Genomic DNA, 87,587 nt, shown 5'->3' with positions numbered 1-87,587 from the left:
AAATAGGATTCAAATATTGCATTATAAAAGCCTATGAATCCTATAAATTTTTGTGTTATTTTAATCTCAACAGCCCAAAGTCCGTAACCATGCTCGATAAAATGATTAGTTATTTTATCAACAAACTCATCCGATTGTTCTTTACTTAAAATATTTGGAAAATACTTCATTACTTTAGTGTTTGCATTCATCTTAGCAAATGGTATTTTATCTTCTTCTTTCCATCGTCTAAATCCTAAGCGCTCTGTTTCAAATTGGTATTTATTTTCCAAGCATCTCATCCTCCATGCAAAATTTTTCTCTTATTATTATTGCAGAAGAATACCCTAATTATTTTTTTGCCTTAACTACACAAAATTCAATTTTAGTATCTTCTATTGGAAAACCATCTATTCTTGCCCCTTCTATGATTTCACCTTCAGACGTTGGTTTTATATCTGCTATAAAAGAATTACAAATCTTAATATCCAACCCTGATTTTTTATATGTTTCAATAACATTAGCTCTTGTAGCATAAGCTATACTTCCAAGATCATTAAAGAAATTTATATGTACCTCATCATCTTCATCTATAAGCTGCATCACACACATGAACTCTCTGTTAGTTATCCTATTCATCTCACTTATTAATTCTCCTGGTTGTTCAATGTTCTGAATTCCCATATTACTAGTCATTGTTACAATTGAATTGTCTCTAAAAGGAGTCCTTCTTGCATCAAAAGCTATTAAGCTCAATCTATCGTATAAACCTTTAAATTTATAATACTCTTTATTCCTTGCAAGAATTGTAGGACTAAAATCTGTTGCCACAATATAATTTTTTGTTTCCTTTAATAGTTTTTCAATAAGGTATCCTTTGCCACTTGCAATATCTATAATGGGTTCATTATCTTTTATTTCCTTTACTATATAATCCATTTGGGCTTTCCAACCGTTAATATAATCGTCATTGTATATTTTTTGAAAAGCACTTTCAAACATTCTAGAACTTGTAATAAAATCTCTCTTCATTTCAAGGTAAGAGGCTTTAAACCAATAATCAGCACCATTTAATTCATTCTCTGGCGTATTCATTAATTTTTTATAAATATCTGGATTTTCTCTTAAATATTTTTCTAACCCACTTTCACCCTTTTCCCATAAGTCGTTTCTAGATAAAGATGTAGTCAGAAATACCGCAATCTCATCTCTAACTTCATATTCTGCCTGACATGATGAGCACTTTATATTTGCATTAATTATCCTATCCTCATTATCCTCGTTGATTTGCCATTCTAATTCATTATGACATAAAGGGCATATAAGCATATCCATATATTGTTTATGCATTTCTCATTCCTCCTAATTATAAATTAATTAGTTTCTTCAGTTCATTATATAGTTGTTCCTTAAATCTTTTTAACTCTCCCATAGATGGCTTTGTTTCTTCTGAATACATTTTGTTCTTATCAGTCCACCATACTGATCCTCTAACATCCCCATCATCTTTCCTTCTAGGAAATATATGCCAATGAAGATGAGCATCTCCATTACCTAACAACTCGTAATTTAATTTTTCGGGTGTAAAAGCATTATATACTGCTTCACCAACAATACTCATTTCATACAAAAACTTCTCCTTAAAGTCCTTTTCTAAGAAATGTAATTCTGTACTATGTTCCTCTGCGACAAAATATGGATTTGTATTATCTTTTATCATCTTGATTCTGTCACAAATCAAACAATCCTTCATCAATCTATTACCTCCTGTAGTTTAATTCATATTACATACTAGTTATCTATTTACATTCCTTGTCTAACTTATACTGACTGTTTGGTCTTATTTTCTTTTATCTCCATATATATAATTGTAAACATTATGGTCAGGTAATTTAATATAAGTACTCCAAAATATTGTACCATTATAATAAATTCTTTCTCCAAATATTCCATTTTTATTGGAAGCAAATTTATTAGAGCCATCATAATGAGAACCCCAAAATACATCATTATATACTTTATAACCTTATTTATATTACTAAATACTACTGAAACACTTACGGTAAAAACCTCAAGTTTCTTTTATTATCAATTAAGTAAACTTGCCATACAAATACCAACAATGCCTGTACTATAATAGTTGATATAATTGGTATAGTAAACAAAGAGACTATTATTAAGATAATAAACTGAATGACATATACATATAAAATTTGCTTAATATCACTTAATGAATCCATTATAAATTCTTTTAAATTTACAGTCTTATCTGTAATATTTTGCATACTTATATAGACTATTATTAAAGATATCCATAGGTTTATAAATCCCTTAATAAGATTATATATGGTTTTTATTATCGTATAATTTATTAAATGATTCTGATTTGTTGTATAGATAATTTGATTTACAATAAATATCGTTGTAATTATAAGTACTAAGTAAATTATTTCTTTCTTATTATTTCTAAGAATATCTTTTGCTTGCTTATTCATTTTTAACACCCCTTAAAAATCTACCGCACCCATCTCATTTTTCTACTCTAGTAATGTACATTGAATACAGTAATATTGTGTTATTTATGTTGTCCATTAACCATCCTATATTAATTTCAATTTTAAATCATTATCTATAAAATCCAATGTTTTATCTAAAAAACTGTTCATTTCTTCTTTAGTTAAATATTTATATTCTCTATCTAAATTTTTTGATGGATTTTGATAGAATTCTGTTATATATTTTATTCTTTGTATTATTGCTCCTTTAGGATAATAGTCTAAATAATCAGGGAAACATTTAATATTTTGAAATATCCTAAAAAATATACTTTCTGGATTATCCCTGAAATATAAATGATCCAAATCGTACCAATCTTCTTTTATTGTCCATATAAATTTTTTATCTGTTTTTAACCTTTGGTAATTAACATCCTCCTTTTGTTTCTTTGAAACTAATTTCTTAAATTCAATATCGGTTAAAAGATGGGTATAGTATCCGAATAGAAATGACTTCTCTTTCCTATCATTCACTTCCTTATCTAAATATGCATTATAGAACTTATCTGCAAATATATTCTTTTTCCCTTTATCACTCCAATGTGAAACTTCTGTAGGAGGTTCAAACTTACTCCAATCTTCGTTAGGCATTCCACAATCAGGTCCTATATTTCCTACTAAAAAACTTTCTTCATCAAAATCGTAACCTCTATTTAATAATCCTTCAGCAATTCTTATATGTAATCCCCATGTAGCCATAATCCATACCCCCTATTTTTATCTACTATATACAGCCGTTTTTAATTCTCTTATGTACGATTCCACCTTAGGTAAATTAGTTTTTCTTGCATGTTCTATTGATAATTCTATATTATAGGATACTCTTTGAAATTGAATTGAAAAATTTGATTTTATTTTATTATTCAGCTCACCCTCCATAATAACATATGAAGCCATTGTAATGTAATCACATGGATTACCAACACTTCCTACGTTAAACAATATTCTACCTTTACCTATTGTTTCAATGAATGTGCTATGAATATCTCCATATCCTACCATATCTACCTTAATATTATCGGTTTCTATACTTTTTATCCTTGGAATATCAAACATTTCTTCCTTTTCTTCAATTGAACTATTTTTGAATATTCTCTTAAATACATTATGTGGATGAGCATGAAAAAGTCTTAAATATCTTCCACTTATATAAAAACCTATAGCTTCAGGTAAATCTCGTAAATAATTTAATCTTTGTTTTCCGATTTGTTGCCTGTACCAACTAACATCTCCTGCTTTATCATTATTAGCTAAGTACTTGTCCCAATTTCCTGCTATAATAGTATCACATTTTTCTTTGCAAATATCTATCACTTCTAAAGAATTAGGACCTTTGCCAACCAAATCACCTAAACATATAACTTTTTCAATTGATCGTTTCTTAATATCTTTTAATACTGATTCTAGAGCTGGTAAATTACCATGTATATCTGAAATTATAGCTATTTTTTGCATTATAACTCCTTCCATAAACATACTACATTGCTTTATACTATAAGTAATTATTGCCTTGACCAATTCTGAATTTCAACAAAATTCCCTTCTGGATCTTTTGCATACACCACGGTTAGTAATCCAGTTCCATCATAATCCTTTTTTACAATTTCTCCGATTTGAGATCCTCCATGCTCCAATAAATTTTCTAGTACTTCTTCAACTGAATCAACATGAAATGCAATATGAGTGAAACCCTTACAATTAATTGATTGTGTTCTTTGGTTCTTGTTTTCTGGCTCATACTCAAATATCTCAAGTGTTGGACCCTCTTCACTTCCAGGAAGACGTAAATGTATACCAGTCACTCTAACACCATCTATTTCTGTCAGTTTATCAATCCATTCACCAGACAGATCTCTTTCTGGTAGAACTGGTTCGCAATTGAATACTTCACAATAAAACTCTGCAAGTTTCTTCCAATTATCCGCAATTATATTAGTGTGTATGTACTTAATATTATTATCATTCATAACAAGATTTTAATTCTCCTTTCAAATGTAACCAGCTTATTAACTAATCACTTGATATCACATAAAGTTTAATTATAAAATTATTATCAATTTCTTGTAGTTCATTTTTTACTCTATATGAATTCCTTCATCTATCCTTTTATCCCATAGGAAATAAGTGTACACGATGGCTCATATACAATGAATCTTTATTATCTATTACATGGTTACACTAATAACAATAATTATGGTTCTTTTTTTCTTTACAACATACATAGATTCCTTTACACTTTCTATGCTTACAGTGTTCTTCAGCTCCTAAGCAAGGATTTTTCTCTCTTAGATATCCATCCCCCACAATAAATGCCACATGGAGGTATGAATCCATTATATTTTTCAGTAAATAATTTCTCCCTTCATAATAGTTATAAAAGAATATTTACAAATTAATTAACGTGAATATCAAGTATAATATGTTTTTCTTAATACAACTCTAAATCCTTTAATACCTCTAAAGTAATCTCTTTAGCTTTTGATCCTGTTGCATTATCATCTGCTACAATATTGGTGGCGAAATAAAATGTTTTATCATCTCGTTGTATGGTTCCAACAAACCAACCAATCTTAGAATAACCTGCTGTCCCTGTTTTTCCAGATAATATATAGTCATCGGTTGATTCCAATGTAATTATGTCCCTTACTATAGCCATATTTTCTTTACTAAACGTAAGATTATCATGATATAAATTATATAATAAATCTACTTGTTCTCGAGCACTAACTTCAAAAGATGATGTTAACCAAAACTTAGTTATTCCACCTGATATATCCTTATTACCATAATCTAGCATATCTAAATATTTTTGCATTTGTTCTACCCCTACTTCAGACGCTAGTCTTTCATAGTACCAAACTACTGAATTAGCTATTGCACTAGCTAAAGTGTGGTCTTGATTCCATGATTCAAAAGGGTATTTCTTTCCATCCCATTTATACACATGTTCCTTACCCTCAATAACACCTGTTTCAAGTCCGATAAGTGAATTTAAAATCTTAAATGTTGAGCAAGGAGATATACGTTCATCAACTTGCTCTTTATTATAGATTAGATAGTTTGATGATATCTCATCATACATAACAAAGCAACCATCATAATTTTCAAAAAACTTATCATAAGATTCAATAATAATATTACTTGATTCTTTTTTTTCATCTACTAAACTACTTGATGCAACTTCTTCTTTATTATTTGAATCAATGCTACTGTCGCTTGACCCTTTATTTTCATCTATTAAATTACTTTCAACATCTTCGCTATCATTAGAATCAATACTACTATTACTTGATTCAATTTTATTATCCTCTAAGTTACTTGAACATGCCGTTAGTATACTGATTATTATTAAAGTTAAAAAAACTAATTTCCCAATCTTCATTTCCTCTAATCCTCCCCATTGAAATCATAAATTAAACCGTTCTTTTATCATTTTAGCAACAAGTTCTGCCGAAATATTGGAGTTATCAATTTTAATATAGTTGTCAAACTGAATTTCACCATCATTACTAACACAACGATATTTATTATCATCATTGATTAGTCTTTGATTAGATATTTCAATATCCCGTTTTGAAGCCTTATGTTTTAAGCGATTTTCAGTATTATTTCTTTTCAATCTTATTTCTTGAGGTGCAACAAGTTCCACATAATAAACGTCAGCACCATTCTTTCTAAAGATATTAGTTACATGCTCAACGTAATCCCAATCTGATTTTTGGTCAAAAGCCCACATATATGTAAATATCAATCCGTAATTATCTGATGCAGCAAATTCTTCAAAGATAATTTCTCTTAATCTACTTATTGATTTCCCTTGAAAATAGCCGAATACTTCAATAACGGGTTCGATAGTCATATGATTATGGAACAAACGTAAATCTGTAATTTTCATAAGTTCTTGTCCTACTGTCATTTTTCCGACAGCTGCGTCACCAATTAAAAACACTAACTTCACAACAAATCCCCCTTAAAAATCTAAATTATTATTTTTGACAAGCAATTAATTTAGTATATTTCTAAGATTATATTATAAAAATATTTATTAGTCAAAATCAATTAATTATTTATCGAAATATATGTTATGATACTACACTAATTACTTGTTTTCATAAACTTTTAAATATTCTCTACATTTGGTAGACCATCACACGATAAGAATATCCCATCGGTATTTTCTTCAAGTCTGCTAACAATTTCTTTTATAACTTACCCTATTCTCAACTTATACATTTTATCCATATAAACAATATATTTTCATTTTTAATAGTCATATATTCATTTGGCATTAAATCTCTTATTCCAATGCACAGTATGTTTTTTGTGCCGTTGACACCTGTAAGATTTCATAAATCCTAAGTCTAATACGCTATTAAACTTATTAAGTCATATCTATATTTACAATTAATTTTTCACTTTACCCTTCGTTACAGTTGATATAAATTTTAATATTCTATCACAATACTCTTTGTCTTGTTCCATATTGATGAAGTCACTATCCTTGATTATAAAATGTTCCCAAGAATCTCTTAACCACCATTCACAATTGCTTGACGCTTCTGTTAACAACCGATGCATATTCTTTGCTTGTACTTCAGAATCACTAGTACATGCAATAAGAAGAGCTGGTCTATCGTCCATATTTCCTATCTGATTAATTGGCCTCATATCTTTAAACTCATCGCCAAAAACTAATGTGAGATAAAAACTTGTTATGCTTCTTTCAATTTCACAGATGAAAGCTGGAATATTATATTCTATCATTGTGTCATAGACTACATCTTCAAAACTGGAGTAAGCGGACATAGCAATAAGCCCATCTATATCTTTTAATGAACCAAAGGAATTAATTGCCACGGCACCGCCCATAGATACTCCCTGAACAATAATTGGTATATTATCATACTTTTCTTGTTCTTTAATATAATCAATAACTGCTTTAACATCCGATACCTCTTTATAACCTAAACAAATGTCATCCCCTTCACTATTTCCATGCCCTCTTACTTCTAATAATATAGATGCATATCCCTCGTCTTTCATCCATTTACAATGGCCATAGAAATATGTAACCGATGGTTGTCTAATTCCTGTTAAGTAAATAATAATTCCTTTTGGATTAGGGGTTAACACTTCTGATACCCATACTTTAACCCCATCATCTGTTGTTAACTTCATCTCATTAACATCCAAGTCAAAGTCATTTGCATTATATATATGTTGTAATGGATGATCAGATAAGTTTCCTTCATATGTAACTTTTTGCTTTACTTGATCAATAATTATTATAGGTATTATAAGTAATACAATTATTGACAAAACTAATATACTTATAAATACATTTTTTATTCTCTTGAACCATATTGTGCAAAATATAGAATCATCCAATTTATTTTTCATTTTAAGTATTCCTTTTCATATATATTTCTGTTAAATTAATATACTTGTTATACGAAACATAAGCTATCCATCGTTTTAATTAACTGGACTATCAGAGTCCTTTTGTCTAAGTAAGTAGCGACCGGATATGAATTGTTCTCTATTCATACTTAAATTCATCCTTACTAAATAATGTGTTTTTTATTAGGTTGCATGTTTAAATATCTATGAATTGGTTTAATCATGATACCACAACAGCGTGAATATATCTTATTAGAAGAAAGATGGCTTAACCATTAACTATACTTGATATTAATAAATCATATTCTTTACCTAACGGTAAGTTAAGGTCTACTTTTAAACTTCTCCTAGTAGTTTCAATTTCTTCATCTTTCATAGGATTATATCCTTTTTTAATAGACTTTTCCCAATATATTCCTATACCTCTCTTTTGCCATATAGGCAAATCATTATAGTTAATTCCCTCATTATATAATAATTCATTTTTATTAGCTACTGTTTTACTAGATAGAAAGTTAGTTGCTTCAATGGCTGAAATTCCTTTTCTCCTTAATGTCCAATAACAATGAGCATTAAGAGAATTTCTATGAGCATCTGCTTGTCTCCATTGAAAATAATCAATTACTGCTTCTAGATTTGGTAACTCCGATACTCTACAATCAAAACATCCAATGTCCCCTAATAGATTTGTAAACTTTGCGCTTGCTTCTCCAGCTAGTATAGAATTTATTTTCCTTACTTTTCTCCCAAAAGTTGAATCTTCCAAGTGAAATAGCAATGAAATTTCATCACTTTGAGTAAAACCATATATAATTCTAAATCCACAAGTCATCAAATGTTTAGTTGTTTCTATCATGTAATCTCTAAACTGACAATCAAAAGGAGCTTGAAATTTATGTATCTCTTTAGTTAGTCTAGTAAAATTTCTTCCATCTATTCTAGTTACAATATATATACCAGGTAAAACGTTATAATCCTTGGAAGTTTCATATATTCTCATTTTTTTATCTATTTCATTAAATTTCATCATTCCACTCCTCAATTATATATTTATTATTTTTTAAAGATACATAGTATAATTTATCAAAACCTTCTTTATAAGAAGGTAGTTCTAACTTATTATATGTACTTAAGATACCTAATTGGGGAATTTTTTCTTTTCCTTTCCTCAGTTCATTACGAATTATAGCATCATTGAGAGTTGATTTAAAATAATAACCAATAACTTTAAATTTTCCTTCTTTTAACTTTGATATATACTTCTCTCTGTCTGCAACAGCTGGATTAGTATTATCAATAACTAAGGGTTGTTTTGCTCTTATACAAGCATCAATAAGAATTCTTTCCCTATTTCTTGTTTTTAGCATATCTAAATTTAGCCTCATATGTGTATTGAAAAATAATTGTTTATAGAAGCTACTTTTCCCACTAGCTTGTATTCCTATGAAAACTATTCCTTCCATATTATTCTCTCCTTACTCTATTTCAAAACAAATCTATAAATATATTACTCTTAAGAGAATGCTCCAACTTTAGTAATAATATGACTTAACGAAATCATATGTTTTATTAGATTGGCTGCACCAATCAACAAAACTAATATCTATATTTAAGTCTTTAAAAGTATACCAATCTGTATAAAGATTATAGTAATACTGATACTCACTACTATACTTTTGTTTCAGTTCTATAGGTATTCGTTCTAAAAAATCTTTAAAGTCACTCAGCAAAGTCATAACAATAGTCTTTTTCATAAATTACTCCCTCAGGAATATGATGGCTTCCATACCATAAATCGTTAATATATCCTTTCACTATGGTATCAATCGTGATTCTATCATTAGGGTCCAAGTCATATGATTCCAACAATAGTTTAAATGGATTACCAAATTCATTAACAACTAGTTTATAAAACACCTTATCTGTTCTCATAAACATATAGAGCCATCGCATATGAATTGGTGATTTTCGTTGAGATTTCTCAAATAAATGAGGGAAAATAACTTCTTTCACAAGTGGATACTGAATTATTAAATCAGGATTCTTATCATATTTAGCCTCACTACAATAATCTACAAACAGTTCCAAGAGATTTTTATCAAGCCTCTTTAAATATACTATTAAATCATCCATTAACTTTTTGCTTTGTTTCTTTAGACCAGAATTATAAGCTTTTGCATACTCTAACCAAATTTTATTGAGATTTTTATCATTAGTATTTATTTTTGCAATTACTTCTCTCATACTCATTCACATCCTTAATTCTTAAAGCACCTTTTATAGTAATTTCCTATATTCTAATGTAGAATTCATAAGTACTCAACCATAACTTAAATTCATTACTTCTAGATTCTACATTTCCACAAATACTAGAGGTCGCAGATTTATACTCCCGACGTCTCTGACTAGACCTGTAAAAACTTCTTTTTACTTACTTTAATTAATAAGGAGATAAAGTCCAATTAATAATCCTAATAATGGTATTATTATAAATATAACCCTTAAAATTAACTGTTTATTTTCAACTGGTGAGATTTATAAACTTTTCCCCATTCATTAATTGCAACTGCTATATATTTCATTTGGTATTGAAAATTACAAATAATAATTATTATGCATTTGTCTTTTTCTCTATAGGAATCCATATTTCGCAAAAACAATCTGTCTCAAGATCTTGTGAGTACAATTCAAAATCAGTATCATCAATCATATTATATTCTGAACCTGGAAGAAACTCAGAAAAGATCTTACTCCATGTTTCCCCTATACAATCCGCAGTTTCACCAATACATTTAAATACAGCCCATAATGTAGGTTTTACCTCCCATATGGAATATCCTTCAGGTAAATTACCACTACTAAATTTCATACCAATACCATAATCAAAATATTTACTTTCTTTTGATATAGGTGCACAAACTCCATAGATATCGTGCTCATTAGTATTTTGTTTCAAAACCTCAAATATACCATTGGCGCCACATTCTTTCCAAAAGTCTGGAATTTCAGTATTCCCCTCTTCTGAAATTGATTCATTCCTAAACTTTCTAATCTTAGCCAATAATTTAAATTCTTCTCTCTTTTCAATTCTGTAATCCATAACAGTACCACCTTCCAATTTTATTTTAATGAGAAGGCGATTAAATGATTTTAATTTCATACCTGCACACCTTGCCACATTAGGCGTAATACCATGAAATCTAGTAAATGCCTTTGTAAAACTCTCAGGCGAATTGTAACCATATTTTAAAGCAATATCAATTACTTTTGCATCAGATAAAGAAATTTCCTGCCCCGCCATAGATAATCTTCTATTTCTGATATACTCATTGGCTGTAATACCAGTCACTAAACTAAATGTTCTATGGAAATAGTAACTTGACACGTAGATATGCTTTGCAACATCTTCATAGGTAATTGGTTCTAATATATGCTCTTCCATATAGTTGATTGCTCTTTGTAAATTTTGAATAAAATTCATCTAATTCACCTCCCAATATAAATTGTACTAAAATAAAATTGTTAATTCCTATCCTACCTTGCTTTGTTTTGTCTAAATAAACCTAATAAGTGTACGCAGCTAAGGAAAATAAATTGTTAATTATTCTATTATATCATTAATTCTTGTTATAATCCTATCAGGTACTATTATAGTATCTTCTGGAAGCCCTACCTCCTCAAAATCATTCCATATAGAATAAATTCCTAATTCCTGTGGTGCTTGAACATCCCAAATAAGATTATCACCTATAGACCATGTATCATTAGGCATAACATTCATATAATCCATTACAGTCTTATATATTCTTATATCCGGTTTTCCATATCCCACTTCAGTTTCAATCAGTATAATATCAAAATACTTTTCTAATCCAAATCTTTCTATTTTATATCTTTGTATCTCAGCCTCTCCATTTGTTATAAGTGCTAGTTTTATTCCATTTTTCATGAGAATTTCTAATGTTTCTTGTGCCTTTGGGAAAAATCTAAGCGCTTTAAGCCGCTTTTCTGAAAATGTATCTACAATTGGAATAATGTCTTCTTTTGGCAATTTTAGCTTACCGAAAACATTACCTATTATTTCTCTTCTCGCTTCCCTTTGATTTTTTCTACCTTTATCATTGCTCTTTCTATCATTCCAATATTGGAGTCTAATATCCGTTATAGTTTTATATAGCGTTTTGGAATCAACATTATCATTAACTTTTGAATATTCCTCACACATTAATTGCCACGTCTCATTAGCAGTACCTTTTAATGATAAAATTGTATCATCCAGATCAAATATAATAGCCTTTGGTAACATATTCAAACCTCCTAGTAAATGGTAATTTATAGCTTGTATTAGCTTGATTATTAATTTAATAATACTAGAACTAATTGTTTCAATTGTATTTATTAAATTGTTAATACGAATCAATCAATTATGTAATAATGAAATCAGTTAAATAATATTAAACATTACAGAGATAGAAGCAATAAAATTACCTAACCCATGTAACACCCAACTTGATATAATTGAACCACCTGACTGTTTTTCATTAATCCATCCACTCACCCATCCTGACATACCAGTTAAAACAATAATAATTATAGTTCCCATTACTCCAGCTATCCAAAAAAAGAATATTCCATGCATTAATCCAAATAATAATCCTTGAATAATATTTCCAAATCTAAATCCATATTTATTTATAAGTCTTTTAGCTAGAAATCCTCTAAAAAATATTTCTTCAGATAAACCTGTCTGTATAAAAGAGTATATTACAACAGGTATTAAAGCAGAAAAACCTTTACCTGCAAACTGTGATGTTGCATTGTTGGAAGTATCAATATATAAAGGAAATATATAAAATACTGTTATAAACGAAAGAAGTAACATACCTAATACTGATAGGATATATTTTTTATAATCTTTTACTATAATTTTTCTAAAGCCTAACCAATGTAAAAAAGTTGAATTTTTTCTATCACTTATTATCCACCAGATAAATGGTATAATTGAAAATGCAATGACCTGAATAATAGCATTTATAAGGTGATTAAAACTATCCATTTTATCATCTCCAATTTTTTTATATAGAATACAAAACTATTGCTTCATACACATTATGTATTAATTCAATAAAACTTTTATAAATAGATTTATTTTAGACTATCGTAACGTATCTCTTTAAGATCCTTTAGTAAAATACTAAATCTTAATCTATCAATATACTCTCCATGTCGAAATCTATCTTCTCTTAAAATCCCTTCACTAATAAAACCTATTCTAGTATAACATTTAATTGCATTTTCGTTATCATAGTCAACACGCAACCAAATTTTATTAAGTTTCAATTCTACAAAACCTATCTGTAACATAGCTTTTATAGCAGCAGCACCATATCCCTTACCCCAAAATTCTTTATTTCCAATTGTTATTCCTAATTCTGCATTACTATTAACATCATCAAAATTTTTCAAATCTACCCATCCAATATGTACATTATCTTCTGTTAATATAGCTTTTTGTAAATATCCATTAGTTCTGTCAATACACATTTTAATCCATACCTTAGTTTCTTCTCTAGTGAATGGAGGATATTTGTTTGGAATAGATAGATATTTTGTAACTTCCTTATCTAAAGACCACTTATATCTATCCTCTAAATCATCTAAAATTAAATCTCTTAATATTACTTTAGGTATCATAAAAAACACCTCATCTCCATTCTTTTATATTAGTTGTTAAATAATCTCTACCTTCATATTTGTTCCAACTTGTACCTCTCTTGCATTCTTAATTGGTAAAAAATATATAAACATATCAGAATTACACTTACGGTGATTCTCAAAACTTATATTAACACTAATATAACTTTTGATTAGTATCTTAAAGTACTTCTGGGTTTGTGGATAATCAATATTGCAACTATCTGGAATAACCAAGTCCGAAAAATCACACACATAACCATTCGTACCGTTTTGTAATGTAACTTTCCAAAATTTCTTGTTTAAACTTATATCATCAACACTCAATTGACAATCACTAGCTGATATAAAACCTGAATTGATGGCTTCACCACATATTATAACCTGAAAACCTACTGATGATTTCCCAAGATTCTTTACTGTAAATTTATATGATTTATTATCACCAATATTAGATTTATACTCCATATAATAACTTACAAATTGTAATTTAGTCTGATCTAATTCCGTATCTTCCTGCTCTTCTTTTACATTCTTGAAAAATAATGTAATTGCAGAATTCAAATCTAACTCCTGTAAATGCCTATGGCTTAGAAGGCATAATGAATTATCTATAGAAACTATATTAACAAATTCACTAATCTTATCATCTACAAAGACTGTGTGTTTACTGAAAATTGATTTTATAGTTTTACTGTCAATTTCTTCACCACAATTAATCCATGCCTTTATATTCTTATAACTAACAGTACTCATTTCATTTAAATTTGTTATGTTAGCTTTCATTTTCCCATCTCTAAATAATTCAATATTAAAGTAGTCACTATCAATTACACTTATACAAAGGATTTCCGTATCAATTACCTTACCTAAAGAGATAGCCATATCTGTTGACAGTTCAATATTTGAGGCATCAAGATTACTATCAAAGAGTGACATCCATTTAGCATCTGGTCGTGCAATTAATGTAATCTTCCTATCAAAATCAGATGCTTCAGCTTCAACATAACCTGAATTCTTCATCATTACACCAATTGCATCTACAACAGTATCAGTATCAATAAATTTTTTTCTTTTTAATTGTAAATTTGAACAAAACGTACCCATTTTTCCTCCTTTAAACATTAGTAAAATGTATTTCCATAACCTATCTAATTATTAACTAACGTTACACTATTACCTGTGTTCCCCTCTAAAAAGAAATCCTTTATTTTCTTAAAATAAATTTCTATTTATTATAATTTATATATTCTAACAAAATATATTTTTCTTCTACCTTCTTTATAATACTTCTATTATAGCTTTTAATATGAATTGAATCATCATATATATATTCAATATAGTTTGTTGAGTAAATTGTATATGTTCCATCTCCGTTATTTAGTATATTATCAACTTCACTATACAATCCAAATGATTCCGGCATTTGAATTTCAGATATATCATATTTATTATCAGCATAATCTACTAATTCATCAATATTTTGGTGCTTACCTATTGACTTACCAAAGAAATTAAGGCTTGTTTCGCTCACTAGTTCATCAGTTACATATCTATCTACTTTATCATTATACCAAAGGTTATAAAATAAACCGAAGGTAATTAAATTAACATCAGATACATTATTTTGTTCAAAAGATTGTTGCTCAACTCTTGCAAATATTGATAAATAATCATTTAATCTTTCAATTTCATCATCTTCAATTGCGATACATTCTTTATCTAATTCTTCTTTTTCATAATCATTTAGATTCCTATCTTTGATATGATAAATAAGTATTAAGCCTAAAATTACTATTAATAAGCAACCAGTGAGAATATTTTTTTTCATATAATCTACTCCGTTTAACCAAATTTATTTATAAACTCTTTACAATGTAAGAAATACCCATCTAAACCTCTATATTAATTCTATTTCAATGATGTGTTTTTTTTAGGTTTTATTAGTAGATGCTTCATTTTTATTTCTTTTAATCTATAACTTTCTAGCTATTATTGATACCAAATTAAAATAATTACCACCTTCAGCATTTAACATTTTAATATCTTCCTTAGCATAAATATTATCAGTGGAAAGCCAGTCATTCCATGCATCTTTTAAGCAATTCATTTCAGTACAATCTTCAATACTAACTAATTCCGATTTGCTCCATAGGTTATACCACCATTCACAAGAATGAAAATTCATATCTTCAGTTAAGTATGGATTTAATTCTTCTGGTATTCCATTGGTAAATTCTTTTATTATCCCAGGAATTGCTACTGCAATTTGCCCATCTTTTTTTACAAGTGGAGCTAAGTAATTTGTTAAATAGTCTTTTGTACAACCAAAATAATGATATGCATCTACACTTACTGCAACATCAAAGTACTCTTTAGCGTACGGTAAATTATAAGCATCTGCGTGTATTGGTATTATTTTATCTTCCAAATGCATAGCTTTTATTCTTTCAAAATTATCTGTTGCACTAATCCATAAATCTGTTGCATAAACAGTTACACCATATTCCTTAGCTAAATATATTGAAGTTAAACCTTTTCCACATCCTAGGTCAAGTACTCGCATTCCTTTTTCTAATTTTAATGATTCTGCCAACTCTGAAATAATCCTCATTGAGTTAGGACCCATCATGTTGCTCTTAATGAACTCTTCATCATAATTATAACTATTTTCAAACATAGAACCTTACCTACCTTCCTAACCTTTTGCTCATTATGCTAAACTTTAGTACCTATAATACGTTTTACTTCTAATACATCCATAACATCCACCTTGTTCTTTTTTAGTGGTTGTTATGGATGTATTGATTATGATTTCAACTCACTCTTGATAATAAACTCTGTTAGGTAGATGTGATAATAATTATTTCTTGATGATAGGATACCACAGTTCAATATATCCATATTTCTCTGTACCGCCATAAATCTCAAAATTTGCGCTATCAGCTCTTTCATAATTTGCTGTTGGTAACCATTCACTATAAAATCTTTTCTGCAAAGTAGTTAGTACTTTGAAGAATTCATCTCCCCATTTAAATTTTGGTGATTCTAAAACAACATATGTCTGTGCAGGAATATGAATAGTTTTATATCCCTTTGTGTTACTGCTTTTTGATACAAATGAACATAGCATATACGGGAAAGTATTTTCTTCTGTCTTACGATAATATTCTGCCCCATGTATTTTGCATAAGTCTTGAGGTAGAAAAGTTGGCAAATCCCCTGCATTTGAAAGAAGTCTATCATACTCTCCATTTTTTTGACATGTTTGCCAGAGCTCTGCTGGACTTAGATATCCTTTTTTTCCTGTTAATGATACTATTGTTTCAATACCGAAAATCTCAAAAGCCTCTTTGGTTTCAATCCTGTAATCCATTTCTTTATCTCCTTTAATTGAAATTTGAAAGGAAATTTTAGGATAGGCTTTCAATTTTACACCATCTTGTTTTGATTGGGTTGGAGTTAATCCATGAAGTGCTCTAAAAGTTCTTGCAAAAGATGTTGCGGAATCATATCCATATTTTATAGCTACATCAATTACTTTACTGTTGGAATTTTGTAATTCCAATGCCGCTTGTGTCATTCTTCTTCGTCTAATATATTCAGCCAATGAAATATCAGTTATGAATGCAAACATACGTTGGAAATTATAAGATGAACAACAAGCTCTCATAGCAACTTCATTGAAATTTATATCTTGTGTTAAGTTTTCTTCAATGTAATCAATTGCCAAATTCATTTTTGTTAGCCAATCCATATTAATCCCTCCTCAATTAAAGAATATTATATATAAAATTTTAATTAGCAACTTTTTATGCACAATTTTGTTTACTTGCTAAAACTTAGTTAAATGAAATTCATTTGTTAAATGATATTTATAAATACATTTATGCCAACTTCTACCTACCCCTTATAGCCTTTATTCATTGAGAGTAAATGTACGTACTAACGTCATCATTGAGTTAAATAAGGCTTAGGTAAACATAATTTTTTATCTAACGACATATAGTATTTCCTATGTTTCCAACTAAGTTTATATACTTTAGTTAGATTTGTAAACTATGAAAAATAGACGTTTAAATGGAAATAAAACTCTTCTATCAAGTTGTATTCTATAGCTCTTCATAATTCTTTCTAGTACTTCTTTTTCAAAACTCAATCTATCTTCTTCACATTCAAGTTTTTCTAGATATGGCTTCATACCCGTGGACTTATACCAATCAATAATATTTTGATGATTATCCATAATATGATAATAATCTGTTTCCCATAAATTAATTTCTTTACTTAATTCAACACATATACTGTAGTAATAATCCATCTTATCATAATTAAATTCCGAACTTTTATTAAATCTATGACTCCATTTCACATTCATCGCTGTTTCTTCAACTGCTCTTTGTATTGCCATACTACTAACTTCTGGTATTTGTATAGCTAATACCCCATACTTCATCTCTCCTTATAAATTGGTATTTTGTTGTTTTATAATTTGTGTCACATGATTCTATTTTATAATTGATGCTAAATATACTTTTATTTTATCAGTAGCCAAATACCATCAATCACCAAAACATACATCATACAAAAAAGTAAAACTTGTACTATTTCATTGATATTCTTCTTAAAAATATATTCCATAAATCTTATCATTCCAAAAATAAAACCATTCATAAATGTCATCAAAAGAACAAATGGTAGTATATATAAATTAGTATAAATCACAGCCCAATCACCCATAATATAATCTGATATAAAGAAGCCAAAACTAGTAAATACATAAATAATTAGTATTAATATAAATTGAATATGTACCGGTGGTGTATTCAAACTATTAAGATGATACTCTTTAAATAACTTAGGATCTGGTTTTGAGTATTTACTAACAGGAGGCATCTTCATCATATTTCTTATACTGCTTGCAGGAAATTTAATAATATAATAACTCCAATTTTTAAAACTTTGCTTACGAAAAGATTTCTCTTTTTCATAGCGACTGTAATTATCAACTACATATAAAAATTTATTGCAAATTAAAAAAATAATAACTAACAATAAGAAAATTAATATGGTAACTATCCTAATGTCAATTGCTACAAATAGACTTATTACTTCAACATTATTGAACATAACAATAAATAAAAACAAAGGAATACTAAATAAAACTGCGGTTAAAAATACTCCATATCTTCTCTTTTTATTTACTGCTTTTATTACTTTTTCTTGCCGACGAATTGCAAAAACATTTAAAATTGGTATTGAAACCAATAGAATTATGTAGAAACTTAAATCATTCATATATACTCCTAATTTTAATCAAATTAATCATTTCCCGCTATGAACTATGTCTAATTCATAATCTTAATTTCTGATTCATCTTCTTTCTTCAACTCAAAATCTACCCAAATAGGTTTTTCTTTATTTTTTTGAACTTCCCATAATTCCCAGAAAGCCTTCTCTTCAACCTGTTTTTCAGATATAAAATAAATTGTCTTGAGTTTACCGTTTGAATCCTCTTCAGCATCCATTCGAACGATATTATGCTGTGAATATGAATCTTCATTAAAGGATAATTGATAATAACCATTATAAGCTGCACCGCCTGAGGCATGATAAGTTCCATCTCTCTTAATATCACTCATCTGTCGATGGCTAAACTCATGACCAATTACTCTTCCATCATACTCTCTCAAAACTAATACAAATCCTGCTGATTTATCTATACTTCCTTCAATCACAATCTCTGGAACCTTATCATTATTCATATCTATAAAGCTAAAATGATTAGGTATAAACTTATATTCATCGTAGGATATATCATTTAGATAATATTCATTTTCAGATTCTGCTACTATAAATTTAAAAGAAAAAGGCATTTCACTAAGAAGTACTTGACTATACATTTTACATAATTCAGCATCAAAATACTCTGAATCTAAATTATTCTCAATGTAATCATTTATCCTTTTACTTAAACTACTAGATTCACTATTTATGTTTTCTATGGGTTTTTCTATTGACTTTTCTATATTACTAGTTTCATTTACTTCGCCTTTCTCTTTTTCTATATTACTATTTGTTGAAGGGCTATCTTCTACTGAAGCAGTTTTTATGATATTCCCTTTCCAAGCAACTAAAATAAGAAAGATGCTCAGTATAATAAATATTTTTTTCATTATAATTTCTCCCCTAACTAATTAATGTATCAAAATAATGTACTTACTTATTATTCGGTTCATATTCCCGAATCTTTTAATAAAAACTGTATTATTTCACTATTTACTGTTTTAGGTTGTTCATGGTTTATGCCGTGTCCAGCACCTTTAATAATCTTATAATTATACCGTCCATCTTCTAATACATCTATAAACTCCTTCTTATTATCTACCTTATAATTGCCAATTAAAAATAATAGTTTATCTCTTACCAATATTTCTTTCTCTTTTTTATATTTTTCTAGATTATGTGCAAACATTGCTTTCTGATTATGGGATTTCATTACCATAATCATGTGATTTACCACGTCAGGACAATTATTGATAAAATTAGATTCAGGTGAACTTAATTTCTTCAATATAGCTATCATATTACTTCTGTTTGGTAATAGAATATGTGGAAACATTATTAATACTGTTCTTATCATATTTTTATAAGGATTACCAATTACCATACCACCTTCTAGGCAAACCACTTTATTTATTGTATTACTTTCATATGTTAAATAGTTATAAGCCATATATGCACCATTTGATATACCTAAAATATTAATATTACTTATTTCTAGTTGCCTCACTATATCATTAATCCATTCTACTTGATTGAATTCTTTCTTGGTAAAATTTTTGTTTGGTATACTTTTACCTGGACCTCCTAGTGTATCAACCGATATACAATAAAAATGCTCAGACAATTCTTGAATATTCAAAATCCACATTACAGCTGAATTATCACCAACACCATGAAACATTAATAATGGTGGATTAGCCTTATTTCCTGATATAATACAATGTGTTGTCCCAAATTGAGTTTTCAAATCTACCTCTCGATAATCAACATTCCATAACTCTAGTAAATGATTATATGATTCTATGACTTGTTGTTTCTTTTTGTTTCTTTTTGTTACTTTTAAACACTTTTATCATAATTATTTCCTTCCTCAATATGTACTTATTAAATATTTCAAGCAATATAGATTTTATTCTTCTTAACCTTAGAGCCCATATTCCATATATTTTTTTCTTTTAATACCAGTAACTCTAATATACTGTCTATCGGGAATATTAAAGAACTCTTACCAAATATAATCTTTACGTGTCCCTCAGCCCTTGAATTTTCGTAGTAAAGGTTCATCATTATTATCTTTTTATTGCCATTACCCACCTCTGATTAACTTTATCGCTGATTACTACATAATTAAATCCCTCAAAAAATCCCCAAGCTGTAGCGATAATTAATATACCTATAACATTAACTGGGAATCCACTTGACAGTACTTCTTTTGTTGTCCAAATAGATTGAAATTGTAGAAACATTTAGTTTTTCAGCCAATTTCTCTTGTGAAATACCCTTTGATTTTCTAAGTTGTTGTAGTTTTTCTCCTAAATTCATATAAAAAACCTCCTTTTTTTATGCTCACAGTATAGCATTATCTCCGGTTGCATTCTAGCTAATAGACCTTGAACATCCGCAACTATCAGTTGCAAGTCTTATTTTAAGCAGTCTATATGGTCTAACGTCTGTTATCTTTAAATATTCTAGATATAATAAATCCTATTATTAAGACACCAAAACATAACTCATATAATAAATCTTCTGTACCTACTCCTGAACCGCTAGCTTCACTAGTAGTTAAATACGAAAGCATTTCTTTAGTAATATCTTTCCTTTTCTCATCATATAATACATAATTTTTAATATAAGTTTTCTCTTTTGTTTCAAAAATCATTAATAACTCTCTTTTACCTTGAGTTTTTGCGTTAAATATTTCACCTGAATATGTTTCAATATTAAATTCACTTATCCTTAAATCATAGTTTGTTCCCATAATAGCCAGATATTTTTTCCGTTAACATTAAATGAATGTCCAGCCAAAATCACATTTCTTTTACTATATCCTGCATCTCTTATTCTATATTTAAAGTTAATCCCTCTATGTAATATTGTTGAACCAATAATATCATTACCTCCAAATGTATAATATACAACTATCTTATTCTCAATATTAATCATTTCTTTAACTATTACATTGCTTTTCAAAAATTCTCCAATTGCTCTTTCAATATCTTTCGCTTCTGGCTTAACATTATATTAACTTCTATATATCATATATGAAATAAAAATAGATAATACTATTATAGTTATACGTATTAACTTATTCAACTCTAGTCCCCCTTATAGATCCCCGAAGATAGATAGTTATTTTAACTACAAGAATTTGTTTTTTACTCTTCCATGGTCTTTTTTTGTCAAGCCAGCCAAATGACTCCCAGTACTTAACATCAGCTTGATGAAATTAAAACTTTTTCTGCATAAATCTCATTACATAGAATAAACCTTTTACCTTAAGACAAGGTTTTACATTGATACTTTTATCTTTAATTATCCTAGCAAGTTTCTCAACTTCCTTTTCATTTCATTTTTCTTTTTTCCTCTACACTATCCCAGTCTGCACCATGAGTATTTATTCCAAACATATATGTCTGGGCAATCCCCCGAAAGAATGAGTTACTAACTTATTAGTATATTTACCTGTTGTCCGATTCTACGTTAATTTGCGATATTTTCGGTAATAGAAATAACTATCACTTTCCATGTTTGGTTGTACATGTCCGATTGGTATCCTCTTCTCAAACAACTCAAAACCGCACTTCTCTGCAAGGTTACATGATGGAATGTTTGCAGAATCAATTGTTAATATAAGGTATTTAATATCTGATACTTTAAAACACCAATCCACTAATGCATTAATAGCATCTCTTGTATATCCGTTCCTTTGATATTTTTCAGACATAAAATATGCTACTTCAACTTCATTCAATGTATCTTCAAGTCCCATGCCTACCATCCCAATCATCTCATCTGTATTAGGTAATGCAATAGCATATCTTTTATTCTCATAAATATTTTTTGAATCTTTTTGGGTTTGATGCCAGTCAATATATCCCCAATATGCTTCTGGTGAATTACTATTTTCTGACCAGTCAGGCATAAAGCGAGAAATGTTCTTCTCTCTAGTAATCCTATAAAGGTTCTCTGCATCTTTTCGTTCAAAATCTCGTATTATTATTCGACCTGTTTCTATTCTCAGTTTGTTCCTCTCCTTTGTTTTCTTAATATTTTCTTCTCTTTGTATTTTTTATTTCTTACTACAGTTTCAGTGTTAAAATGAACTTCTTTTTGTGATACTTTATCTACCTACGAACTTATTTAACCTTTTAGAAATTAATAGTCATAACTACTATCATGATATAACATCTTCATTTAAGTCATATCTTTGAGATAGTAAATTTAAACTACAAGAATTTGCTATTATCTCAGCTATTTCTTCAATTGTTTTATCATCAGTTATTATATGTTCCTTAAAATATTCGCTATCTAGGCATTGAATGCACCTATCAATTCGATTGTTTACCCACGAGTTTTCTCCATCACCACGACGATTTAACCTATCCAATAAAGTATCTCTACTAGCAAGCAATGTAAAATGCTTAACTACTAATCCATCTGATTTTAGTTTACCTACAATTTCGTCAAAATACTGTTCATTTATAATCGTCATAGGTACAATAATTGTCCCTTTAAAATTTGTGCTAATGAATGACAGCATACTATAATTAAATTCCCTCCAAAGAGTAAAATCTTGAAAATCATTATTCTTTAAGTCTGTAGGAATATTTTTTCTAATAAAAAAACCTACTTCTTCAGGATCATAAATATATGAGTTTTCTAAGCGTTTATTTAATTCATTGGACACACTTGTTTTTCCACATCCAAATGCACCATTTATCCATATTATCATGAAGAACCTCCCCATAATCTATAATATAAAATAGATTCAAATCTTTAATTACTCCATAAAACTTACAAAATTAACGATATTACCATCAAGATCTCTAAACCAAAATGACCTACTTCCCCATGGATGTGTTTGAGGAAGCTTAACAAATTGTACTCCTAACTCCTTAATTCTTTCATATTCCTCATCAACATTATCAACTTTAAAACTAATTGTCATACTACCATAACCAGCTCCATCCATTGAGTTAGAAGCCATATCTTCCATTCCATTAATTGAAAATATTGAAATATTAGCACCTTGTGTCTTAATATCTGTATGAAATGAATCTCCTTCAAATCCTACATTAAGTATTTTACCATAAAACTTAGTTAAAGCCATTACATCTTTGGTAATTAAACAAATACCTATAAACTCCATTTCGATCCTCCTTTCCCTAAAGCAATCACTCAGACCTCTTTAATAGTATTTAGTTTCTTCTATCGTTTTCATATTTACGATGTCTCAGCGTCTTAGAAGTGATCGCTCATGCCCTAAATAAGAGCTAATACGATGACTGGCTTAGGTGGTTAGGTGTGTGAGGGCTTACCCGAGATAAATACCTTCCCGAACAAACGCAAATACATTGTTAGACGCAGTAACCTTTTATTATTATATAGATTATACTATATATTCCGTGAACATGTTATTAGATGATGTAGATATTGACACCTTATAATAGTTGATAAACCAAAGTCCCTAAACTAATTACAGCTATAAGTATATTTATTGGAATTACCAATTCTCCATACATTGCAATTCGAAGTTTCAAAAACATTTCCAAAATTGCTCCCTTTAAAACAGTCTTTTAATAAATATAGACCGAAAGCTAAGACCATCTTTGTTTTTTTACATTTTATGCTTATACCTAATCTTCTTCTAATATTATCTTCTAATTTAAATGGTTTAATCCTTCCAGAAATCATAGGTGAATTAGAAAAATTTAATTTACTTGATATATACAAGGCACAAAAATGATACCTCTTAAATTATCATCATTACTATTTTTTATTTCTGTTTTAACGCTTCCAACCTTTTTGCTCGCTCAAACGCTTCTTCTAAAAATTCTTCTACCGATAAATCCTCATAATCCCAATTCATGGCCTCTATTGCAATTGCGCGTAAATAATCTGTTTCTACAATTTTTTTCATGGTTTTATACCAATCAGTCGTACCATGTCACCCTCTGAAATGAGGTCACAATTTCATATATAACATTACTAATTTGACGCATGGACATCCTTCTCATTCCCTGTCCATGTTGTCAACATGCTGCTAGTCGATGTAATTCATGACAACTCTAGACAATCTCAAGAATCAACTCAATCCCATGAAATCCTCTTCCATATGAATTAGGTATGATTCCTGAAGGCTTGAATCCTAAATCTAGGTACCAATTAAATTCTTCTCTGTCAATTGCCTCCAAGTCCCTTAATTCTTTCCAAATTTGATCCAATTCACGCATATGACAGGACATTCCTCTGCTACTTATTATGAATCTTAGCTTATCCAAATTATTCTTCATAGCCCATTCTTCTATATGGCTAATCAGTGGATTAAGAGATGATGAAACATCAAACTTTCCATCATCACTGTAACCAATACATTCAATCTCCAAAACTTTATAAAGCCTGTATTCCTTACATAGAATCCAACCGTCAGGAGAATATTTATCATTACCCATGTACCAACCTTGACCAGAAGACAGCTGATTCAATGCACCTTCAAAACTCCAAAACTCTGGCTTAATCTTAGCCATCAATTTTGCTATGTTCTCAACATTACTATTGCAAATCTCATAAATTTTCATACGCTCTACCCCATTCTCTAATACCCAATTAATTATGTTTTCTAACGTTTCGTATTTCCCATGTCTCTGAACTGGACCCACGAAGCCCTTCTTATTGGAGGTGCTTGCACCCAGTAAAGAGATGTGAGTAGGTTATATTTAATCAATAAAATACCTATTTGCTCACTTCAACGTAATGTGTACTCGTGTTATACTAATTTTTCACCATATTTTTTAGAAATTTGATAAGAATATATTGTTAAAACAATGCCATCTACTATAATGATTGCAAGCATTACAATAGTAGATTTAAAACCACCGATGAATGCTGATTCAAAAATTATAAGTAATCCCGATAAAATTAGAGAGATTCCTCCAAATCGATTGCTTTTTGCCCAAGTTATATCATTTTTCATACTCCAAATAGTGCGTACACCTACAATGCTGTTCATCTTGCTTTTAGGCACAATATTGCCAATGATAATTAAAAATACACCCATAACAATATTTGTAACTAAATTTATATCTATTGCCATATTTTCCATATTATTTTTTGTTTCAAGAATTGAGGAATACATCATTGCGTAATGCATAATACCAAATAGAATTGCCATACCAATAGCTGTATAATATATCACTTTTTCATTTTGTTCAGCTTCTTTAATTGTTTTTTCGTCCTGATTTTTAACTTGTTTTTTTCTAAAATAATTTAAAATCAACTTCCAAAACAATGTCATAGCAATAATAATGACTGGAAATATAAAATTTTCATATTTAGAACCCCATCGATCAATATTGCCAATAGCATCGTAGTGCATAGGAATTTTATCGTTCATAAAAGGTATAATTACACAAGTTACAATAGTAGGCAGTAGAGTTATTATCCATAACAATTTATTTTTCATTATTTTCCCCTCCAAATTGATTTATCCAAATGATTAGTTCATCAAAAACACTTGTATTCAATTCATAATAGATATAATTCTTTAGTTTATATTCCATTATTAAATCAGCATTCTTAAGAAGTTTTAAATGATATGAAAGAGCAGCGGGTGTAATATTAAATTTGTCTGCTATTTCTCCTGCTGTAAGTTTGCCTTCTTTTAAGCATACAAGAATGTTTCGCCTTAAGGGATCTGATAGTACTTTAAAGGTATTAGCCAAGCCCATTCAATCACCACCTATTTAAAATTTTATTTAAATAGAATTATAACACCTCAAAATAAAAAGTCAATAGCTATTTAAAAATATTTTTAAATAGCTATTGACTTTTTATTATATAAATAATCTCAGTAAAGCTAATATTTATTTTATTGGTACTTCTTCGTAGGCAGTGCTCGCACCTGGTGAAGGAATGTGCGTAGCGAAACGGAAATATATTGTTAAGTGGATATACGACTTATAACCATTCTTTATCTAATATACCATATACTATATGATTTACATAATGATCATATAGATATTCAGATTCTCGTACTTTACCTTCCTCAGTAAACCCTAATCTTTCTGGAATCGCTCTACTTTTAATGTTTTCTTCTGCACATCTTATCTCAACTCTATGTAATCCTAACTCTTTAAATACATATTCTATCAATACTCTACAAGATTTAGTCATTATACCTTTACCTACAAATTTGGAGCCTAACCAATATCCAATACTTGTACTTTTATGACCCCAGTTAATTCCTATTAATCCAATTACTCCTGCATATTCTCCTTTATACCAAATTCCACAATTAAATCCATCATTATTGGAGAATTGTTTTAAACCTGATTCAATATATTTTTTAACAACTTTAATCTCTTTTGTATTATCTACCCAAGGCAACCACTCCCTTAAGTATTCTCTTTCACTATTAATTAAATTAAAGCATTCCTCAGTATGCCTTGTTTCCAATATTCTTAATTCAATATCTTTATCTACTGTATATGTGAACATCTTTTTATTCCTCCTTTGTATATATATCATTGCGAAAAAGCGTCTTACCTGCAATGATTATGTCCTGTTACTTTCTCTTTCTTGAATAAAATTCAGAAAAAAGGTTGATATAATCAGGTAATTTATCAAGACTTGGATTATAAAACTCAAAAGTTCTACCATTACATTTTTCTATAAGTTGGTTGTAAATTGTGTAAGTTTTCCTAAATTTACATATACCAGCTTTATCATTGTGGCAACGATTACAGTTTCCATAATCACCAACAAAAACTTTTTTTATGTGTTCTGGAGCATTTTCAATGTACCCTTTATGCAAATCTATTTTACTTAAAAATAACCGAAGTACAATACTCTTATCTCTAATATAAATTCTAGCATAAACCTTCTTACTTTTAACACCCTTTTTATAATAAATAACCATATATTTTCCCCAACAATAACCACTACCAATATTACCATCAAAATGATACCCAAGGCTTGTTAACTCTTTATCAAATGCAATAATAAATGCCTTATCATTGTCAGATATAATATTAAATCTATCTTCTTTTAAAATATCTTTCATATATCTCATCTCCTATTAATAATAATTACCATTTTTTAATGTACCTCATACGGAAATACATTGTTAGGTGATGGAAAACATGGAAACTGCCAAATCGTGTTAATTAAGAATATCTTATACTTGAAGTTTCAGATGAAACTTCATTCATAGAATCTCTTCCTAAATCACGCCATGATAAACTCGTTCTAACATTTTGATACACTCACCCTTTAGGTCATAAAATTTACTCAGAACACTCACAAAAAATATGTATCTCAAGTAATTATATTGATGAATCATTAAAATATCTTTGAAAATGCTTCATAAATCCTTTTGTGTCCTTAGTTATATATTTTCCTTTAATATCTGAACTTTCTATAATTTTCTTTATATTGTAACCATCTTTTAAAATTAGAAAGCTAAGACCTCTTGATCGAATTGCATTCTTTGGGCAATTATATATACAACGCATACATAAAAGACAATTCCACTTAAAACTAATTTTCTTATTCTTAATACGAATATTTTTTGAGGGACAATTTCTAACACACTTACCACAGTGACTACATGTTTCTAAAACTCTTAAAGATTTTCCAAATATTCGTGCAAGACATTCATCTTCAAACCAGTGTAAAATATTAGTTGTCAATCTAAGTAAAAAGTTAGTTGTTTTAATTCTTTTTTTTCTAGACAATACATCAGTACACAACTCTTCAACTTTACTAAGAGCAGATAAATACAGCTGTTTTATTAGTTCATCGTCATACTTCATGAAAAAATTGGATCCCATACAAATAATTCTTGTATAAAAAACATTATACCCTTTTTTATGAAGTTTTCTAATTACATACTGTGATGAGTTATTATTAATAGAAATAAAATCCGCAGCTGTTTCAAATATAAATACATCTTTAGTTTTTGTTCTCGGTAGTATTTCAGTAAGTTTTTTCATTATTCTTGGTTCTTTAAAGCCATAAACCGGGTATCCAATTCCTATCATACTATATTGATCCATGTCTACTACTTTATTTTGATTTACAATTTCTTCAATACAAATTATGTCTACAATAACTTCTTTTGATTGTAGTGTTGATTGAATTAGCTCTGTTACTATTTGAGTATTACCTGTTCCTGAAAAAAAAAGTAACCCAATATGCTCTCCCATATGTATACCTCCAAATAATTTAAATGATGGAAAAAGACGGAAGTTACCAGTAGCCGTCCCGTAAGTTTAATAATGTCCTATTTGTGGCTTATCCTTTGACCTGTGCTTACGATTAGGTTCATATTCCTGCCAATATACTCTTTTCTCATTATATCTCGTTCTTGGTTCTTTCTCTTCTGCAGAATAACCTATATAAACTATGCCAAGTGGTGTCACAAATTCAGGTATATTTAGTACTTTCTTTAATAATCTAATTCTATTTTGGACAGGATATATACCAATCCATACTGATCCTAATCCTAAACTTGTTGCAGCGATCAACATGTTCTCTATTGCTGCGCTACAATCTTGAATCCAAAGTTCATGATCAGCACCCTTTAATGCTAATTTCATATTACCACAAACTACAATTCCTACAGGTGCATTGTATCTTGCATATTTGCACTCTTCTTTTATTTTTGAAAGTTTATTAGCTTCATCAACAACAATAAATTCCCAGGGTTGACAGTTTACAGCTGTAGGTGCGGCCATAGCTGTTTTTAATAATGTAATAATTGTCTGTTTATCAACTTGTTTATCTAGATATTTACGTATACTTCTTCTTTCATATATTCTTTTGATTACCTCAGTCATTATAAACCTCCCTCTTATTGTATATATTAGCCCATATCTTTAAAATAGTGTTTTTATGTCATATAACGTACCGTACTCCCGACGTCTCTTAACCGGACCCTCGGAGCCCTTATTCGTAGGCAGTGCTCGCACCCGGTAAAGGGATGTGTGTAGCGTACCTTCGAAGGAATCTCTCATGCCCTGAATAAGGGCTAAGACGATGACTATCGCTTAGGTGGTGGAATGTGTAGACAATATAAATCAAGTTATATTATTGTAATAAATTATTATTTATCCTATGCCTAAGTTCTTCTAAAATACATTTAATAGGTTGGCTTAATTGTGGTAAGTTATTAACATCAAAAAACCCAACATCCTTAGACTCTATCCCGTCAATTTGTGTTTGACCATTAAATGTTCTAGTATAATATGTTATACATACATAGTAAACCTCATCACCATTAGGGTAAATATAATGTTGATTAGCTCCTGAATAGATATTAAATAACTTAAGATTATCAACTTTTATTCCCGTCTCTTCAAAAACTTCTCTTATTGCTGCATCCTCTACTGATTCACCAAGTTCAATAACTCCACCTGGTAGTCCCCATAAATCGTTATCGCATCTATGATGTAATAGTACTCTATCGTGTTTGTCTAACACTATGGCTCCAGCTGTACTCAAAATTAATGGCTTATGCCCTACTAACTTTCTTAATTCGGATATATAATCAGACATTTCATTCATCCCTTCATCATTCATCTACTATATTTATGTATATTATATTTTACTTGAATATTATAGTTTTAGGCAATTAACAATTAACACCTTATCTACTTATACACTATGACCCTAACTTCCACATGCAACACCTTAGCCATCAATAATCACATTCCCCAACACCCAATCGCCAACATGCATGGGCAATACAATTAATTAGCATTTAAATTTCTTAAAGAAATCTATTGTTTCCTTTAGATCATCTTCATCCTCATATATACCCATTACTTCTCCTAATTTAATTCCAAAATCAACGTAACCATTTGCTTTAGCAGTTATCACATTACCATCAAGAACACAATTTTCATCTTTGAAATATGCAGCATTAAATTCACTTAATTTATTTATATCTAATGTCGTTGTATATCCTTTTCCGTTTAAAACGCCTGCTTTTGCTAAATGATAAACTCCAGAACATATTGCTCCGATTACTTTACCTTGTTTATTAACTCTAGTTATTACATCATGAAGCAGACTATCTTGGCTAATTTCTTCTAAATCACCACCAGGTATTATTAAAACATCAACTTCAGCTACATCTACTTCACCTAGAGTAATATCTGGAATTATTCTATAGCCTTCACATGAAACAATTGAATTACTATTAATTCCTACAGTTACAAGGTCTCCTTGTGTTTTTAGAAAATAACTTGCCAGTATTACCTCGAAGTGTGCAAAACCTTCATATATGATTACATATGTCTTCATAGTATATCCCCTTTCTATTAGTCCTGAATTTCACCTACCAAGATTCATGCCTTAAAATCCAATACTCTGAATAAACTTTTCCTGTTTGTCCGTAGCTCATTTGACAATAGATGAATGACAAATTCTTCAATTGCAGATATGTTTGCAATTATGCAAAGTGCATACATCAGTACATCTAATTTAATAGTTGTAAGTAAAAGTGTAAATACAAATAGCATAAGTCCTGTAATTTTATTCCCTAAAGTGTGTAGTACTCCAAAGGTTTTAAACTTTACAAAAACTGTTATCATCGATGCTACTCTTATTATTCCAATAATTACAATCCAAACAAAAATTTGAACTGTTATATTTATAAACGGATAAAGTATAAAAAATAGAATCAATACCATTATCAAATCAGCTGCAGGATCAAGTTTTTCGCCTAATTTACTTGTAGTTTCCGTTTTTCTTGCAATGTAACCGTCAAAAATATCGCTAATCCCACAAAGGATATAGACTACAAAAAATGCTGTGCTTAATGGTTTTATCAAAACCAATGTAAGAACAAGAAATATTCTCGCAATAGATATATAATTTGCCAGTGTCTTCACTGTGCCTATGTTTACATAATCAGCTACAACGCCTAACCCTAGATTCTAGTATCTTTTTTTCGTATCCCTAATCTTTATGCAAAATTGCATAACTTCTTCATCTAACTTCACAGGGTATTCATAACCTAAATTCTCACCTACTTGTTTTGCAATCTTTCTAAAGAAATCTGTTACTTTAAAAAATGCTTTCCAATTCTGTTCCAAATCGGCACCAACATATGTTTCTTCAAACTCTGACCATGTCTTTGAATCAAGATATCTCTTGAATTTTTTGCCACATGCTCCTGTTTCAACTGACCAGTTATTGTGCATACCAATATACCATTCTATAATCTTGTGCAAAAATAAATACCTAAGAATATAATCCAACATATACTTCACAAAAGGTAATTCTTCTCTCCAAAGATATTTAGGTACATAGTAAGCATCCCACCAGAATTCATTTACCAATGATTCAAACTCTTCTTTACTGGGTTTGTCTATTATATATTGTGAAAAGGTCGGTTTAGCTAAGTCTGTAACTATGTTATCCTTATCAATTAAGACTTTATAACCATTGTCATAAGTATCTGGTTTTATATCAAATTGGTCTGTAATTTGAAAATCAATACGCACTCCATCTTTAAATAAAACAAGTCGAGTAATCCAATTTTTATTACCTGTAGAACGTGGTTTAAATGGCCATCTTACCATTATAGGTCCAAATGCTTTAAGCCAATCATCATTCTGTTCAAATGTACTTATATCTGATACATATAATTCAATATCATAATCTGATAAAAAATCAATATGTGAATCAGGTAAAACACGAGAGCTAGTTAACACCGCAGCTCTAATTAACTCATTTTTCTTTGCCCATTCTTTAAAATGTGATAAAACTTCACTTTGTGTTCTCATAAACTTCTCCTTCTATGTAAACTACCATTTATATAAATCAAAGACTGTTTATAATTCAAGGGCTAATGCAAAGACTGTCCCCACGGGCTTAGGTGGTGGGATGTGTGAGGATTTTTCCCTAGAGGAATACCCTTCTCCGAACGAACGTGAACGCATTGTTAGATGAAGTTACCAACGGAAATAGTCAATGCACTAATCCATATTTCTTACCAAGTATCCATACATGTTTTTTATCTTTTGTTTCTCATCATCAGTTTGTGTTTTATCCACTCTTCTTCTCTCTGAAAGTTAAATGTTTCAGCAAACTTTGGTCCATTCTCAATTCTACCTATTAAATAAACCAAATTGTCCTTGTTTATAATTTCAATATGCTTTTCCTTTTTATCATCCATTTATACCTCCATAAAGTTCAACCAGTCTTAAACTAGTTGTTAATTTAAACTAACGTTCCCGCAGGTCGCGATCGTTCCCTACTTATCCTCCAGACTCAACAACATAACCACCAACAATCCAATCGCACGCAAAACTCAATCACCACATGGGAATGTCGCTAACTGGCGTGTTATATGAAGGTCAAAGATTTTATTTTCAATCACTTTTGATTCTCAATCTCCTCATACTTAGCATAGGGATGACAATATCTATCATTTTCAAAAGTATAAGAAGGCACTCCCGGAATACTTTCTATTTCTATTGCTTTAACCGGGCAGTAATTTACACATGCATAGCACATATAACATAGAGTCTTTTTATTCCAAATAGGTTTCTTATTATGGATAGATATCTTTTGTGATAAACATACTTTAGAACAAATACCACAACCAATACAATTAGTGTTTACATAGAAATAATTGACGCCACCAATATATTTTGAAAACGTCATCATTTTAGGCACAGCCCACTCTATAATCTTACCTCTAAAATCTTTGTAAAGTAGTGATTCTATATAATTTGAATCTTCATCACACGAATCTTCATTATTCTCAATAATTCTAGTTATCTCACTCAATTGACTTAAAGCCACATCCTCAAGTTCTTTTATCTTTAAATCTGATGGACATTTATAATTTTTAACTTTAACATCATTACTCCCCATATTGATAATGAAACTAGAATTCAACTTATGAGGCTTAATCAATTTGTCAATACGTTTAAAATCATTGAATTTAACCCCTAGTCTGGTTCCAATCGCACAGAAATAAGTCGCATTTTTAAAATTAGTTTCTTTTAAAAACATTCGAACTGGGATTGGAATCGTTAACGCATATATTGGAAATACTATAATTATTTTTTGCCCTTCGATTTCTTTTTTACTATCTTTCAATGCTTTTACAATAGGTATCAACTCTGAATTTGCTAAGTACTCGTTAAGTCTTTTGGCTATAAAAAATGAATTACCCGTACCAGAAAAATAACAAATTTTTATACTCATTATTACCTCCCAAATCTTTGATTTTCATATAACGTCTCGTTATAAGAAGTTGACTCATTCAACTTCGAAGCATCTCTTTAGATTAATATAAAAATCAAAATAGATTATATTATATTCCTATTCTATATCTCTTTTCTAAAATGTATTGCGGAAAAAATTGCTATTGGTATAAAATATATGCACCATATCAGTAAAGCAATTGTACCAGCAGAGGTTGAATTTTCACTATTATTAAATACATTAAGTATCGGCATTCCAATACAACTAATTAGAAATACTCCATGTATCATAAGCAATGACTTTAACCACTTATCGTTCTTACTTTTTGTAATAATTGAAATACCAACTAAAAAGGTAGATAATGCCATCATTCCATAACCAAATAAATCATAATTAAAAAATAAACTTCCTAATGATTGATATGATAATAATTGTATAGCATTTTCTGGAGCGGTTTTATTTGCTACAGTAGTAAGCTGAGTAAAATATACTACGTTAATAAATACACCATATATGCATCCAAAAGCAACTCCACCAAGGGCTACCGATTTTCTATCATTTATGGTTTCAGTATAAAATGCACAAGTTAAAAGTATATACCCCCACGAAAGTATCATACAAACAAAATATGCCAAGGACAAATTTCCTATAAGCATTGATATTGCAAAAAGCATTGTTGTTATACCAACTAATATTGCAGAACAAAATCCTAATTTTCTATTCATTGTTTTTATCTCCTCTATGTATATAATATACTACTAAATTATTATTGACAATGTCATGCAAAGAATATTGAAAATAATATTACTGGTATTCTTAATTTATTGGAATGTTTTTGACCTCAAAGGAATTCCCTGAAATGAATGAGGCAATTTCTTATAACATCTCGTACTCTCGACGTCTCTGAATCGGACCCTCAGAGTTCTTCTTCGTAGGCGGTGCTTGCACCCGGTGAAGAGATGTGCGTAGCTAACGGGAGTATTTTGTTAGAGGACGTAATCAATGGAAGCTACCTCTTTTTTCCCTTATATTAAATTGCTACTAACTTTTCATTAGCTGAAGTTCTTTTTATTATATCTCTTACTTCCATTAGAGCAAATCCTAAAAGATTTTCTCCCTTCCAATTTATTGGATCAAAGATTCCTTTCTCGCCTTCTCTTAATCCAATTCCCCATACCTTATCATAAGGACTTGCTTCCACAATCACTTTGTTATCTGTATTTAGTAAATATTTCTTTAATGATGATTGCTGAACAAACTTATAATAATTTCCCTCTACTACTATATTATACTTATTCATATTCCATATCTCTTCATTAAAATTGTTAACCTTTCTTCCAAGTTCTTTCATTTCTTTGGAACTTGAAGAAGCCAATATTTTTTCTTCTATTTCTATATCTTTAAATAATCTAGCTTTTTCTGCCATCATATATTGCTCCATACAGCTATAATTAATATGTCCTACTTTAAAATCTGATTTCCACCATTGACTAAAGCATGATTTAGTCATTACTCCATCATTTGAAGGTTGGTGACCCCAGAAAAATATATACTCATTATTTTGATTCATTGCTTTTAACCAATCAATGTTATAAGTATACTCATGCTCCAAATATTTATTATCATACCATCCTAACCAATTAATTGGTTCAGGAAATAATAGTTTATATTCTTCCCAAAACTCTTTATCTAAACCTTTTTGCCATAAATAATATTCCATGGCATATGCTTCACCATAACCCATTCTCCAACCAATACTTCCTCTTCTTATATGTGGATATTTTAACCACAACGGTGCCATTAATTTACTATTATTATTCATATTCTCAATCCTCTCATCATTATGTCCTCTAACGTTTCGTATTTCCGACATCTCTGAACTGGACCCTCCTTCTCCCTGGCGGTGCTTGCACCCAGTGAAGAGATGTGCGTAGCGAACGGAAATATTTTGTTATCTGAAGTACGACTATTATTTGACATTTGTTTTCAATAATATGTCAATTTCTTCCTTAATATCTTCAAGTTTTATTTTCGTAACACTTTGTGGTATGTTAATAGGAGCACTTATAAGCATTGCCTTCTTTCGATTAATATTAAATATAATCTTTTTGAATCCATTTAATCTTTCTTTAATTATATCTGTATTATTAGGTATAATTCCTAAAAACTTCTGATTAACATATGTATAAATAATTACTTCTTTAATCTCACTCCATTTTATTAATCCTACACCTGAAGCTGAGGCATTATCAATAATTCCATTTTCATCTATTACAAGAATTGGTTTTTTAACAAACAACCTATATATTAAATAAATAAAACATAGTCCAAAAAATGCTACTCCAATAAAACCAATAACAGTTGCAAAAATACCATTATTATTTTCCTTACTGACACCATATATTATTTCAAAAAATCCTATTCCAGTTAGTAGTAATGATAAAATAATCATTTTTATTACTTTTCTAATTGAAGGATATATTACTATTTTAGTATTTTCATCACTTATTGCTTTCTTATCCATTGTTTTCACCTCAATATAAAATTATAAATTTCTAGCACAATTAAGTTCAGATAACGTTTCTTATTTCCGACGTCACTGAACAGGACCTACAAAGCCCTTCTTCGCACCCGGTGAATGAATGTGCGAAGAGAACGGAAATATATTGTTATATGACGTAAATACTCGACTAACTTTAAATCAATTATTCATAAATTTTCTATAAACATGTGTGTTACAGACTACTTCAAATCCAAGTGATGGATATAATCTCTCAGCCTTCTCGTTACCTTCAATATAACATATATATACCAAATGTGCTCCACTACTTATTGCCTTATTAATTCCAAACTGAGTTAGCTTTTTTCCATATCCCTTTCCTTGATAGGCTGGTGATACCATTATATGATCTAGATATCCATTATCAATCGTTATAGCTCCAACTAAATGCTCTTCACTCAAAGTTATAAATATTGTGTCCTTCTTATCAAATAAATATTTTCTATCTTCATCGCTTAAAGGAATCTTATATGGTCTAAAATCATTCTTAACAGACAATTCATAGAAGCTCTCTTGTCTGCATATTGCGTATTGCTGATAGTATTTGTCCTCATATGGAACAATATCTATATCTACATCTGGTTGAATTGTGCCTCTGTAATGCAATTCAGGTGAACCATACCACTTGTTATATCCTAATTTATTAAAGAAATAGCTTGGATTATATATATCAACTCTAAAGTTTGTGGTAATAATGCTAGCTTTTTGGTTAAATAAAATCTGTTCAATATGTTGATATAGAGCTGTTCCAATTCCTCTATTTCTAAACTGAGGATCTACATAAATTTGTAAATTCCAATTTCTTTCAGATTTATCTATTAGTGTTATATTTGCAAACCCATTTATACCCTCATCATCCCAGACAATAAATTTATAAGATGTATCAAAAGTGTTTGATAGATATTTTGTATCAATATCATTAAATTCCTTTCTTAAAATACTATAAACTTGTTCTATATCATGATGTGTTAATTCACGTATCATTACTGTACTTCCTTTCATTTCTCTTGTATTTGGGACTCCTATCCATTCAAATATTTACTTGATATTTGCATATAGAGAGTATTTATGTCATTTAACATCTCGGATTAGCGATGTCTCTGAACCGGACCCCAAAAGCCCTTCTTCGCAGGCGGTGCTCGCACCTGTTGAAGGGAATGTGCGTAGCGAACAGAAACATTTTGTTAAGTGATATTTGTAGACATTTCTCCATTAAAGTCTAGTACTTCATATCCAAAAAAAGTTTTTTCTAACAACACATTGCAAAGATTTTCATCGTTATTCTTATAAATGATTATGTATTGTTCTTCAGAAACAGCTGATTGATATAACACCTCTTTTGGATAAAGTATACTATCTGAAGGACTCTTATCTTTCATCACCACATCTAGCGGTGATAAATTAATTCTATATATATACCAACCCATTAGAGCTAACACTGCCACCGTAAAAATAACAATTATCTTTTTCACCATATTAACCCTATCACAATTACATCTAAAGTTCCAAAAACTAGTAAAAATTCACTTAACGTATCGCATATTAACGACGTGGACATACTTCCGATTTCCTGTCCATGTTGTCAATATGCTGTTAGGTGAAGTCGCGAACGCCAAACTACCACAACCTTAAGTCATGGCAATTGTTCTAGGTTTATCATTTAATATCCGTAAAAGCTCAGTGAAACTCTCACTCACTGACCTACTGCTGTCAATCTCATATTCGTTCTTGAAAAGTCTTCCGTCGAAATTCTCATAGTGTGATAATACATGGTCGAAAGACTTAAATGATTGACTTGGCAATGGATTGGCAATTCTCTCTTCATGCCTTCTCTTCCATTCATCCATATTCTTACACTCAACAAAAAATGAAATAACTTCACTATCTTTAAAATCTATCTGATTTATGAAGTATTCTGCCAATCCTCTATCTCCAAGTCCAATATCAAGAATTATATCAGCTCCATTATCTACAGACCTTTGAACCAATCTCTCCAATACTCGATAACAAACTTCATTCCTTAAACCTCTGTCATCAATTGCTTCGCATACCTTTATTGGTTCTAGAATATCATCTTTACAAAAAACTGTAATTCTAAGTTCTTTAGCTAGCCTATTTGCTAAAGATGACTTTCCACTTGCTGCTTTACCTCTAAAAATAAATACTTTAGTCATATTATAATACTCCAATCATATCATTTATGTCTTAATATCAAGTGAGTGATTTCCCCTAAAGTATCTTGTTTCCGACGTTTTATGAACCAGACCCGCAGAGCTCTTCTACCTCAACACTTTTATGGGAAAATATTTATTACTGTGTTCGTGGAAATACCTCAATTTGTCTTTGTATCTTTTTACTAAATTTATTAAAAATCAAATCATAAGATTGATCTATCATTTGCTTTAATATATCATTTGGAACTACACCATGCAAATATACAGAATTCCAATGTTTCTTGTTCATGTAATAACCTTCAGCAATATCTCTATAATCATTTCTAAGCTGTTCTCCATATAATGGTTCACATTTTAAAGTAATTATTTCCTTCCCTTCTTTATCTGTACATAATGCTGCTATCATTTTATTTTTTAGCAAATATCTTTCCCAGCCCCATTCTTTCTTGTAATCTTTTATTATTCCTTTCTTAGATAAAATATAATTATCTATCCATTCAAATTTCTTATTCATAACACATCTCCAATCATTTTATGTATATATAGTCTTTTATGACTTAACTTCAGTACTTAATCTATCTAAAACTTTATATAACATTATTATGGTTAACACAAAAAATGACCCTAAACTACTCCCTAGAGAATACCCTGAAACGGCTATTTCTTATAACGTTACCATGTTTGCGACTTGGACATCCTTCCGATTTCCTGTCAATGTCGCAAACACATTGTTATACGAAGTAAACCACGGAAGTTGCCATTATCTTACCTATAGCCATGATAAATAAGAAAATCCAAATGTAGTCTTCCAGACCTTTATCTATATTTTGTACCTCCCCAATGTATTGTTATATTCCTATATATTCTTGTTTTAATATCAATAATTTTTCCCCAAATAATGTGAATCTCTCTTCATTGTACCAACCCATGTTTTTCATATGCCTAATATCATCCCAGAACCAATAAAAGGCGTTTTTCACTTCAAACAGCTCACACAACTTTGTATTACTTTGATAATGCTTAAGCAAACCAAATCGATCTCCATCAGCATTTTGAAGATGGAAAAGATCTATTTCTTTATCTGCCCATCCAGCATCTAATGGGTCAATAATAGCTGTTATTTTTGCACTTTTTTCATCAACAAGAATATTCCATAGGTTATAATCACTATGAATCAACGAAGATTTTTTTATTGGTTCAGCAAATATTTTATCAAATGCATCCAATGATTCATCTGCAACTTTCATCACATATGGTGAGATGCTATCCTTAAATTCTGAGTGGAGTATTCGATGCAAGTTCTTCACTCTTTTTCCATAACATGATTTCCAATCTGTAAACATTTGTTCTCCATCCCCAAATCCCTTTTCATTTGAAATATTATGTAAGTGAATTAAATTTCCTATCATTTCATCTTTAAACTTCTCTTTATTTATATGATTAGTTGGGAGCTGTGCTGCATTAACTCCTTCTACATACTCCATTATTAGTGCTTCACAAGGAATATCTTCACTTTGATTATGAGTAAAATAGGTTTGAGGAACTTTTAAAAGAGAGTGTTTTCTCAATAAGTTCAGCTGTTTTTCTTCACGCTTGTTCCTTCCACTATGCTTATACCATTTTATAGCAACCCTATAAGGCTCCTTTGCAATATCTACTATATAGACTCCACCATAAAATCCTTCTCCAATCTTTTTTGAGAATAATACATCACAGTTAAAATAATTATCAATAATTCTTGAAATATAGCTAGAATCTTTCTCTAAAATCGATAAATTATAGTTCATTATTTTTCCTCCTTTAGCATAATAAAATTTATTACCTATTGATTTACTAACATAATCAGAGTATATTTTTGCAAGAATCTTTATATTCTCTTTATCTAGTGGTTTATTTTGTATAACGTTGTTTTATTGCCGACGTTCACTCTGACCAACAACACATTTCTCTATAGAGAGTGAATGTGCGTAGCTAACGGCAATATTTTGTTATGTGCTGTTGTCATATCAGCTTCGTAACGCATTCCCAATCTTCTTTATCATTAATAATTAAATATATACCACAATTTATTTTATTAGTAACCAGAGACCATCAAGTAGTAAAACAAATATCATGCAAAAAAGTAAAACCATCACAACTTCGTTTATATCAATCTTAAAAATCCATTCAACAAATCTTATCATTCCAAAAATTAAACCATTCATAAATGTCATCAAAAGAAGAAATGGTAGTATATATAAATTAGTATAAATCACAGCCCAATCACCCATAATATAATCTGATATAAAGAAGCCAAAACTAGTAAATACATAAATAATTAGTATTAATATAAATTGAATATGAGCCGGTGGTGTATTCAAACTATTAAGATGATACTCTTTAAATAACTTAGGACCTGGTTTTGAGTATTTACTAACAGGAGGCATCTTCATCATATTTCTTATACTACTTGCAGGATATTTAATAATATAATAACTCCAACTTTACTTTGCTTACGAAAAGATTTCTCTTTTTCATAGCGACTGTAATTATCAACTATATATAAAAATTTATTGCAAATTACAAAAAATATAACTAGCAATAAGAAAATTAATATGGTAACAATCCTAATATCAATTGCTGTATATAAACTTATTACTTCAACATTATTTAACAAAACGATAAATAGAAACAGAGGAATACTAAATAAAACTGCAGTTAAAAATACTCCATATCTTCGCTTTTTATTAACTGCTTTTATCACTTTTTCTTGCCGACGAATTGTAAAAACATTTAAAATTGGTATTAAAACCAATAGAATTATATAGAAACTTAAATCATTCATATAAACTCCTAATTTTAATATATTTAACCCTCTAGGCAAACTTATATTTATAGTACAGTATATTTAAACCCCAACTTCTCTTTTTCTATACCCAACAGCCAATTATTTTGATATCACTTTAATCAATTTAGCTTCATTTATAACATTTGATTCTAATAAGTCAATATAGTATTCATCAATAATTATTGTAATTTCCCCACTATCTCCATATTCATCTAACATATCAACTGTTTCATCATAAGGGCTATCTTCTATTGATGCAGTTTTTATGATATTCCCTTTCCAAGCAACTAAAAAAAAGATGCTCAATATAATAAATATTTTTTTCATTATAATTTCTCCCCTAACTAATTAATGTATCAAAAAAATGTACTTACTTATTCTTCGGTTCATATTCCCGAATCTTTTAATAAAAACTGTATTATTTCACTATTTACTATTTTAGGTTGTTCATGGTTTATGCCGTGTCCAGCACCTTTAATAATCTTATAATTATATCCTCCGTCTTCTAATACATTGATAAACTTCCTCTTATTATCTACCTTATAATCACCAATTAAAAATAATAGTTTATCTCTTACCAATATTCCTTTCTCTTTTTCATATTTTTCTAGACCATGTGCAAACATTGCTTTCTGATTATGGGATTTCATTACCATAATCATATGATTTACCACGTTAGGACAATTATTGATAAAATTAGATTCAGGTGAACTTAATTTCTTCAAAATAGCTATCATATTACTTCTATTTGGTAATAGAATGTGAGGAAACATTATTAATAATGTTCTTATCATATTTTTATAAGGATTACCAATTACCATACCACCTTCTAGGCAAACCACTTTATCAATTGTATTACTTTCATATGTTAAATAGTTATATGCCATATAAGCACCATTTGATATACCTAAAATATTAATATTACATATTTCTAGTTGTCTCACTAAATCATTAATCCATTTTACTTGATTGAATTTTTTCTTATTAAAATTTTCGTTTGGTATACTTTTACCTGGACCTCCTAGTGTATCAACCGATATACAATAAAAATGCTCAGACAATTCTTGAATATTCAAAATCCACATTACAGCTGAATTATCACCAACACCATGAAACATTAATAATGGTGGATTAGCCTTATTTCCTGATATAATACAATGTGTTGTCCCAAATTGAGTTTTCAAATCTACCTCTTGATAATTAACATTCCATAACTCAAGCAAATGATTATATGATTCTATGACTTGCTGTTTCTTTTGGTTGCTTTTAAACACTTTTATCATGATTATTTTCTCCTCAATATGTACTTATTAAATATTTCAAGTAATATAGATTTTATACTTCTTAACCTTAGAGTCTATACTTCATATTTTTTTTCTTCTGATACCAATAAAATCTAATATATATCCATAGGGAACATTGAATAACTCTACCAACAATAATCTTTGTAATCCGGCAAACACCCTTTTAATATATCAAGTGCCTTTTCACCTGCAAAAGTTAATGTATCTTCATGTGATTTGTAAATTAACCATTCTGCATTATTAACTGTCCAAAATAATTCTGAACCACAATATATTTCAAATTCATCACTTAACATAACAAAACTGTTAAAGAAATCGTATTCTGCTATTTCAAAAATATCCTCATTAATTAGTATCTTGACCAATTTTTTAAACTTAAGTTCATTATAATGTGATATAAATCCATCATAATCTAAAGCAATTTTAGGTTCAAATCCATTTTCAATTAATGGATACCAATACTCTCCTTCTCTCACGTTCCATCTCTTTTTCATAATATTTCTAACTTGATAATATAATTCTTTTGATATCTTGTTTTGCATAATAATTTCCCCATCTGATTTAGATAATTTTACATAACATTTTGTATTTGACATCTCTTAATGGTCCCTCAGATCTTTAACTTTCTCAGTAAAGGTTCATCATCCCATATTTGTACCTCTATATATCTTTCAGGACCAAATGCACCATCGTGATTCCAATCCTGAGGCAACCCATATTTCTCCATAATCTTTATTATTTCATTAAAGGTATATATTTGTTTTCTATATTCCTTATTATCAGTAACACGTGGACTAAAAGTAGGAAACATATCTCCATATGAAAATGAAATAGTATCTAAATCAAATTCAGACAAATGGATTCTTATGTATTCACCTTCATTATACCAAGTTTGAAGCCAATCACATTTACCAACAACCATATAATGTGGTGATTTTCTAACTGGCTTTCCACCTTTGGAAATAAATATTTTTCTAGCCATTTGTTCTAACTCTTTTCTTCTCTCAAGATATCCATTATATCTATGAACCGCCATAACTTTTTTTTCTTGTTTTATTCTATCTAGTATCTCTTGAGCTTGTGGTATGTCTAAATCTGATAAGTTTAAGAAAGGTCCTCTGTCTTTTTCATAATAATGATATAAATACTTAATACTTTTATCCTTTTCCATAGATTTTACCCCTTACTAATTATTGCGGTTATACTTAGCCCTTACTGCTAATACCTTGTTCCTGTATACATTTTTGTTAGCTTTCAACTTGATATGCAAATGGTAAAAGTTTTTTTGCAGACACCTTGCAGATACCATTTTCATATTCAACAATCACTTGACACTGTGGCGCATAATCAGAAAGCATTTGCCTACAATTACCACATGGGGGTAAAATTTTTTGACCATGTTTCCCCCGAACGGCTACAATACATTCAAAATCTCTTTCTCCATTTGTTATAGCTGCTCCAATTGCAATTTGTTCTGCACAAGCACCGTGTAAAGAATAAACATTTACTCCAACATAAATATTACCACTTTTACATCTTACTGCAGCGCCAACAGTATGATTAAAGTTAACCTCATCATAATTATCTTCAATTACCTTTTGAGCTCTAGTAATCAAAGTTAAATCTTTTTTATCTAATTTTTGCATTCAATTTCCTCCAATTGACCATATAACCTTTAATAATTATTACTTGTATTTTTAATGAATTCAACTATTTCAGATACCACAATTTCTTTGTGTGACCAATGAAGATAGTGTTTAGAATCTTTTATTGTTTTCTGAGTGCTATCATTTGACCAATTTAATAATTCCAGCTGTACTTTCTCCCATTCATTCCCACTGTCAGATGAGAGTATGAGTAAAGGAATATCTTGTAAATATCCATTATCAATAACTATCTTAGCATTTTTGTTTATATGTTTTAGTACATCAAGATTACTATTATTACCCATAAACTTATAATACATCGCTTCGTCAATATTTTTAATATCTTCTGGAAGTGATTCATATCTTATGTCCTCACCTATAAATGGTAGTTTAATACCAATATTGCCTAAAGCCCTATTTATTCCAGTTACTCTTAAAATAGCACTGAATCTGTTCAGTATCAATGATTTAATTTCTAATTCATTTACATAATATTGGGGGCTTCCACCATCCAATAAAATAATACCTTGAATTTCATCAGGATACACTTGAGCATATCTTATTGCTTCTAATGAAGCAAGAGAGTGGGCAACTAAAATATATGATGGTGATTGATTCGATTTATTAAATAACTCGTGTAAATCACTCACCAAATTATCAACTGTCCTGGGCGAATCAGTTCTTTTGCTCCATCCAAATCCAGCATGGTCAAAACTAAGCGTTTTAGCATATTGTTGCAGCTCATTTTGCAAATAATAGAAATCAGTATAAGAGTTTGGTGTACCTGAACCTGAAATAAACACTATTGTATTATTACCATTACCCACTCTATACAAATGCATATCATGTGAATTTATATTAAGCACTTCTCCAACAGGTGTATACATCTTTATTTCTTTTGCTTCCATAATTACTTGCCAAACCCCACCTATGATTAATAATAGGGAAAATGATATAACAATTTTAGCAATATTTCTTTTATAAGTTCTCTTTTTTTTATTTATTTTCATATTCCAGCCTTCCTATAACATGATGACTTATGAAGTGTGTTATTCTCGACATTTACTTTAAATGCATAGTATCCTTATAGATTGTATCCACTATTTTATTTAAACTTAATTCTTCATGTAGTAATACTTCAGGAATAATATCCAATAAATCTTTTTCGTTCCACCATTCTTTCATTTCTTTTTCTCCAAATTCATGGGCATTAGGCTTTTGTTGATGTCTATTTAAAGTTTCTTCAAAAGGTATATCAAAGTAATATGCAAAGATTTTATTTTTGAACACATTATGTAAATTTACAAATAAATTTTTATACCACTTTGAATTTAAAATACCTTCTAATATAACTATATTGCAATTGTTTTTTCCGTATAGTGCAAGTTCAAATAATAACTGGCTGGCTTCTGTATCAGGTCCATCTTTTACATATAGCATTTCTCTTCTAACTACATCTTGTGAAATTAGCATTGTACCATGTCCTAATTTTCTTTGCAAAGCTTTACCAGTCGTAGTCTTACCACTTCCTGAATTACCTCTTAGTATTATCAACTTCGCCTCTCTATCCATATAATATCATCCTTTTTAATTGACAAATCATTATTTATCTACATATAATTATCCTTACTTTACACTTATTATTATATCATTAGTGTATAGAACATTTTTACTAAAGTATATACATCACCAGTAATCCATACTTTTTCTTACCTAACTCTTATAATTTATTCATGTCAGCATATGATATCATTCCGCCATCCATCATATAAAGCTTATTATCCTTTATAGTCATATTCCAAGTTGCTTTATTAATTGTTCTATATAAAGAATGATTAGAGATATCCCAAATTTTTGTTTCACCACAAGGAACGCTTGCTGTAATGATATAATTTTTCCACTTACCTACTATATAAAACATTTTTTTATGACAGTTTTTATATTTATCAATACATTCAATAGTTTCTCTATCTATAATTCCAAGTGATAAATCCTGTGATCCAGTATATATATATTCTTTTGTGAGTAACATACTTTTTAAATTTTACTTATGTATATTTGTATATTTTATTAATTGGTAAGATAATTTATCAATATATCTGTAATTAAATTTTTATCAAAGTCATATTTATATATGCCGTTATCATGATTAATTTTTAGTCCTGCCATTACATCAACATCAAATCCATCTACTACATATTGATCAAAATAAGTTGCAGAATATGTATCTGTTTTTTCCCAAGTCTTTTTTTCACCAATTTTCCTTAGAATCAAATCCAATTTCTTAATATTCTTAATATCTACTAAAATATCAATATCGTTAGTTTTCTCTACAAGACCATAATTATTTAATAATATATATAACTCAAAGTATTAAACATTTTCAACTTCACCTCAGATTTTTATATATTTTGTGTATATTAATAAAATAAACATATCCATACTCCTTATCATAATATAACTCTTATGGTTATAAAAGATATTGCCTACCAATTAAATGGTTCTTCATTTTGTATTCTTTGAGTATTAGTAATAAGTAACTGATTATTCTCTACCCCTTTAAGGATAGAAAAATTATGTTCTTCAATATTATATACATTTGTCTCTTTATTATGGATATTAAAACTAACAATATACTCATTATCTTGTATAATCAAAAATTCATTAATATTATTCCAAATCACCAAATCTGAATATAACCTATAATAAAACTCACCAGGTAATATAAAACTATTAATTAAATCAAGCTTTGTATTTAAAACATTAAATACACTAGCACCCTTGTCAAATATAATGATTCTATGAAGTGTATTATCACATGATACTATTCTGCTGTTTTGATATTCATCAATAACTTCATTAGTGTTTAGGTTAAAAAAATATGTTGTACTTTTCCCATCTTCATCTTCTGCATTTAATCCAAGTATGTGATCATCCAACCAATAGAAATCACCATATATATTGTTATTAACATCTATTGGCAAATTAAATGTATTGATTGAATTCATCATACTATCTAGTATGACAAGAAATATACTTTCTTTACCTTTTACTATACAGCTATAATTATTGTCTGAAGTCTTATTAAATGCTAATACCTTGCATACTAATTCATCAAGAAGTATTGATTCTTGTAAAACAATATCATCAGAGGTAATTGATTTTAAACAGATATATTTCAATTTATTTTCAGAACAAAATACAGCATACTTATCATCAATGTAAGCATCTTCTATACTTCCAACTGATATTTCATCGCCAATAAAATATCTTTTTTTGCTTAGGATATTGAATATAGACATATGAAAAAGCCATTCATCTGCCATCCCTAACAGTACCCAATTGCTATCATTAGATATATTACCTATCCAATATGATTCATCAGCTAATTCATAGAGTTTTTTCACTTCATTATTTTTATAAGTGTATAATCCTAGATAATCACATCCTGAAACATGAAACTCATATATTATGTTATCAGTAGTAAATTCCACCGACATCATTTTTATTACTATCATACAGACCTAGTATGATATCATTATCTATATCCCTTGAACCTGTAAGGTCAATCTTTATACTATCTCCAATTTTTATATGGTTAAGAGAAACTATTACATTTCTATCATTTTCCCAATTATAATCTATTTGTGGAATAGTGGTATTAGCATCCCCACGAATATTGTTAATAATCGTAGTTTCTACGGATGATTTATTAATTTCCTGAAATCTATCTCTACCATTACATTGCTTGTAGTCAAATATGGATAATTTGATTGGTGCTTCCGTGTATTATTATCCAGTCTGAAAAGTTTAAATTCTGGCTTATTACCATTTAAGGATATATTTATATCATTAACTAATATTTGGTCATTAGATTTAGCAAATTCTTTTAGTATTTGTATGCTTTCTGTATCACTATTTAAGTTTTGTAATTGTAGAATCGTTTCATTATTGTTATGAATAACACTAAAGTCTAGTTTATATTCCGTAATGGCACTAACTAATACATTATCCTCTATATAATCAATCAAATATAATTTTGATATAATCTATGTTTGCTGGATTATATAAACTATCATTTCATATACTTCAAATATGCAATCATTCTGATTAATAAACACTTGATAATTCACAATTTGGGGTTGTTTAATATCTTCTTCTAAAATATCTGTTCCATAAATAATATTATTTTCTATTGTATCAGTAACCTTTTCAGCTTCATTTTTGATAGTATCTTTTTGAGTAATTATTTCTATATTCTTCTCACTACTTATCTTATTATAACAACCTATTCCAATAAGAACAATTGTTGATATTAATACAATAATTCCTAATAATCGTTTCATCAAATCAACTCTATATCCCATTATTTTTGTCTCTAAATTCCTTATATCTTGTTAACAGTTTCTTATAGTACTGATTCAATCCTTCATTATCATCTATCAAATCTACAAGTTCATCATCTGATATGGATATCCCATCCATACAGAACAACATTTCTTTAATTTGATAAAACTCTGCTGTTTCTAAATAGATGATTTTTGTTGTTTGCTTTGAAGTTAATCGTAATAATTCTGAGTCCAGTTCAAGTATAACCTTTTGATTTCTCAAACAATGATTCCACCCCTTCTTTATTGCATATTCAATCATTATTTTAGCTACCGAAGGTAGGTATGGATTAACATAGTAATTATCTTTCCAACTTAGATGTACTTCACAGAATGTATCATTAAATTCATAAGAATATGCTCGAAATACTATCTCGTTAGTTTTTTCTACTACTACGTATTTGAAGTTACTATTGCCAATAGTGATTTCGTTTAATACTTTTTTATATATTTTCACATCGTAACCTCCAATACGTCAGATAGAAGATTTACTTAACAGTTCGTATTCCAACGTTCAATCTTACTCAAAAAACTTTACTCTCATTGAGATTTTTAATTCTTATTTCTGGTAAATAAAACATAGTTTTTTCGTTATAAAGTAATTCGTGCATTGTTTTCAGGTCTTCTTCAATATGATCTCTAATTAGTAATCTATCACTTATTATTCTAATCATCTTATAATCCTCCACCATAATAGTCAGTAATTTCATTTAACGTTCTATATTTTACGTCTTAGTGCCTTAGAAGGAAATATTCAGCCTGAATTACGAATCGAACCGCTAATGCAACCAGAGTCTAAACTTGGCTTAGGAAGTAGAATGTGAAACCGTGTGAAATCAAGCTTATCTTTATAATAAATGTAGTCGTTACGTTTATTGCACCCAAGCAGAACAAAGGGAATATATTGTTAACTGACGTATTGATTATTACTTAACTTTCCTTTGTATCTGTATATAACCAGGTGCTAAAATAATACCATTAAATAATATAACTATCTGAAATGAACATGTGGCAAACCCTAAAGGAATTCTGATTCCTATTATATTACTTATGAATATAACTATCCAAATAATAAAACTCAAAATATAATTAACAACTAATAATTGTCTAGTGTTAACTAATAATATATTCCATTCATCAATCTCAAGTTTATCACCTTTAAACCATTTTTTTAGAACTTCATATACACCTGATATTTTTTTCAATACTGCCAAATACACTATATTAATAATTATTAAGACAAATACCAAAAAACTAATTGTATCAGGATACAAATACACTCTTCTCAAAAACATTATTATTATGTTAAAAACGGCTAATAAAATAGCTATGAATCCCATATCTATTATCCTCCTTATAAAATTTGTGCTTTAATATATATTTATAAGACTAACTGGATGAACACGATGAAAATAAAAATATAATACCTGCAATGCAACCAATTACTCCACCTATCTTAACTAGTGTTAAATATAGTTCACTTGGTTCTGCCTTTTTATACATCCATCCTCTATTCAAAAACCATGTTGTTTCTGGACTCACAATTGATACAACACCTAATATAAATAATACTATACCAAATAACAATTGAGATCCATCAAACCTACCCCCTTCACTAGATAAAAAAAATCGAAATTCATTAATTGGTGGATAATCTAATATTTTAGTTACATCTCCACTTACAGTTATTACCCCTTGCTTAAATGAACTGGATATCTCTACTTTATTCGGATATATAACTGAAAAATTATTTTTATCTCCATTAATTATATATTCTTTATAATTATATATTATAATTATTCTATCGTCCTTTTCTCTTATAATCAAATCATAAGATTCCCCTGCACTTATGCTTCCGAATTCTCGGCTATATAATCTACCATTAGAATCATCCGATTTTAATTTATATTCATTCCCATTAAATCGTACCATATCTGGACTACTATAAGAACAAGATGTTAATATCAATATAATCCCTAAAACCATTATTATTTTTACTTTCATTAAATCCTCCTGATACCATCAAAAATCACATTTATATTACTATTTGTTAACCTCAATAAACATCTACTTAGTACTATAAGAAACTTTGCCATCTATTCTATTATACTTATCATTTTATAATTTTCTTTACTAGGCTAATACGATGGCTGTCCCACTGACTTAGGTACTAGATATGTAAGGCTTACCCAAAAGAACACACTTCCCGAACAGATGGAAATAATTGAGTTCTTTAAGATTATTGTAATCACATGCTAAATTGAGTTTTCTCTAATTGAAATTCTCTACAATTATACTCCCAACTATATTCTATCTCTTTAAAACCTAATTTGCTTAATAACTTGATTGAGTTAATATTTTCAGCATGAGTTTCAGCATAGACATTATCATTATTTCTCTTAAAATATTCTATTAATAATAGAGTACAAGCTTCGCTACAATAACCTCTTCCCCAATGTATATCCAATATCCTATAACCAAGTTCAATACGATTATTATCTTTTCTTACAAGAAATATTAGTTCTACTGGTACTTTTGTCTTACGTAGTTCTATTAAATAAACATTGAGTAAATCATTGTTATATCTAGAATTCCAATTATTAATTTGCTCAATACAAAAATGCATAGTTCTCTCATCAGTTGATCTAAACTTATTAACAACCTTATTATTATCTAGTTCATATAAAAAATCTCTATCAATTAATTTAAATGTTCTTAGATTTAATCTTTCTGTTGTAATAATAATTATTCCCCCTTTGAGAAATTAACCTAATTAATTCTTATAGATACTTCTCCCCAATATAGGTTATCCATTTCTCTTGTAACTAATTTTTTGTTAATCCAAAAACTTCTAAATACATAGTTGGTGATTGAATAAACTCTTTCAACTTATCATACCCAAACTCTGTAACAATAAATTCTACAATGGTATATGAATATTGATAACCATCTCTATTGAAAAAAGTTTCAAAATCATCACCAGTATCTAAATCTTTAAATCTAGGAATATTATTATTTTCCAATCCATTTTTCATCGTCTTTATAATCCATTCTGGATTATTATCTTTAGCTTCATAAGAGGCAATCCCTTCATTTAACCATCTAGGTATATTATTATTTATTTTATTTACAATTATATGAACGAACTCATGAACCGCAGTATTTACCACACCATGGAAGTCTGTACCATATGGTGGATTTAATGGTGACGCAATTAAAATTTTACCAACTCCAATTCCACCTCTAACCCATTTAGGTGCATTAGGAAATCCTAAAGCATTAAGTAGTTCAGTATGTTCTGAATAAATCTCAACAACTAATTTTTCTTCAAGCTTTTGATTAAATCTATTAGTAATTCTATCATAGCTATCTCCAAGCATATATGAAACTTTTTCAATACAACTCTTATCTGTTTCAGCATAGTAAATTATAAATTGTTTAGTTTCTTTACTCAGATTTAATTTGTAATTACCTTTTATATTCCCTAAAATTAACCATTCTTGCTATCATAGCATCATTCCCTCTATTTATACCACATCAAAGTGAGATGGGAATATTTTATTCGTATCCGACGGCTTTGAACTGAACCATTTATTTTCCACAATATTTTTTAGAAATTTGGTAAGAATATATCATTAAAACAATGCCATCTACTATAATGATTGTAAGCATTATAATAGTAGATTTTAAACTACCGATAATTGCGGATTCTAAGATTATAAATAATCCTGATATAATTAGAGAGATTCCTCCAAATCGATTGCTTTTAGCCCAAGTTATATCACTTTTCATACTCCAAACAGTCCTTACACCTACAATACTGTTTCGCCTACTTTTAGGCATAATATTTCCAATGACAATTAATAATACACCCACAACTATATTTGTTACTGTATTTATATCTATTGCCATATTTGCCATATTATTTTTTGTTTCAATGAACGAAGAATACATCATTGTGTAATGCATAATACTAAATAGAATTGCCATACCAATAGCTGTATAATATATCACATTTTCATTTTGTTGAGCTTCTTTAATTGTTTTTTCGTCCTGATTTGATGCTTGTTTTTTTCTAAAATAATTCATAATAAATTTCCAAAACAATGTCATGACAATAATAATAACTGGAAATATTAAATTTTCATATTTAGAACCCCATCGGTCAATATTGCCTACAGCATCGTAGTGCATAGGAATTTTATCGTCCATAAAAGGTATAATTGCGCAAGTTACAATAGTAGGCAGTAAAGTTATTATCCATAATAATTTATTTTTCATTATTTTCCCCTCCAAATTGATTTATCCAAATAATTAGCTCATCAAAAACACTTGTATTCAATTCATAATAGATATAATTCTTTAGTTTATATTCCATTATCAAATCAGCATTTTTAAGAAGTTTTAAATGATATGAAAGAGCAGCAGGTGTAATATTAAATTTATCTGCTATTTCTCCTGCTGTAAGTTTGCCCTCTTTCAAGCATACAAGAATGTTTCGCCTTAAGGGATCTGACAGCACTTTAAAAGTATCAGCCAAGCCCATTCAACCACCACCTATTTAAAATTTTATTTAAATAGATTATAACATGTCAAAACAAAAAATCAATAGCTATTTAAAAACATTTTTAAATAGCTATTGATTTTTTTATAATTTAACTTTGTATTTACATGTTCTGAACTTACCCTCAATCCAAAATGTTGCTTCATTCGTGATGAACCTTAATAAGAAGCTTTTAGGATCCTCTACACCTTTTTTAAAGAAATTCCTATCACAATATTTATCAACCTCTTTTTTAATATTCATATCTTCAATTATTTCAACATTTCCTATAAGTGTAACACTATCTCCTCCAAGATGATAACATCCACTTGCTTTTGTGTTGTTTTGAAAATGCGTTGCTTTACCATTTATATGGGACCTCTTTGAAGTGAAAAAGTAAACTTCTGAAAAACCTTTTGCTTCAATCTTGTTAATTGTACATATACGAGGATAACCTTTTTCATTTACAGAAGCGAGAGTTACAACATCACATTTTTCTAATAGTTCTGCTGCTTTTCCCTCTAGTTCTTTAATTCTCTCTTTTTGAATCTCATAAGCTGTTTTCTCCATATCATTCTCCCTTTCTTTATATAGATAAAAAAAATTGTGATTATAGATGTTGTTAGATAACGTTCCGTGTTCACGACGTTTCTCAACCTTAGAAGGATGTATGAAATAACTACTTTGATTTAATACATATTACTTAAATTCTATGAGTTTACATATAAGATAATTTCCTCTATGTTTTTCTTTTTAGTGAAATCTACAGGAACAGTATATGAAGCTAACATTCCTCTTTCATCAGGCATTAATGTTTTTTTCATTTTCAGCTTCCATTTTAATATTTTCATTAGAAGTTTATCACCTAAGTTAAGTTTTTTGTAATCGAACCCACCTCTCAAATAAAAAAATTGTAGTTGTTTCTGTTGTTCTTTCGTGAAACTCTTATTTTTAACTTTTTCTATATCATCTTTTCTAGGAGGAGTTGCACCTGATGCAAAAACAACTATTCTTTTGTCTTTTAATCTATTTAAGTTTTTGGTAATTAGTTTTATTCCATTTATACCGACTGTATACAATCCACCACCATAAATTATGGTGTCATAAGATTCAAGTTCTTTAATAGTAACTTTAGAATATTCCAATAGATCTGCTTCTAACTCTTCTGCAATCCATGTGGCATATTTTTTAACAAAGCCTGATTTAGACTTAAATACTACTATAGTTTTCATATTCTCAACCTCCCAGTTTATATATATATAAAACACACTGTATCTCTGCGTCAAAAGAAGTATAAAAGTTTGCCTAACTGCTTTCGCCCCCATATTTCAAGTTATAATTACTATAGCTTCAATTATAAATTATTTGCTTAATATGATTCAATACCAATCCAACAAATTTCTTGGTTGCTTCTTATCCTATTCAAGAGTTGAGTATTACAAAATTATCTGTTGCCTAACAGTTCTTCAATGGTCTTTCCTTGATACTTATCGCCATAAAATGTCTTACTTACTTGAATCTCTCCTATTATGTGGATATTAAACTCATTTAATTCCTCCGCTGGAACCCACATCTCTTGATGTATATTTCCTCCAACCACTTCTACCTTAAATTTACTAACATAGCTATCATCAATCTCAAACTTCAATACTATACCAATGAAGTCTGATATTGCATCCTTAGTGTTCCAGTTTGAAGCAATCTCAATAGCATATTCTTCATTCAATACTGGATAAAAGATTGGTTGGTGAAACAACCTTGGAGGAAACTGAGTGTAACCAGAATCCTTAATCAAAATAAATTCCTTTAAACCAACTGGTCGATATAAATACATTTGAATTTCTCCTCTTCATCAAATAATATTTCTAATTGCTATATATATATTAATTACGGAAGCTATTAAACCTCTAGTACTAACTCAAAATTTGTTCAATTGAACTCTTAAATTCATCAGAAATATAAATATTATAGAAGTATTCAACTTCTTCCCCTTCATACTTTTCTGATTTAGGTCTTCCCTCGAAAATTGAAGAGAGATAATCCGACATTTTCAAATACTTTTGATAAGATTCATCGTCAACATCTTCTAGAGATTCTGGTGTAATCATTCTGATATTAGACATTTGTGAGGCATATCTAATCTTCATAGTAGTATTACAGATTCCCCTTATCATATCTTGATGTTCTTTCAATGAGACTTCATCAATATCCCCTCTATCATACATACATTGATAACGTTTTAACTCCCCATTTAGCAAATTCATAACCATGTACGTTGCTTGTACATCTCGCTCCAATTGATTTTGCTCCAATTTCAATTTTTGATTGTAAGCCCATATGGCAACTGTTGAAGTAACAACCAATAATATGATACCTATCAAAATTGTAATCCTACACTTATCTATCTTAAATGATGTCAATTTATATGTTCCTCCTTATTCCATTAGTGTAACCAGATGTCTTGTAAAACTATTAGTTATAGATACTTCTCCCCAAGATAGGTTATCCATTTTTCTTGTAACTGATTTTCTGTTAATCCAAAAACTTCTAAATACATAGTTGGTGATTGAATAAACTCCTTCAACTTATCATACCCAAACTCTGTAACAATAAATTCTACAATGGTATATGAATATTGATAACCATTTCTATTGAAAAAAGTTTCAAAATCATCACCGGTATCTAAATCTCTAAATCTAGGAATATTATTATTTTCCAATCCATTTTTAATTGTCTTTATAATCCATTCTGGGTTTTTATCTTTAGCTTCATAAGAAGCAATACCTTCATTTAGCCATCTAGGTATATTATTATTTATTTTATTTTGTAAAATTATAATGTAAGTAGTTGATAAACTAAAGTCCCAAAACTAATTACAGCTATAAGTATATTTATTGGAACAACCAATTCTCCATACATTGCTATTGGAAGTTTCAAAAACATCATCTTAACAAACGCTCCAAATATACCTATAAACATAAAGTAAATTGACATTACAATTCCTAATATTTCTCCAAAGTAGTCTTCTAGAACAGCAAATAAAATTATGGCTACTATAACCGAACCACAAAAATAAATTAGCCTTGGCAAGGCAAGCCTTTCATACTCATTATATATCAACTCTTCATATTCCATTGAATTAATCATTCTTTCAACTTTCCTATAATGCAAATTGAAATCTAGTATATCTAGAATGATAATTAATACTGTAGATCCAATAAGGTAGATAATTTCAAGCAACGTATTGTGATGTCCAAATAATAACAAAACAATAAAGGCTACGAATACCACTAGAAAAAGAATTCCATAGATATACCACTGAATTTCCTTTCTTTTCAATTTGCTATCAATTTCATAGTTTTCCTTATCTCCAAAAATATATATTATCAGTCTTCTTCTAGCTTTATCCTCAAACAAATTATAGTGAGAACATAAAGCATAATACTCACCATATATTTGTGTAGATAGAAATAAACTTAAAAGAATCAATTGAGTTACATAAAGCAACAAAATTACTAAATCCCTCCAAATTATATATATGTCTTCTAACATCTTGCTACCTCATTCCTGAACTACCCTAAAAATCTATTTCCTCCATCTGTTCTCTTATAATAGAATAATCTAGATGTATTTTCAGTACTCAATAGAATCATTATATCACATTTGAGTAAACATCACCTATTATACATTATTTTTTTCTATAATTTCTTTTAAAAAGATATGAAGCTTATCATTCTTATTGTGAACTTTTGTAAAACATCCATACCCTCTACAACTAATTAACAAATTATTAATCGTTTTTTCTGAACTATGCATTAGTCTAATCCAATGAATATTATATTTACTAATAATATCTATATGATGATACCTAGCAATACAATTAATTTCTAAAATATCTAATTTAAAGCTGAGATTATAATCTAAATTTTTATACTTTTGAAAAGCCATTAGGAATGAATTTTTTCTCTTTGCAGTAAAACTAATACTATTTTCTTCTACTATAAGTTTTCCTTCAGAATTCATAACTAAAGGAATATTATACTGATTTATAGTCATTTGTGGAAAATCTTTAGGCAATCTTCTTTTAATTTCATTGGCAGTTACCCCATCTGGAGCAATTGTTGAAAACTGCTGTAAATGTTTAATACTACTGACCCATACTGTTAAATTCATAATTATTCCTCTCAACACCCCTCCATAGAAATAGCTTATTGATACAATCTATCAAATACTATACCCAACATAAAATATGAATTGTTAATAGCCAACCAATATGTAAAAGAAGCTTTTATATTAGTAATCGACTACCTTTCGTCCTATTCTGAATAAAATAGGTAGTATAGCTAGCATAATGCCACCAACTATTACTGTAGAGACCAAAACTTCAGTCAATGATATAAGGTTACTTTTTACTGCAAAAGATATTAATAGACTATAGCACGGTACATTAAGTAATATTCCAGTTATTACCCCAGGAGCATACTGCCTTAATACTATTGTAGCAATTAAATGCGGAAAAATTGCGTTCAGTATCATTGATCCAACAAAACCAAAATACACATATCTAATTATTCCATTATTAGCATAAAGCATATATAAAAATGAAAATAAATATGCCAAGAGTGTTACACATATCAATGCAAAATAGAATTCATTTTTACCTACTGGTTTATGATACCGCTTCACTTTTTGAGACCAACTTGGTAACCATAAGGCCTCTTCAATATTATGTAATGTAATTGTTAACGGGAAAATCCAAATTATGCTTGATAAATTATCCAAAGCACTTCACCTCACTAGTATGATAAGTCTAAATAGAAACAATTTCGTTTCATCCTTAATACATTGTAATGCTTTATCTATATTGAAATGTTGCTTTATATTATATTTAATCTAACGTTTAGTAATCTAGCTTCTTAATAGTTCCAATCTTTTTGCTTTATCAAATGCAACTCTCAAAAATTCTTCTACTGTTAGATTCTCGTAATCCCATTTCATAGGCTCTAATGCTGTTGCACCAGTATAAGATGTTGCTACAATATTCTTCATAGTGATATCCCAATCAATATCGCCATCAAAAGGTAAACCATGCTGACCATTACTTCCATTGTTATCATGTAAATGTAGTGCCATTAGTCTTGTTCCATATTTAGATAGTAAATCAACATCTGGATAGTAGCGGTAATGATGTCCACTGTCATAACAAAATCCAATACGTTGAGAATCAACTTGTTCTAATATATAAGCTAAACTTGGAAGATTATGTAGATTCTCTAATGCAACATTTACACCATGATGCTCTGCTAGTTCTGCAATCATCTTCATACGGTCTAATCCTAATGGATTATATAAATTATCTTCACTAGGTAAGTGTAGAACCATTGTTGGGATGTCAAAATCTGCACAATCTTTAACACATTGGCGGTAACATTTACCTTGAGATTCACCTTCTAGATTATCAAGCCAAAGCTTATTTGCGTTTTGAACATGCGCATGGATATTTTCAATGAAAAGTCCAATTTCGCGTGCAATTTTCGGTCCATTGCGATAATCATCCTTACCAAAAATATCACGCCCAAACTCATTACTCCACCACATCATAATTCCATCAAATCCAGCTTCTTTAATTAACCTATACCGTTCTTTAATGGGCATATATCTTTCAAACCAATCCCATATTGTTATCATGTAAGTCATCCCTTCAATATCAACTAATAACCTTTTATATCCTACAAAATCACTAATATATAATCTTATAACTAATATGCTTATATGAATAATAAACTTATTTAAGTTAGCTGTAACTTATATGCGAACGGAAATATATTGTTAAGTGATGTTAGATACGGTAATTGCCAGTATATCAAATACTTCAAATCACTCTATAAAAAATATACTTTTTTTGTTTAGTTCTAACTCATTAGAGATGATATTAATAATTAGTTCCTCTATTGCCGAAATACTACCAAAGATACAAAGTATAAAAGTTAGTACATTTAATTGAATGAGCACAAGTAACAAAGGTGATAAGAATAATAAAAATCCAGTAACCTTATTAGCGTATGTGTGAAGTATCCCAAAAGTTCTATACTTTATAAACACTATTATCATTGAAATTACTCTTATTACTATTATAACGCTAATCCAAATATATGATTTTAATGGTAATTGTATTATAGGATATAGTTTGTATATTACTATAAATACCATTAATAAATCTGCTATTGAGTCTAGTTTCTCACCAATTATACTTGTTGTACCAGTTTTCCTGGCAACATACCCATCAAGCATATCACTTATTCCACATACTGTATATATAATAAAAAATTTTGCACTTAGAGGTTCTATGATCAATAATAGTAAGACAAGGATAATTCTTGTAATTGTTATGTAGTTTGCTAAATTTATCATAAAAACATCCTTTTAATATACTTCATTAATAACTAGTATCCAATTTCACTCAACGATCCGTATTACGTCTCTTCACTGCAAGTACCGCCTACAGAGTCCTTCTTCGTAGGCGGTACTTGCAGTGCATGTGCAGTAGTGTACATATTACTTAATATTTATACTTGCTCCCGTAGTCGATGTTTTCATTATACCATAAATTAGTAACCGGAAATATTTTGTTAGGTGATGGATAATACGTAAACCGCTGTAGCCACCATTATAAATAATACCTAAGAGCTAATCCATAGCTATATAAATCTATTTTGTTCATACATTAATACATCTTTCTGGTAATAATTTGCAAAACAACAATTTTGAACGGATAAATGTTTACAACACTTATGTCATGTCTTTATATCATTTAGACGTACATTGAAATCTTTTCATTATGCATCTTAATTTGTAAACTCCAGAATAATCCTTAATATGTAATCCTCAATAAAATTCCTAAAAACAGGCTGAATAAAATACTGTACATAACCATCTCTAATTGAAATTTTACAATTATATTCTTCTTGATATACTGTTTTTTAAAGTATACAAATCCTTCTATGTTATCAATAAACGGTGATACAGCAGAAATATGGGTATAAATAAACATTAGACTGCAAAAAAAGGTTACTTGTAATACAAATGATAATTCTAACAGACTGTCCAATATTGGCAAAAGAACAATTGACATCAGAAATCCTCTTAAAATTTGAGCTGGTAAAAAACACTTTGAAACATACATACTCTCTTCTTTATTTGACATATCTCTTAAGAAATCACAATGTCTGCTTTTGTTTTCATAAATCTCTTTGCTTACCTTTAGTGCTATAACTCCTGCAAATGTATAAGCTACCACATGACTAAAAATAAATAGTAAACTAAATTTAATGTATTCCACTATATTTCCTCCTTTTGATAAATATCATCATCCTTTTTATAATACCTAGAAAAAATCTCTTCTAATTATATGTTAGTTATAATAAATTTAATTATATGTATCAACTATTATTTTGTTAATTATTTGCCAATTTACAAGAAACTGTAATTAAATTACCTTCTCTTCGCTAATAATTAAATGCTATTCAAATAGTGTTCCTGAAGTGCTATGCTTACTACCATCATCTTCAGTAAATTCAGCGTAAAATCTCATTTCACGATTTGCACTTTTATAAAACCTAATCAATACCTGAGTGGCAACATCATCATATAATTTTATTCCTAGATTATCGGCCATGTATTTTTGCTTTTTTAAAACATCAATGCAGTCCTTTTTCATTGATGTGACAAGTTCATCATAGTTCTTCTTTGAAAACTCAGAAAGTACGGAAATATTTACATACATGTCTTTTTTGACATAGTCTTGCCAATATGGGCAGTTTATTACAAACTCGAAAAAATCATTAATATTGTCAGCTATTCTACCTACCTGTCCTTCACTTCCCCAAAAACCTACGGAACCATCCTCTAAAAGAATATATTCGCCACCACCACCTTCTTTGGCGAACGTTTTTCCATTAATATTATATTCTAAGTATCCATCTTCATCTTCAGTTTTTTGAAAATCATCTAAAATTTCAACATCACAAAATCTTTCAAGACACTCTGATAACTTCTTATTTGCCTTTAAAATACTTAACATATGTTCCAACCTTTCAGTTCGTATTATATAATCATTATAATACACCAAATTTATTATTTTTTATTTAGTGACCTAAAAGTAAACACTCCGAAATGAATGAGTCAATTTTATCTAACGTCCCATATTTCCCACGTCCCAGTGCCTTAGAAGGAGTCCCTTTTATTGAAAGAGTTTATCATACTCTTTTGCTGATTTTTTAGTCAAACTGTCATCGTAGATAGGTGCTTCAACGTACTTTCCAGTAACTCCACTTAGATAACCTTCTTGTAATTCCATTGCCATGAATGCAGGAAAATTATCTCCTTTTTTTGTAGTTATTCCAAATTCTTTTGCTTCCTTAAATCTAAATTTAGGATAGTAGGTCGGATGTCCAAAAAACAGGATTGCTCCATATCCCAATTCTTTAGCTCGTTTAATAGAGTATTTCATTAATGCACTTCCAATACCTTTTTTCTGATATTTGGGTAATACACTTAGTGGTCCAAAATTAAGCACCTTTTTCTTAGTTCCATCAGATTGTAGAATATATGAACCTTTGCTGTATATGATATGACCAACAATTTCGTCTTTTAATTCTGCTACAAAAGTTAACTCCCTAATCCCTTCATTTTCTCTCATCATATGTACCATGTAATGTTCTGTAGCACCAACACCTATTTTTTTATTCGATCTTCACTCCAAAAAGCTACTCTTGTTAGTAATTCTACTTCTAGCCAATCTTTTTTTTCTTCAAGCCTAATATTTATGTTTTCCACTCTTTATTCCACCTTCCTACTCCTAATATTCTACTATTATCAGTTATCTCAAAAGATTAATTAGTATTTTTTATAACGTTAGTTGAAGATGTGTGGCATCCTTCCCATTATCAACCCATGTCGTCAACTAGGAAGGAATAGACGGAAGCTTAAGAAAACCTACATCTAGAGCCTATTCTATCTTCTGATACTCTAATCTACCAACAAGGTCCAGTTAGAAATCCACATCAAAAACTCGATATTTACGCTCGTCTAGTTGCTCACTATAAAAAACTGCGCAAGCATCATCAAAGGATGGCTCTAGCCTCTTATAAGTGTCTATCTCAATATCAATATATCTATACTTACCAAACTTATTCAGAATCCAATATGCTGACCAAACCGATGAATGAGGTATAAAACTATCATCTTCATAGAAAATCTCAATTAACTCAACTCCCTCATCAATCTCTCGATAGACTACATATGAGAGTCCATACTTAATTAGTGATTTAGAGCCAAGTCGGAGTGCGAAAACCAAATAGTTATCCATCATTACACAATCTCGAACATCAACTGAAGCTTCTGCATTCATAAGTCTACTAAATGATAATTCTTCAATTGAATCAAAAAAATCCTGTCTATTTACTTCAACAATTGGTTCAATTGACAACATAGCAAAACCTCTCTTCCACTGCATCTTAAACTAATCTATTCTTTCCTCTAACGGTTCTTATTTCCGACGTTCACTCTTGACCTCATAAATATCCCTAAAAAGAGTGAATATGGGTAGCAAGCGGAAATATTTTGTTATAGGATGCTACTCAAAAATTACAAATTTATACTCAATATTATTAAAAATCTTATTTACCATATATCATAATTATAATATAATTTACTCATAATAATATAACGAGGTGATTAAATGCCCAAAATACTTCCTATATCTGACCTAAGAAATAACTTTAACACAATATCTGAACGTGTCATAAAGATGCCGAACCTGTTTATATTACTAAAAACGGCAAAGGTGACTTAGTTGTAAATGAGCTTAGCTTATTTTGAACAACTTCAAGCCAAACTAGAACTTTATGAAAAACTTGCAGTTGCTGAAGCAGAACGTGCTAATAGAGCACCAAAAGTAAGTCACAGTATTTTTATGGAAGAGTTGAGGAATGAATATAATGTCTAAACCATATAAAATAATTTACTACCCTACTGCTATGGATGATGTTAGGAATATCTTAAACTATATTTCCATTGATAATCCACCTGCAGCATATCAATTAATTGATAAAATTGATCATGCTGTTCAATCCTTAGCAGATTTTCCTTCTAAAGGTACTATTCCAAAAGACCTGCAACTTAAGACAAAACAATATAGAATGCTAATTATTGAATCATATATTCTTTTTTACATACCAAATCATACTTTATCTGAAATTGAAATTATGAGATTTTATCAAGCAAGCAGAATTATAAAAGTCTTCTTTGACACTCATTAGGAATACCCTAGTGAGAAGTTTCCTATAATGGTCCCGTATTTCCAACGTCCCAGCGCCTTTTAAGGAATCCGCTCATGCTCTGATTAAGGGCTAATGCGATGACTGTCGCGACGCGCTTAGGTGGTGGGATGTGTGAAGGCTTACCCTAGAGAAACACCCTTCCCGAACGAATGGAAATACATTGTTATATACTGGTGACAGCGGAAACTGCCCATAACCAAAAATATAAAGCAATTATATTATATTTTTCCAGTCTCTTTTATTATATAAAACTCTAATAACACTAACTAATAAGTCTTTATCTAAACATATATAAAAAATTATATAATTACCAACTATAATCCTTCTGATACCTTTTAAAAAAAAAGTTATGGAAATATACTCTGATATTTCCATTATGTCTTTGATTGCTTTCTCAGTAATTATAACTCTATAATTATCCATCTCTAAATTCCTTTTCTAATTCTTCTAAAAGCATCTTCTACTGATAAAACTCTATTGTTTTTAGTATCCTCAATTCCTTCATTTAACAACTTTTTCAATTCAAATTTGCCGACTAAACGCTCATAAGTTTCTATACTTAAAACAGCTAAATCCCCTTTGCCATTTTTAGTTATATATACTGGTTCTGAATTATCATGACAAAAACTTGATATCTCATTATACTTATTTCTTAGATCAGAACTTGGTCTTATTGTTGGCATTATATGCACCTCCTATAATATCATATGCATATTCTATCATAATTACGATATCTATTCAACAATAGTGCAGCCAATAAAATAGTTCTTTTTTTAATTAGCTATCACTTTCATATAACGTCTCGTGTTTGCAACGTTCCTGAACTGGACCCTCAGAGCCTTGCTTCGTAGGCAGTGCTCGCACCCAGTGAAGAGATGTGCGCCAGTATGCCTCAACGGTTAAATTACCATCTCAATTTACGTAGTAGTTATATTCGTTATACCACAATTGAGCGAGCGGAAATATATTGTTATCAGACGCATAGTACGGAAACAGCCATTAACAATCAATTATATCCAATTATTCAAATTTGCATACTTAATTCACCTATAAACCATATCTCACCTTGATAATTATAATCGTCATCACATATTATTTCTTTATAACCTTTTATTTCTAAATCACCAACCGTACTGATACTCCATCTATCAAGAAATCTGCTGCTTGTATCTTCATTACTGATTGGAAGCCATTTCTGATATTTATCGTTTCTATCAAAAAATGAGTTAAAATACTCATTATCGTTAAACACAATGATTTGAGAATCCCATAAATATGGTATACTAATTGCCGCAACTACTTTTGAATTTCTCATGCTATGAGGTTTTATATTTATTAGATATTTAGTTCTTTCAATAATTGTTTTAATGCAACCAGTTCTTACATAAGAAGGAGTTTTAGGGCTATTCAACAATAAATCAGAACATGGCATATGCAGATGCCAATATAGTTGATTCTCCAGATCCGGAAAATCATTAGTATTACTTACTAATCTTTCTAAAAGCTTATTGTATTTTCTCCTTGCCCCTCTGATTTTTTTCTTTCTTAAGCTATACATTTTGATTAAGTTCACCTCCCAACTATGTTTATAAACTATCTAGTCAAAGAAAGAAATACATTTCTATTCTTAAAACCTCAGTTATGAAAAATTACACTAGTAACATCTGTCTTATAACGTACCGTGTTTCCGATGTCCCTGAACCGGACCCTCGTAGCCCTTATTCGCAGGCGGTGCTCGCACCCGGTGAAGGGATGTGCGTAGCGTACGGAAACATTTTGTTATGTGAAGTAATCATGACCCCTATCAACAATTATATCTTCAGATTACCATATATATGTTTTGTCAATTACAATTGATCCTACCTTGCCTTCACGCCCAAATACTTGCATAAAGTACCCACCACCTAATTCATAGATACGTTCATCAGCATCCTGTTGAAGTAGTATAATAGAATCTGAACCAAAAAAATCATCATAATACTGAGAAAAGTCCTCAAAATCGTCCCCAACCTTGTAACCTGACATTAATGGATACTCTTCTGTAGACACTATAATCCCCGTAACAATTCTACTAGTAGCACTGCAAATGAAATTGACACCTATTTCTACATTGTCTTGAGTAACAATTGAAAATAATTTATCAGGATAATTATTAGCATAATTTTCCCTATATCTATTTTCAAACAAGCTAACTGCTTCATTCACTGTCATTCCAACACTAAAGTCTTGAAATTGCTCTATCTCTTCAAACACTAACGATTCATGATCATAACTAATAACCATCTCTTCTTTCACATATCCAACTATCGACCCATTTAAACAAACACAGCACCATTCTGTAAAATTTCCTTTATCGGAAGGAGTATCTCTATCACAAGCAACATATAATAAATCTCCTGTTACAATTTTTGAATCTGTATAATAATTATCATATGTAAGACCACCATAAAATTCTACGTATGGAGCATCCTCTGATGGAAGAATTCTTAATGGTTCAACTAACTGTACTTCGACCTTAACGCCATTATCAACGTGTCCATTATATAAAACCCGTGTACTAAATTCCTTATAAAAATCCAAGAATTTTAGTTGACCTTCATTAGGTATTAACTCAAGTTCTTTAGTCGATCCATTTAAAATATAAATTTCATTTTCTTTACTTTCAAGCTCCTCTTTCTTCTCAGAGATTAATTCTTCAATCTTCATATCATACTCTTCATTTAATACTGATATCTCATCCTCAAGTTCATCTATCTTTGATTCTAAAACCTCAACATAATTATGCTCTTCTTCATCATAACGACATGATGTAAGCGCAAAAATTATAAGAGCTAGTATGCAAACCTTTCGTCTCATATATTATACCTCCACCTAATTATATATACTTTAGTCTATCAGAATGATTATTCACATAACGTTCCGTATTTCCGACGTCTCTGAACTGGACCCTCAGCGCCCTTCTTCGTATGCGGTGCTTGCACCCAGTGAAGAGATGTGCGGTAGTGTGCATATTACTTAATATTTATACTTGCTCCCGTAGTCGATGTCTTCATTATGCCATAAATTAGCGAACGGAAATATATTGTTATGTGACGTCATTCATGACCCCATTTCGTATACACTAAATCTCAATGTACAGTTCATCTTCCTCGTAGTCTTCAAAATCTGTCGGACTATAAAAAGCAAATCGTCCATTAATAACGTTATCAAATCCAGTTCCAATCCCTAAGACACTACATCTTATGTTAACTTGTCCATTCACATTAGTCACAGCTCTAGCAATACCGATTACAGTTGCAACTCTTCTTCCTGTAAGATGATTATAATGTGAAGAGCCTGAAACGCAATGCCACGGATTGAACTGAAATTCTAACTTTATACCTTTAGCTTGTCGATACCCAATACGGTTCTGATTCTTACCTCTATGTTCTTTAGAGAGATGGCGAAAATAAAATGCTCCTTGCAAAAACAAAATAGCTCCCGGCTTAACCACGGACATAATTTGCGGCTTTGTCCATAAATCGTTGAGAATAAGTACCTCTCTAGAGTCAATAATCATCTTCAATATTTCCTTGAAAAAGAAACTTATATATGTACCTCCCATAAAGTCTAACCAGTACAAGCTATCTGCTGCAACTTGCTTACTTATTTCATTTGCAAGTAGCATTCCGTTCTTGTCTACATAACCCTGTCTATATAACGAAAGAAAATACTTGTTCCCGTCAACCATATCAATGCCAAGGTTTTCAGCAAGTTCATATATTCTAGTTACATTGAAGTAGTCCCAACACATAGACATAGCCTCATACCATTCTTTGGGTTCCATTGACTTTAATACTACGTCCTTGTCGAGTTCTCGCACCTTACTATTCCACTCTTTTTTGAGTTCAACTATTTTATTACTTGTTAGATTTATACTTAGATCATGCTTTGTATGAGCATCATCATGATGCTTTTGGCATAATACAACAAGATTTTCTATATCATCACTTCTTGACTCTTCCCACGGTATGATATGATGTATCACTATTGGCCTAGACTTATCCCTACACACACAACATGTGTATCTAGAATCAAACAACAACTTATTAACCGTATTGAAAGGTATCGGTGCCCGTGATTCCTTATGTATTCTGATAGCAACTTCATTAATTATTCCTAAATTACTAAGTTCTGCAATTGGCGTACATTTCAGTTTATTTAAAGTGTAGCCCTTTTGATATAAATCAATCGCCAACTTTGAATCCAACCCTCTAGCAATTAGTGCTTTTATTGTTCTGTTCGATCCAATTGATTTCATAAAATCCTCTCCTTTACTCGAAACCGAATGAATGATGTCACATAACGTCCCGTGAGTTGACGTGTTCCATCCGTCCTTGTTAACGGTCATGTCGTCAACTCGCTGTTAGACGAAGGTATTAGCGGAAGCATACGAATCACTTCAGTTTCTCCTTCATTCTATCTATATTGCTCATAAGAGTACCAGTAGAAACCTCATGACTTGTACCCTTACATATGCATTCAAATATTGAATCGTGAAAACATAATACATAATGTGTATAACCATCAAAGTGCTCATCCTTATGATGAGGGTGTATTCTATTCTGGATCTTATACTTCTCAATCCAACTTGAATTATCTATCTTATAAAAACCATATGGCCTTAAGCCCTTCACATAAAGTGCTTGACCAAAAATTGCCTCATCATTAGGTGGACCTGATGAAACCGCTAGACAAGATGAAAACTCTAGAATTGCTACTTGATCTACAATCTCGCCATCAACTGAACTCATCTTGCATACAATATTCAAGAACTGTGGTATGCTCATCTGCAAGGATAATAGGTATGGGAGCACCTGCAGATGCTTGTGGAAAATTGTTAATCTCTATAACTATATCTCCAGTATTACTCAACTTCATAACATCCCTCCTTAACTAGCTAATACTTTTGTCTAACGTTTCGTATTTCCGACGTCTCTGAACTGGACCTCAGAGCCCTGCTTCGTAGGCGGTGCTTGCACCCAGTGAAGAGATGTGCGTAGCAAACGAAAATATATTGTTAGATGAAGTATTTTCTTTACTGATTAAGGTTATAATCAGTAAACCAACATTTTCTTCTCAATCAATTACCATAGACCTCAAGACATCTTCCCTTCCATCATTCGTGAAATAATACTCCATCAACTGCTTTAGGTATTCATTTAATTTAATTTCCTGAATATCATTTTTAACAAATTTACCAAATTTCTTACTAAAACCATGAGGTGAAATTTGTAATACAAAATGATTTCCTTCTGAGTATCCAGAATACCCACTTAATACTACTCTAAGTCCTAAAATTTCTGAATTAATAAAAATTATTGGTACTTCATCATATATTCTTTTTTCTAAACCTTTCAATACTAGACCACCAAATACTTTTTGAGAAATAATAGCTCCCACTTCCACTATTGATAGGCTCGATTGAAATGTAGTTGTACCTTTAATAAATGGAATACTCATTACATCACTCCTATTTAACTAAATTACATCCATTGGTTGAACCTTATTCAAATATTCTACCTCGGTCTAAATACTAAACCTGAATGGTTTACTATCTTCTATCATATCCATCAAAACTATTCTTAAAAGTAATCTACAAGCTATCTGTAATCATATCATATTTATTACTATTCTACATGTTCAAAAAGAGCCTCTAAAAATTCAGGGAATGATCTTGCTATTACTGAAAACTTCCATACCTCATGATCCAAAAAAAGAACAGGTATTTTCTTAACTTTACGCAAATCTAAACATATTTGATTGTCTCAAGCATCACGAGCTATAGAAATTACTTTCTTTGGATACTCATCATCTGTAAAATGATAATGTTCTTGTATACTATGAAAGTTATTGATACTTTCTATTCTACCATTTGCCATAAATGCATCATTCCGTATAACATATGCACCATTATTCTCTATAATAAACTGCACATAGTCCTCGGGGAATTTAACATTCAAGATTTTTTCTAGTTCTCTTACCTTATCAATTTCAATAGTTTCACCATTAAACAATTCTATGTTCACATTTTTACCTCCTTTAAATCTATAACTTTTCATACTTTAAAGATTTGAATATAGAAAGAAAAATAAATATATTATCTAACGTTTCGTACTCCCGACGTCTCTGAACCGGACCCTCAGAGTCTTTCTTCGTAGGCGGTGGTTGCGCCCGGTGAAGGGATGTGCGTAGCGAACGGGAGTATTTTGTTAAGTGACGTTCTTTCCGGTAGCATTACGTACAATTATATCTTTCAATTCGCTCACCCCGATAGCATTCTTATATCTGTGAATCACTGCATGACAGTTTGGACATACAGGACGCAAATCATTAATTGGGTCTACTGTGTAAACACTATCAATCTCATGTAATGGTTTAATATGATGTACATGAATAAAATCTCTTGCAATCTCTCCGTATACATTCTCAAGAACAATTCCACATGCAGAACAGCTAAGACCATAATATTCAATACACTTATCTCTTGCAACTTTGTTTCGCTCATATGCATTAACAATAATTTGCTTTCTTGCACCTTCAATTAATTTATAATGTAGTTCTTCTTCATCTGTCAAAGAACCATAAGGCCTATCATTCATATCAATTATCCCCTGAGAAACATACTTTGGATTAATTCTGACGGCTTCGTTTGCTTTTTCATCTCTCCATGCAAGATTCTTTCGCCCAGTGTCATTACAAACTTCTGTAAACCACTCTCTACTAGTCATATCCTTAAAAATGAAATAATCTCTGCCACTCTGACCACCAAACATACTCATGAAAGAATACTTAAATGAAGAGGGTTTATACTTTTTAAACTCTCTTTTCTTCAACAGGATATATATATCTTCTATCCTAAAAATACTTTCAAAATCAATCATCTCATCTTCAACAATCTCTAAGAAAGATTTAAATAATCTATCTGCATTTGATGACAATGTTATCAAATCATAATTGAATATGTTCATATACTTAATACCTCCTATAAATATGCAAACTAACAATAACCTAGGATATCACTTAACGTTCTGGGTGTTTACGACGTTCACATTGACCCACAAAGCTTTTACCCAAGAGAAAGTGAATGTGTGCAGCGAACGTAAACACTCTGTTAGACGAAGCTATCCCCGTCAGCGTGTGTAACACTCAATTCAAAACACTAATATCTATAATCTGCCATTTTGAGTTATCATTTATCATATAAAATGTGAGTTCATCAATCGACTCCCCTTCTATATAACCTCCAGTTTTCATCATAAACACACCATCATTTTCTTTATATTGGCCAATGTACGAAAAAATAAATTCCTCAGGAAAGAACTGACTGTATCTATCAAGAATATTCCATGAAAAAGTCTCTATATGTTCAGTACTTATGTAAGACTCCACGGTAGATCTATCTCCCTTTTTATAACTACGCAACATATCAGAAATAATAAAACTTGAGTAGTCTTGCTTGTGCTCTGCACGTCTATTAAAGTAATCGTATCTCACTCTTGTAAATGGTAAGCTAAAATCAACTTCATATTCCTTATCATCCACCAAATCTACAATTGTTATACCTCCTGATAAGGAATCATTCCATTCCTTAGAATAAGTAAGCTGTATAGTGTTCTGATTACTACTTGCAGTAATACTTGTACCTGCAAGATATATTATTGAATCTGATAATGTGTCAATATATTGAAAATCAAGCTTACCCTCCAATAAATCTCTTACATCAACTGAAGTACCATATTCTCCATGTACTATGACTTCACAATTAATATCAAATTTAGGATTTGCCTTATCAACCTCATACGGAAAACTATAAAAATACCAGATATTCATAATAATTTGGTTAAACTCGCCTGGCAAACCCAGTTCTAAAAGGAAATCAGGATAATTGAAACCTCTATTTTCGTAGTTATACTTCTCAATATTATTAACAAAAACACCAAACTCATCGAATTCTATGTACTCACCTATATCATAGGACTCAACATATATTTGATGTTGATAGTAAAAGAACACTGTAAGTAGAAGCCATATTATTAATACGACTGTTAAAATCATAAACAGTTTCTTCTTTATACTCATTCCAAATAACTCCTTTCACTAGAAATACACTTCAGGATAATACTTTCTTTCAATCCAAGGGGATAGTTTTGTCTAACTACAATATTTCCGAATGTCGCTAATACCTCCAAATCAGATGTATTCCCGAAAGTCGTAAATACTTACTATCTCTTACTCTTCCCTTCACATAATATCATCCAACGGACTCTTAATACTCATAATATTCTTATTTGTAACATGTGTATATATTTCTGTAGTTTTTGAACTTGAATGACCTAATAATTCTTGTATATATCTAATATCCGTTCCACTTTCCAATAAATGAGTTGCGAAACTATGTCTAAGACTATGTACAGATACTTTTTTCATTACATATCCTTTTTCACATGCATTTTTAAATATTCTTTGTACTGTTCTTTCTGTTATATGCTTATCTTTATCAGCACCTTCAAGTAACCATTTATTTGGTCTATATTCCTTATAATACTTCCTTAATTGTAACAAAATACTTTCTGATAACATAACATATCTATCTTTGTTACCCTTACCTTGCTCTATCTTAATCAACATTCTTTGACTATCTATATCATTTATTTTTAATTTTACTACTTCACCAACTCTTAATCCTGAAGAATACATTAATGCTAATAAAGTTTTATGTTTATCTATTTTGTAATGATGCCAAAATACTTTTTACTTCTTTTTTACTTAATACATTTGGCAATTTTCTTTCTTTTTTGGGTCTTTCAACATATACTGTTAACTTTAATTTATGTAATACATGTTCATTTAGAAACTTTATACTGCTAATTGTTTGATTAACATAACTATGTGAACATTCTTTTTGCATTAGATAACTTAAATACATATTTACATCTGTCTCAGTAATTTCAATAATATCCATCTTAATATAACCAATAAACCGTTTAATATGACTTATATAACATTTTTTAGTCTTACTAGAATAACCTTGTATAGTTAACTCTTAAGTATATTATCGTTACTATTTGTTATCAAATATCATCATCCTTTTAATAATATCTAGAAAGAATCTCCCCTAATTATGCCTTAGTTATAATAACTCTAATTTTAATTATATGTATTAACTAATATTTTGTCAATTATTTGCCAATTCAATAGAAAATTGTAATAATTTATTCTCTACCCTCTTCATACATTAAATACTAGCTTTCATATATCATTACTAAGTAGCATCCCAATAACTAAATTATCTTAACTAAATCACTTTAAAATGCTTCAATAATAGAATACCATCATATATTCCTTCTCTATACATATCACAAAACATTACGCTATTCAAAAAATTATTAAGACTTAAATAATTATCTATGACTGATCTATCCTTTTCATCTAATCTATCAAACAAATCTTTGAGTTCATGGTCATATTCCTCCATCAAGTTCTTTTGTTCTACTATCTCTTTATTATTTTCAATACTTAGCTTTAATTTTTCATCAACTACATCATGAAGTAAATTATTAATTGCTTTAGAATATAAATCTATCATTTCTTCCATATCACCTTTCTATACTTTATTTTTTTATTATTGTAACTACTTGAAATTATTCTATCGGAATATACGATAAATGTCAATATAGGAATCTCCGATATTGTAAAATAACTCTGAGGTGATAAGAATGATTTTTCCAAGAGTAAGACAATTAAGAGAAGATTTAGATTTAAAACAAAAGGATATTGCAAGTATAATAGGCATTAAGCAAAATACATATTCAGATTATGAAACTGGCAAACTAAATATCCCAATTGAGACTTTTATAAAATTAGCTGATTACTACAATACTAGTATTGATTTTCTAGTTGGTAGAACTGATAAAAAGTGAAATAGCGATAAAAAAGACCTTATATCAGGTCTTTTTTATCATCTAATAGATTTCTTAGTTCCATCCCCCTCATTTCAAAGGACAAGTAATTTCTATATCATTACCCTCACTATCAGTAAACTCCAAAACCTTATTTTCCCCTATAACTGTTATTGGAAAAACTATATCACAATCCAATTCCTCAAGCTTTTCTAAAATCAAATCAATATCATTTACTTCCAAGCTTGGCAAACAATTATTCCCCCATCTTTTAGGTTCATTCATTTTTTCATTAGCAAATAATCCATATCTAAAACCATTAATATCAAAAACACTATATATATCACTTCTTTCAGTAACTTTCTGACCTAATAAGCTCTCATAAAAATTAATCGCTCTTTCCATATCCTTAACACATACATATAGCGATTTTAGTTCAAATGTTATATTCATTTTTGTTTTCCTCCATTACTATTAATAATGTATATTATACCACTTAATACTATCCTTTCTTTATTATTGTATATCTTTTTCTATTTCTATACCTATACAAAATCTATTCATTATCTACCTAATATAATTACACTTATAATTACACTTAAAATAGACTCCATCTAGCAATATCAAACCTTCAAGCCTGACATCTAAGGGGTAGCTAAACAGAGTCTATCTTTTCAATAATAAACTAATAATCTATTTAATTCTTTCAAATACTTACTCTTTTACAACCGCATCATATATCCCTTTAATATAACCAATAGCATGAGCCATACCCATATGCCAAGGAATCTCAGTATCAAATAAAGGTGTGTGGTCTGGAATCAATACTCCGTCAAAATTATGCTTCTTCAATAATTTTAACGCTTTCACCATATCAATATCTCCTTCATCAACGAAGACTTCATGATATTCTGGAACTTTTCCTTTTACATTTCTAAAATGAACATACGCTAATTTCTCTTGAGAACCATATTGTTCAATGGCATCATAGATATTGCCTTCTGTCATCTCTTGAATAGTTCCCATACAGAATTCTAGAGCATTGCTTTTTGATGGATATATATCCAATAACTTTTGATAAAGATGTGGTTGATAAACTAATCTTGGTGTACCTCTTAACGTCTTAAGTGGTGGATCATCAGGATGTGCAGCTAACACTACACCAGCCTCCTCAGCAACTGGGACAAGCTCATTAAGAAAATATGTTAATCTATCCCATAACTGCTCAGTTGTGATTTCATCAATATATCCTTCTGCATTCTCATCATAAGTCATATTCCAGATCTGACCATTTTTAATAGGAGTCTGTTTAGCCCCTTCCTTGTCAGAGAACCCAACAGAAACTGCTCCACCTCTAGCTAATGGTCTTCTTAGATGTCCCCAAACACCGGCAATACTGAAATTATATCCAAAAACAGGTATACCCGCTTTTCCAACATTTCTTATTATCTGTTTCAATCTCTCAATCTGCTCTTCTTTTTTAGGTCCATCCAATAGAACATCGTACCAATCAGCTGGTGCAAAGTTCTCTATTGCGTATAATGTCAACCCTTCCTCTTCAACCTCGTTTTTCAACTTTTGAATGCTTTCATAACTCCATACATCTTCATTTGCCACAGATTTACCCATGTTTTTAACTTCATCAGTTCCATGTACTCCATTCTGCCCTCTATAATAATCAACTAGATGAGCTATTATATGAGTACAACCAGCTTGTTTGGCAAATCTATAATTTTCTTTATTTAGCATGTATCTATATAATCCAATTCCGATTTTCATTTCTGCCATAATTATAATCCTTTCTCATAAATGTCTACTTGCATCTTAAAATCAATCTTTTCTTTTGCTTTCATCTTAAGTGCTGTACCATTATCTATTGCTTTTGTAAGTCCTGCTCCCGGATAACTAGTCCAAGGTTCTATAGCCAGATTATAAGTGTTGCCATACCAAGGATAACCATAGGAACCTTTACAAACAAGCCATATCCAAGCATAAGGGAATATTTCATTATCCCATTCTAATCTGAAACCAACGTTTTTATTGTTACTATATATGGAATAGTATGCCTTATCGCCAAAATCTTTTAGGAAAAGCATGTCTGCCGTACCAGCATTTTTATCAGGTACTTTGGATAAATCTATTGTTTTACCATCTCTACCCTTAGCCATAGGCCAATCATGTTCACTATTAACGTCTAGTCTCTGAGTATCAAAATCCAATTCTTCACCATAGGTAAAAACTTTCTTGGCTGATGTATCTATATAGCAAGATTCATCTAGAAAACCTTCTCCTATAGTTGGATGATGACCCCACATCAATTCCATATCCTCATTGGCAAGATTAAACAGTGTTTCATTAAAATATATGGTTGATTCATTGGATTTGATGGTAATAGTTTTCTCTAAGTAAAATGGTGAGCGGACAGTTCTAACTAAAAACATAACACTTATTTCTTCTTTTGTATCCTTCATGATTCTATATTGCCATGGTAAATTACTTATTTCACCATGCATACCAATAACAGCACCTTTATAATTACACTCTGGACCTCCGCTAGGAAGTATTTCCTGCCAGCCGCCAAAATTATGGTCTAAATAGTTATGTAAACTAGACCCTGTAGTAGAATTACATTCAGCTGGATTATGAAATTCTACTGGCGACCTCCACATGAAGTCAATATCTTTTGGCTTATATAAAAGTTCTATTATATCGGCACCTTTATCTAGTAAAAAAGTTATCCTTAACTTTTCATTTTCCATCACTAATGATTTCATATCATGTATTTTAATATCTTCAGTTATTCTACAACCAAAATTTCTCATTATATCACCTAATATCTCAATAGATTCTCTTTATATCCGCCATCAGCATATATAGTGGTTCCTGTTATGTAAGAAGATGCTTTACTTCCTAGAAAAATAGCAGGTCCAACCATCTCTTCTACCTCGCCGACTCTGTTAAGTGGTATCCATTCACCAAAGCTTGTCCCGTTGTCTTCTTCTAGTTTCTTGAGTAGATCTCTATTCATATCTGTTGCTATAGCACCTGGTGCTAAGTTGTTAACTCTTATACCGCTGTTTCCTAATTCAAGAGCTGCCACTTTGGACATCATTCCCATTGCAGCTTTTGACATACAATAAGGAGAATTGTTTCTAACTGCTACCAGATCATGTATAGATGTAACATTAATTACTGATGCACTGTCTGATTTTTTTAGTAAAGGAATTAATTTACTAAATAATAGATAGTGGGCTTTTGTATTAATATCATATATCTTATCCATAAGATTGAAATCCATATTTTCAATAGATGCATGGTCTTCATATCCAGCATTATTTATTAGTACATCTACTTTTGACTCAACACTTATAATATGTTCTGCCATCTCTTCAACAGATTGAATATCAGATAAATCTGCTGCAACATATTTATCAAAACCCATTTTTTCTGCTGCAATCTTAGTTGTTTCCTCTTTTCTTCCATGTATCCAAACAGAAGCGCCAGCCTCTTTATATCCTTTTGCTATAGCTGCACCTATACCTCTTGTAGAACCGGTTATTACAACAACCTTATCTTTTACGCTAAATAATTCTTGTATATTCATATGTTAGTCTCCCTTTAATTCCCTAGTAAACTTAGAAAGTATCTCGCAGCCGTTCTTAGTAACCAGTACATTTTCTTCTATCCTGATTCCACCAAAAGAACTATCATAGATTCCAGGTTCAATAGTAATAACCATTCCTTCTTTTAATGCTTCCTTATTACCTTTTGCTATTCTGATACCAGGATCATGGTATCTGAATCCTACCCCATGTCCTAATCCATGAGTAAAATATTTTCCAACTCCTTCTTTATCTAATGCTTTTTGAGCCGCATTATGTATATCTTCGGCAATGGCTCCTTCTCTTACTAGAGATAAAGCATTATCCTGTGCTTTCTTAACGGCTCCATGTAATCTTATATCTTCTTTAGTAGGAGTCCCGACTTTTCCAGTTCTTGTAATATCAGCCCAATATCCATTGACGACTACTGCAAATTCAGTCATGACCAAATCTCCATCTTCTAGCTTTTTGTCAGTAACCCAGTTGAATCTGCCTCCATCTGCTCCATTTATCCCCGATTGAATTTGAGCAAAACCACTTGCATATAGAACTCCATCTTTACCTATCCTCGTTCTAACAGCATATTCCATCTTTGCTGATACTTCAGCTTCTGTTAATCCAGCTTGGAGAGAATCATAAAAAGCTTTTATTCCAATGCCTGCAACTTTATTACATAGCTTGATACCTTCTATATCTTCACAGGTTTTAAAATTATATAGATCCAATATTTCTTTTTCTATATTTTTATAACCTGCTTCACTAACTTTCATAAGATTATCCACAAAATCAGTTGGTAGTGGAGGTTGTTCTCCTGATAAAATGCAGGGTGACGTATTTCCAACCGTTTTTACTAATGATATGGGTTTAGAGTTGTTTCCGTATTTTTTTATATCTTCTGTAATCATTCCATATAGTATTTGAAAAGGGTCACTACTTGTCTCACCCCAAGGATATCTTTTAACTGTTATATCTTTTGGTAACCTAAGGTCGGGTTCTAATGCAGGAACATATAGGATTGGATCATTTCCCTCAAAACATACTTCAACAGATAATCCCCAGTAAGGTCTATAACCTAGGGTCATTACAAGCTCATCTGGTCTAAAAAATATAACAGCACCTAGTTCATTTTTGGCAATTAACTCACTAATCATTGATATCTTTTGCTTATTCATCATCTATACTCCTTCCTGCTTCTATATCTTATATTACTTATATACTTCTATGTCTTATATTACTTCTATATCTTATATTACTCATATTTATAGCTCATTTATTTATAAAATATATTAATAACTTTATAGTAGTTTACATAATACCATACTTGTCAAAGGCTTCAACTACTGACATTCCGTTTTCAATAGCTATTCTTACTTCATTTTCACCATATACTTTTTCAAAGGCTTTCCTTATTATTTCTCTTTCTTGTTTCTTTGGAATGGATAATACTCCGTCAATGTCTCCAAAAATTATATCTCCTGGGTTAACCAGTACTCCATTCTCAAATTCAATAGGGCAATTGTAATCAATTACTCTACCTCTCATTCCTTGGTCTTGTGCATAACAACCTCTTGTAAAAGTAGGTAACCCAAGTGATAGAACTTCTTTTGTATCTCTTGTATATCCACTTACAACAGCTCCTGCTACACCTAATTTAATCATTCTAGTTGACATAAGTCCACCAAAACAAGCGTATTTAGGTGAGCTTCCTGTACATATATATACATCATTTTTCTTCATGGCATCAAGTGCTTCAAACATGATTCCAAATGGTTTTTCTCTATTCTCTGCACATATTCTTGTTCCTGTTACATCTGCTTCCTGCACTGTAAATGCTCTTCCCGCAACCATCATATCTCTGTTAAGGGGTTGAATATAAGCTGGTAGAAATTGATGTCTAAGGTCCATGGTATCCATAATGTCAGTTAAGACACCTGTGTATAATTCCTTTTTCATAATATCGAATAGCTCATCATCATCCATTGTTTCTATCTTATCTAATAAATCATTTTTCTCTAACATATCTTATCTCCTATTATTTTGCTATTTAAACAGCTTTTCTAGATTGAACAGTGTTAATAAGAACTGCCATAAGGATTAATCCGCCTCTTACAACATATTGTACATATTCATTGATGTTGAGTAATGTCATCCCATTCAACAATACTCCTAAGAAAATGATACCTATGAAAGTTCCTTTTACTTTACCGATACCACCAGTTAATGATGCTCCACCGATAATAACTGAGGATATAACATCCATCTCCCAACCTTTACCGAAAGGATGTGCACCGGACATAACTTGTGATGAAACCATGATTCCTGCAATGGCTGCTGTTACTTGTACCATAACAAGAACAACGATTTTTATATGTTTTACATTAATACCAGATAATCTTGCTGATTCTCTGTTACCACCTACAGCATATACACTTCTACCGAATTTTGTATAATCCATTACCATCCATACTATTAAAAATACAACCAGTAAAATTATTGCTGGTATAGGAATGGAACCTATCTGTCCAGCACCTATTTTGCTATACCATGATGGAAAAGTTGTTACTGGAAAACCTTTTGATATTATTGCTGCTAATCCATATACAACATTTAACATTGCTAAAGTAATAATAAATGTAGGAATATTGAATTTTGTATGTATGATTGCATTAAGCAGTCCTACTAACGCTGCTGCTGCTATTGCAATTATCATACCTATTATTACTGAGTATTCTAGTGGCATGATACCCAGCTCAGCTAATTTACCTGCTACAGTACCAGTAATTACACCTGATAGAGCAACTGTTGATGATACTGAAAGGTCTATTTCGCCAGTTATGATAACCATAGTCATACCAAATGCAATAACACCTTTTAGTGAAGCATTCCTTAATATATTTAATAGATTTCCTGATGTGAAAAAACCAGGTGCTGTAAATGCAATTATTATTGATACTACAAAAAGTATCAATTCAAGTATATGAGTCTTACTGAACTTACTTAATTTATTTATATATTTATTATCACAATTCGCATTCATTTATTTTCCTCCAATGCATCTTTTATATAAGTCTTCAACTGTAATATCTTCTGGTTTAACTTCTCCAATCAACTTACCATTACTGATGATTAGTATTCTATGACATACTTCAAGTAGTTCTTCCAATTCTGAAGAAACCATTATGCTGGATACACCTTTTCTTGACTGTTCCCATATTATGTCAAAAATCTGTTGTTTCGCATTAACATCAATTCCTCTTGATGGTTCATCAAAAAACATGATTTTAGGATTGGTATTAAGCCAGTTACCAACAACAACTTTTTGCTGATTACCTCCTGACAAAGAAGAAATGGGCAAATCAACATTAGGTACTTTTATCTCCAAATCTTCAATTTGCTTATCAACAAATGGTTTTTCCATTTTTTTTGTTATTTTGTGTTTTGGAGAAATATAGTCTAGACTGGCAACACACAAGTTAGTATGCACACTTAAGACCTGTATCAAGCCTTCATGTTTACGGTCTTCTGGAGTTAAAGCAAATCCAGCTTTTTTCATTTTATGAGGTGTTGGTTTATCTATCTCTTTTCCTTCGAAAATTATCTTTCCATCATCAACTTTATCTGCACCAAAAATCCCTCTTAACAGCTCTGTTCTACCAGAACCAAGCATTCCTGCAATTCCTAGTATTTCATGTTCCTTAACTTCAAAAGATATATCTTCAAAATACCCTTTTCTAGTTAATCCTTTGACTTCAAGTAAAGTATTTTTCCCAACAATAAGATCATCAGGTCTAGTTTTTATTTTTACATCACCAAACATCATTTTAATCAATTGTTCATGGGATGTTTCTGTCATTATAGTCTTGTTGATATAAACACCATCTCTTAGAACAGTACAAGTGTCTGCTATTTTCCATAATTCTTGTAGCCTATGAGATATATAAATAATTATTACGTCTTTTTTCTTGAGTTTCTTAATCATATCAAATAATAGGTCAGTCTCGTTCTGAGCGAGAGATGAAGTTGGTTCATCCAACATAAGCACCTTTGGATTAGTACTCATCGCTTTAACGATTTCTATCATCTGACATTGCCACATACTAAGATTCATAACCATCTCTTTTGGGTCAATATCTACTCCTAGGTCTTCTAGAATTTCTTTAGTTTGTTTGTATGCTTTTTTCCAATCTATGAATTTACCTCTCATAGGCATTCTGCCTAATAAGATGTTTTCTGCAACATTCATACCTGGAACAAGACTAAGTTCTTGATATACTGTTGCGATGCCTTTGTCTATAGCTTCTTGTGGATTTTTAAAATCCAACCTTTCATCATCAAGATATACCTCACCTGATGTTGCTTTTATAGCACCTGCAAAAATTTTAACCATAGTAGATTTTCCAGAACCGTTTTTCCCTAATAATGCATGTACTTGTCCACTCTCAAATGTTGACGTAACATTATCTAGAGCAAGAGTTCCGGGATATTGTTTGCTTATATTTTCAGTTCTTAATGTACTCATAATTATCCTTTCATTAGTCATATATTAAGAGGACTATGAAAATCCTCTTAATATTAATTTTTATTATTTGTAGTTTTCAAGATCTGAAGCAAATTCATCTAGACCATCTTTATCATTTCTATCTAATACTATACCTGGAACTACCACTGAGTTACCTCTGTCAACTCCTGTATCTTCACCTAAGATATCCTTTAAAAGAACTTCCATAGTTTTATAACCTATCATATATGGATCTTGTCCAGTTACAGCTTGTAATACATTATCTTCATTTCTCAACATTGATAATTGCTGTTCTGCTGCATCAGTACCAAATACAAATACTTCCCCTGCTTTTCCTGCGTTTTTAACACCCATAACAGCACCTATAGTACCACCATCATTAGCTCCCCATATGATATCTACTCCACCTTGTGACTCTTGAGCAGTTATTATATCTCCTGCAGCTTGAACTGCTTTATCTTGAAGCCATGCATCTTGGTCTGCTACTACAACAACACCTGGGATGTCTTTGATCTGGTCAATGAATCCATTAGAACGTTGTGCAGATATGTCAGGAAGTTGAGATTTGAACTGTAAAATAGCTACTCTAACTTCTTCGCCTTCTTCATAGTTGTTTTTAATGAATTCAGCTGCTACTAAACCTGTTTGCTTACCTAATAAGTAATTATCTGATGTAAAACCACCTACAATAAAATCAGAATCATTAAGTGCTGTGTTACATACAGCTATTGCTAAACCTTTTTCATTAGCTGTTTTTAGAGCTTGAATTGATGAAGTTTCATTAAGTGGTGAAATTGCAATACCATCAATCTTTTGTGAAGTATAAGTATTGATAAGTTCTACTTCTTTTGCTTGGTCATTGTTTGTATTAGAAACAAGAACCTTAGCTCCATATTCTTTTCCTGCTGCTTGATACCCCATTTGTAATAATTTCATGAATTGGTCTTCTTGAAATACTATTCCTGCAACAGTTATTTCCTTATCTTTTGAATCATCCTTGGATACATTGCCACTATCACTTTTACTTCCTTCATCACCTTTACTGTCAGTCTTGCTATTACCTTTGCTACCACATGCAACCATAAATAAACTTAAAACTACTACTAACATACATAATAATTTTTTCTTCATAATATATCCTCCTTATAATATATATTAAACTTCAATTAAGAAGTTTTAATAACAACAATAAACCTAACCCCTGTAGTTTATATGACCTACATATATTTACTTATATTACTATTCTTCCCATAATTGGGTTTATGAAAAGCTTTTCATAGAAGGTATTAATAAATGTTGAATAATATAAAATTAAATTTCACTTACTCAACATTATTATTTTTAATCTTTTATATATTAGAGCTTAAATATCTATACACCCATTTCAATAAGTTCAAGATATTTTCCTTGTTTTTATAGGTTGTATAGAACTAAATAATTTGCTGGTTCTATAGGAATTATTTAATTCAACTTATCTATATCCATAGCTTTTACTGATTCTCTTTCAATTAATTCATACGGTATATATTTCTCTCTATAAGTATCACTATATGAAATACCATTATCAATGATTTCAATGATTTTTTTACCTGCATCAACACCCATCTTATGAATAGGTACTGAAATAGTTGTTAAAGGTTTTAACAGAATGTTGCTGATAGAAATATTATCATATCCTATTATTGATAATTCCTCTGGAATATTGATTCCCATATTCTTGGCAGCCATCATTATGGCAATAGCTGTATCGTCATTAAAAGCTACAATACCAGTAGGTCTATCTTTCATCTTCAACAACTTAATAGTGTTATTGGTTATTTCTTCTTTACTATATCCACAATCAATAACATATTCATTTCTAAAATCAACATTAAATTCTTCAAGTGCTTTCCGAAATCCCATATATCTTACATTGACACCTTTGAATCTCCAACCAACACAGGCTATTTTTTTGTGTCCCATGTGAATAAGATATTTTGTAGCATCATAAGTTGCCTTTATTCCATCTTCCATGATATTGTAACCAAAATCAGCATATGAGTAGACAAATACAACACTAGTTTTACCTTTCACCATTTGCGTTAATTTCTCATTACTTATACTGGAACTCACAATAATGAATCCATCAACTCTTCTTTCTAACATTTGGTTGATATATTTTTCTTCTTTTTCTGAACTGTAATCAGTATTGCATATTATTAGAAAATAACCTTCTTTTTCTACTGCCTTACTTATTCCTCTCAACAGTTCAGGGAAAAACAAGTTAGATAAGTTAGGTATTATTACAGCTATGGTCATGGTTTTCTTGCTTATAAGACTTCTAGCCATAGCATTGGGCTTATAGTCAAGAACTTCCACTGCTTTATATACCTTATCTGAACTTTCTTTACTAACTGGAGTTGTCCCATTCAATACTCTTGATACTGTACTAATAGAAACATTAGCTAGTTTTGCAACATCTTTTATAGTTGAAACTTTATCCATTGTATACCTCCACTAAAGCTTCATAAGCTAAAGATACAACATGCTATCAATGCATATTTATACTTTTAACTAGTTGAAAATTTCATGAAAAGGTTTTCAACACAAATAAATTATACAACGCATATTTATTTTTGTCAATTATTTTGTGCATATTTTTATTTTCCATATATTTTTTTACTTATGAGCTTGTTATATTATTAACAAATAAGCTTATTAAGCTTACTTAATTAGTAGTTTTTACTTTTATGTATTTCAGATTTTTATAACATTATACCTATTGTAAGATTAACATTTGCACTTTTTATATAAATATTGCACATGATTTATTCATATATATCCGTCTATCAAATTATATCCATTTGATTAATTTATTTATGGTACATTATACATACCATTGTATAATTCATCCTTAATGAGCAGATATTTTATCTTATTATATTCTTTTTCGTCCAAATTCCATATACTATAATAAGTTCCATCTGTCTTATCATATATTTTCTGTATTTTCCAACAGAACCAATGAATTGTTGACTTCTCTTTAATCACTATATCTTTAACATAGATGTACATTCCTTTTTCATTAATAGAAATAATATTTCCCCCAGCCCCATATTCAAAAATCAATTGGGAATCTTGGAAAAAATCTTTTTCATCTATGTATTCATTTCTGGAATTATGCGCTTTCATAAGATAATTATGTAATTCTTCTATTACTTCTTTATTAGTATAATTATAATCCTCTTCAATAAAATGAAGTTCCGTAGGTATCTCTTCTTTACTGAAATCAATCTTATCTTTTCTCATTACATTATTACTCAATAATCCTATTGTAAATAAAATTAGTCCTATTGAAAGTACTATATTAATAACAGTTTTAATCTTACTGGTCTTATAATCTTCACAGTTATCCAGTTCATCATTTATCTGTTTAAGGATTTGCTTTTTTAGATTTCTTGATTTCCATTCTTTGAATTTAAGTGAATATATGATTTTGCCTGAGATTTTGACATCCTCTTTCATCTGTATTCTGCTTCTGCTATTATTGATTCTAAAGATAATTTTATCATCATTTTCCACTTGTACAGCCTTAACTGATAATGTAGATGACATAGCACTATTAATACTTCTAACCAATAATTCTTTTCTCTCAGTATGTATCCTATATGTAGAACCTATAAAATATGTATACAGCACATATAATAATATTAATCCTATTATAATACATATCCTATAAGGTAATAATGAATCTACCTTAAAAATCGCCAAAGCAATATATATCCAAATTGCAATTTGTAAAAAATTCAACATAGAACTTGATTGTATTTCAACTCTTCTGCCTACGAAACTGTATATTGCTTGAAACAAAGCAAAAAATGCCGATAAAATAAGTATAACGATTTGCATTTCATTTAAACCCATTATAAATTTCCCCCAAAATATTACCTTTAATTTCATTTTTTATATCTTCATCAGTTGTTTTTGATAATGTCTTGCTGTTAATGCCTGCTATTCCCATTTGGGTTCTATGTGATAAGTCTTTTCTTAATAATCATGTGATAACCTCGTATATAAAGTATTATACCATTAACACCTTACCCTTGTAATAAAAAGTAAAGATTGTATAGACTGCAATCACATTTTTTTGCTGGCTTAAGGGTGGTAAATGTAGATTAACCATATACGACCGTTGTCTGTTTTGAACTTAATATTTTGTAAACAAGCTAAAGCTGTCCATAATTAGACAGCTTTTTTTATAATATAATTTCTAGTATTTGAACTTAGCAATACCAATATTCATCTCTTCTGCTAGTTTAGCTAAAGCCTCACTTGCATTAGCAAGCTCTTCCATAGAAGAAGTTTGTTCTTCTACTGATGCAGAAGCTTCTTCTGTACCAGCTGCATTTTCTTGAGATATGGCAGATAGATTTTGTGTAATCTCTGTAATGCTTACTTTTTTATCTTCCATCATACTGGATGATTGATTTAATACGTCTATAGCTTCTTTGGTTTTTTCTATCGCTTCAGCTATACCGTTGAATTTAACTTCAGTACTTTCAACACTACTGCTTTGGTTATCTACTAGGCTTATGATTTCATTCATAGTTGTAACTGCACTATCGATTTTTTGTTTCAAATCATTTATAATACTAGTTATTTCACCAGTGAATTCATCTGCTTGTTCAGCTAAATCTCTTATTTCTTCAGCTACAACTGCAAAACCTCTACCAGACTCCCCTGCTCTTGCAGCTTCTATTGCGGCATTTAGAGCTAATAGATTGGTCTGATCTGCTATAGAGCTAATCATCTGGCTGGCTTGATATATCTTTCCTGCACTCTCATCAGTTTCTTTTATCAAACTATCTATTTCCTTGGTAGCTTTATTATTCAGGTTAGTTATTTCAACTAAATCTTTGATATTTTTAATTCCTTGCTTTTTAAGTTGTAGAACTTCATCAGTAAATTTATTTAATTCTTTTAGCTCATCTTGATTTCTTTCAATGAGTTTTCCTAGGTCATTGATATTGTCAGCAGCTTGTTCAGTATCTTTTGCTTGGTCACTAGCACCACGTGCTATTTCTTCAATTGTATTCGCTACTTCTTCGGCTGCGGTTGCTGATTGTTGACTTGTTGCAGTTAATTCCTCTGATGAAGAGGCTATCTGTTGAGAAGATAATGAAATATTCTTTACTAGATCAATAAAATTACTTTGCATCTTACTTATTGCATTTGTTATAGTACCTATTTCGTCTTTTCTCTTTAAGTATTTCACTGCTTTTGAATTTTCTTCAAATTGTAAGTCGTAGTTAGCCAATCTCTCTATTATTTTTGAAAGTACCTTTATAGGTGTACTTGTTTTTTTTGCTATTATATAAGTTATTATCAGTAAAATTAATAACCCTATAATTCCTATAACTATAAGTGTTCTTACCAGCATATCCGATTCTTCAGTGATTTCATGTACTGGAACAACAGTTTCTACAAACCAAGGTGTTTTGGTTTCACCAATATGTATTGGAATAAATTGCTTTAGACTCTCTTTATTATTTAATATTGATTTTCCTGTTGTAAAGAAGAATTCACCTATCTCAAATTTTTCTTTTGTACCATCATTTTGATAAT

The 87,587-nt window shown here is 30.0% G+C and carries 121 protein-coding genes; 3 read left to right on the top strand and 118 right to left on the bottom strand.

The genetic code is table 11. The annotated features are described in order from the left end of the window. The 92 genes from AACQ14_RS19835 to AACQ14_RS19380 all read right to left on the bottom strand — a co-directional run. Positions 1-272 (bottom strand): GNAT family N-acetyltransferase (locus AACQ14_RS19835; protein WP_339365326.1); only part of this gene is annotated, 272 nt, incomplete at its 3' end. Between the two features lie 58 nt (positions 273-330). Further along, positions 331-1,329, bottom strand: a complete 999-nt coding sequence (locus AACQ14_RS19830) for a methyltransferase domain-containing protein (protein WP_339365324.1) — start codon at positions 1,327-1,329, stop codon at positions 331-333. Positions 1,330-1,345: 16 nt separating this feature from the next. Then, positions 1,346-1,732 carry an HIT family protein gene (locus AACQ14_RS19825; protein ID WP_339365323.1) on the bottom strand — a complete coding sequence of 129 codons (387 nt, stop codon included), beginning with the start codon at positions 1,730-1,732 and terminating at the stop codon, positions 1,346-1,348. Between the two features lie 304 nt (positions 1,733-2,036). Continuing rightward, positions 2,037-2,474 carry a hypothetical protein gene (locus AACQ14_RS19820; protein ID WP_339365322.1) on the bottom strand — a complete coding sequence of 146 codons (438 nt, stop codon included), beginning with the start codon at positions 2,472-2,474 and terminating at the stop codon, positions 2,037-2,039. Between the two features lie 105 nt (positions 2,475-2,579). Continuing rightward, the gene (locus AACQ14_RS19815) at positions 2,580-3,233 is read right to left on the bottom strand and encodes a zinc dependent phospholipase C family protein (RefSeq protein ID WP_339365321.1); all 654 of its coding nucleotides are present in this window, start codon (positions 3,231-3,233) and stop codon (positions 2,580-2,582) included. A gap of 18 nt (positions 3,234-3,251) precedes the next feature. Next, complete coding sequence (locus tag AACQ14_RS19810) at positions 3,252-3,989, bottom strand: metallophosphoesterase family protein (protein WP_339365320.1); 738 nt, start codon at positions 3,987-3,989, stop codon at positions 3,252-3,254. A gap of 47 nt (positions 3,990-4,036) precedes the next feature. Next, on the bottom strand, positions 4,037-4,501 hold the full coding sequence (locus AACQ14_RS19805) for a VOC family protein (protein WP_339365319.1): 465 nt from the start codon (positions 4,499-4,501) through the stop codon (positions 4,037-4,039). A gap of 211 nt (positions 4,502-4,712) precedes the next feature. After that, positions 4,713-4,868: a hypothetical protein gene (locus tag AACQ14_RS19800; protein ID WP_339365318.1), complete on the bottom strand. Its 156-nt coding sequence runs from the start codon at positions 4,866-4,868 to the stop codon at positions 4,713-4,715. Between the two features lie 94 nt (positions 4,869-4,962). Next, positions 4,963-5,916 (bottom strand): class D beta-lactamase, encoded by a 954-nt coding sequence (blaOXA, locus tag AACQ14_RS19795; RefSeq protein WP_339365317.1) that lies wholly within the window; start codon positions 5,914-5,916, stop codon positions 4,963-4,965. A 24-nt stretch (positions 5,917-5,940) separates the two neighbouring features. Further along, complete coding sequence (locus tag AACQ14_RS19790) at positions 5,941-6,492, bottom strand: DEAD/DEAH box helicase family protein (RefSeq protein ID WP_339365316.1); 552 nt, start codon at positions 6,490-6,492, stop codon at positions 5,941-5,943. A 446-nt stretch (positions 6,493-6,938) separates the two neighbouring features. After that, positions 6,939-7,934: an alpha/beta hydrolase gene (locus AACQ14_RS19785; RefSeq protein WP_339365315.1), complete on the bottom strand. Its 996-nt coding sequence runs from the start codon at positions 7,932-7,934 to the stop codon at positions 6,939-6,941. A 268-nt stretch (positions 7,935-8,202) separates the two neighbouring features. Next, positions 8,203-8,961, bottom strand: coding sequence for a tRNA(His) guanylyltransferase Thg1 family protein (locus AACQ14_RS19780; RefSeq protein WP_339365314.1), 759 nt, complete (start codon positions 8,959-8,961; stop codon positions 8,203-8,205). Beyond that, the gene (locus tag AACQ14_RS19775) at positions 8,951-9,397 is read right to left on the bottom strand and encodes an ATP-binding protein (protein WP_339365313.1); all 447 of its coding nucleotides are present in this window, start codon (positions 9,395-9,397) and stop codon (positions 8,951-8,953) included. The genes AACQ14_RS19780 and AACQ14_RS19775 overlap by 11 nt, the downstream gene beginning before the upstream one ends. Before the next feature lie 69 nt (positions 9,398-9,466). After that, a complete protein-coding gene (locus AACQ14_RS19770) occupies positions 9,467-9,688 on the bottom strand; it encodes a hypothetical protein (RefSeq protein ID WP_339365312.1) in 222 nt (73 codons plus the stop codon). After that, on the bottom strand, positions 9,654-10,178 hold the full coding sequence (locus AACQ14_RS19765; protein WP_339365311.1) for a hypothetical protein: 525 nt from the start codon (positions 10,176-10,178) through the stop codon (positions 9,654-9,656). Before AACQ14_RS19765 ends, AACQ14_RS19770 begins: the two co-directional genes overlap by 35 nt. Before the next feature lie 367 nt (positions 10,179-10,545). Further along, entirely contained in the window at positions 10,546-11,415 is an 870-nt protein-coding gene (locus tag AACQ14_RS19760) for an AraC family transcriptional regulator (RefSeq protein ID WP_339365310.1), read from the bottom strand. 120 nt (positions 11,416-11,535) lie between these two features. Continuing rightward, positions 11,536-12,240 (bottom strand): HAD family hydrolase, encoded by a 705-nt coding sequence (locus AACQ14_RS19755; protein WP_339365309.1) that lies wholly within the window; start codon positions 12,238-12,240, stop codon positions 11,536-11,538. A 138-nt stretch (positions 12,241-12,378) separates the two neighbouring features. Further along, entirely contained in the window at positions 12,379-12,990 is a 612-nt protein-coding gene (locus tag AACQ14_RS19750; protein WP_339365308.1) for a CPBP family intramembrane glutamic endopeptidase, read from the bottom strand. A gap of 89 nt (positions 12,991-13,079) precedes the next feature. Further along, the gene (locus tag AACQ14_RS19745) at positions 13,080-13,628 is read right to left on the bottom strand and encodes a GNAT family N-acetyltransferase (protein ID WP_339365307.1); all 549 of its coding nucleotides are present in this window, start codon (positions 13,626-13,628) and stop codon (positions 13,080-13,082) included. Positions 13,629-13,664: 36 nt separating this feature from the next. Beyond that, a complete protein-coding gene (locus AACQ14_RS19740) occupies positions 13,665-14,735 on the bottom strand; it encodes a hypothetical protein (RefSeq protein ID WP_339365306.1) in 1,071 nt (356 codons plus the stop codon). Between the two features lie 121 nt (positions 14,736-14,856). Then, positions 14,857-15,459: a hypothetical protein gene (locus tag AACQ14_RS19735; protein ID WP_339365305.1), complete on the bottom strand. Its 603-nt coding sequence runs from the start codon at positions 15,457-15,459 to the stop codon at positions 14,857-14,859. A gap of 144 nt (positions 15,460-15,603) precedes the next feature. Next, the gene (locus AACQ14_RS19730) at positions 15,604-16,308 is read right to left on the bottom strand and encodes an SAM-dependent methyltransferase (RefSeq protein ID WP_339365304.1); all 705 of its coding nucleotides are present in this window, start codon (positions 16,306-16,308) and stop codon (positions 15,604-15,606) included. Positions 16,309-16,491: 183 nt separating this feature from the next. After that, positions 16,492-17,385, bottom strand: a complete 894-nt coding sequence (locus tag AACQ14_RS19725; protein ID WP_339365303.1) for an AraC family transcriptional regulator — start codon at positions 17,383-17,385, stop codon at positions 16,492-16,494. Between the two features lie 285 nt (positions 17,386-17,670). Further along, positions 17,671-18,084 (bottom strand): hypothetical protein, encoded by a 414-nt coding sequence (locus AACQ14_RS19720; protein ID WP_339365302.1) that lies wholly within the window; start codon positions 18,082-18,084, stop codon positions 17,671-17,673. Positions 18,085-18,164: 80 nt separating this feature from the next. After that, positions 18,165-18,926, bottom strand: coding sequence for a hypothetical protein (locus tag AACQ14_RS19715; RefSeq protein ID WP_339365301.1), 762 nt, complete (start codon positions 18,924-18,926; stop codon positions 18,165-18,167). Positions 18,927-18,976: 50 nt separating this feature from the next. After that, a complete protein-coding gene (locus tag AACQ14_RS19710) occupies positions 18,977-19,804 on the bottom strand; it encodes a hypothetical protein (RefSeq protein ID WP_339365300.1) in 828 nt (275 codons plus the stop codon). Positions 19,805-19,863: 59 nt separating this feature from the next. Further along, positions 19,864-20,661: an alpha/beta fold hydrolase gene (locus AACQ14_RS19705; RefSeq protein ID WP_339365299.1), complete on the bottom strand. Its 798-nt coding sequence runs from the start codon at positions 20,659-20,661 to the stop codon at positions 19,864-19,866. A gap of 146 nt (positions 20,662-20,807) precedes the next feature. Beyond that, entirely contained in the window at positions 20,808-21,008 is a 201-nt protein-coding gene (locus AACQ14_RS19700; protein ID WP_339365298.1) for a hypothetical protein, read from the bottom strand. An 87-nt stretch (positions 21,009-21,095) separates the two neighbouring features. Beyond that, entirely contained in the window at positions 21,096-21,236 is a 141-nt protein-coding gene (locus AACQ14_RS19695; protein WP_339365297.1) for a helix-turn-helix domain-containing protein, read from the bottom strand. 121 nt (positions 21,237-21,357) lie between these two features. After that, a complete protein-coding gene (locus AACQ14_RS19690; RefSeq protein ID WP_339365296.1) occupies positions 21,358-21,672 on the bottom strand; it encodes a hypothetical protein in 315 nt (104 codons plus the stop codon). Beyond that, positions 21,651-21,884 carry a hypothetical protein gene (locus AACQ14_RS19685; protein ID WP_339365295.1) on the bottom strand — a complete coding sequence of 78 codons (234 nt, stop codon included), beginning with the start codon at positions 21,882-21,884 and terminating at the stop codon, positions 21,651-21,653. The genes AACQ14_RS19690 and AACQ14_RS19685 overlap by 22 nt, the downstream gene beginning before the upstream one ends. A gap of 505 nt (positions 21,885-22,389) precedes the next feature. Then, on the bottom strand, positions 22,390-22,908 hold the full coding sequence (locus AACQ14_RS19680; RefSeq protein WP_339365330.1) for a GNAT family N-acetyltransferase: 519 nt from the start codon (positions 22,906-22,908) through the stop codon (positions 22,390-22,392). A gap of 180 nt (positions 22,909-23,088) precedes the next feature. Next, positions 23,089-23,646 carry an AAA family ATPase gene (locus tag AACQ14_RS19675; RefSeq protein WP_339365294.1) on the bottom strand — a complete coding sequence of 186 codons (558 nt, stop codon included), beginning with the start codon at positions 23,644-23,646 and terminating at the stop codon, positions 23,089-23,091. Positions 23,647-23,694: 48 nt separating this feature from the next. After that, complete coding sequence (locus AACQ14_RS19670) at positions 23,695-24,063, bottom strand: VOC family protein (protein WP_339365293.1); 369 nt, start codon at positions 24,061-24,063, stop codon at positions 23,695-23,697. 627 nt (positions 24,064-24,690) lie between these two features. Then, positions 24,691-24,834 (bottom strand): hypothetical protein, encoded by a 144-nt coding sequence (locus AACQ14_RS19665; RefSeq protein WP_339365292.1) that lies wholly within the window; start codon positions 24,832-24,834, stop codon positions 24,691-24,693. Between the two features lie 148 nt (positions 24,835-24,982). Continuing rightward, entirely contained in the window at positions 24,983-25,573 is a 591-nt protein-coding gene (locus AACQ14_RS19660; RefSeq protein ID WP_339365291.1) for a hypothetical protein, read from the bottom strand. A 107-nt stretch (positions 25,574-25,680) separates the two neighbouring features. Next, entirely contained in the window at positions 25,681-26,376 is a 696-nt protein-coding gene (locus AACQ14_RS19655; protein ID WP_339365290.1) for an SdpI family protein, read from the bottom strand. Continuing rightward, positions 26,366-26,641 carry an autorepressor SdpR family transcription factor gene (locus AACQ14_RS19650; protein WP_339365289.1) on the bottom strand — a complete coding sequence of 92 codons (276 nt, stop codon included), beginning with the start codon at positions 26,639-26,641 and terminating at the stop codon, positions 26,366-26,368. The genes AACQ14_RS19655 and AACQ14_RS19650 overlap by 11 nt, the downstream gene beginning before the upstream one ends. A 229-nt stretch (positions 26,642-26,870) precedes the next feature. Continuing rightward, entirely contained in the window at positions 26,871-27,410 is a 540-nt protein-coding gene (locus AACQ14_RS19645; protein ID WP_339365288.1) for a GNAT family N-acetyltransferase, read from the bottom strand. A gap of 67 nt (positions 27,411-27,477) precedes the next feature. Continuing rightward, positions 27,478-27,975, bottom strand: coding sequence for a hypothetical protein (locus AACQ14_RS19640; protein ID WP_339365287.1), 498 nt, complete (start codon positions 27,973-27,975; stop codon positions 27,478-27,480). Positions 27,976-28,237: 262 nt separating this feature from the next. Further along, positions 28,238-29,119, bottom strand: coding sequence for an EFR1 family ferrodoxin (locus tag AACQ14_RS19635; protein WP_339365286.1), 882 nt, complete (start codon positions 29,117-29,119; stop codon positions 28,238-28,240). Between the two features lie 66 nt (positions 29,120-29,185). Then, entirely contained in the window at positions 29,186-29,752 is a 567-nt protein-coding gene (locus AACQ14_RS19630) for a nitroreductase family protein (protein ID WP_339365285.1), read from the bottom strand. Positions 29,753-30,002: 250 nt separating this feature from the next. Beyond that, the gene (locus AACQ14_RS19625) at positions 30,003-30,470 is read right to left on the bottom strand and encodes an NUDIX hydrolase (RefSeq protein ID WP_339365284.1); all 468 of its coding nucleotides are present in this window, start codon (positions 30,468-30,470) and stop codon (positions 30,003-30,005) included. 198 nt (positions 30,471-30,668) lie between these two features. Beyond that, positions 30,669-31,220, bottom strand: coding sequence for a DJ-1/PfpI family protein (locus AACQ14_RS19620; protein ID WP_339365283.1), 552 nt, complete (start codon positions 31,218-31,220; stop codon positions 30,669-30,671). A 44-nt stretch (positions 31,221-31,264) separates the two neighbouring features. Then, complete coding sequence (locus AACQ14_RS19615) at positions 31,265-31,810, bottom strand: CDP-alcohol phosphatidyltransferase family protein (protein ID WP_339365282.1); 546 nt, start codon at positions 31,808-31,810, stop codon at positions 31,265-31,267. Between the two features lie 45 nt (positions 31,811-31,855). After that, positions 31,856-32,707, bottom strand: coding sequence for an aminoglycoside 6-adenylyltransferase (locus AACQ14_RS19610; RefSeq protein WP_339365281.1), 852 nt, complete (start codon positions 32,705-32,707; stop codon positions 31,856-31,858). Positions 32,708-32,937: 230 nt separating this feature from the next. Further along, positions 32,938-33,099: a hypothetical protein gene (locus tag AACQ14_RS19605; protein WP_339365280.1), complete on the bottom strand. Its 162-nt coding sequence runs from the start codon at positions 33,097-33,099 to the stop codon at positions 32,938-32,940. Between the two features lie 200 nt (positions 33,100-33,299). Beyond that, positions 33,300-34,139: an EFR1 family ferrodoxin gene (locus AACQ14_RS19600; protein WP_339365279.1), complete on the bottom strand. Its 840-nt coding sequence runs from the start codon at positions 34,137-34,139 to the stop codon at positions 33,300-33,302. A gap of 122 nt (positions 34,140-34,261) precedes the next feature. Then, complete coding sequence (locus AACQ14_RS19595) at positions 34,262-34,864, bottom strand: hypothetical protein (RefSeq protein WP_339365278.1); 603 nt, start codon at positions 34,862-34,864, stop codon at positions 34,262-34,264. Positions 34,865-35,169: 305 nt separating this feature from the next. Next, positions 35,170-36,012 (bottom strand): NADAR family protein, encoded by an 843-nt coding sequence (locus tag AACQ14_RS19590; RefSeq protein WP_339365277.1) that lies wholly within the window; start codon positions 36,010-36,012, stop codon positions 35,170-35,172. A gap of 96 nt (positions 36,013-36,108) precedes the next feature. Continuing rightward, complete coding sequence (locus tag AACQ14_RS19585; RefSeq protein ID WP_339365276.1) at positions 36,109-36,663, bottom strand: STM3941 family protein; 555 nt, start codon at positions 36,661-36,663, stop codon at positions 36,109-36,111. A 177-nt stretch (positions 36,664-36,840) separates the two neighbouring features. Continuing rightward, positions 36,841-37,683 (bottom strand): GNAT family N-acetyltransferase, encoded by an 843-nt coding sequence (locus AACQ14_RS19580; RefSeq protein ID WP_339365275.1) that lies wholly within the window; start codon positions 37,681-37,683, stop codon positions 36,841-36,843. Between the two features lie 200 nt (positions 37,684-37,883). Continuing rightward, positions 37,884-38,126, bottom strand: a complete 243-nt coding sequence (locus AACQ14_RS19575; RefSeq protein ID WP_339365274.1) for a hypothetical protein — start codon at positions 38,124-38,126, stop codon at positions 37,884-37,886. A gap of 201 nt (positions 38,127-38,327) precedes the next feature. After that, positions 38,328-38,873 carry an AAA family ATPase gene (locus AACQ14_RS19570; protein WP_339365273.1) on the bottom strand — a complete coding sequence of 182 codons (546 nt, stop codon included), beginning with the start codon at positions 38,871-38,873 and terminating at the stop codon, positions 38,328-38,330. Between the two features lie 136 nt (positions 38,874-39,009). Beyond that, entirely contained in the window at positions 39,010-39,387 is a 378-nt protein-coding gene (locus AACQ14_RS19565) for an MmcQ/YjbR family DNA-binding protein (protein WP_339365272.1), read from the bottom strand. Positions 39,388-39,721: 334 nt separating this feature from the next. Then, positions 39,722-40,660: a phosphotransferase gene (locus tag AACQ14_RS19560; protein ID WP_339365271.1), complete on the bottom strand. Its 939-nt coding sequence runs from the start codon at positions 40,658-40,660 to the stop codon at positions 39,722-39,724. A gap of 279 nt (positions 40,661-40,939) precedes the next feature. Further along, entirely contained in the window at positions 40,940-41,308 is a 369-nt protein-coding gene (locus tag AACQ14_RS19555) for a hypothetical protein (protein ID WP_339365270.1), read from the bottom strand. A 5-nt stretch (positions 41,309-41,313) separates the two neighbouring features. Next, positions 41,314-41,697, bottom strand: coding sequence for a hypothetical protein (locus AACQ14_RS19550; protein WP_339365269.1), 384 nt, complete (start codon positions 41,695-41,697; stop codon positions 41,314-41,316). Between the two features lie 102 nt (positions 41,698-41,799). Next, the gene (locus AACQ14_RS19545) at positions 41,800-42,027 is read right to left on the bottom strand and encodes a hypothetical protein (RefSeq protein ID WP_339365268.1); all 228 of its coding nucleotides are present in this window, start codon (positions 42,025-42,027) and stop codon (positions 41,800-41,802) included. A gap of 59 nt (positions 42,028-42,086) precedes the next feature. Further along, entirely contained in the window at positions 42,087-42,983 is an 897-nt protein-coding gene (locus AACQ14_RS19540; RefSeq protein WP_339365267.1) for an alpha/beta fold hydrolase, read from the bottom strand. Between the two features lie 146 nt (positions 42,984-43,129). Next, entirely contained in the window at positions 43,130-43,546 is a 417-nt protein-coding gene (locus AACQ14_RS19535) for a hypothetical protein (protein WP_339365266.1), read from the bottom strand. 68 nt (positions 43,547-43,614) lie between these two features. After that, positions 43,615-44,175: a hypothetical protein gene (locus AACQ14_RS19530; RefSeq protein WP_339365265.1), complete on the bottom strand. Its 561-nt coding sequence runs from the start codon at positions 44,173-44,175 to the stop codon at positions 43,615-43,617. A 76-nt stretch (positions 44,176-44,251) separates the two neighbouring features. After that, positions 44,252-44,650 carry a cytidine/deoxycytidylate deaminase family protein gene (locus AACQ14_RS19525; RefSeq protein WP_339365264.1) on the bottom strand — a complete coding sequence of 133 codons (399 nt, stop codon included), beginning with the start codon at positions 44,648-44,650 and terminating at the stop codon, positions 44,252-44,254. A gap of 29 nt (positions 44,651-44,679) precedes the next feature. Beyond that, positions 44,680-45,660 (bottom strand): alpha/beta fold hydrolase, encoded by a 981-nt coding sequence (locus AACQ14_RS19520; protein ID WP_339365263.1) that lies wholly within the window; start codon positions 45,658-45,660, stop codon positions 44,680-44,682. Between the two features lie 52 nt (positions 45,661-45,712). After that, complete coding sequence (locus AACQ14_RS19515; RefSeq protein ID WP_339365262.1) at positions 45,713-46,222, bottom strand: kinase; 510 nt, start codon at positions 46,220-46,222, stop codon at positions 45,713-45,715. A gap of 148 nt (positions 46,223-46,370) precedes the next feature. After that, on the bottom strand, positions 46,371-46,682 hold the full coding sequence (locus AACQ14_RS19510) for a hypothetical protein (RefSeq protein WP_339365261.1): 312 nt from the start codon (positions 46,680-46,682) through the stop codon (positions 46,371-46,373). Positions 46,683-46,720: 38 nt separating this feature from the next. Continuing rightward, positions 46,721-46,930 carry a hypothetical protein gene (locus AACQ14_RS19505; RefSeq protein WP_339365260.1) on the bottom strand — a complete coding sequence of 70 codons (210 nt, stop codon included), beginning with the start codon at positions 46,928-46,930 and terminating at the stop codon, positions 46,721-46,723. Between the two features lie 206 nt (positions 46,931-47,136). Then, positions 47,137-48,168 carry a hypothetical protein gene (locus AACQ14_RS19500; protein WP_339365259.1) on the bottom strand — a complete coding sequence of 344 codons (1,032 nt, stop codon included), beginning with the start codon at positions 48,166-48,168 and terminating at the stop codon, positions 47,137-47,139. A 180-nt stretch (positions 48,169-48,348) separates the two neighbouring features. Next, positions 48,349-48,681 carry a hypothetical protein gene (locus AACQ14_RS19495; protein ID WP_339365258.1) on the bottom strand — a complete coding sequence of 111 codons (333 nt, stop codon included), beginning with the start codon at positions 48,679-48,681 and terminating at the stop codon, positions 48,349-48,351. Between the two features lie 18 nt (positions 48,682-48,699). Then, entirely contained in the window at positions 48,700-49,017 is a 318-nt protein-coding gene (locus AACQ14_RS19490) for a hypothetical protein (RefSeq protein WP_339365257.1), read from the bottom strand. Further along, complete coding sequence (locus tag AACQ14_RS19485) at positions 49,007-49,495, bottom strand: TraB/GumN family protein (protein ID WP_339365256.1); 489 nt, start codon at positions 49,493-49,495, stop codon at positions 49,007-49,009. The genes AACQ14_RS19490 and AACQ14_RS19485 overlap by 11 nt, the downstream gene beginning before the upstream one ends. A 67-nt stretch (positions 49,496-49,562) precedes the next feature. Then, a complete protein-coding gene (locus AACQ14_RS19480; protein ID WP_339365255.1) occupies positions 49,563-49,712 on the bottom strand; it encodes a hypothetical protein in 150 nt (49 codons plus the stop codon). Positions 49,713-49,964: 252 nt separating this feature from the next. Further along, positions 49,965-50,378 carry a hypothetical protein gene (locus AACQ14_RS19475; RefSeq protein ID WP_339365254.1) on the bottom strand — a complete coding sequence of 138 codons (414 nt, stop codon included), beginning with the start codon at positions 50,376-50,378 and terminating at the stop codon, positions 49,965-49,967. 49 nt (positions 50,379-50,427) lie between these two features. Next, positions 50,428-51,042 carry a DUF6199 family natural product biosynthesis protein gene (locus AACQ14_RS19470; protein ID WP_339365253.1) on the bottom strand — a complete coding sequence of 205 codons (615 nt, stop codon included), beginning with the start codon at positions 51,040-51,042 and terminating at the stop codon, positions 50,428-50,430. Between the two features lie 244 nt (positions 51,043-51,286). Then, a complete protein-coding gene (locus AACQ14_RS19465; RefSeq protein ID WP_339365329.1) occupies positions 51,287-51,778 on the bottom strand; it encodes a GNAT family N-acetyltransferase in 492 nt (163 codons plus the stop codon). 85 nt (positions 51,779-51,863) lie between these two features. Then, on the bottom strand, positions 51,864-52,418 hold the full coding sequence (locus AACQ14_RS19460; RefSeq protein WP_339365252.1) for a peptidase MA family metallohydrolase: 555 nt from the start codon (positions 52,416-52,418) through the stop codon (positions 51,864-51,866). A gap of 211 nt (positions 52,419-52,629) precedes the next feature. Continuing rightward, a complete protein-coding gene (locus tag AACQ14_RS19455; RefSeq protein ID WP_339365251.1) occupies positions 52,630-53,319 on the bottom strand; it encodes an SdpI family protein in 690 nt (229 codons plus the stop codon). After that, complete coding sequence (locus AACQ14_RS19450) at positions 53,309-53,584, bottom strand: autorepressor SdpR family transcription factor (RefSeq protein ID WP_273324168.1); 276 nt, start codon at positions 53,582-53,584, stop codon at positions 53,309-53,311. The genes AACQ14_RS19455 and AACQ14_RS19450 overlap by 11 nt, the downstream gene beginning before the upstream one ends. Positions 53,585-53,686: 102 nt before the next feature. Continuing rightward, positions 53,687-54,151 carry a pyridoxamine 5'-phosphate oxidase family protein gene (locus AACQ14_RS19445; RefSeq protein WP_339365250.1) on the bottom strand — a complete coding sequence of 155 codons (465 nt, stop codon included), beginning with the start codon at positions 54,149-54,151 and terminating at the stop codon, positions 53,687-53,689. Between the two features lie 140 nt (positions 54,152-54,291). Then, positions 54,292-54,813, bottom strand: a complete 522-nt coding sequence (locus tag AACQ14_RS19440) for a flavodoxin domain-containing protein (protein WP_339365249.1) — start codon at positions 54,811-54,813, stop codon at positions 54,292-54,294. Between the two features lie 212 nt (positions 54,814-55,025). Then, positions 55,026-55,415 carry a hypothetical protein gene (locus AACQ14_RS19435; RefSeq protein WP_339365248.1) on the bottom strand — a complete coding sequence of 130 codons (390 nt, stop codon included), beginning with the start codon at positions 55,413-55,415 and terminating at the stop codon, positions 55,026-55,028. A 79-nt stretch (positions 55,416-55,494) separates the two neighbouring features. Next, on the bottom strand, positions 55,495-56,001 hold the full coding sequence (locus tag AACQ14_RS19430) for a hypothetical protein (protein ID WP_339365247.1): 507 nt from the start codon (positions 55,999-56,001) through the stop codon (positions 55,495-55,497). A gap of 56 nt (positions 56,002-56,057) precedes the next feature. Beyond that, positions 56,058-56,399 carry a peptidase MA family metallohydrolase gene (locus AACQ14_RS19425; protein WP_423248002.1) on the bottom strand — a complete coding sequence of 114 codons (342 nt, stop codon included), beginning with the start codon at positions 56,397-56,399 and terminating at the stop codon, positions 56,058-56,060. A gap of 14 nt (positions 56,400-56,413) precedes the next feature. Then, positions 56,414-57,133 carry a hypothetical protein gene (locus AACQ14_RS19420; RefSeq protein ID WP_339365245.1) on the bottom strand — a complete coding sequence of 240 codons (720 nt, stop codon included), beginning with the start codon at positions 57,131-57,133 and terminating at the stop codon, positions 56,414-56,416. A gap of 129 nt (positions 57,134-57,262) precedes the next feature. Beyond that, positions 57,263-57,754: a hypothetical protein gene (locus AACQ14_RS19415; RefSeq protein ID WP_339365244.1), complete on the bottom strand. Its 492-nt coding sequence runs from the start codon at positions 57,752-57,754 to the stop codon at positions 57,263-57,265. 120 nt (positions 57,755-57,874) lie between these two features. After that, the gene (locus tag AACQ14_RS19410; RefSeq protein WP_339365243.1) at positions 57,875-58,363 is read right to left on the bottom strand and encodes an HXXEE domain-containing protein; all 489 of its coding nucleotides are present in this window, start codon (positions 58,361-58,363) and stop codon (positions 57,875-57,877) included. Positions 58,364-58,489: 126 nt separating this feature from the next. Beyond that, positions 58,490-59,269 (bottom strand): sugar phosphate isomerase/epimerase family protein, encoded by a 780-nt coding sequence (locus tag AACQ14_RS19405; RefSeq protein WP_339365242.1) that lies wholly within the window; start codon positions 59,267-59,269, stop codon positions 58,490-58,492. Positions 59,270-59,458: 189 nt separating this feature from the next. Then, positions 59,459-59,992 carry a CDP-alcohol phosphatidyltransferase family protein gene (locus AACQ14_RS19400; protein WP_339365241.1) on the bottom strand — a complete coding sequence of 178 codons (534 nt, stop codon included), beginning with the start codon at positions 59,990-59,992 and terminating at the stop codon, positions 59,459-59,461. Positions 59,993-60,452: 460 nt separating this feature from the next. After that, positions 60,453-60,920 (bottom strand): hypothetical protein, encoded by a 468-nt coding sequence (locus tag AACQ14_RS19395; RefSeq protein ID WP_339365240.1) that lies wholly within the window; start codon positions 60,918-60,920, stop codon positions 60,453-60,455. A gap of 180 nt (positions 60,921-61,100) precedes the next feature. Further along, a complete protein-coding gene (locus AACQ14_RS19390; protein WP_339365239.1) occupies positions 61,101-61,661 on the bottom strand; it encodes a hypothetical protein in 561 nt (186 codons plus the stop codon). 159 nt (positions 61,662-61,820) lie between these two features. Further along, positions 61,821-62,291, bottom strand: coding sequence for a GNAT family N-acetyltransferase (locus tag AACQ14_RS19385; RefSeq protein WP_339365238.1), 471 nt, complete (start codon positions 62,289-62,291; stop codon positions 61,821-61,823). A 339-nt stretch (positions 62,292-62,630) separates the two neighbouring features. After that, a complete protein-coding gene (locus tag AACQ14_RS19380; protein ID WP_339365237.1) occupies positions 62,631-63,071 on the bottom strand; it encodes a hypothetical protein in 441 nt (146 codons plus the stop codon). Positions 63,072-63,440: 369 nt separating this feature from the next. Here AACQ14_RS19380 and AACQ14_RS19375 point away from each other — a divergent pair, with 369 nt between their 5' ends. After that, complete coding sequence (locus AACQ14_RS19375) at positions 63,441-63,587, top strand: hypothetical protein (protein ID WP_339365236.1); 147 nt, start codon at positions 63,441-63,443, stop codon at positions 63,585-63,587. Next, positions 63,580-63,900, top strand: a complete 321-nt coding sequence (locus AACQ14_RS19370; protein ID WP_339365235.1) for a type II toxin-antitoxin system RelE/ParE family toxin — start codon at positions 63,580-63,582, stop codon at positions 63,898-63,900. The genes AACQ14_RS19375 and AACQ14_RS19370 overlap by 8 nt, the downstream gene beginning before the upstream one ends. Positions 63,901-64,134: 234 nt before the next feature. Here AACQ14_RS19370 and AACQ14_RS19365 read toward each other — a convergent pair whose 3' ends face one another. From AACQ14_RS19365 to AACQ14_RS19300, 14 genes are all read right to left on the bottom strand, one after another. Further along, complete coding sequence (locus tag AACQ14_RS19365) at positions 64,135-64,344, bottom strand: type II toxin-antitoxin system RelE/ParE family toxin (RefSeq protein ID WP_339365234.1); 210 nt, start codon at positions 64,342-64,344, stop codon at positions 64,135-64,137. A gap of 2 nt (positions 64,345-64,346) precedes the next feature. Beyond that, positions 64,347-64,604 carry a type II toxin-antitoxin system Phd/YefM family antitoxin gene (locus AACQ14_RS19360; RefSeq protein ID WP_339365233.1) on the bottom strand — a complete coding sequence of 86 codons (258 nt, stop codon included), beginning with the start codon at positions 64,602-64,604 and terminating at the stop codon, positions 64,347-64,349. A gap of 341 nt (positions 64,605-64,945) precedes the next feature. Next, the gene (locus tag AACQ14_RS19355; protein WP_339365232.1) at positions 64,946-65,479 is read right to left on the bottom strand and encodes a DUF3916 domain-containing protein; all 534 of its coding nucleotides are present in this window, start codon (positions 65,477-65,479) and stop codon (positions 64,946-64,948) included. A gap of 266 nt (positions 65,480-65,745) precedes the next feature. After that, positions 65,746-66,777: a hypothetical protein gene (locus AACQ14_RS19350; protein ID WP_339365231.1), complete on the bottom strand. Its 1,032-nt coding sequence runs from the start codon at positions 66,775-66,777 to the stop codon at positions 65,746-65,748. Positions 66,778-67,042: 265 nt separating this feature from the next. Further along, positions 67,043-68,221: an HNH endonuclease signature motif containing protein gene (locus AACQ14_RS19345; protein ID WP_339365230.1), complete on the bottom strand. Its 1,179-nt coding sequence runs from the start codon at positions 68,219-68,221 to the stop codon at positions 67,043-67,045. A 136-nt stretch (positions 68,222-68,357) separates the two neighbouring features. Then, positions 68,358-68,714 carry a hypothetical protein gene (locus AACQ14_RS19340; protein ID WP_339365229.1) on the bottom strand — a complete coding sequence of 119 codons (357 nt, stop codon included), beginning with the start codon at positions 68,712-68,714 and terminating at the stop codon, positions 68,358-68,360. Next, positions 68,701-68,841, bottom strand: a complete 141-nt coding sequence (locus tag AACQ14_RS19335; protein WP_339365228.1) for a hypothetical protein — start codon at positions 68,839-68,841, stop codon at positions 68,701-68,703. Before AACQ14_RS19335 ends, AACQ14_RS19340 begins: the two co-directional genes overlap by 14 nt. A gap of 198 nt (positions 68,842-69,039) precedes the next feature. Further along, the gene (locus AACQ14_RS19330) at positions 69,040-69,423 is read right to left on the bottom strand and encodes a hypothetical protein (RefSeq protein WP_339365227.1); all 384 of its coding nucleotides are present in this window, start codon (positions 69,421-69,423) and stop codon (positions 69,040-69,042) included. A gap of 305 nt (positions 69,424-69,728) precedes the next feature. Continuing rightward, positions 69,729-69,989, bottom strand: a complete 261-nt coding sequence (locus AACQ14_RS19325; RefSeq protein ID WP_339365226.1) for an SMI1/KNR4 family protein — start codon at positions 69,987-69,989, stop codon at positions 69,729-69,731. A gap of 183 nt (positions 69,990-70,172) precedes the next feature. Beyond that, positions 70,173-70,931 (bottom strand): HNH endonuclease, encoded by a 759-nt coding sequence (locus AACQ14_RS19320; protein WP_339365225.1) that lies wholly within the window; start codon positions 70,929-70,931, stop codon positions 70,173-70,175. Positions 70,932-71,109: 178 nt separating this feature from the next. Beyond that, positions 71,110-72,042: a hypothetical protein gene (locus AACQ14_RS19315; RefSeq protein WP_339365224.1), complete on the bottom strand. Its 933-nt coding sequence runs from the start codon at positions 72,040-72,042 to the stop codon at positions 71,110-71,112. A 162-nt stretch (positions 72,043-72,204) separates the two neighbouring features. Further along, positions 72,205-72,690: a tyrosine-type recombinase/integrase gene (locus AACQ14_RS19310; RefSeq protein WP_339365328.1), complete on the bottom strand. Its 486-nt coding sequence runs from the start codon at positions 72,688-72,690 to the stop codon at positions 72,205-72,207. Then, positions 72,683-72,997 carry a phage integrase N-terminal SAM-like domain-containing protein gene (locus tag AACQ14_RS19305; protein WP_339365327.1) on the bottom strand — a complete coding sequence of 105 codons (315 nt, stop codon included), beginning with the start codon at positions 72,995-72,997 and terminating at the stop codon, positions 72,683-72,685. The genes AACQ14_RS19310 and AACQ14_RS19305 overlap by 8 nt, the downstream gene beginning before the upstream one ends. Positions 72,998-73,258: 261 nt before the next feature. Then, the gene (locus tag AACQ14_RS19300) at positions 73,259-73,549 is read right to left on the bottom strand and encodes a hypothetical protein (RefSeq protein ID WP_339365223.1); all 291 of its coding nucleotides are present in this window, start codon (positions 73,547-73,549) and stop codon (positions 73,259-73,261) included. 130 nt (positions 73,550-73,679) lie between these two features. Here AACQ14_RS19300 and AACQ14_RS19295 point away from each other — a divergent pair, with 130 nt between their 5' ends. Then, on the top strand, positions 73,680-73,883 hold the full coding sequence (locus tag AACQ14_RS19295; protein ID WP_339365222.1) for a helix-turn-helix domain-containing protein: 204 nt from the start codon (positions 73,680-73,682) through the stop codon (positions 73,881-73,883). A 69-nt stretch (positions 73,884-73,952) separates the two neighbouring features. Here AACQ14_RS19295 and AACQ14_RS19290 read toward each other — a convergent pair whose 3' ends face one another. The 12 genes from AACQ14_RS19290 to AACQ14_RS19235 form a co-directional block, all read right to left on the bottom strand. Continuing rightward, the gene (locus AACQ14_RS19290) at positions 73,953-74,315 is read right to left on the bottom strand and encodes a VOC family protein (protein WP_339365221.1); all 363 of its coding nucleotides are present in this window, start codon (positions 74,313-74,315) and stop codon (positions 73,953-73,955) included. 261 nt (positions 74,316-74,576) lie between these two features. Beyond that, the gene (locus AACQ14_RS19285; protein WP_339365220.1) at positions 74,577-75,650 is read right to left on the bottom strand and encodes a mannonate dehydratase; all 1,074 of its coding nucleotides are present in this window, start codon (positions 75,648-75,650) and stop codon (positions 74,577-74,579) included. 2 nt (positions 75,651-75,652) lie between these two features. Continuing rightward, a complete protein-coding gene (locus AACQ14_RS19280; RefSeq protein ID WP_339365219.1) occupies positions 75,653-76,684 on the bottom strand; it encodes an aldose 1-epimerase in 1,032 nt (343 codons plus the stop codon). A gap of 8 nt (positions 76,685-76,692) precedes the next feature. After that, positions 76,693-77,466 carry an SDR family NAD(P)-dependent oxidoreductase gene (locus tag AACQ14_RS19275; protein ID WP_339365218.1) on the bottom strand — a complete coding sequence of 258 codons (774 nt, stop codon included), beginning with the start codon at positions 77,464-77,466 and terminating at the stop codon, positions 76,693-76,695. A 3-nt stretch (positions 77,467-77,469) separates the two neighbouring features. After that, a complete protein-coding gene (locus tag AACQ14_RS19270) occupies positions 77,470-78,636 on the bottom strand; it encodes a M24 family metallopeptidase (protein WP_339365217.1) in 1,167 nt (388 codons plus the stop codon). Positions 78,637-78,769: 133 nt separating this feature from the next. Continuing rightward, positions 78,770-79,483 carry an RraA family protein gene (locus AACQ14_RS19265; protein WP_339365216.1) on the bottom strand — a complete coding sequence of 238 codons (714 nt, stop codon included), beginning with the start codon at positions 79,481-79,483 and terminating at the stop codon, positions 78,770-78,772. A gap of 25 nt (positions 79,484-79,508) precedes the next feature. Beyond that, a complete protein-coding gene (locus tag AACQ14_RS19260) occupies positions 79,509-80,501 on the bottom strand; it encodes an ABC transporter permease (protein WP_339365215.1) in 993 nt (330 codons plus the stop codon). Further along, complete coding sequence (locus AACQ14_RS19255) at positions 80,502-81,983, bottom strand: sugar ABC transporter ATP-binding protein (RefSeq protein WP_339365214.1); 1,482 nt, start codon at positions 81,981-81,983, stop codon at positions 80,502-80,504. Between the two features lie 63 nt (positions 81,984-82,046). After that, positions 82,047-83,114: a substrate-binding domain-containing protein gene (locus tag AACQ14_RS19250; RefSeq protein ID WP_339365213.1), complete on the bottom strand. Its 1,068-nt coding sequence runs from the start codon at positions 83,112-83,114 to the stop codon at positions 82,047-82,049. 330 nt (positions 83,115-83,444) lie between these two features. Continuing rightward, the gene (locus AACQ14_RS19245; protein WP_339365212.1) at positions 83,445-84,467 is read right to left on the bottom strand and encodes a LacI family DNA-binding transcriptional regulator; all 1,023 of its coding nucleotides are present in this window, start codon (positions 84,465-84,467) and stop codon (positions 83,445-83,447) included. A gap of 372 nt (positions 84,468-84,839) precedes the next feature. After that, positions 84,840-85,886: a hypothetical protein gene (locus tag AACQ14_RS19240; protein WP_339365211.1), complete on the bottom strand. Its 1,047-nt coding sequence runs from the start codon at positions 85,884-85,886 to the stop codon at positions 84,840-84,842. Between the two features lie 346 nt (positions 85,887-86,232). Then, positions 86,233-87,587, bottom strand: a 1,355-nt coding sequence (locus AACQ14_RS19235) for a methyl-accepting chemotaxis protein (RefSeq protein WP_339365210.1), incomplete at its 5' end; no start/stop codon positions are given.

Origin of the sequence: Vallitalea maricola, from assembly GCF_036985595.1 — a bacterium.
GTDB lineage: Bacteria > Bacillota > Clostridia > Lachnospirales > Vallitaleaceae > Vallitalea > Vallitalea maricola.
This window is presented reverse-complemented; position numbering and strand designations above follow the sequence as displayed.

Coding starts and splice junctions, on each gene's coding strand:
- AACQ14_RS19830 (WP_339365324.1), bottom strand. CDS start 1,329: ATGCATAAACAATATATGGATATGCTTATATGCCCTTTATGTCATAAT.
- AACQ14_RS19825 (WP_339365323.1), bottom strand. CDS start 1,732: ATGAAGGATTGTTTGATTTGTGACAGAATCAAGATGATAAAAGATAAT.
- AACQ14_RS19820 (WP_339365322.1), bottom strand. CDS start 2,474: ATGAATAAGCAAGCAAAAGATATTCTTAGAAATAATAAGAAAGAAATA.
- AACQ14_RS19815 (WP_339365321.1), bottom strand. CDS start 3,233: ATGGCTACATGGGGATTACATATAAGAATTGCTGAAGGATTATTAAAT.
- AACQ14_RS19810 (WP_339365320.1), bottom strand. CDS start 3,989: ATGCAAAAAATAGCTATAATTTCAGATATACATGGTAATTTACCAGCT.
- AACQ14_RS19805 (WP_339365319.1), bottom strand. CDS start 4,501: ATGAATGATAATAATATTAAGTACATACACACTAATATAATTGCGGAT.
- AACQ14_RS19800 (WP_339365318.1), bottom strand. CDS start 4,868: ATGGATTCATACCTCCATGTGGCATTTATTGTGGGGGATGGATATCTA.
- blaOXA (WP_339365317.1), bottom strand. CDS start 5,916: ATGAAGATTGGGAAATTAGTTTTTTTAACTTTAATAATAATCAGTATA.
- AACQ14_RS19785 (WP_339365315.1), bottom strand. CDS start 7,934: ATGAAAAATAAATTGGATGATTCTATATTTTGCACAATATGGTTCAAG.
- AACQ14_RS19780 (WP_339365314.1), bottom strand. CDS start 8,961: ATGAAATTTAATGAAATAGATAAAAAAATGAGAATATATGAAACTTCC.
- AACQ14_RS19775 (WP_339365313.1), bottom strand. CDS start 9,397: ATGGAAGGAATAGTTTTCATAGGAATACAAGCTAGTGGGAAAAGTAGC.
- AACQ14_RS19770 (WP_339365312.1), bottom strand. CDS start 9,688: ATGAAAAAGACTATTGTTATGACTTTGCTGAGTGACTTTAAAGATTTT.
- AACQ14_RS19765 (WP_339365311.1), bottom strand. CDS start 10,178: ATGAGAGAAGTAATTGCAAAAATAAATACTAATGATAAAAATCTCAAT.
- AACQ14_RS19760 (WP_339365310.1), bottom strand. CDS start 11,415: ATGAATTTTATTCAAAATTTACAAAGAGCAATCAACTATATGGAAGAG.
- AACQ14_RS19755 (WP_339365309.1), bottom strand. CDS start 12,240: ATGTTACCAAAGGCTATTATATTTGATCTGGATGATACAATTTTATCA.
- AACQ14_RS19750 (WP_339365308.1), bottom strand. CDS start 12,990: ATGGATAGTTTTAATCACCTTATAAATGCTATTATTCAGGTCATTGCA.
- AACQ14_RS19745 (WP_339365307.1), bottom strand. CDS start 13,628: ATGATACCTAAAGTAATATTAAGAGATTTAATTTTAGATGATTTAGAG.
- AACQ14_RS19740 (WP_339365306.1), bottom strand. CDS start 14,735: ATGGGTACGTTTTGTTCAAATTTACAATTAAAAAGAAAAAAATTTATT.
- AACQ14_RS19735 (WP_339365305.1), bottom strand. CDS start 15,459: ATGAAAAAAAATATTCTCACTGGTTGCTTATTAATAGTAATTTTAGGC.
- AACQ14_RS19730 (WP_339365304.1), bottom strand. CDS start 16,308: ATGTTTGAAAATAGTTATAATTATGATGAAGAGTTCATTAAGAGCAAC.
- AACQ14_RS19725 (WP_339365303.1), bottom strand. CDS start 17,385: ATGGATTGGCTAACAAAAATGAATTTGGCAATTGATTACATTGAAGAA.
- AACQ14_RS19720 (WP_339365302.1), bottom strand. CDS start 18,084: ATGAAGTATGGGGTATTAGCTATACAAATACCAGAAGTTAGTAGTATG.
- AACQ14_RS19715 (WP_339365301.1), bottom strand. CDS start 18,926: ATGAATGATTTAAGTTTCTACATAATTCTATTGGTTTCAATACCAATT.
- AACQ14_RS19710 (WP_339365300.1), bottom strand. CDS start 19,804: ATGAAAAAAATATTTATTATACTGAGCATCTTTCTTATTTTAGTTGCT.
- AACQ14_RS19695 (WP_339365297.1), bottom strand. CDS start 21,236: ATGAATTTAGGAGAAAAACTACAACAACTTAGAAAATCAAAGGGTATT.
- AACQ14_RS19690 (WP_339365296.1), bottom strand. CDS start 21,672: ATGGGAACAAACTATGATTTAAGGATAAGTGAATTTAATATTGAAACA.
- AACQ14_RS19675 (WP_339365294.1), bottom strand. CDS start 23,646: ATGATAATATGGATAAATGGTGCATTTGGATGTGGAAAAACAAGTGTG.
- AACQ14_RS19670 (WP_339365293.1), bottom strand. CDS start 24,063: ATGGAGTTTATAGGTATTTGTTTAATTACCAAAGATGTAATGGCTTTA.
- AACQ14_RS19665 (WP_339365292.1), bottom strand. CDS start 24,834: ATGAAAAAAATTGTAGAAACAGATTATTTACGCGCAATTGCAATAGAG.
- AACQ14_RS19655 (WP_339365290.1), bottom strand. CDS start 26,376: ATGAAAAATAAATTGTTATGGATAATAACTCTACTGCCTACTATTGTA.
- AACQ14_RS19650 (WP_339365289.1), bottom strand. CDS start 26,641: ATGGGCTTGGCTAATACCTTTAAAGTACTATCAGATCCCTTAAGGCGA.
- AACQ14_RS19645 (WP_339365288.1), bottom strand. CDS start 27,410: ATGTTCACATATACAGTAGATAAAGATATTGAATTAAGAATATTGGAA.
- AACQ14_RS19640 (WP_339365287.1), bottom strand. CDS start 27,975: ATGAAAGATATTTTAAAAGAAGATAGATTTAATATTATATCTGACAAT.
- AACQ14_RS19635 (WP_339365286.1), bottom strand. CDS start 29,119: ATGGGAGAGCATATTGGGTTACTTTTTTTTTCAGGAACAGGTAATACT.
- AACQ14_RS19630 (WP_339365285.1), bottom strand. CDS start 29,752: ATGACTGAGGTAATCAAAAGAATATATGAAAGAAGAAGTATACGTAAA.
- AACQ14_RS19625 (WP_339365284.1), bottom strand. CDS start 30,470: ATGTCTGATTATATATCCGAATTAAGAAAGTTAGTAGGGCATAAGCCA.
- AACQ14_RS19620 (WP_339365283.1), bottom strand. CDS start 31,220: ATGAAGACATATGTAATCATATATGAAGGTTTTGCACACTTCGAGGTA.
- AACQ14_RS19610 (WP_339365281.1), bottom strand. CDS start 32,707: ATGAGAACACAAAGTGAAGTTTTATCACATTTTAAAGAATGGGCAAAG.
- AACQ14_RS19605 (WP_339365280.1), bottom strand. CDS start 33,099: ATGGATGATAAAAAGGAAAAGCATATTGAAATTATAAACAAGGACAAT.
- AACQ14_RS19600 (WP_339365279.1), bottom strand. CDS start 34,139: ATGAGTATAAAAATTTGTTATTTTTCTGGTACGGGTAATTCATTTTTT.
- AACQ14_RS19595 (WP_339365278.1), bottom strand. CDS start 34,864: ATGAATAGAAAATTAGGATTTTGTTCTGCAATATTAGTTGGTATAACA.
- AACQ14_RS19590 (WP_339365277.1), bottom strand. CDS start 36,012: ATGTCGGAAATACGAAACGTTAGAGGACATAATGATGAGAGGATTGAG.
- AACQ14_RS19585 (WP_339365276.1), bottom strand. CDS start 36,663: ATGGATAAGAAAGCAATAAGTGATGAAAATACTAAAATAGTAATATAT.
- AACQ14_RS19580 (WP_339365275.1), bottom strand. CDS start 37,683: ATGATACGTGAATTAACACATCATGATATAGAACAAGTTTATAGTATT.
- AACQ14_RS19575 (WP_339365274.1), bottom strand. CDS start 38,126: ATGGGTTGGTATATATATAGAATTAATTTATCACCGCTAGATGTGGTG.
- AACQ14_RS19570 (WP_339365273.1), bottom strand. CDS start 38,873: ATGACTAAAGTATTTATTTTTAGAGGTAAAGCAGCAAGTGGAAAGTCA.
- AACQ14_RS19565 (WP_339365272.1), bottom strand. CDS start 39,387: ATGAATAAGAAATTTGAATGGATAGATAATTATATTTTATCTAAGAAA.
- AACQ14_RS19560 (WP_339365271.1), bottom strand. CDS start 40,660: ATGAACTATAATTTATCGATTTTAGAGAAAGATTCTAGCTATATTTCA.
- AACQ14_RS19555 (WP_339365270.1), bottom strand. CDS start 41,308: ATGATGAAGATGCCTCCTGTTAGTAAATACTCAAAACCAGGTCCTAAG.
- AACQ14_RS19550 (WP_339365269.1), bottom strand. CDS start 41,697: ATGAATGATTTAAGTTTCTATATAATTCTATTGGTTTTAATACCAATT.
- AACQ14_RS19545 (WP_339365268.1), bottom strand. CDS start 42,027: ATGAAAAAAATATTTATTATATTGAGCATCTTTTTTTTAGTTGCTTGG.
- AACQ14_RS19540 (WP_339365267.1), bottom strand. CDS start 42,983: ATGATAAAAGTGTTTAAAAGCAACCAAAAGAAACAGCAAGTCATAGAA.
- AACQ14_RS19535 (WP_339365266.1), bottom strand. CDS start 43,546: ATGCAAAACAAGATATCAAAAGAATTATATTATCAAGTTAGAAATATT.
- AACQ14_RS19530 (WP_339365265.1), bottom strand. CDS start 44,175: ATGGAAAAGGATAAAAGTATTAAGTATTTATATCATTATTATGAAAAA.
- AACQ14_RS19525 (WP_339365264.1), bottom strand. CDS start 44,650: ATGCAAAAATTAGATAAAAAAGATTTAACTTTGATTACTAGAGCTCAA.
- AACQ14_RS19520 (WP_339365263.1), bottom strand. CDS start 45,660: ATGAAAATAAATAAAAAAAAGAGAACTTATAAAAGAAATATTGCTAAA.
- AACQ14_RS19515 (WP_339365262.1), bottom strand. CDS start 46,222: ATGGATAGAGAGGCGAAGTTGATAATACTAAGAGGTAATTCAGGAAGT.
- AACQ14_RS19510 (WP_339365261.1), bottom strand. CDS start 46,682: ATGTTACTCACAAAAGAATATATATATACTGGATCACAGGATTTATCA.
- AACQ14_RS19500 (WP_339365259.1), bottom strand. CDS start 48,168: ATGATAGTAATAAAAATGATGTCGGTGGAATTTACTACTGATAACATA.
- AACQ14_RS19490 (WP_339365257.1), bottom strand. CDS start 49,017: ATGGGATATAGAGTTGATTTGATGAAACGATTATTAGGAATTATTGTA.
- AACQ14_RS19480 (WP_339365255.1), bottom strand. CDS start 49,712: ATGATTAGAATAATAAGTGATAGATTACTAATTAGAGATCATATTGAA.
- AACQ14_RS19475 (WP_339365254.1), bottom strand. CDS start 50,378: ATGGGATTCATAGCTATTTTATTAGCCGTTTTTAACATAATAATAATG.
- AACQ14_RS19470 (WP_339365253.1), bottom strand. CDS start 51,042: ATGAAAGTAAAAATAATAATGGTTTTAGGGATTATATTGATATTAACA.
- AACQ14_RS19460 (WP_339365252.1), bottom strand. CDS start 52,418: ATGCTTGGAGATAGCTATGATAGAATTACTAATAGATTTAATCAAAAG.
- AACQ14_RS19455 (WP_339365251.1), bottom strand. CDS start 53,319: ATGAAAAATAAATTATTATGGATAATAACTTTACTGCCTACTATTGTA.
- AACQ14_RS19450 (WP_273324168.1), bottom strand. CDS start 53,584: ATGGGCTTGGCTGATACTTTTAAAGTGCTGTCAGATCCCTTAAGGCGA.
- AACQ14_RS19445 (WP_339365250.1), bottom strand. CDS start 54,151: ATGGAGAAAACAGCTTATGAGATTCAAAAAGAGAGAATTAAAGAACTA.
- AACQ14_RS19440 (WP_339365249.1), bottom strand. CDS start 54,813: ATGAAAACTATAGTAGTATTTAAGTCTAAATCAGGCTTTGTTAAAAAA.
- AACQ14_RS19435 (WP_339365248.1), bottom strand. CDS start 55,415: ATGTATTTATATCGACCAGTTGGTTTAAAGGAATTTATTTTGATTAAG.
- AACQ14_RS19420 (WP_339365245.1), bottom strand. CDS start 57,133: ATGTTAGAAGACATATATATAATTTGGAGGGATTTAGTAATTTTGTTG.
- AACQ14_RS19415 (WP_339365244.1), bottom strand. CDS start 57,754: ATGAATTTAACAGTATGGGTCAGTAGTATTAAACATTTACAGCAGTTT.
- AACQ14_RS19405 (WP_339365242.1), bottom strand. CDS start 59,269: ATGATAACAATATGGGATTGGTTTGAAAGATATATGCCCATTAAAGAA.
- AACQ14_RS19400 (WP_339365241.1), bottom strand. CDS start 59,992: ATGATAAATTTAGCAAACTACATAACAATTACAAGAATTATCCTTGTC.
- AACQ14_RS19390 (WP_339365239.1), bottom strand. CDS start 61,661: ATGTTAAGTATTTTAAAGGCAAATAAGAAGTTATCAGAGTGTCTTGAA.
- AACQ14_RS19385 (WP_339365238.1), bottom strand. CDS start 62,291: ATGGTACATATGATGAGAGAAAATGAAGGGATTAGGGAGTTAACTTTT.
- AACQ14_RS19380 (WP_339365237.1), bottom strand. CDS start 63,071: ATGTTGTCAATTGAACCAATTGTTGAAGTAAATAGACAGGATTTTTTT.
- AACQ14_RS19375 (WP_339365236.1), top strand. CDS start 63,441: ATGAGCTTAGCTTATTTTGAACAACTTCAAGCCAAACTAGAACTTTAT.
- AACQ14_RS19370 (WP_339365235.1), top strand. CDS start 63,580: ATGTCTAAACCATATAAAATAATTTACTACCCTACTGCTATGGATGAT.
- AACQ14_RS19365 (WP_339365234.1), bottom strand. CDS start 64,344: ATGGATAATTATAGAGTTATAATTACTGAGAAAGCAATCAAAGACATA.
- AACQ14_RS19360 (WP_339365233.1), bottom strand. CDS start 64,604: ATGCCAACAATAAGACCAAGTTCTGATCTAAGAAATAAGTATAATGAG.
- AACQ14_RS19355 (WP_339365232.1), bottom strand. CDS start 65,479: ATGTATAGCTTAAGAAAGAAAAAAATCAGAGGGGCAAGGAGAAAATAC.
- AACQ14_RS19350 (WP_339365231.1), bottom strand. CDS start 66,777: ATGAGACGAAAGGTTTGCATACTAGCTCTTATAATTTTTGCGCTTACA.
- AACQ14_RS19345 (WP_339365230.1), bottom strand. CDS start 68,221: ATGAAATCAATTGGATCGAACAGAACAATAAAAGCACTAATTGCTAGA.
- AACQ14_RS19340 (WP_339365229.1), bottom strand. CDS start 68,714: ATGAGTTCAGTTGATGGCGAGATTGTAGATCAAGTAGCAATTCTAGAG.
- AACQ14_RS19335 (WP_339365228.1), bottom strand. CDS start 68,841: ATGAAGTTGAGTAATACTGGAGATATAGTTATAGAGATTAACAATTTT.
- AACQ14_RS19330 (WP_339365227.1), bottom strand. CDS start 69,423: ATGAGTATTCCATTTATTAAAGGTACAACTACATTTCAATCGAGCCTA.
- AACQ14_RS19320 (WP_339365225.1), bottom strand. CDS start 70,931: ATGAACATATTCAATTATGATTTGATAACATTGTCATCAAATGCAGAT.
- AACQ14_RS19315 (WP_339365224.1), bottom strand. CDS start 72,042: ATGAGTATAAAGAAGAAACTGTTTATGATTTTAACAGTCGTATTAATA.
- AACQ14_RS19300 (WP_339365223.1), bottom strand. CDS start 73,549: ATGATAGATTTATATTCTAAAGCAATTAATAATTTACTTCATGATGTA.
- AACQ14_RS19295 (WP_339365222.1), top strand. CDS start 73,680: ATGATTTTTCCAAGAGTAAGACAATTAAGAGAAGATTTAGATTTAAAA.
- AACQ14_RS19290 (WP_339365221.1), bottom strand. CDS start 74,315: ATGAATATAACATTTGAACTAAAATCGCTATATGTATGTGTTAAGGAT.
- AACQ14_RS19285 (WP_339365220.1), bottom strand. CDS start 75,650: ATGGCAGAAATGAAAATCGGAATTGGATTATATAGATACATGCTAAAT.
- AACQ14_RS19280 (WP_339365219.1), bottom strand. CDS start 76,684: ATGAGAAATTTTGGTTGTAGAATAACTGAAGATATTAAAATACATGAT.
- AACQ14_RS19275 (WP_339365218.1), bottom strand. CDS start 77,466: ATGAATATACAAGAATTATTTAGCGTAAAAGATAAGGTTGTTGTAATA.
- AACQ14_RS19270 (WP_339365217.1), bottom strand. CDS start 78,636: ATGAATAAGCAAAAGATATCAATGATTAGTGAGTTAATTGCCAAAAAT.
- AACQ14_RS19265 (WP_339365216.1), bottom strand. CDS start 79,483: ATGTTAGAGAAAAATGATTTATTAGATAAGATAGAAACAATGGATGAT.
- AACQ14_RS19260 (WP_339365215.1), bottom strand. CDS start 80,501: ATGAATGCGAATTGTGATAATAAATATATAAATAAATTAAGTAAGTTC.
- AACQ14_RS19255 (WP_339365214.1), bottom strand. CDS start 81,983: ATGAGTACATTAAGAACTGAAAATATAAGCAAACAATATCCCGGAACT.
- AACQ14_RS19250 (WP_339365213.1), bottom strand. CDS start 83,114: ATGAAGAAAAAATTATTATGTATGTTAGTAGTAGTTTTAAGTTTATTT.
- AACQ14_RS19245 (WP_339365212.1), bottom strand. CDS start 84,467: ATGGATAAAGTTTCAACTATAAAAGATGTTGCAAAACTAGCTAATGTT.
- AACQ14_RS19240 (WP_339365211.1), bottom strand. CDS start 85,886: ATGGGTTTAAATGAAATGCAAATCGTTATACTTATTTTATCGGCATTT.